Origin of the sequence: Bacillus sp. UNC322MFChir4.1 (assembly GCF_000746135.1) — a bacterium.
Taxonomy (GTDB): domain Bacteria; phylum Bacillota; class Bacilli; order Bacillales; family Bacillaceae_G; genus Bacillus_A.
Window position 1 is genome coordinate 57,672 of record NZ_JQKQ01000010.1, and the last position, 115,343, is coordinate 173,014.

General features: G+C 34.1%; 103 protein-coding genes and 11 pseudogenes (2 of these 114 cut by a window edge). 29 read left to right on the forward strand and 85 right to left on the reverse strand.

Features of this window, described 5'->3' with window-relative positions:
* The 25 genes from BR72_RS03350 to BR72_RS03475 all read right to left on the reverse strand — a co-directional run.
* Nucleotides 1–38: the 5' end (the start) of an ABC transporter ATP-binding protein gene (locus BR72_RS03350; protein ID WP_035430106.1), read on the reverse strand. It extends 886 nt beyond the left edge of the window; only the first 38 of its 924 coding nucleotides appear in the window; it begins with the start codon at nt 36–38; its stop codon lies beyond the left edge, outside the window.
* Nucleotides 39–139: 101 nt separating this feature from the next.
* A complete protein-coding gene (locus BR72_RS03355) occupies nt 140–340 on the reverse strand; it encodes a hypothetical protein (protein ID WP_035430109.1) in 201 nt (66 codons plus the stop codon).
* 52 nt (nt 341–392) lie between these two features.
* The gene (locus tag BR72_RS03360; RefSeq protein ID WP_035430415.1) at nt 393–1,025 is read right to left on the reverse strand and encodes a hypothetical protein; all 633 of its coding nucleotides are present in this window, start codon (nt 1,023–1,025) and stop codon (nt 393–395) included.
* A 355-nt stretch (nt 1,026–1,380) separates the two neighbouring features.
* Nucleotides 1,381–2,649 (reverse strand): helix-turn-helix domain-containing protein, encoded by a 1,269-nt coding sequence (locus BR72_RS03365; protein ID WP_035430111.1) that lies wholly within the window; start codon nt 2,647–2,649, stop codon nt 1,381–1,383.
* Between the two features lie 227 nt (nt 2,650–2,876).
* Nucleotides 2,877–4,157, reverse strand: coding sequence for a helix-turn-helix domain-containing protein (locus BR72_RS03370; protein ID WP_035430113.1), 1,281 nt, complete (start codon nt 4,155–4,157; stop codon nt 2,877–2,879).
* Between the two features lie 724 nt (nt 4,158–4,881).
* Nucleotides 4,882–5,061 carry a small acid-soluble spore protein H gene (locus tag BR72_RS03380; RefSeq protein WP_035430116.1) on the reverse strand — a complete coding sequence of 60 codons (180 nt, stop codon included), beginning with the start codon at nt 5,059–5,061 and terminating at the stop codon, nt 4,882–4,884.
* A 181-nt stretch (nt 5,062–5,242) separates the two neighbouring features.
* A complete protein-coding gene (locus tag BR72_RS03385; RefSeq protein ID WP_035430118.1) occupies nt 5,243–7,795 on the reverse strand; it encodes an ABC transporter permease in 2,553 nt (850 codons plus the stop codon).
* On the reverse strand, nt 7,786–8,526 hold the full coding sequence (locus BR72_RS03390) for an ABC transporter ATP-binding protein (protein WP_035430120.1): 741 nt from the start codon (nt 8,524–8,526) through the stop codon (nt 7,786–7,788). The genes BR72_RS03385 and BR72_RS03390 overlap by 10 nt, the downstream gene beginning before the upstream one ends.
* Nucleotides 8,527–8,807: 281 nt before the next feature.
* A complete protein-coding gene (locus tag BR72_RS03395) occupies nt 8,808–10,751 on the reverse strand; it encodes an AMP-binding protein (RefSeq protein ID WP_035430121.1) in 1,944 nt (647 codons plus the stop codon).
* Between the two features lie 233 nt (nt 10,752–10,984).
* Nucleotides 10,985–12,526 carry an acyl-CoA carboxylase subunit beta gene (locus BR72_RS03400; RefSeq protein WP_035430122.1) on the reverse strand — a complete coding sequence of 514 codons (1,542 nt, stop codon included), beginning with the start codon at nt 12,524–12,526 and terminating at the stop codon, nt 10,985–10,987.
* A gap of 2 nt (nt 12,527–12,528) precedes the next feature.
* Nucleotides 12,529–13,317, reverse strand: coding sequence for an enoyl-CoA hydratase (locus BR72_RS03405; RefSeq protein ID WP_035430124.1), 789 nt, complete (start codon nt 13,315–13,317; stop codon nt 12,529–12,531).
* Between the two features lie 4 nt (nt 13,318–13,321).
* The gene (locus BR72_RS03410; RefSeq protein WP_035430126.1) at nt 13,322–14,233 is read right to left on the reverse strand and encodes a hydroxymethylglutaryl-CoA lyase; all 912 of its coding nucleotides are present in this window, start codon (nt 14,231–14,233) and stop codon (nt 13,322–13,324) included.
* Between the two features lie 21 nt (nt 14,234–14,254).
* Nucleotides 14,255–14,470: an acetyl-CoA carboxylase biotin carboxyl carrier protein subunit gene (locus tag BR72_RS03415; protein WP_035430128.1), complete on the reverse strand. Its 216-nt coding sequence runs from the start codon at nt 14,468–14,470 to the stop codon at nt 14,255–14,257.
* A gap of 28 nt (nt 14,471–14,498) precedes the next feature.
* Nucleotides 14,499–15,836, reverse strand: a complete 1,338-nt coding sequence (locus BR72_RS03420; protein WP_035430129.1) for an acetyl-CoA carboxylase biotin carboxylase subunit — start codon at nt 15,834–15,836, stop codon at nt 14,499–14,501.
* 14 nt (nt 15,837–15,850) lie between these two features.
* A complete protein-coding gene (locus BR72_RS03425) occupies nt 15,851–16,996 on the reverse strand; it encodes an acyl-CoA dehydrogenase (protein ID WP_035430131.1) in 1,146 nt (381 codons plus the stop codon).
* Between the two features lie 213 nt (nt 16,997–17,209).
* A complete protein-coding gene (locus tag BR72_RS03430) occupies nt 17,210–18,178 on the reverse strand; it encodes a YbgA family protein (RefSeq protein WP_035430133.1) in 969 nt (322 codons plus the stop codon).
* Nucleotides 18,179–18,182: 4 nt separating this feature from the next.
* Nucleotides 18,183–18,836, reverse strand: a complete 654-nt coding sequence (locus BR72_RS03435) for a TetR/AcrR family transcriptional regulator (RefSeq protein ID WP_035430134.1) — start codon at nt 18,834–18,836, stop codon at nt 18,183–18,185.
* Between the two features lie 25 nt (nt 18,837–18,861).
* Nucleotides 18,862–19,881: an ABC transporter permease gene (locus tag BR72_RS03440; protein WP_035430417.1), complete on the reverse strand. Its 1,020-nt coding sequence runs from the start codon at nt 19,879–19,881 to the stop codon at nt 18,862–18,864.
* Nucleotides 19,881–20,609 (reverse strand): ABC transporter ATP-binding protein, encoded by a 729-nt coding sequence (locus BR72_RS03445; RefSeq protein ID WP_035430136.1) that lies wholly within the window; start codon nt 20,607–20,609, stop codon nt 19,881–19,883. Before BR72_RS03445 ends, BR72_RS03440 begins: the two co-directional genes overlap by 1 nt.
* Nucleotides 20,610–20,984: 375 nt before the next feature.
* Nucleotides 20,985–21,266 (reverse strand): hypothetical protein, encoded by a 282-nt coding sequence (locus BR72_RS03450; protein WP_035430137.1) that lies wholly within the window; start codon nt 21,264–21,266, stop codon nt 20,985–20,987.
* Nucleotides 21,267–21,423: 157 nt separating this feature from the next.
* A complete protein-coding gene (locus tag BR72_RS03455; RefSeq protein WP_035430139.1) occupies nt 21,424–21,633 on the reverse strand; it encodes a hypothetical protein in 210 nt (69 codons plus the stop codon).
* 20 nt (nt 21,634–21,653) lie between these two features.
* On the reverse strand, nt 21,654–21,845 hold the full coding sequence (locus BR72_RS03460; RefSeq protein WP_035430140.1) for a hypothetical protein: 192 nt from the start codon (nt 21,843–21,845) through the stop codon (nt 21,654–21,656).
* Between the two features lie 382 nt (nt 21,846–22,227).
* A complete protein-coding gene (locus tag BR72_RS03465) occupies nt 22,228–22,677 on the reverse strand; it encodes a DUF6376 family protein (RefSeq protein WP_035430143.1) in 450 nt (149 codons plus the stop codon).
* 232 nt (nt 22,678–22,909) lie between these two features.
* A complete protein-coding gene (locus BR72_RS03470) occupies nt 22,910–23,302 on the reverse strand; it encodes a GtrA family protein (RefSeq protein ID WP_035430145.1) in 393 nt (130 codons plus the stop codon).
* 181 nt (nt 23,303–23,483) lie between these two features.
* Entirely contained in the window at nt 23,484–24,332 is an 849-nt protein-coding gene (locus tag BR72_RS03475) for a DUF2785 domain-containing protein (RefSeq protein WP_081904768.1), read from the reverse strand.
* A gap of 505 nt (nt 24,333–24,837) precedes the next feature.
* On the opposite strand from BR72_RS03475, the pseudogene BR72_RS25220 reads away from it, so the two are divergent.
* Nucleotides 24,838–25,044: pseudogene (locus tag BR72_RS25220) on the forward strand (YolD-like family protein); the annotation flags it as partial.
* 145 nt (nt 25,045–25,189) lie between these two features.
* Here the strand turns inward: BR72_RS25220 and BR72_RS03480 are convergent.
* Complete coding sequence (locus tag BR72_RS03480) at nt 25,190–26,179, reverse strand: hypothetical protein (protein ID WP_035430147.1); 990 nt, start codon at nt 26,177–26,179, stop codon at nt 25,190–25,192.
* Between the two features lie 280 nt (nt 26,180–26,459).
* Between BR72_RS03480 and BR72_RS03485 the strand changes: the two genes are divergently transcribed.
* Nucleotides 26,460–26,888: a hypothetical protein gene (locus BR72_RS03485; RefSeq protein ID WP_035430150.1), complete on the forward strand. Its 429-nt coding sequence runs from the start codon at nt 26,460–26,462 to the stop codon at nt 26,886–26,888.
* A 473-nt stretch (nt 26,889–27,361) separates the two neighbouring features.
* Nucleotides 27,362–28,219 (forward strand): annotated as a pseudogene (locus BR72_RS03490) (alpha/beta fold hydrolase).
* 239 nt (nt 28,220–28,458) lie between these two features.
* Here the strand turns inward: BR72_RS03490 and BR72_RS03495 are convergent.
* From BR72_RS03495 to BR72_RS25225, 8 genes and pseudogenes are all read right to left on the reverse strand, one after another.
* Nucleotides 28,459–28,848: a GNAT family N-acetyltransferase gene (locus BR72_RS03495; RefSeq protein WP_331280385.1), complete on the reverse strand. Its 390-nt coding sequence runs from the start codon at nt 28,846–28,848 to the stop codon at nt 28,459–28,461.
* Between the two features lie 39 nt (nt 28,849–28,887).
* Nucleotides 28,888–30,048 (reverse strand): annotated as a pseudogene (locus BR72_RS03500) (serine hydrolase domain-containing protein).
* A gap of 615 nt (nt 30,049–30,663) precedes the next feature.
* On the reverse strand, nt 30,664–31,233 hold the full coding sequence (locus BR72_RS03510) for a dihydrofolate reductase family protein (RefSeq protein WP_035430154.1): 570 nt from the start codon (nt 31,231–31,233) through the stop codon (nt 30,664–30,666).
* 179 nt (nt 31,234–31,412) lie between these two features.
* The gene (locus BR72_RS24860; protein WP_051957207.1) at nt 31,413–32,015 is read right to left on the reverse strand and encodes an IS200/IS605 family accessory protein TnpB-related protein; all 603 of its coding nucleotides are present in this window, start codon (nt 32,013–32,015) and stop codon (nt 31,413–31,415) included.
* 80 nt (nt 32,016–32,095) lie between these two features.
* Nucleotides 32,096–33,571 (reverse strand): IS200/IS605 family accessory protein TnpB-related protein, encoded by a 1,476-nt coding sequence (locus BR72_RS03520; RefSeq protein WP_051957208.1) that lies wholly within the window; start codon nt 33,569–33,571, stop codon nt 32,096–32,098.
* A 346-nt stretch (nt 33,572–33,917) separates the two neighbouring features.
* Nucleotides 33,918–34,373 carry a putative iron-sulfur cluster-binding metallochaperone gene (locus tag BR72_RS03525; RefSeq protein ID WP_035430156.1) on the reverse strand — a complete coding sequence of 152 codons (456 nt, stop codon included), beginning with the start codon at nt 34,371–34,373 and terminating at the stop codon, nt 33,918–33,920.
* A gap of 236 nt (nt 34,374–34,609) precedes the next feature.
* Nucleotides 34,610–34,849: pseudogene (locus BR72_RS03530) on the reverse strand (BlaI/MecI/CopY family transcriptional regulator); the annotation flags it as partial.
* A gap of 86 nt (nt 34,850–34,935) precedes the next feature.
* Nucleotides 34,936–35,070, reverse strand: coding sequence for a YuzL family protein (locus BR72_RS25225; protein WP_081904772.1), 135 nt, complete (start codon nt 35,068–35,070; stop codon nt 34,936–34,938).
* 190 nt (nt 35,071–35,260) lie between these two features.
* Between BR72_RS25225 and BR72_RS03535 the strand changes: the two genes are divergently transcribed.
* The gene (locus tag BR72_RS03535; protein ID WP_035430159.1) at nt 35,261–35,779 is read left to right on the forward strand and encodes a DinB family protein; all 519 of its coding nucleotides are present in this window, start codon (nt 35,261–35,263) and stop codon (nt 35,777–35,779) included.
* 327 nt (nt 35,780–36,106) lie between these two features.
* Here BR72_RS03535 and BR72_RS03540 read toward each other — a convergent pair whose 3' ends face one another.
* The 8 genes and pseudogenes from BR72_RS03540 to BR72_RS26210 all read right to left on the reverse strand — a co-directional run.
* Nucleotides 36,107–36,805, reverse strand: a complete 699-nt coding sequence (locus BR72_RS03540) for an SDR family oxidoreductase (RefSeq protein ID WP_035430161.1) — start codon at nt 36,803–36,805, stop codon at nt 36,107–36,109.
* Nucleotides 36,806–37,250: 445 nt separating this feature from the next.
* Nucleotides 37,251–37,475, reverse strand: coding sequence for a hypothetical protein (locus BR72_RS03545; RefSeq protein ID WP_035430164.1), 225 nt, complete (start codon nt 37,473–37,475; stop codon nt 37,251–37,253).
* A gap of 34 nt (nt 37,476–37,509) precedes the next feature.
* Entirely contained in the window at nt 37,510–37,824 is a 315-nt protein-coding gene (locus tag BR72_RS25230) for a DUF2085 domain-containing protein (protein ID WP_420482269.1), read from the reverse strand.
* A 91-nt stretch (nt 37,825–37,915) separates the two neighbouring features.
* Nucleotides 37,916–38,530, reverse strand: a complete 615-nt coding sequence (locus BR72_RS03550; protein WP_051957209.1) for a response regulator transcription factor — start codon at nt 38,528–38,530, stop codon at nt 37,916–37,918.
* Entirely contained in the window at nt 38,499–40,088 is a 1,590-nt protein-coding gene (locus BR72_RS03555; protein WP_035430169.1) for an ATP-binding protein, read from the reverse strand. The genes BR72_RS03550 and BR72_RS03555 overlap by 32 nt, the downstream gene beginning before the upstream one ends.
* A gap of 265 nt (nt 40,089–40,353) precedes the next feature.
* A complete protein-coding gene (locus tag BR72_RS03560; protein ID WP_035430173.1) occupies nt 40,354–42,324 on the reverse strand; it encodes an ABC transporter permease in 1,971 nt (656 codons plus the stop codon).
* A gap of 23 nt (nt 42,325–42,347) precedes the next feature.
* Nucleotides 42,348–43,103: an ABC transporter ATP-binding protein gene (locus BR72_RS03565; protein ID WP_035430176.1), complete on the reverse strand. Its 756-nt coding sequence runs from the start codon at nt 43,101–43,103 to the stop codon at nt 42,348–42,350.
* Between the two features lie 348 nt (nt 43,104–43,451).
* A pseudogene (locus BR72_RS26210) lies at nt 43,452–43,640 on the reverse strand (aminotransferase class V-fold PLP-dependent enzyme); the annotation flags it as partial.
* A 314-nt stretch (nt 43,641–43,954) separates the two neighbouring features.
* Here BR72_RS26210 and BR72_RS03575 point away from each other — a divergent pair.
* The gene (locus tag BR72_RS03575; protein ID WP_035430179.1) at nt 43,955–45,355 is read left to right on the forward strand and encodes a protoporphyrinogen oxidase; all 1,401 of its coding nucleotides are present in this window, start codon (nt 43,955–43,957) and stop codon (nt 45,353–45,355) included.
* Nucleotides 45,356–46,247: 892 nt separating this feature from the next.
* On the opposite strand, the gene BR72_RS03580 is transcribed toward BR72_RS03575, so the two are convergent.
* Nucleotides 46,248–47,714 (reverse strand): aminoacyl-histidine dipeptidase, encoded by a 1,467-nt coding sequence (locus tag BR72_RS03580; protein ID WP_035430182.1) that lies wholly within the window; start codon nt 47,712–47,714, stop codon nt 46,248–46,250.
* Between the two features lie 300 nt (nt 47,715–48,014).
* Nucleotides 48,015–49,001 (reverse strand): HD domain-containing protein, encoded by a 987-nt coding sequence (locus BR72_RS03585; RefSeq protein WP_081904774.1) that lies wholly within the window; start codon nt 48,999–49,001, stop codon nt 48,015–48,017.
* 895 nt (nt 49,002–49,896) lie between these two features.
* Between BR72_RS03585 and BR72_RS03590 the strand changes: the two genes are divergently transcribed.
* Complete coding sequence (locus tag BR72_RS03590; protein ID WP_035430185.1) at nt 49,897–50,361, forward strand: hypothetical protein; 465 nt, start codon at nt 49,897–49,899, stop codon at nt 50,359–50,361.
* 166 nt (nt 50,362–50,527) lie between these two features.
* Here BR72_RS03590 and gpmA read toward each other — a convergent pair whose 3' ends face one another.
* The 5 genes from gpmA to BR72_RS03615 all read right to left on the reverse strand — a co-directional run bounded on the left by gpmA (nt 50,528) and on the right by BR72_RS03615 (nt 56,751).
* The gene (gene gpmA, locus BR72_RS03595) at nt 50,528–51,265 is read right to left on the reverse strand and encodes a 2,3-diphosphoglycerate-dependent phosphoglycerate mutase (RefSeq protein ID WP_035430186.1); all 738 of its coding nucleotides are present in this window, start codon (nt 51,263–51,265) and stop codon (nt 50,528–50,530) included.
* A gap of 51 nt (nt 51,266–51,316) precedes the next feature.
* A complete protein-coding gene (locus BR72_RS03600) occupies nt 51,317–52,009 on the reverse strand; it encodes a DUF3888 domain-containing protein (RefSeq protein ID WP_035430187.1) in 693 nt (230 codons plus the stop codon).
* A gap of 99 nt (nt 52,010–52,108) precedes the next feature.
* Nucleotides 52,109–53,437 carry a DEAD/DEAH box helicase gene (locus tag BR72_RS03605; RefSeq protein ID WP_035430188.1) on the reverse strand — a complete coding sequence of 443 codons (1,329 nt, stop codon included), beginning with the start codon at nt 53,435–53,437 and terminating at the stop codon, nt 52,109–52,111.
* 155 nt (nt 53,438–53,592) lie between these two features.
* Complete coding sequence (locus tag BR72_RS03610; protein ID WP_035430189.1) at nt 53,593–55,497, reverse strand: endonuclease MutS2; 1,905 nt, start codon at nt 55,495–55,497, stop codon at nt 53,593–53,595.
* 540 nt (nt 55,498–56,037) lie between these two features.
* Nucleotides 56,038–56,751, reverse strand: a complete 714-nt coding sequence (locus BR72_RS03615; protein WP_035430190.1) for a class I SAM-dependent methyltransferase — start codon at nt 56,749–56,751, stop codon at nt 56,038–56,040.
* 491 nt (nt 56,752–57,242) lie between these two features.
* Between BR72_RS03615 and BR72_RS03620 the strand changes: the two genes are divergently transcribed.
* On the forward strand, nt 57,243–57,470 hold the full coding sequence (locus tag BR72_RS03620) for a hypothetical protein (protein ID WP_035430191.1): 228 nt from the start codon (nt 57,243–57,245) through the stop codon (nt 57,468–57,470).
* Nucleotides 57,471–57,701: 231 nt separating this feature from the next.
* On the opposite strand, the gene BR72_RS03625 is transcribed toward BR72_RS03620, so the two are convergent.
* From BR72_RS03625 to BR72_RS03640, 4 genes are all read right to left on the reverse strand, one after another.
* The gene (locus tag BR72_RS03625) at nt 57,702–58,568 is read right to left on the reverse strand and encodes an MBL fold metallo-hydrolase (RefSeq protein ID WP_035430192.1); all 867 of its coding nucleotides are present in this window, start codon (nt 58,566–58,568) and stop codon (nt 57,702–57,704) included.
* 355 nt (nt 58,569–58,923) lie between these two features.
* Entirely contained in the window at nt 58,924–59,754 is an 831-nt protein-coding gene (locus BR72_RS03630; RefSeq protein WP_035430193.1) for a DUF3974 domain-containing protein, read from the reverse strand.
* A gap of 23 nt (nt 59,755–59,777) precedes the next feature.
* Nucleotides 59,778–60,884, reverse strand: coding sequence for a toxic anion resistance protein (locus tag BR72_RS03635; RefSeq protein WP_035430195.1), 1,107 nt, complete (start codon nt 60,882–60,884; stop codon nt 59,778–59,780).
* Nucleotides 60,885–61,081: 197 nt separating this feature from the next.
* Entirely contained in the window at nt 61,082–61,669 is a 588-nt protein-coding gene (locus tag BR72_RS03640; protein WP_035430196.1) for an O-methyltransferase, read from the reverse strand.
* A 175-nt stretch (nt 61,670–61,844) separates the two neighbouring features.
* On the opposite strand from BR72_RS03640, the gene BR72_RS03645 reads away from it, so the two are divergent.
* Complete coding sequence (locus BR72_RS03645; RefSeq protein ID WP_035430424.1) at nt 61,845–63,248, forward strand: HD domain-containing protein; 1,404 nt, start codon at nt 61,845–61,847, stop codon at nt 63,246–63,248.
* Between the two features lie 137 nt (nt 63,249–63,385).
* Here the strand turns inward: BR72_RS03645 and BR72_RS03650 are convergent, their stop codons facing one another.
* From BR72_RS03650 to BR72_RS03660, 3 genes are read right to left on the reverse strand one after another with little or no spacing between them, the layout of a single operon-like run.
* Nucleotides 63,386–63,745, reverse strand: coding sequence for a hypothetical protein (locus BR72_RS03650; RefSeq protein ID WP_035430197.1), 360 nt, complete (start codon nt 63,743–63,745; stop codon nt 63,386–63,388).
* A gap of 35 nt (nt 63,746–63,780) precedes the next feature.
* Nucleotides 63,781–64,254, reverse strand: coding sequence for a GNAT family N-acetyltransferase (locus tag BR72_RS03655; protein WP_035430199.1), 474 nt, complete (start codon nt 64,252–64,254; stop codon nt 63,781–63,783).
* A gap of 19 nt (nt 64,255–64,273) precedes the next feature.
* The gene (locus BR72_RS03660) at nt 64,274–64,654 is read right to left on the reverse strand and encodes a VOC family protein (protein ID WP_035430201.1); all 381 of its coding nucleotides are present in this window, start codon (nt 64,652–64,654) and stop codon (nt 64,274–64,276) included.
* A 375-nt stretch (nt 64,655–65,029) separates the two neighbouring features.
* On the opposite strand from BR72_RS03660, the gene BR72_RS03665 reads away from it, so the two are divergent.
* From BR72_RS03665 to BR72_RS03690, 6 genes and pseudogenes are all read left to right on the forward strand, one after another.
* Nucleotides 65,030–65,782, forward strand: coding sequence for an alpha/beta hydrolase family protein (locus tag BR72_RS03665; RefSeq protein WP_035430203.1), 753 nt, complete (start codon nt 65,030–65,032; stop codon nt 65,780–65,782).
* Between the two features lie 440 nt (nt 65,783–66,222).
* A pseudogene (locus tag BR72_RS03670) lies at nt 66,223–66,989 on the forward strand (class I SAM-dependent methyltransferase).
* A 275-nt stretch (nt 66,990–67,264) separates the two neighbouring features.
* Nucleotides 67,265–67,468, forward strand: coding sequence for a cold-shock protein CspD (gene cspD / locus BR72_RS03675; RefSeq protein ID WP_000176366.1), 204 nt, complete (start codon nt 67,265–67,267; stop codon nt 67,466–67,468).
* An 87-nt stretch (nt 67,469–67,555) separates the two neighbouring features.
* Entirely contained in the window at nt 67,556–67,741 is a 186-nt protein-coding gene (locus BR72_RS03680) for a cold-shock protein (RefSeq protein ID WP_020061359.1), read from the forward strand.
* A gap of 248 nt (nt 67,742–67,989) precedes the next feature.
* Complete coding sequence (locus BR72_RS03685; RefSeq protein WP_156107892.1) at nt 67,990–68,727, forward strand: ZIP family metal transporter; 738 nt, start codon at nt 67,990–67,992, stop codon at nt 68,725–68,727.
* 82 nt (nt 68,728–68,809) lie between these two features.
* The gene (locus tag BR72_RS03690; RefSeq protein ID WP_035430213.1) at nt 68,810–70,510 is read left to right on the forward strand and encodes a pyruvate oxidase; all 1,701 of its coding nucleotides are present in this window, start codon (nt 68,810–68,812) and stop codon (nt 70,508–70,510) included.
* A gap of 226 nt (nt 70,511–70,736) precedes the next feature.
* Here the strand turns inward: BR72_RS03690 and BR72_RS03695 are convergent, their stop codons facing one another.
* The 7 genes from BR72_RS03695 to BR72_RS03725 all read right to left on the reverse strand — a co-directional run bounded on the left by BR72_RS03695 (nt 70,737) and on the right by BR72_RS03725 (nt 77,615).
* Nucleotides 70,737–71,144 (reverse strand): NUDIX hydrolase, encoded by a 408-nt coding sequence (locus BR72_RS03695; RefSeq protein WP_035430215.1) that lies wholly within the window; start codon nt 71,142–71,144, stop codon nt 70,737–70,739.
* Nucleotides 71,145–71,178: 34 nt separating this feature from the next.
* A complete protein-coding gene (locus BR72_RS03700; protein ID WP_035430218.1) occupies nt 71,179–71,811 on the reverse strand; it encodes a YdbC family protein in 633 nt (210 codons plus the stop codon).
* A 626-nt stretch (nt 71,812–72,437) separates the two neighbouring features.
* Nucleotides 72,438–74,441: a serine hydrolase domain-containing protein gene (locus BR72_RS03705; protein WP_035430225.1), complete on the reverse strand. Its 2,004-nt coding sequence runs from the start codon at nt 74,439–74,441 to the stop codon at nt 72,438–72,440.
* 333 nt (nt 74,442–74,774) lie between these two features.
* Nucleotides 74,775–75,056, reverse strand: a complete 282-nt coding sequence (locus tag BR72_RS03710) for a hypothetical protein (RefSeq protein WP_035430425.1) — start codon at nt 75,054–75,056, stop codon at nt 74,775–74,777.
* Between the two features lie 7 nt (nt 75,057–75,063).
* Nucleotides 75,064–75,633: a MarR family winged helix-turn-helix transcriptional regulator gene (locus BR72_RS03715; RefSeq protein ID WP_035430227.1), complete on the reverse strand. Its 570-nt coding sequence runs from the start codon at nt 75,631–75,633 to the stop codon at nt 75,064–75,066.
* Nucleotides 75,634–75,775: 142 nt separating this feature from the next.
* Entirely contained in the window at nt 75,776–76,828 is a 1,053-nt protein-coding gene (locus BR72_RS03720; protein ID WP_051957216.1) for a metallophosphoesterase, read from the reverse strand.
* 250 nt (nt 76,829–77,078) lie between these two features.
* Nucleotides 77,079–77,615, reverse strand: coding sequence for a DinB family protein (locus BR72_RS03725; RefSeq protein WP_035430234.1), 537 nt, complete (start codon nt 77,613–77,615; stop codon nt 77,079–77,081).
* Nucleotides 77,616–78,263: 648 nt separating this feature from the next.
* On the opposite strand from BR72_RS03725, the gene BR72_RS03730 reads away from it, so the two are divergent.
* The 3 genes and pseudogenes from BR72_RS03730 to BR72_RS03740 all read left to right on the forward strand — a co-directional run bounded on the left by BR72_RS03730 (nt 78,264) and on the right by BR72_RS03740 (nt 80,009).
* Nucleotides 78,264–78,818: a GNAT family N-acetyltransferase gene (locus BR72_RS03730; RefSeq protein WP_035430235.1), complete on the forward strand. Its 555-nt coding sequence runs from the start codon at nt 78,264–78,266 to the stop codon at nt 78,816–78,818.
* Between the two features lie 40 nt (nt 78,819–78,858).
* A pseudogene (locus tag BR72_RS27425) lies at nt 78,859–79,381 on the forward strand (transposase).
* Nucleotides 79,382–79,706: 325 nt separating this feature from the next.
* Entirely contained in the window at nt 79,707–80,009 is a 303-nt protein-coding gene (locus BR72_RS03740; protein WP_035430237.1) for a contact-dependent growth inhibition system immunity protein, read from the forward strand.
* Nucleotides 80,010–80,136: 127 nt separating this feature from the next.
* Here BR72_RS03740 and BR72_RS03745 read toward each other — a convergent pair whose 3' ends face one another.
* A complete protein-coding gene (locus BR72_RS03745) occupies nt 80,137–80,871 on the reverse strand; it encodes a MerR family transcriptional regulator (protein WP_035430238.1) in 735 nt (244 codons plus the stop codon).
* A gap of 566 nt (nt 80,872–81,437) precedes the next feature.
* Here BR72_RS03745 and BR72_RS03750 point away from each other — a divergent pair.
* From BR72_RS03750 to BR72_RS03760, 3 genes are all read left to right on the forward strand, one after another.
* Nucleotides 81,438–81,734 carry a hypothetical protein gene (locus BR72_RS03750; RefSeq protein ID WP_035430426.1) on the forward strand — a complete coding sequence of 99 codons (297 nt, stop codon included), beginning with the start codon at nt 81,438–81,440 and terminating at the stop codon, nt 81,732–81,734.
* A 286-nt stretch (nt 81,735–82,020) separates the two neighbouring features.
* Nucleotides 82,021–82,368 carry a hypothetical protein gene (locus tag BR72_RS03755; RefSeq protein WP_035430239.1) on the forward strand — a complete coding sequence of 116 codons (348 nt, stop codon included), beginning with the start codon at nt 82,021–82,023 and terminating at the stop codon, nt 82,366–82,368.
* A gap of 318 nt (nt 82,369–82,686) precedes the next feature.
* Complete coding sequence (locus tag BR72_RS03760) at nt 82,687–83,025, forward strand: DUF5376 family protein (protein WP_035430240.1); 339 nt, start codon at nt 82,687–82,689, stop codon at nt 83,023–83,025.
* A 280-nt stretch (nt 83,026–83,305) separates the two neighbouring features.
* On the opposite strand, the gene BR72_RS03765 is transcribed toward BR72_RS03760, so the two are convergent.
* From BR72_RS03765 to BR72_RS03785, 5 genes are all read right to left on the reverse strand, one after another.
* Nucleotides 83,306–83,611: a hypothetical protein gene (locus tag BR72_RS03765; RefSeq protein WP_035430243.1), complete on the reverse strand. Its 306-nt coding sequence runs from the start codon at nt 83,609–83,611 to the stop codon at nt 83,306–83,308.
* A gap of 211 nt (nt 83,612–83,822) precedes the next feature.
* Entirely contained in the window at nt 83,823–86,912 is a 3,090-nt protein-coding gene (locus BR72_RS03770; protein WP_035430246.1) for an AAA family ATPase, read from the reverse strand.
* Nucleotides 86,909–88,066: an exonuclease SbcCD subunit D gene (locus BR72_RS03775; RefSeq protein ID WP_035430248.1), complete on the reverse strand. Its 1,158-nt coding sequence runs from the start codon at nt 88,064–88,066 to the stop codon at nt 86,909–86,911. Before BR72_RS03775 ends, BR72_RS03770 begins: the two co-directional genes overlap by 4 nt.
* Before the next feature lie 22 nt (nt 88,067–88,088).
* Complete coding sequence (locus tag BR72_RS03780; RefSeq protein ID WP_035430256.1) at nt 88,089–88,328, reverse strand: DUF2584 family protein; 240 nt, start codon at nt 88,326–88,328, stop codon at nt 88,089–88,091.
* Between the two features lie 278 nt (nt 88,329–88,606).
* Nucleotides 88,607–88,867 (reverse strand): hypothetical protein, encoded by a 261-nt coding sequence (locus tag BR72_RS03785; protein ID WP_035430258.1) that lies wholly within the window; start codon nt 88,865–88,867, stop codon nt 88,607–88,609.
* Between the two features lie 445 nt (nt 88,868–89,312).
* On the opposite strand from BR72_RS03785, the gene BR72_RS03790 reads away from it, so the two are divergent.
* Nucleotides 89,313–90,368 carry an enoyl-CoA hydratase/isomerase family protein gene (locus BR72_RS03790; RefSeq protein WP_035430260.1) on the forward strand — a complete coding sequence of 352 codons (1,056 nt, stop codon included), beginning with the start codon at nt 89,313–89,315 and terminating at the stop codon, nt 90,366–90,368.
* 71 nt (nt 90,369–90,439) lie between these two features.
* Here the strand turns inward: BR72_RS03790 and BR72_RS03795 are convergent, their stop codons facing one another.
* The 7 genes from BR72_RS03795 to BR72_RS03825 all read right to left on the reverse strand — a co-directional run bounded on the left by BR72_RS03795 (nt 90,440) and on the right by BR72_RS03825 (nt 99,312).
* Nucleotides 90,440–91,900, reverse strand: coding sequence for a CoA-acylating methylmalonate-semialdehyde dehydrogenase (locus BR72_RS03795; RefSeq protein WP_035430262.1), 1,461 nt, complete (start codon nt 91,898–91,900; stop codon nt 90,440–90,442).
* Nucleotides 91,901–91,980: 80 nt separating this feature from the next.
* Nucleotides 91,981–92,871 (reverse strand): NAD(P)-dependent oxidoreductase, encoded by an 891-nt coding sequence (locus tag BR72_RS03800; protein ID WP_035430264.1) that lies wholly within the window; start codon nt 92,869–92,871, stop codon nt 91,981–91,983.
* A 17-nt stretch (nt 92,872–92,888) separates the two neighbouring features.
* The gene (locus tag BR72_RS03805) at nt 92,889–94,607 is read right to left on the reverse strand and encodes an acyl-CoA dehydrogenase family protein (RefSeq protein WP_035430266.1); all 1,719 of its coding nucleotides are present in this window, start codon (nt 94,605–94,607) and stop codon (nt 92,889–92,891) included.
* A gap of 225 nt (nt 94,608–94,832) precedes the next feature.
* Nucleotides 94,833–95,741 carry a methylisocitrate lyase gene (gene prpB, locus BR72_RS03810; protein WP_035430269.1) on the reverse strand — a complete coding sequence of 303 codons (909 nt, stop codon included), beginning with the start codon at nt 95,739–95,741 and terminating at the stop codon, nt 94,833–94,835.
* A gap of 17 nt (nt 95,742–95,758) precedes the next feature.
* Nucleotides 95,759–97,195, reverse strand: coding sequence for a 2-methylcitrate dehydratase (gene prpD, locus BR72_RS03815; protein ID WP_035430271.1), 1,437 nt, complete (start codon nt 97,193–97,195; stop codon nt 95,759–95,761).
* A 98-nt stretch (nt 97,196–97,293) separates the two neighbouring features.
* A complete protein-coding gene (gene mmgD, locus BR72_RS03820; protein ID WP_035430272.1) occupies nt 97,294–98,412 on the reverse strand; it encodes a citrate synthase in 1,119 nt (372 codons plus the stop codon).
* Between the two features lie 591 nt (nt 98,413–99,003).
* Nucleotides 99,004–99,312: a magnetosome magnetite crystal formation protein family gene (locus BR72_RS03825; protein WP_035430273.1), complete on the reverse strand. Its 309-nt coding sequence runs from the start codon at nt 99,310–99,312 to the stop codon at nt 99,004–99,006.
* A gap of 280 nt (nt 99,313–99,592) precedes the next feature.
* Between BR72_RS03825 and BR72_RS25240 the strand changes: the two are divergent.
* Nucleotides 99,593–100,003 (forward strand): annotated as a pseudogene (locus BR72_RS25240) (hypothetical protein).
* Between the two features lie 76 nt (nt 100,004–100,079).
* Here BR72_RS25240 and BR72_RS03830 read toward each other — a convergent pair.
* The gene (locus tag BR72_RS03830) at nt 100,080–100,895 is read right to left on the reverse strand and encodes an MBL fold metallo-hydrolase (RefSeq protein ID WP_035430276.1); all 816 of its coding nucleotides are present in this window, start codon (nt 100,893–100,895) and stop codon (nt 100,080–100,082) included.
* A gap of 648 nt (nt 100,896–101,543) precedes the next feature.
* Here BR72_RS03830 and BR72_RS25245 point away from each other — a divergent pair.
* From BR72_RS25245 to BR72_RS27310, 7 genes and pseudogenes are all read left to right on the forward strand, one after another.
* Nucleotides 101,544–101,894, forward strand: coding sequence for a hypothetical protein (locus tag BR72_RS25245; protein WP_035430278.1), 351 nt, complete (start codon nt 101,544–101,546; stop codon nt 101,892–101,894).
* Nucleotides 101,895–102,438: 544 nt separating this feature from the next.
* Nucleotides 102,439–102,675 (forward strand): annotated as a pseudogene (locus BR72_RS26955) (tyrosine-type recombinase/integrase); the annotation flags it as partial.
* 42 nt (nt 102,676–102,717) lie between these two features.
* Nucleotides 102,718–103,032, forward strand: coding sequence for a thioredoxin family protein (locus BR72_RS03840; protein WP_035430280.1), 315 nt, complete (start codon nt 102,718–102,720; stop codon nt 103,030–103,032).
* 190 nt (nt 103,033–103,222) lie between these two features.
* Nucleotides 103,223–104,131 carry a cation diffusion facilitator family transporter gene (locus tag BR72_RS03845; RefSeq protein WP_051957210.1) on the forward strand — a complete coding sequence of 303 codons (909 nt, stop codon included), beginning with the start codon at nt 103,223–103,225 and terminating at the stop codon, nt 104,129–104,131.
* A gap of 261 nt (nt 104,132–104,392) precedes the next feature.
* Nucleotides 104,393–104,881, forward strand: a pseudogene (locus BR72_RS03850) (aminotransferase class I/II-fold pyridoxal phosphate-dependent enzyme); the annotation flags it as partial.
* A 541-nt stretch (nt 104,882–105,422) separates the two neighbouring features.
* Nucleotides 105,423–105,830, forward strand: a complete 408-nt coding sequence (locus BR72_RS03855; RefSeq protein WP_035430281.1) for a hypothetical protein — start codon at nt 105,423–105,425, stop codon at nt 105,828–105,830.
* 102 nt (nt 105,831–105,932) lie between these two features.
* Entirely contained in the window at nt 105,933–106,058 is a 126-nt protein-coding gene (locus BR72_RS27310; RefSeq protein WP_256216903.1) for a hypothetical protein, read from the forward strand.
* Between the two features lie 71 nt (nt 106,059–106,129).
* On the opposite strand, the pseudogene BR72_RS03860 reads toward BR72_RS27310, so the two are convergent.
* From BR72_RS03860 to BR72_RS03900, 8 genes and pseudogenes are all read right to left on the reverse strand, one after another.
* Nucleotides 106,130–106,521: pseudogene (locus BR72_RS03860) on the reverse strand (RidA family protein).
* A gap of 412 nt (nt 106,522–106,933) precedes the next feature.
* On the reverse strand, nt 106,934–107,326 hold the full coding sequence (locus BR72_RS03865) for a hypothetical protein (RefSeq protein ID WP_035430283.1): 393 nt from the start codon (nt 107,324–107,326) through the stop codon (nt 106,934–106,936).
* Between the two features lie 662 nt (nt 107,327–107,988).
* Nucleotides 107,989–110,484, reverse strand: coding sequence for a right-handed parallel beta-helix repeat-containing protein (locus tag BR72_RS03875; protein ID WP_035430287.1), 2,496 nt, complete (start codon nt 110,482–110,484; stop codon nt 107,989–107,991).
* 44 nt (nt 110,485–110,528) lie between these two features.
* Nucleotides 110,529–110,708, reverse strand: coding sequence for a hypothetical protein (locus BR72_RS26220; RefSeq protein WP_156107893.1), 180 nt, complete (start codon nt 110,706–110,708; stop codon nt 110,529–110,531).
* 921 nt (nt 110,709–111,629) lie between these two features.
* Entirely contained in the window at nt 111,630–112,103 is a 474-nt protein-coding gene (locus BR72_RS03880; protein WP_035430290.1) for a hypothetical protein, read from the reverse strand.
* Between the two features lie 1,110 nt (nt 112,104–113,213).
* Nucleotides 113,214–113,867, reverse strand: a complete 654-nt coding sequence (locus BR72_RS03890) for a phosphatase PAP2 family protein (protein WP_035430299.1) — start codon at nt 113,865–113,867, stop codon at nt 113,214–113,216.
* 75 nt (nt 113,868–113,942) lie between these two features.
* The gene (locus BR72_RS03895; protein WP_035430301.1) at nt 113,943–114,698 is read right to left on the reverse strand and encodes a sporulation protein; all 756 of its coding nucleotides are present in this window, start codon (nt 114,696–114,698) and stop codon (nt 113,943–113,945) included.
* A protein-coding gene (locus BR72_RS03900; protein ID WP_035430304.1) for a serine/threonine protein kinase crosses the window boundary here: on the reverse strand, nt 114,680–115,343 show its 3' portion. 155 nt of this gene lie beyond the right edge of the window; only the last 664 of its 819 coding nucleotides appear in the window; its start codon lies off the right edge, out of view; the stop codon is at nt 114,680–114,682. The genes BR72_RS03895 and BR72_RS03900 overlap by 19 nt, the downstream gene beginning before the upstream one ends.

The following is a 115,343-nucleotide window of genomic DNA, read 5'->3' on the forward strand; positions in this document are numbered from 1 at the left end:
TTATGCAGACCTTTAATGTTTAAAACCTGGTTATTCATAATATCAACCACCTGACGTTAGAGTTTAAAATCCATTATCTGATTGAATTTATATTTGTAGGAATAAGCATTTGAGAAATAGATCTCAAATGCTTGTTAAATTATTTACCACTATTTTTTCTTTCAGGAATAAAACTAGAAAGGAAAATTGCAACAATTAATGCAAGACTCAAGTTTTCAGTATTATCAATCACTAAACCGTTTTTCCATTGATATATAAAGGATATCAATATTATAAGTATAGCGATTCCAGCCGTATATCTTACTACTTTTTGCTTAGTTCTCGTTTCTTTTGTGTTCATATGTATCCCTCTTTCTTATTTATTAGGTAAAGTTTGCAGCATTGTTATTCCTTTAATGGAATGCTGTCTGTTTAATCCATTGTAAGACTATTAAAGGCATTACGATTTTTTTGAAATCAAATGACAACTGAACTTGTTCTTCTAATTCTCCGTGTATATGCAAATTCTTTTGTAAAGCTAACATACACTCTGTAGTTTGCTCTTTTAACCTTTGATACATAAATTCTTTTGAATGCTGGATACTTTCGTTTTGGTTTATCATATATCCGATAGCTATTGGTCCTTTTTGTTTACCTATTTTCGCTCTCAATTCTTGAATATTTATATCCTTTAAATGAACAAAATAATCATTATAAAAATCAATTGAATAAGCACCTGATGTCGATATACCAGTTACAATATTCGGTTGAAAAACTAATAGAATAGGTACTAAAGCTGTAAATGTTTGATTGTGAAATGATTCATATAGAATTTGAGCTAACGTATTCATATGAATCAATGGTTTAACTAGACTAACTATTTCTTTTTGTGATGCTTGTTTATTCAATGGGTGTTTATAAACATGATATGGCAACACTTCACATTCATTTGAACAGATTTTTAAATATTGATTATTTTCCTTACGCTGATTCAAATGATAGTTTATATTGTCCATCATATTTGCAGAACGTTTTGTCTCTAGTATCAGAATAACCACACCTCCTTGCTGTTTGACTTTCTGTACTTAAAATATACTTGTTAATTTATGTTAATAACAATTAGTAAAATTCCATTAAAATTTAGGCGAATAATCACTCGTTTTAAACTTGTTATTTTACTTATTTTAAAATAGTAGGAATCAATTAATTTCTAATCTATATAAATACAAATTAAAAAATCAACATAGAACCTTCTTTATTTTGAGTCGGGCGAGAGCATCTGGCTATGTATAGAAGTGGTTAGGGGCCTTGTCTGCCACATGCAAAGTTTAAAATAAAGGAGAATGCAAGGAAGCGGTTTTGCGTAGACGAATACATAAAAAATCCCACTTAAAGCGTGGCTTAAGTGGGAGAGAGTTGACTCAATATTTTAAGGTATTTTGCTGACATTTTATATGCACGATTATCATAAAAATAGTTTCCTAGTTCAGTAGCGAGTTCGCGAACTAAAGGATATTGTTTCTTTTCTAGGCCCATTTCAATTGCTTTTTGCATATTTTTCTCGTATCCATAATAATCTCCTCTTAGTTTAGATACTTTTCCTCTAAGTCCAAGGATATTAACATACGCGTGTGGCATATCAGCAATTGATAAAATTTCTAATGCATCATCCATCAGTTTATTAACAGTTTTCCAGTCTTTAGATTCTATATAAATCTCTATTAGGCTCCTTAATGCATATATTTTTTGAGCTTGATCTGGATAGAGGTTGCTAGTCTGTAAACTTTTTTCATAATATTTAATGGAGTTAGTATAATCTTTTAATCCTTGATAAATTTTTCCGTAATTATATGCAATCAAAGGTAAATACATAGGGCTATTGCTAGCCTCTGCTTTAGTTTCCGCTTGTTTTAAGGATTCAAGAGCTTTCTCGGATAGATTATCTTTTTGATATTGTAGTGCAATGATTATGAGAATGTTTATTAGTTGATTTTCTATATTTAATTTTTCATACAATCTGTACGCTTTTTTAGCATACAAGCGACTAATGCTTTGATCCTTATAAAGACTTTGGCTTGATAGACTTAGGTTATAATATATATCAGCGTGCTGCTTAGTTTCTTCTAGACCAAGTAAGCTCTCTGTCTTCATAGTAATTTCATGTGCAGCCATATAGTCTTGTTTATTATAAAAATAATGACTTCGAGCCATTAAATAATATATAAAATCTTCGGTATATTGAGGATTCACTTGATTTGGAATGACTTGTGAAGCCTCATTTACAATTGGTGCTACATGTAATAAGTTATTATTTCGAGAATGATAGTATATTAAAACACCATAAGCCTTTAATAATAAAAGAATAGGGTCTATATCACGCACATACAGTTCTAAGAAAGATACGTCTTTTTCATTAATCACATTATCGTTTTTATACCTATTACATATTTCAAGAATCTTAGGTTCCATATCGTCATTATTTCCATCGACAAGAAAATTGTATTCAACATCTAGCTTTTCAGCAATCTTTTCTAAAAAAGAAGTTGAAGGCTTAATCTGTCCATTTTCAATTCTACTTAAATAAGTTATAGAGCAGATCCCGGATACTAGTTCTCCTTGCGTAAATTCTTTATGTATACGTATTTGTCGAATACGTTCACCAATGTTCATATCTCCATCCCCTCCTTTGAATGGCCTGCTTTGATTATTTTAGGAGCAATATTATAAAATATTTTGTGTAAATGATTAAAGACGCAAAAAGGGAAGCCCTTTGCTTAATAGAACTGGGTTATATACAAAATCCACAGAAAAGAGGCCCTCCTATGAAGCCGCTTACATCAAAAATCATCGAAGCACTAGTCTAAAAACAAGATATTACAAAGGGTTCGTATATTTGACTATAGAGCTATTGAATCTACCGAATTTTCAATGGCTATTTTCAAATATTTTGCTGACATTTTATAAGCACGATTATCATAAAAATAGTTTCCTAGTTCAGTAGCGAGTTCATGAACTAAAGGATATTGTTTTTTTTCTAAGCCCATTTCAATTGCTTTTTGCATATTTTTCTCGTATCCATAATAATCTCCTCTAAATTTGGATATCTTCCCCTTAAATCCGTATAGTTGAACATGAGCGAAAGGTACATCAGAAATTGTTAAAAAATGAAATGCCTCATCCATAAATGTATTAACAGTTTTCCAATTTTTAAGTTCTATATGAATCTCTATTAAGCCTCGTAACATGTATATCTTTTGGTTTTTTTGAAAGAGAAACTCACTCAGTTGCAAACTTTCTTCATAGTATTTAATAGCATTAGTATAGTCTTTCAAGCCTTGATAAATTTTTCCGTAGTTATATGAAATTATAGGTAAATACATAGAATTATAATTATTTTTCACTCCAAGTTCTGCCTGCTGTAAGGTTTCGAGAGCTTTGTCATATAATTCATCTAACTGATACAGTATTACAAGCATTAAAAGAGTATCTATTACTTTATGCTCTATATTAAATTTTTTGTACAATCTGTATGCTTTTTTAGCATACAATCGGCCAATACTTTTATCTTTATAAAGCCCTTTATTTACGTGACATAGATTATAATATATATCAGCGTGCTGCTCAGTTTCTTCTTGGCCAAGTAGGCTCTCTACCTTCACATAAATTTCATGTGCAGCCATATTGTCTTGTTTATTATAAAAATAATGACCTCTAGCCCTTAAATAATATATATACTCTTCAGTATACTTAGGGTCTACTTGATTTGGAATGACTTGCGAAGCCTGATTTATAATTGGTGCTACGTGTAATAAGTTATCATTTCGAGAATGATAGTATATTAAAACACCATAAGCCTTTAATAATAAAAGTATAGAGTCTATATCACGCACATACAGTTCTAAGAAAGATAAGTCTTTCTCGCTTATCACCTTATCGTTTTTATACCTATTACATATTTCAATAATCTTAGGTTCCATATCGTCATTATTTCCATCGACAAGAAAATTGCAATCAACATCTAGCCTTTTTGCGATCTTTTCTAAAAAGGAAGCTGAAGGTTTAATTTGTCCATTTTCAATTCTACTTAAATAAGTTATAGAGCAGATCCCGGATACTAGTTCTCCTTGCGTAAATTCTTTATGTATACGTATTTGTCGAATACGTTCACCAATGTTCATATCTTCATCCCTTTCTTTGAAATTATTTTAGGGCGATATTATAAAAATAAAACCAACATTATCTATCATAATATTTGTATTGTTTTATATGTGGGCAATAAAAAACATTGTATATTTCCTTATATATATCAATACAACACAACTGTAACTAATTACTTTAATTATTAATAATTTATTTGGATGCATATGGAATTTGTATGCCTGATTTACTAAATCCGTTATCCTCTCTCTGCTACTTACATTACTATATTATACCAATTATCTGATGCTCACGCCTAACATAATTCACTTTTCGATATGATTCAGTTCAGCGGATCAACTACTTGCATGTCGAATATCATCGAAAGATATTTATAGCGTGTCGAATCGCCGATATATTTTAAAGAGCGGTCGATATATCGTGAAAAGCGCCGATATATTGCAAAGAACGGTCGATAACGGAAATAAAAAGAATGAAATCCTGCATAATCTCAATACTGGATTTCGCTCAATCTTTTCTATATATAATCAGAATGGATTCTAAAGCTATTGAAATTTTTCCTACAGCTGTTTTTATCCCGCATGAACGTGCAGTAAGACCCACCTCATGATGAAAAGAGAAGCGAGGAAGATACGTGGAGGATAACTGCTCATAAAAGCCAGATTGGGCTGGCATTCCATCAGTGAGGAATGCAATTAACTCCACTGATGGAAGTTTCACTTTAATAAGAAAACATGTAAGCAATTAATACTCCACTAAGCTGGATACAGGAACTTCTTGTTCATTATTTGGTTCATTAAGAGGGTAAATTCTAGCTGTTTCGTTCGTTTCATCTACATTTTGAATATAGATTTGCATTCCGTTGTAAGTTACATTCGCCATAACCGGTGAAGCGGCAATCTCTTGTGCACGTTGTTTATTCATGATGATAAACCTCCCTTTTCGTTTAACAATAATAATATGGGCTGCCGCTCCCTTAAATATTCTGGTGAATTCACATTAAGTAAACAAGAAGAGAACTTGAAAAGTATAGTTGCTTAATGAACAGAAAAAACGTAGTTTGATTTTTTTCATCAAACTACGTTTTTTCATTCGATTTATAGGTCTATTTACTTTGTAATAGATGAATTGGTTTAGCTGATAACGATTGTTTTGCTGCGATCCAAACAACAATTGCTGTTGTGATTACAGATAACAAGATGCCCAAAATAGACCAAGTTATATTAATTTTCATTGGCATTTGGAATAAGAATCGTAAAACAACACCAGAAAAAGCTAAAGCAACTCCAGCCCCAACGAATCCAGCTGACAAGGAAATAATCGTATTTTCTAATAAAATGGACTTCATTAAATTACCCGAAGACATACCAACTGTCTTCATAATCGCTACATCCCGAGTTTGTTGTAGTAAGCGAATGACCACTTGATTTCCAATTGTCAAAACAGCGGTTAAAAATGCTAATGACGCTACGATAGAAAAGAACGTACTTTGCATTTTAATGATATATTGTAGACTATCGATTGCTGTAGCGGAAATAGAGTAAGCCATTGCTGAATTAGGAAGTTTATTGTTTAACTCTGCTAGAATCGTATTCGTTTGTTTTGGATCACTATCTAATGAATAGGTAATGCGATTTGGCTTTCCATATGTAGCTAATGTTTTTGTTGGAATACGAATACCTACCGTTTTTACAATACCGGATTTAAAGAAACCGACAATTTCACAATTCACTAATTCGTTTCCTATTTGAATATCAACTGTATCACCTGTTTTTACCCCCAGCTTTTTATAACTATCCAACAGGATTGCTTTTTTCCCTCCTGCATCAGCCGATGTTAAATCGCGCCCTTCAGATATGGTATATGCTTTGGAAGTATGATCTGTATCTATGCCTTCTACTGAAATTTTAGTTGAACTAAAAAATTTATCTTCTTTTACTTTTTGAGAAAATTTAGTTACGGCTTCTTCACCGTTAATATTTTGAAATCTTCCATCTAGTTGGTAACCTTTTTTCCATACCTTAATTTCCTTCATCGATTGAATTTGTTTTTCTACTTTTTCTTCATCATTAACTGAACTTGTAATAAGGAGATTTCCCATTGCCTCTTTTTCTAATTGCCCTTGAACAGATTCAATTAAATTATCAGCAAATATGTGGCTAGAAACTACAGAAACGACGCCTATCGTTAAAGTAACTGCTAATAATCCATTTCTTTTATTGGTAGTAGCTATATTGTGTAAGGCAAGAAAAAGACTTTGTGGCACCCAGTTTTTCATAGCTCCAATCATTCGGAATAATAAAGTGTATATAAACCCAATCAAACGAACGAAAGCAACAATACATAACAAAACTCCTGTTGTAAGCAGAAAAGCAAGGAGCCACTTAAACATCACACTACCATTTGTATTGGCTGTAAATGCTATTTTGTGAACATAAACTGAAAGAATACTACAAACTAATATAAATAGTTGAAGTTTTTTTCTAAAAGGTAACGAATAATTTACACTCGTATTCTCTGTATCTCGTAACATTTGAAGAGGTGACACGCGCATTCCACTTTTTACTGGTATCCATGATGCTAAAAGCGTCACGAGAAATCCTACGATGATTGCAGTACCAACAACAGACCATGACATTCCCCATGTAAGAGGTAGTGAAAGTACACTTGATAAATAAGAAGTGAGCCAAACACTAGCTAATAACCCAATTGCAATACCACCAATTGTACCGAGGATTGCAAGCCAGAATGCTTCTAGCAAGAAATATCGTACGATAGATCGCGTTTTCATTCCTACCGATTTCATGACAGTGATATCATGGGTGCGCGAGGCAATGATTACTTTCATTGTATTTGAAGTTGTGATTGCTGCGATTCCAAGGGCTAATATGCTAAATAATTGAAGAAATGGCAGTAACATATGCAAATCTTTTTGTTTTTCTAATTCTTTATCACGAATATCGATTACATTGCTTTGCGGTAATTGTTCTTGTACTTTACTTTTAATTGCAGATACGTTACCTTTATCATTCAATATAATTAAAGCTTCATTAATTGTATTTTCCGGTACATTTAAGAGCTTTTGTGCTTGATTTAAATGTAAATAAGCAGTTCCGAAGATAGAAGCATCGCCGTAAGATTCTTGAACACCTTCAACGAAACCAAGAATCTTATAAGAAGACATTTCTCCAGTAGAACGATTCGGAATCTCTACTTTATCTCCGATTTTCACTTGTAAACGATCTGCAGTACTCTTTGATAAAAGCACTTCATTTTCTTGTAAATTACGAACATTAGGAAACTGTGTTTCTCCATACAATGGGTATTGCTTTGGTTCTATTCCCTTTATTATTAAGCTTGTTGTTTTTTTATCAGACTTTACCATACTCTGCCTTAATAAAGAGGTTGTAAGTGCTTTTTGCTCTTCTTTAGGAACAGAAGAGATTAATGTATCACGGTTAACAGGGTTTAAATAGGATTGAATCGCTACGTCTCCTCCTAAAAGAATTTTAGAGGATTCGTGAATAGAACGAGGAACTAATTCTACTAACATTGACATTGAGAAAAAGCTAGCTACTCCAATTACAATACTGAACACTGTAAAGAGAGTTCTCAAACGATTTCGTATTAAACTACGTAATGCTGATTTTAGTAACATGATGTTGTTTCACCTTCTTTTGGAGTCGTATGCTTACTAACGTTATCTTGAATTAATAGTCCATCTTCTATTTGTAAAATCCGATCTGAAAGTTTTGCAACATAAGAATCATGTGTAGCAATAATAAAAGTCATGTTGAATTGATCACGTAGTTGAAAGATTAAATCCAATATTGTTTGTCCCGTTTTCGTATCTAAATTACCAGTAGGTTCATCTGCAATAACAATAGCAGGGTTGTTTACTAATGCTCTGGCAATTGCAACGCGCTGCTGCTGACCTCCTGATAGCTGACTCGGTAAATGATGATAACGTTCTTTCATCCCAACAAGATCAAGCATCTCTCTTGCCTTTTGTATCATTTCCTTTCGATCCTTTATCCCAGCGCACATAAGTGCCATCATTACATTTTCCTCGGCTGTCATTGTTGTTACTAAATTATAGGATTGAAAAACAAAACCAATTTTTTTCGCACGAAAATCTGCTAAATTTTCTTCAGACATGGCCGTAATATCTTCTTTTTCAATCAATATATGCCCTTCGCTAGCACTATCTAAAGAACCTAGTAAACCAAGCAATGTAGATTTTCCACTTCCACTAGGCCCTATAATACTAACCACTTCTCCGCGATAAATTTGTGTATCAATTCCTTTTAAAATAGGAATGATTCCTGCTTCTGTTTCATAATGTTTCTTTAGTCCCTGTGCTTGAAGAATAGGTTGTTTGGCTACCATACTTTTTTCCTCCATACTTTTTTTATTTCAACAAAAAGACAAATATATTTCTAATGAAAATAATTTTCTAACATTATCTTCTCAAGCTTACATCCAGCATAAAAACGCTGTTAAAATTCCATTTACCCCCTTCTTTAACAATATTTATAACCGATATTAATCTTGTCATAAATCGACTATTTTTTCTATATTAAGGAAATTATAATTTGTGAATTTTTTTATTACTTACAAACACAAACTAAAAAGCAAACTCCTTCATATTAGGAGTTTGCTTTTTAAACTTACGATTGTTTCTGAGACTGTATTCCTTGAATATATGGCACAACCTCAGGATTTACAAGTGAAGATAAATCTCCAAGTTCTCTTCCTAGAAACGCTGCTTTGATAACGCGACGCATTACTTTTGAATTACGTGTTTTTGGTAAATCTTCGACAACATGAATATCTTTCGGGCACAATGCTTTCCCAATATGAGAGTTTACTAGACTTAGCAACTCTTTTTTTAGTTCTGGTGTAAACGCAGTGCCTTCACGTAACACAACAAAGCAATGGCACACCTCGCCTTTCAATTCATCGGGAACCCCAATTGCTCCGGCTTCGACGACATCACAGTGCTTTACAAGAATAGACTCGTACTCCGCAGGTCCAATACGCTTTCCGGCAATATTTAACGTGTCATCAGAACGCCCTGTAATGATATATTGTTCCCCATCATATAATACCCAGTCACCATGCACCCATTTGTTTTCAAAACGAGACCAGTATGTGCTGACATAACGGTCGTCTTCTTCCCAGAAGCTTTTTGTCATACCAACCCACGGCTTTTCTAGACATAATTCTCCGACTTCATTTTGAACTGGTGAACCATTTTCATCTAATACAACAGCGGCCATTCCTGGCAGCGATGCGTTAAAACTAATTGGGGCAATTGGTTTAATAAGGACGTTTCCAAATATACCACCAGAAATCTCAGTACCACCAGAGTAGTTGCAAATTGGTACTCTTTTTTTGCAAACTGTTTCAAAGAGCCACATCCATGGATCTGGATTCCACGGCTCACCTGTTGAACCGATTACTTCTAAACTTTGCAAAGAATGTTTCTCCAGCCATGAATCGCCTTTTGCCATTAATGAACGAATTAACGTTGGTGAAATGCCAAGATGCGTTACTTCATAACGATCAACCATTTCCCATAAACGATCTGGTTCTGGAAAATCAGGAACACCTTCATATATTACCATCGTCGCACCATTAAGAAGCGAACCAAATAGTAAAAACGGCCCCATCATCCAGCCCATATCCGTAATCCATAACACACGGTCTCCTTGTTTCACATTCATACCAAAACCAGCATCAAATGCTGCTTTTAACGGGAATCCTGCGTGCGTATGCACCGTTCCTTTCGGCTTCCCAGTTGTGCCAGATGTATAAATAAGCATAAGTGGATCATCGCTTTTCATTTCTTCTGCGTGCGTAAAAGGTTTATCTTTTTCAAGAACACTCCATGAAATATCATAATCATGCGGTGTATAATCATTCCCTGCATGACGAACAATTACGACCTTTTCAACACTTGGGCAATGCTCACATGCTTTATCTACTTCGTCTTTTAATGAAACTGTTTTACCGCGGCGAGCAAATCCATCTGCGGTAATAATCATTTTAGCTCCTGCTGCTTGTACGCGCGTCATCACTGCATCTGAAGCAAACCCTGAGAAAATAGGAGAAATGATTGCACCAATTTTCATAACAGCTAGCATAGCAACTACTGTTTCTGGAATCATTGGCATGTAAATGGTTACACGATCTCCTTTTTCAATTCCTAAATGCTTTAAACCATTTGCAACGCGGCTTACCAAAGTGTCTAACTCTTCATATGTAAACGATTTTGATGTACCATTTTCACCTTCCCAAATAAGAGCCTGTTTTGTTTTCGTATCATCTTCCGCAATCCAACGTGATAGTGCAGATTCTACAACATTACAAGTTCCATCTAAATACCATTTGGCAAACGGAATACCGTTTGCTAAATCTAATACCTCTGTATATGGACGCATCCATTGATAACCCACCGCACGCTCTGCTTCTTCCCAAAGCCACGCTGGATCTTCAATAGACTTTTCATAAAATGTTTCATAATCTTCATACCCAAGCGATTGCATCCATTGAAATAAGCGCGTATTTGCTTTATATTCCTCGTCCGGAAACCAAACTGCTTGCTTCACGATTTGTCCCTCCTTATTTTTTCGAAAAAGAAAGCCCTTTGGCAGGGCAATCTCATTCATGTATAAATCTATTTCGATGTTTCAACATATAAGTCACTGCTATATAAAGCACAAATGACCTGCACTCGTTTTCTCTCTTTGTTTTCATATCTCACGTGGTAGAAAAAGGATCTGACCGCTTCAATGCACGGCCAGACGCTCTCACCCATCTAAAAAAAAGATTTTTATGATTTTTATACCGGATAAACCGGATGTTTACGATCTGTAAATACTTGATATTTACTCATATACATTTCAAAACGTTGTTTCAACTCAGTGCGTAATTGGTTTGGATGAACAATACCATCAATAACCATTTCTGATGCAAGACGATAAATATCAATATCCTGCTTATACTCTTCACGTTTTTGCGCGATAAAGCTTGGTCTTTCTTCTTCTGGTAGTGCTGCAATTTTATTTGCATACACTGCGTTTACCGCTGCTTCTGGTCCCATTACCGCAATTGATGCCGTTGGAAGAGCAAGGCAGCAATCAGGTTCAAATGCAGGGCCCGCCATCGCATATAAACCTGCACCGTATGCTTTTCGGACAACGATTGAAATTTTCGGCACAGTTGCTTCACTCATAGCGGAAATCATTTTCGCACCGTGACGAATAATACCAGCTCGCTCTACCTTCGTACCAATCATAAAACCTGGTACATCAGCTAAGAATAAAAGCGGAATATGATAAGCATCGCAAAGTGTAATAAATTTCGCTGCTTTATCAGCAGAGTCATGGAATAGTACGCCGCCTTTCATACGAGGCTGATTTGCAATAATACCAATTGGCATACCGTTAATACGCGCAAACCCAGTAATAAGCTCTTGTGCAAATAGCTTTTTCACTTCAAAGAAAGAGTCTTCATCTATTACACGTTTAATTAAATCGTGCATATTAAACGGTGCATTTTGATTTTCCGGGATAACTTGTTCTAACGTTTTTTCGAATGCTTTCGGTTCTTGAGGTTCTGTCATTGGAGCTTTTTCTAAGTAGTTGCTTGGGAAGTAAGAAATATATTGACGTGCTTTTGAAATGGCATCTTCCTCTGTTTTGCAAAGTACATCACCGCAACCAGATACAGAGCAATGCATACGTGCTCCGCCCATTTCTTCTAATGTCACTTTTTCACCGATAACCATCTCAGCCATACGAGGCGAACCAAGATACATAGAGGCATTTCCTTCAACCATCATTACAACGTCGCAGAAAGCAGGAATATATGCACCGCCTGCAGCAGATGGGCCAAATAGTAAACAAATTTGCGGTACTTTTCCGGATAATTTCACTTGGTTATAAAAAATACGCCCTGCCCCGCGTCTACCTGGGAACATTTCAACTTGATCAGTAATACGTGCACCAGCAGAATCGACAAGATAAAAGAGTGGTACACGTAATTTTTCAGCTGTTTCTTGAATACGTAAAATTTTTTCTACTGTACGAGCCCCCCACGATCCTGCCTTTACAGTAGAATCATTTGCCATTACACAAACAGTGCGCCCATTTACTTTACCAGTTGCGGTAACTACTCCATCCGCAGGCAATCCTTCTTGTTCACAGTTTGCAAATAATGCATCTTCGACGTACTCACCGTTATCAAACAAAAGCGCCAAACGCTCACGAACAAATAGTTTTCCTTTCGCTGCATTTTGCTCATGATATTTTGGTGCACCGCCTTGTTTTATCGTTTCTACACGCTCTTCTAATGTACGAGATTGTTGTTTTTGATCTAGCATACTCATTCCCCCTTATAAATCGGCTTCCGTTTTTCGCGAAATGCTTGTAGTCCTTCTAAACGGTCTTTCGTATGAATAACACCTTCATACGCCTGCTTTTCCATTTGTAAACCTGTCTGCAAGTCTACTTGCATCCCATTTGTAATCGCTTCTTTTGCACGGCGAACTGCAATTGGACCGTTCGCTGCAATTTTTTTAGCAATTTCAACTGCTTTTTCTTCTAATTGTTCAGCAGGAGTAACATATTCAACAAGTCCGTATTCCTTTGCTTCTTCAGCCGAAATACGTCTTGCCGTATAAATTAATTCTTTTGCACGCCCCATTCCAATTAAACGCGGAAGACGTTGCGTCCCGCCTGCTCCTGGAATAATCGCAAGCGATGTTTCTGTTAAACCGAGACTTGCTGTTTCTGAAGCAATGCGAATATCACAAGCAAGACTTAATTCCGTTCCGCCGCCAAGCGCAATTCCATTGATAACTGCAAGAACAGGTTGTGATAATTGTTCTACCATATCCATCGTAGAGCGAATCATTCCAACCGCATCGCGCACTTGTTCTTCGTTCATATTGGCACGTTCTTTTAAATCTGCACCTGCACAAAATGCTTTTGTTCCAGCCCCTGTAATCATTACGACACGAATATCGTTTTCTTCATTAATGCGACTTAGTGTATCTTGTAGTTCTTCTAAAAGAGCAAGTGATAAAGCATTTGCTTGACCTTCACGATGTAATGTGATTTTCACAATATGAGGCGTTACATAATCAACTGAAATATTTTGCAGCTGTAACATCTGATCACCTACTCACTGTTTTATGTTGCAAAGCGCGGTATACGTGACTTGGAATCTGCATATCGAGCTTGCTTTCGATAAATTTTGTTGCTTGTAATAACTTTTCTTCGTTTATGTTCGTTTGTACACCCATTTTATGAAGCATATGAACTAAGTCATTTGTTGCGACATTTCCAGACGCACCCGGTGCATACGGACATCCACCAAGACCACCGCATGAACTATCAAAAGTTGTAATGCCGCATTCTAATGACTTTACAACATTAGCAAGTGCCATTCCGTACGTGTTATGAAAATGCATCGCAAACTTAGAAGAATCATATTTTCGGAGTAGGTGCTCTAGTACACGTTCTACTTGCACTGGATTTGCCACTCCGATTGTATCCCCAAGTGATACTTCATAAATGCCATATGAAAACAATTTGTTACAAAGTTCATCAACTTTATGAACGTCCACTTCTCCCTCATATGGGCAACCAAATACAGTCGATACATATCCGCGAACCATTTTTCCAGCAAATAATGATCGCTTTGTTACCTCTTCTATAACAGAAAGTGCTTCATCAATGGATTTATTTATATTTTTTTTATTATGTGTTTCACTAGCAGATAAAAAGACGTTCACCTCATCTACATTTTGCAGAAGCGCCCGTTCCAAACCATTTTGATTTGGAACGAGAGCTGCATATGTAACCTGTGGATTCCGCTCAAGCATAGCAAACACATCTTGTGCATCAGCTAAAGCAGGAATCCATTTAGGGTGAACGAAAGATGACACTTCAATATAAGAAAGACCTGCGTCTGCTAGCATATGAATCCATTTCACTTTATCTTTTGTACCAACAATTTTCTTTTCATTTTGCAAACCATCACGCGGTCCGACTTCTTTAATAGAAGCAAAAGAAGGTAATTTCAATCGATTGCACCCCATTTCTCACTATTCGATTTCTATTAATACATCTCCCTCATTCACAAAATCGCCTTCTTGCACAAGAATTTTCATAACAGTGCCACCTTCTTCTGCAACGATTGGAATTTCCATTTTCATAGATTCTAAAATGACGACATCTTGATCTTCCTCTACTGTATCTCCTACACCTACTACAATTTTCCAAACGTTTCCTGCCATCGATGCATATACTTTTGTCATCATTTATTTCCCCCTTTAAATTTCGTAACCTTTATTTTTTCACAAGCTGCTTCGTTACAAAGCTAGTTGTGTAAATACCGCTTTGGAATACTTCATCTTCTAAAACTTGCAGAAGCATTGACGTATTTGTTTTAATCCCCTCTACTTTTAGTTCCTCTAGTGCTACTTGTAGCTTTTGAATTGCTTCTTCTCGCGTTTCTCCATGTGCAATTACTTTCGCAATCATCGGATCATAAAACGGAGTAATCGCTACACCATCTTCTAAGAAATGATCAATGCGCACTGATGTTGGAAGAGACAGAGAGGTAATTTTCCCTGGTGATGGGAAGAATGTTTTTGGATCTTCCGCATAAATGCGCGCTTCAATGGCATGACCACTACGCTTTACTTCATCCTGTGTAAACGAAAGGCTTTCGCCTGATGCAATTCGCAGTTGCTGCTCGACTAAATCAAGACCAGTTATCTCTTCTGTAACTGGATGTTCTACTTGTAATCTCGTATTCATTTCTAGGAAATAGAAATTCTTCTCATCATCAACTAGAAATTCAATCGTTCCTGCATTCGTATAACCGAGTGCTTTCGCAGCTTTCACTGCAACCTCTCCCATTTCTTTACGCGTTGCTTCATCTAAAAATGGAGACGGAGCTTCTTCAATCACCTTTTGATTACGGCGCTGCACCGAACATTCACGTTCCCACAAATACACCGTATTCCCTTGTTGATCAGCAAGCACTTGAATTTCAATATGGTGCGCATTTGTAATTAATTTTTCCATGTACATTTCTCCGTTGCCGAAGAAATTCTTGGCACGTGTTTGATTACTCTCAAACGCTTTAGTGAGCGCTTGTTCAGTTTCAATGACTTGCATACCGATGCCCCCGCCGCCAGCGGATGCTTTTAACATAAGTGGATAACCGATTTGACTTGCAATTTCTTTCGCTTCTAAAGCAGTTGGAATGCTAGATGAAATACCAGGCACTATAGGAACTTCAGCCGCTAGCATTGCCTTACGAGACTCAATTTTGCTTCCCATCTTTGCAATGACATCTTTGGAAGGTCCAATAAAGACAATGCCTTCTTCTTCACAACGAGCTGCAAATGTTGTGTTTTCTGACAACAAACCGTAACCTGGATGAATTGCCTCTGCTTTTGTTTCTTTTGCAATTCCAATAATCTTTTCAAGATTCAGATAACTATCTTGAACACGAGGCCCTCCGACAAGATGCGCTTCGCTTGCCATCTTCACATGAAGAGCAGATTCATCAGCTTCTGAATAAATTGCTACAGTTTGAATACCAAGTTTTTCACACGTTTTTATAATACGAACAGCAATTTCACCGCGGTTGGCAATTAATATTTTTCGAAACATAGTGAACCCTCCCCTTAGCGACATCCTAAATGTCTTGAAATTACGAGACGTTGAATTTCAGAAGTACCTTCACCAATTTCTAATAGCTTTGCATCACGAATATGACGCTCTACTTCATACTCACGCATATATCCGTAACCACCATGAATTTGCACCGCTTGGTTAGATACACGGCTTGCTGTTTCAGATGCAAAAAGTTTTGCCATCGCAGCTTCTTTTCCAAATGGTTTATCATTGTCTTTTAACCAAGCAGCCTTATGTACCATATTGCGCGCCAATTCAATTTCTGTTGCCATATCTGCTAATTTAAATTGAATTGCTTGAAAGTTTGATAGAGAACGGCCAAATTGCTTGCGTTCTTTTGCATATTGCAGTGCGCGCTCAAATGCAGATTGAGCAATCCCTACTGCTAATGCAGCAATCGAAATACGACCACCATCTAACGTATATAAAAATTGTTTAAATCCTTTATTTACATCCCCAAGAATATTTTCCTTCGGTACACGAACGCCATCTAAAACAATTTCACATGTATTAGAAGCACGAACACCCATTTTGTCGTATGGACTAGAAATTGTTAATCCTTCGCTATTTGTTGGAACGATAAAAGCAGAAATACGTTTTTTGCCGTTTTCTTCAACACCGTTGATAGCGGTTACAATAATCGTATTTGCATACTCAGCATTTGTAATCCAGCACTTCTCGCCATTAATTACATATTCATCGCCATCCAATACTGCTTTCGTTTGTGTGCCGCCTGCATCAGACCCAGCATTTGGCTCCGTTAATCCAAATGCACCAAGTGTCTTACCCGATGCCATTGGAACTAAATATTTTTGTTTTTGTTCTTCTGTACCAAAATAATAAATTGGAGAAGCACCCAGTGAGATTGTTGCCGCATAACTTAATCCTGTGCCACCACAAGCACGGCCAATTTCTTCAACTGCTAGTGCATACGATAACGTATCGCCGCCAGAACCACCGTATTCTTCAGGGAATGGGATTCCTAACAAACCAAGTTCGCCCATTTTTTGAAACGTTTCGTATGGGAATTCTGCCGTTTTGTCGTAATACACAGCCTTCGGAGCGATTTCCTTTTCAGCAAAGTCGCGCACCATTTCTTTAATCATTTGTTTTTCTCTAGTAAGAGTAAATTCCATTTGTCACACCCCTTATCGAATTCGTTATTTCGACAGCGTGCGTGTATATAGTACAAACATTACTCTAGGAAAAGAACGAATAGTAGTAAGATAATTGCTACAATTCTGTCACAATTTAATTGTAAAACAGAATCTATACTGATGCACAAAAAAATTCCTACATTGTTCTACAACAACATAGGAATAAAAAAGACGAATTTTGTATTATTTTGTTTAATAATCTCGACCCTTTCCAGAATCTGTGATTTCCACTAACATTTCTGGATACGGTTCAAAATATGTTTGTCTCAATAAATATGTGTCTTCAAAACGTATTGCCCACGATTTTAAAATGGTAAGTAAACTGCTTAAAGGTATTTTCTTTTCTGCATACTTACTAAGTAAAGAAAGAAAATGATCCTTTTCTTCTTTCTTTAACTTATTTTTAAAATACCCAAAAATATGCTGACATACGTTAATATTTGATGTATACCGCGGTGTACGATTTAACAATACATACAATATTTCCTCATATTTCGCAAACACTTCATCAATCGATTGTTTTTCCTTATTCGCAATGACGCGACCTAATTCTTTTTGCTTCGTTTGATTGTACGCCATGAATAAGTACTTATGATCAGACTGAAATTCAACTAATGCTTTCATACTTTTATTTTTCTTCAATGTTTTAAAATGTGAAATTGTAAATAGCTGTGTCAAAAAATGTTCGCGGATGATAAAGTTCGACAATCTTCCTTCTTCCTCAATCGCTAAATGTGAAAATTTCGCTAAAACTGCACTACCAAATAACCCGGCGCCTTTGCCTTTTGTGGGTGCCTTTCCTAATCCAGCATATATTTTCACATCACGCGTTCCGCAGCTCGGTGACCTATTTTTCAAAATGAAACCATCCACATCCGGTAAAGAAGCTAAAAAGACATTTGAAAATTGTTGCATTTTCTCCGTTAAATCAGCACTTGTTGATGGCTGCACTAATTTTTGCATACCATCTTGTTCGACAATGCGAATTGTTTCTCTTGGAATTCCAAGTCCAATCTCCACTTCTGGACAAACTGGAATAAATTCTACATAAGGCTGTAGATTACGTACTGTTGCATCGGACAGCTTATCACCGTTATAACGGCATGCTTCAAATTCTAAACATTTACTTACGACAACTGTTGGTTTTACAAATTGCCTCATCTGCTTACCTCCGAGGTGTTAGCCCGTATAAAATGAATTGAACAGTAGATTCGATTTCTACCTCATCATCCCATTGTTCTTCTGGTAGTAATAAAAAACGAGTTAAGATTAAGCCAATAACAGCTGATAAGGTGAATCGTAGTACAGCTGGTGTTGGGAGTTCAATAATTTGTCCTTGTTTCTGAAAATGGTCAACAATGTTTTCAAAACGAGAGTAAATTTCCTTTGCAAGTAATTGCTGAATTTCATCTTTCAGTTCTGGTTGAAACGGTACTTCTTGCATTAAAATTTTCAGCATTGGAAAATGTTTTCTCGCAAACTCATAGCGATTTCGAATAACCGTGCGTAGGAAATTTTCATATGATTCATACGTATTTTCAAATATTTCTTTCGCAAAAGTTTGCACAAAAAACGGAGCAGCAAACTTCGTTAACGTTGGCATTACAACCGCAAACAACAAATCTTTTTTCGTTTTATAGTAACGGAAAATCGTTCCCTCTGCTACACCGGCACGCTTCGCTATTTCACTCGTTGAAGTTGCCGAATATCCTTTTTCACTAAACATGTCTACTGCCGCTTCTAAAATGCGCATTTGCCGTTCATTGCGCTTATCTGTCCCCGTGGCGGCAATTAATTCTTCTAGCCAATCCTCTTTCATTGACATACTCCTTTTTTTCTTTCCATTATATTCTTCTATGCTTCTTCAAAGCAAACACGTTACCGAATGTAAACACAATCGCAAATATTAATAAAACCCCGAGATCACCAGCAATTTCGCTAAACCCTTGATTTCGAATCATAACTTGCCGCATCGCATCTGCACCGTATGTTAATGGAAATAACTTTCCTAATAGCTGTAACCACCTATTCATAGACTCAATCGGAAATAAACCAGAAAAGAAAATTTGCGGTACAATAACCAATGGGATAAACTGTATCATTTGAAACTCGTTGTTTGCATATGCCGATAAAAACGTTCCCAGAGTTAACGCTGTTAATGAAAGCATACATGTAATCAATAACGTGAGCCAAGGTGAACCTGCAACATATAAATCTAAGACATACACAGAAAAACTAACAATGAGTACGGATTGAAAAAACGCAAAAATCCCAAATCCAATTATATAACCTACAACAATTTCCCAGCGCCGAATTGGAGTCGATAATAATCGTTCCAACGTACCGCTTAAACGCTCCCTAACAAATGAAACGCCTGATAAAATAAAGACGAAGAAGAATGTAAAGAAACCAATTAATACCGGGCCTAATCCATCAAACATCGTAAAATCAGCTGATCCATGTAAAAAAGAAACTTCAGGCTTCATAGTTGTCGTTTCTTTTTTCTCCATACCTTTTTGCAAAACTTGCATGACAGCACGATTTTTCGATGAATCACTGCCTTCTAACGTTACTTTCATCTTTCCATGATCTATAGTAATTATTGCATCAATTGCTTGATCTTCTAATTTCTTATGTGCCTTGTCTTTATCGTACTCATAAATAGAAGCATCTTGTTTTTTCATTGCATCTACAATTGGTGCCGGTACATCAACTAAAGCAATATGAGGCTTGTAGTCTTTTTGTGTAAATACAAGTGAAAGAAGCCAAAGCAGTAGCATCGGTGCTCCGAACATAAGTGCAAGCGACCGTTTATCTCGGAAAAATTGGCGAATAATACGGATTACAACTCCAAATACTCTCATCATTCCATCGCTCCTTCCAATAAAAAGACATCCTCAATACGCCCAGATGTTGTTCGCTCTTTTAATTCTATCGGAGAACCAGTTGCGATTAACTTCCCTTCACGAATTAAGCCCAGACGTTCACAAAACTCTGCCTCATCCATAATGTGCGTTGTCACTATAATTGTTGTTCCTTGTTTTTTCAGTTCATAAAACTTATCCCAAATTGATTTTCGAAGAACAGGATCAATTCCAACTGTCGGTTCATCTAAAATCAGAAGCTTTGGTTCATGCAAAAGTGACATAGCAAGTGATAAGCGCTTCTTCATTCCACCAGAAAAATGCTGCACTTGCTTTTTGGCATCATCAGATAGCTGCACAAGCTCAAATACTTCATATATACGTTCTCTCTTTTGTTTTCCCTTTAACCCATACATTGTCGCAATAAAATCAGCATTTTCATAAGCAGATAACTCCTCATACAATGCATCTGCTTGCGCCATATATCCAATATGTTTCATGCCATTCAAATTCGGCATAACTGTTTGCAGTGCCGTTACATCCCCTGATGTTGCTTCGCTAATACCAGCAATCATTTTAATAAGTGTCGTCTTCCCCGAACCAGAAGGACCGACTAAACCAAAAATTTCAGCTTCACGAACAGAAAATGAAATATCTTGAATTACTTGTTTCTTGCCAAAGTACTTGGAAACTCCTTTAACCAATACTGCCTCATTAGTTGGAGACATAAATTTTCCTCCTCTTCATTTTTATGAGTGAGTACTCACTTTTATTTTAAACTGATACTATTATATGTCAATTGTTTCTTTTGGTTGTTAGTTACATACATGTTTTTATCTTTATTACTCATTAGTGACATGTTCAGAGATATGTATCTGTATAAAGAAACACATCATCCCTTTTTATCGTTTTAGCAAAAGAATAACTTAGTTTTTAAAAGATCAAATTCATACACGCTTTTTTCAAGCCCCCACTTCAAAACGTGTTAGCGTTCACAAGTGGTGGGAGTTGACTCTAGTAACTGCAATATTCACAAAAATCTCTAAAAGAAAAGACCCTTTAATTAAAATAAAAGGCCTTTACTGTAACTATATATTTATCACCTAAGATTTATATTTTTTTACTGTAAGAGGAATCGTTAAAATGTATAAATCTACAGCATAAGTTGTAACCCATATTCCTTTCCCTTCAGCTGCCAATTGTTCATTTAATTGAGATAAGTGTTCTGAAACTTTTCTTCTCCCCCAGCTTTTAGGAAGCCATTGAAACACCTTAGGAACATTATATTTCTTGTTATACCATACATTTAATCTCCAAAAAATAAAAAAGAATGAAAAAATAATTATGAAAAGAAAGATGTCAAAATACGAAATTCCTAAAATCATATTATATATTCTACCTTCCCGTTAAAATTGTATTAGCCCAGCTTAATTTTCATTCGTTAATCATTTTAAAATTATAAAAATCACAAAATAAGTACTGATTTTCTTCAGTTTCTCTTTTAAATAGCTTTTGAAATTCTAATTCTACAGTTTCCTCTTATTATTTTTCTCCTCTTACAATCACTTTTTTTAAAATGAAATAAGTAATAGAAAATAGTAAACAAGTAGCTATTGTACCAAAAGTTGCAATCGAAATTTTACCCGCCATTGTTTCGTTTGGATCTAATGCATTTGGTAAAATTGTACCAAAAATAGCAAGACAAGCCATTATAATCATAATGTATTTTAATATTTTTATTTTACGATTCATATTGATTCACCCCTATATCCCTAAATGGCAATTTCTAAATATTCTCCTAATATCCAAAAAGATGCCGATCTCAAACCTTGTGATTTTTTACAAATAAATAGAAGAGGAATTTTTATAGCGTTATCATATTTAACTAGAGTTTCCTCTGCTCCTATATGTGGTGCCCTACCTACATAAGCACCTAAACTTCCCTTTCTTTTTATAATAATCAAATAATTCCTCGCAAACGCCTCTATCATTTATTCTTGAAATGTAACCAAAATAAATAATATCTACTGTGATTTTTTGGTATTATATTTTAAGAATAACATATTTACAGCAAGAAGATATACTGCATATGTGAAAGACTTTTCAAATGCAAGTGATGAGTTTTTCTTTTTTAATAGCATATTTTTCATAAATTCATACGAACTTCTCTACTTACTTTACATACAAACCTCATTAATTTTCTGTAAACTAATGGAAACAACTTAAAAATTATGTCCATCGTTCTTCGCATCGGCATTGGACAAATAACTGGCTTATTTTTATGAATATCATTGATGGCAATTGAAAAAATTCCGTTATACATAACGGAATTTTTTTAGACTATATTTACTGACCTAAATTTTGAATCTTATCTTTTAAGTCTTGAACTTGTTGAATTGTCTGCATAAGCTCCGAATTTTTGAATTGTTCTACATCCATTTTTCCTTCTTCTATCTTCTTCAAAGTTGTATCAATTAATTCATTTAACTTTTCATTATATCCAACAATTTGCTGATGCATATCCTTTGCTACATCAGAAGGTGTCAATTCATTAAAAGCTGGAATATCCTTTTGGATTTCTCTGAGTCTAGTTTCTAATTCTTTGCGGGCGGCACTATCGTTGATTGCTTTTTCTACTAATCCCGGCGCTTCATTTGCAAACGCACTCACTTCATTAACATAGTCTATTGCCTTTTGAGCATAGTCAATTGAATTCTTACCTTCTTCAATCATAGAGCAGCCTGTTAAACCAATTACCAGCATAAACAAAAATAACAAAGCTTTTTTTATCAACATTTCTTCATCTCTCCTAAATTCGTACAAATCCACCTATTTATTGTTTACATTTAGAAAGTAAACGTCAAGTAACTCCCAAAAGTATAAATGACAGTTTTAAAAGTTACCTCGTTCTATTATATTTTTTCTAGGTGTGTATTTCTTATGCTTTCATTATCACATCGAAATAGTATATGAACTATCTAATAACCTTACATCAATATGACAGCTTTGTAAGGTTTTATAATATGTTTTATACCATAGCTTCTTTTTTGGGGACTAATATTTTTTTAGAAATTGCAAATGTAAAAGGAATTGCAATTACAGATGAAATCAGAGGTGCGATATCCTTATTTAAATTTAATACATCCACTAAAACATAAATACTAACTGTCGTAATTATAAAGTTTACAATATACGTTAACGGAAATTGTAAAAATTTCTTTAATGTTACTTTTGTTTTATACGTAAAGTATGTATTCATAAAAAAAGAACCGATCATACTCACTATAAAAGCTATACTATGTGCGGTTAAATGATGAAAATGGAAAACATGAGAAAATAATAAATAAAGGAGCCAGTAGTTTAATGTATTCATACATCCTACAAAAACAAATCTAATTATTTGTTTGTAATTATTGCTCATTGCCACCCTCCGATAACATAAACTTAACCATATTTGGTTTATTAAAGTTTCAGTTTTCAACTTATACCTAAATGTTCGATGCTAAGAATGTGATTAAGAAAAGCTATCCTAAGTCGGATAGCCAAAATCTACGCATCTGCTTTCATTTACGTCCCTGCTAGTTGAACAAGTAATAAAGCCTTTAAATTTCTGATAAGCAAGTTTCAATATTTTTTTGCAGTGATAACAAATTAGAATGTGAAGCAATTTCTACATAAAAACTTTTTAAAAATGACTTACAGTTTGCTTTTAGGAACAAATAATGTTCATCATCAAGCTCTTCTTTTTGAGATTTCATTTCCATTGGTATACCTTTGATTAAAGCCCCTACTTTCTCTATCTCTAATCCTCGATTTAACATTGTTAGAATTGGTGTTATAATTCTCCCATCTTCATTATGGATATAAACACCTTTTGTGCAAAATATTTTTTTCCAAAGCGTTTCTAATATTTCTGAGTAATACTTTTGTTCTATTTTTTCGTTTTTTACAAGTTCCTCACAAGCGTCAGCCACATGTGCTACACTATGAGCCCATCCTTTTTCAGGGACATATCCTCTTAGATCTTGTTCCAAATTAATATAATGAATTAACTCATCTTTTACTTTATAAACAATGGATTGAGGTATAAAATGATCCTCATTATCTTTGTATAAAATGATTGCTATTAAAAGTGAGGTAAATGACCTTGTAAACACAGTGTCTGTCCCATTTTCTCCAATCCCTTTAAATAACAAGTCACTTAAACAAAAATCCAATATTTCCGCTAAAAACTCATGCGCAAGTTTATTATCTAATATCAATTGATTAAAAGAACTGTAGATCCATTCTCTAAGTTCACTATCCGTTGAACCGATATGGTTAATCATCGCTTTAACAATATCAATCTTGTTCTCTTCATCCCACGTTTTTTGCCCGCTTTGAATTTCCTTTAAGACTTTTTCCAGTTCATTTTCCTTTATTTGCACTGAGTTGGACAGTAAGTTCATCATTTAATTTTCTTCCTCCTAGTTTATAGCAAGAACAATGCTGCTAGGATAAGGAGTCCATAAACCTAGGTAAGTACATGAATAATCATTTACCAATAAGCAAATTAAAAAGATTATCTATTTACGATAATCTCACACAAGTTCATTTCAGATCATTATTGCTTAAGGTTTAACGTACCTATTATAAGTAGGCTTAATGCTGGACATCGTAATTGTTCTTGTATGAAATTTAAAAGTATACAAGATTATTCCTCCTTCCACAAATATATTTCCTAACATATTCCATTATACAATAATGTCCAACTTTAACAATTAAAATTTATGAATCTTTAGAATATTTTATTTTATAATATGAAAGTAACACTTCTATCAGTGGAGGTATTTTCATCTCTCACTGAACCAATCGAGCTTTTACGGGCAGTTCAAGTTAATAAGTATAACTCCATTGGCTTTTTTTACATAGTAGACTCATGAGAAATAATAATTAACTACGTTTTTAAATGAATTATATGAAAAACAAAATCATGTTCCAATGCCAATTTTAGATGAACAGCAATTAGAAGCTATAAATGAGATTTTATGTGAGGCGATGGCTAAAAATCTTGAAGTAAGCGTTTCGTATCATAAACAGGAAAGAATATATTTGGAAACGAGCTATATTGACTATTATGATACATTTAGAAATGAATTAAGAATTATTAAAAACGCTTCCTAAGCTAGTATTCTATGGTAAATAAAAAGAATCCACTTTGAAAAAAGTTTGATCAAAATGGATTTCATGACATTCATTTTATTCTCGATAAAAACTATGTAATACTTTCTCGCTTAGCAAATACTTGGAGTAAATAAACAATATGTAATTATTTTTCACGAAAATATTCTTTCATATAATCTTCAACACTATTCCTTTTTTCCATATCTTCTGACGACATCCTCCCTTCCCACTTCGTACCTCCTTTGTAGGTCAAATTAATATTGAATTGTTTGTTATGTAGTTCTTCTTTAATCCAAGTGGCTACTTTGATTAAATCCTCGATTAAATTTGGGTTGTTTTTATATTGCAACATACCATCATTAAAATCTAAGGTTACATTATACGCTGGACAGTCCCCATTTTTTGTATATGAACAAGTAATTTCTTTGAATATAAATCTTTCATTTTGAATTTCTTTTATTTTGTCATGGACTTGTGTTTGAATTAAATATGTCCAGTAATCTGGTGATGCGTTTTTCATTGCTAATAGCAGTTCCTCTTTCGTTGGATTTTTTTGTATGTTTGTATAATAAAATCTAGTATACTCACCTGTATTGTCTTTTATATTAAGCTCTGCTATTTTTTTATTATTCCTTTGAATGAGTTGTAATAAAGCAAAGAAGCGATCTAATTCTGTCGATTCAAATTGACTGTAATCGATTTTATTATTCATTTTTAAAGTTAGTAGCAAATTATTGTTTAGGTATTCTTCAATATGATCAGTTATATATTGAATAGTATTTTCATCTTCAGGTTCCGAGAATCCTAACTTTTCGATTTCTTTCAGAATTGGTTTGAATTTTTCATATGCTTCATATGCATTTTTACCATCTTTGTATTCATCACCTATTATTGTAGAATAAAATAAACCATCTACTTCCACTCGAAATTGAATGTGTTTATTATCTTTTACTTGAACAGTATGATATACATGTCCCATATTCCCTGAATGTATTTCTTCCCAATCTGTTACAATAACATCAATCCCATATTTTTCTTTAAAGTATGTTTTTACCTCTTTTTCATTTTCATAGTTACAACCACTCAAAAATAAGAAACATACAGCTAACAATATTACGTTTTTAATTACTTTCAATATAAACGCCTCTTTATTATGAAGTTTTTCTTTATTAGATGTTAAGCTATAGCTACTATAGAGATGATTTCATTGATAAATAGAACCTCCTTCACTATTAAAATGCATATTCAAATTATACCATAGTAAAATTATTCTATATTTTCGTGTTATTTTTCTAACCCTCTTAGAATTCTTTAATCAAAAAGAAGCAAAACTGTACAATTTTTTTATAAACATCACGACTTTATTTCAAAACCACAATAAAATATATGTAAATGGACAATTGGAGATGGTAAATGTGAAATATTTTGTGTTTGAAGACGATGAATTAATGGGCGGATGGGAAGAGACATTATATGTTTTTGAACATACCAAAAGAAAAGATGAATACGCCAGTATCAAAACCCTGAAGGAGTTTGCAGTACAATGTCAATTCATTGAAGGGAGAAATAGACATTGGTTTTGGTATAAAGGGAAAAATGTTAAAGAAATGACCATGGAGGAGTATGAAGAAAAAATTAGAGAAGAACAAAAAGAATTAAAGGCAATATCCAAAGAAGAATTCATAAAAGTGAGAAACGAATATGCTCCTTTTATCAAACCTATTGAATTTCCTAGTGATGGAATCAGACTTGCTTATGCTTATGAACCAGAATGGAATAATGTATTTTTTGTTATGGAAACAGAAGAATGTTATTTTGCTGTATATTGGTCCACAAGCGCTTAAAAAAGATTTTATTTAAAATTTTTAGATGTTTCTCTTCTCTTTCAACTGTAATGCGTCCACCTTTCCATAGTCTAAAGAGAACCTTACATCAACCTTAAATCACTTATTTTGTATTAACCTCTTAACTAACAAATAAAGTTTGATAATTTATAATAAAGATGTTTACAAACATTATTCATATTATTCTATTAAAGATTTAGATCGTGAAATAAGTTTTAAAACATGTTAACGTGGACCGATAATCGCATTAAGGACAAGACATTTGTGATCATAGCAGATAGAGATGTGCTATTATTTGAAATAAGAAAAAATTCTTTATTTTAGGAGAGTGTAGGTCATGATTATTAAATTTATTCGTTTTCGTTAATTTAAGGTACAGTTCATTTATGCTCATTCATTCTTTAAAAACTTGTGAGTTTATTTGGGTGTACCTTTTTTTATTAACCAAATTCGAATGAAATGAGAAACTAATCATGAATGAAAAGATTTTTAAAATGAATGGAATTGATATATGTACAGAAAGTTTCGGTAATCCAGCCAATCCGGCAATCTTATTGATTATGGGAGCTATGTGTTCGATGGTTTATTGAGATGAAGAATTCTGCCAAAAAATAGCTGATAAAGGGAGATTTGTTATCCGATACGATAATAGGGACGTCGGACGTTCCATTGTATATGAACCTGGGACTTCTAACTATACTGTGGCAGACATGGCTGATGATGCTGTTGTTGGGGTACTTGATGCATATCATATTGACAAAGCACACATTTTCGGAATGTCATTGGGAGGTATGATTGCTCAAGTCGCAGCATTAAGACACCCACAAAGAATTTTAACTCTCACTTTAATGGCTTCGAGTATTTTTGGATCTGATGAAAACAGCCGGAATTTGCCTCCAATGGATGAAAAAATACTAGCTTACCATGCGAATGGAGCCACGCTGAATTGGTCGGATCAAGATTCAGTAGCACATTATTTAGTTGCAGGGTCAAGATTACTCTGTGGTTCAAAACATACATTTGATGAAAAGAGGGCTTATAAACCAGTAATTACAGAAATTAAACGAGCTAATAATCTCCTCAGCATGTTTAATCATGCACTTCTTAAAGGGGATGATTCCTACGAGGGGATGTTAACAAAAATCAACGTACCTGTTTTGGTTATTCATGGTACAGAAGATACAGTACTCCCATATGAGCATGGTCTAGCTCTTGCTAATGAAATTCCCAATTCATCATTATTGACTCTTGAAGGCTCAGGTCATGAAAATCACTTTGACGATTGGGATAGGATCATTAATGCTATTTCGGATCATACTTCTGTCTTGTAAGCACCACCGGATTCAAATAACTTAAATCCAAGAAAGGTTATAAACAAGTTTATAACCTTTCTTCAGAGTCCTATATTAATAGGACTCTATTCCTCATTATTTACCATACCAATTTTTAAATATATTTGTATATTATAATTTAGATATGTTTTATATTTAATTAAATTCATCTAAAAAACCCTTCCGTATTCTAAGAAAGAGATTTCCTATTCACACAATCCTTGTTATCAGTAGCTATTTTAATTTTTACTTAAAACAACACTTCTGTAGTTTGTAATTTCCCAATTGATATATTCAATGAAACGATATCCCTTATCACCATAATATTTAATAAGATGACTGGCTCCCTCAGCTGTATCTAATGCGAACTCCTCTATCCCTTCTTTTATTGCTAATTCTTCAACTAATTCCATCAACTTTCTTCCGATTCCCATTGATTGATAAGAAGGATGAATGCCAAACTGACCTATTGTTGCTACATTACCTTTATTATACCAATTGCATCCTTTGTTGTTCTCTGGTGAGTAATAAGAAATTGAACCAATAATTTTATTATCTCGAATAGCAACAAGGCATAATGCCTTGTTAATTCGTTCAAGAGTAATACTAGAATCCTGATGACTTGCCAGATAATTAAAACCTAAATTTTATCCGGTTTTCCTTTTTGCCTACTTGCTAAATTCAGCAAGTAAAATATTTTTAAAGTTAGCTTTACCCATACTGTTCATATTGACGGCCAACGTATGCTTACCTCCAAGTGTACCTCCAACAAGAGTAACAAACCCTGGAATGCTACCTGTGTGTCCCCATATCGAGACACCGTTTGGAAGCTTAGTTTCATAGATTCCAAGACCATATCCGCTGATTTCAGCACTTCCTGTAGGAACTGTAGTAAGCATTTGTTTTAATTGCTGTTCCTTCAGTAATTTGCCACTGAGTAAGTAAGAGAAGAATTTGTTTAAGTCGTCAGCAGTAGAAATCATATCTCCAGCCGGGCTAGCTATACTTGGGTTATAATAAGTAACGTCTTTCAGCTCACTTGCTCCGTCTGGTTGGACATATCCACGGACATGCTTGGTTCCTGGAATAACGCTTGAATTGCCAGGTAGGAACGTATTCGACAGCTCAAGCGGTTCAATAATCCGATTTTCAATCTCTTCCGCATAGCTGTTCCCGGTTACTTTTTCAATAAGGATACCCAGTAATACGTATCCTGTGTCTGAATAAGACCAGCCCTTTCCTGGGGCAAAGTCCGGAGGCAGAGAAATCCCGATCTTCACTATCTCTTCAGCGGTATATGTTTTTTTGGTATTCATCATATCAGCGTCTTTTGACCTTAAGTATTCAGCGATACCACTTGTATGGTTCAATATCTGCCGGATCGTAATCTGGTTACCATCATATCCGTTTCCTTGAATGACACCAGGCAACCATTTTTCGATGGAGTCGTCTAGATTCAGGCGGTTTTCTCCAGCTAATTGAAGTACAACTGTTGCAGTGAACGTCTTCGTCACGCTGCCGATGCGAAAGCGAAAATCTGTTTTCATTGGTTGCTTGGTGCTCAGATTCGCTACCCCAGCGGCATAACCCCACGTTTTTCCATCCTCGGAAGTTTTAGCGAGTATCCCCGGGATTCCAAGTTGCAATATATCACGCATTGCTTACTTGACGGAATTACGCTCTCGTTGAGTGCTTGTTTGTAACGAACTAGATACATTTTGAGTGGGCTCTGCTTTTACAATTGAGATTGGCATTGTGTATAGCAGGGAACTTCCAGCTATTAAAAGGGCCAGACTCGCAAATGTAATTTGACTACGTGTTTTCGGCATTCCTCTCCTCTATTCATATTGTATAGGTGGTTGCTTGCTGTTTCATACTAACCACACAGCTATCATCTCTACCAATTTGTTTTTCATATATACGTCATATCTGTTCCGCCTTTCACGCCTCGTTATATTTTTATCATACGCAATGAAACTTTCTTTTTCCTTACCCATTCCTTACAAATTACTTACGTTCAAAATAGTTAGGGGGGATATTAAAACCTTAGCTTGATCGCGATGTGATGCTATCCCTTAATCAAAATTGTAACGATAGGGAGAAATATAAATTCCCATATATTCCGCAATTGCAAGTTGCATTTGTGGAATATATGGGAATAAGTTTTAAAGAACTATGGAATGCAGTTTCAGAAAAAATATTTATCCATTCTACATACAAATCCACTTTGATTTTCCAACATATAAATCCCTGCTATGCGGAATACAACATGCCCTCCTACTGGCCTGCTCCTTTTGTTTTAAACATCGCACGTGGCAGAAAAAGGCCCTGACCGCTTCTATGCATGGCCAGTTGCTCTCGCCCACCTAAAAAAAGCGGGTTTACGTCGTGTTTTCAATTTGTATTTATATATTTCATGTTTATCTTTGGAATGTGCAACATTATTAATTCCCATTGAAATGATAGATTAGTTGCACAACGCCAGAGGAGAACGTTCTTGTATGAACCATTTTTAAATTCAACCTCTGTTTTATATCAATAAACAACGGTTTTCCTTCTCCCAAAATAACAGGGTGAACAGATAATCTAAATTCATCAACAAGCCCTAAATTGATAAAAGTTGTAATAAGACTCGCTCCGCCATAAAGCCAGATGTCTTTACCAGGCTTATTCTTTAGTTTATTTACTTCTTCAAAAATATTATCAGTTATGAATATTGCTTTATTATCAGTTCTTTTTTGCGTTTTGGAAAACACATATTTTTCTTTACTATGAACTAATTCCCAAATTTCTTTTTCAGTATCAGTATCTTCAATTTCTGGAGTAAATTGTCCCCATAAATCGTAGCTTTTTCTTCCATATAAAATAGTATCAATTTGATTTAAGAAATGAATAAACCCCATCTCAGAGTCCATGATGCACCAATCAACTTCCCCATTTTTCCCTTCAATAAAACCATCTAAAGTAACTGCTAAATCTAAAATGATTCTTCTTGCTCTTACGTTATGGGACATAATTCTTCCTTCCTTTCATTATTTAGATATTGTTTCTCCCGCCAGGTTTTTTATATTTTCATTATTTACAGCATTTATTTCTGATTGAACTATCCCCACCTAAAATCCTAACAGATTTTTGAGGAAGGGGATTCCCAAAAGGAACAACTAAGACAAAATGCTTAGAAGATCATACCCATTCAACAAGGTATGGGTTTTCTGCTTTCAAACTTAGACAAACCTTTTACTTCCAAGTCTGTAAGAGCTCCTGGAGGAAAAAGTTCGTTCACAGAACGAATCTTGTTATGGTTCGAAAGCTCCATCTGATAGAATGTGTGAACACGCAAATCAGACAGGATGCCAGACAACCACTTCCATTGCGCCCAATGATGCAGACCTACCATCTTCTCCGGTAATAGGGAATACAAAATTGGTGGAAGTTTTTCTTTAAACCCCATTGCTCTTCTAGCAATGACATAAGAAGCTGTTTGGTGAATGCTGATACCAAGACGTTTCATATATTTGATTTTACCAATTTGAGAAGTGTACGCTGGATTTACCTCAAATACTGCAACCCCCATCTTCTCAGCACGGCTTTTCATAGCCGAAATCATCTTTTTGTAAGCAAACATGCTCATCATCATGTTTGCTTTTTTATTGCCATAAGGGTTCTTAACCTTTGCTTTTGTTGTGTTTAATTTTTCTACAACAAGCGGTTTGTTTGCTTTTACAGCCATATCAACTAGTGCAATGACTTCTACTTCCATCATTTTCGCAACTTGTTCTGATGTTTTCCCTAACATATCAAAGGATAATACACCCGTTTTTATCAGTTGTCCTTGTTTATTAATGTTGGACCAAGCGAAGTGGTCAAAGTTACAGTCTATTCCAATGACACCATCGGATTTGCTGAAGTTCTTATTTTGGTCACACGCACACTTTGGTGAATGCTGATACCAAGACGTTTCATATATTTGATTTTACCAATTTGAGAAGTGTACGCTGGATTCACATCAAATACCGCTACACCCATCTTCTCAGCACGACTTTTCATAGCTGAAATCATCTTTTTATAAGCAAACATGCTCATCATCATATTTGCTTTTTTGTTGCCATAAGGGTTCTTAACCTTTGCTTTTGTTGTGTTTAGTTTTTCTACAACGATCGGTTTATTTGCTTTTACAGCAATATCAACGAATGCAATAGCTTCTGCTTCCATCATTTTCGTAATTTGTTCTGATGTTTTCCCTAAAATATCAAAGGATAATACACCCGTTTGTATGAGTTGTCCTTGTTTATTGATATTTGACCAAGCAAAGTGATCAAAATTGCAGTCTACTCCAATGACACCATCGGACTTGCTGAAGTTTTTATTTTGGTTCTCTTTAATATCTATTAAACATTTAAAAATGTAATACTCCCCGTGATCTTCAATTGCCCAACTGATTGGTTTTCCTGCCTTCTTTTTATCTTTGCAATTCCATTGATTTTGTACAGCTGCATTCACTTGTTCTTGTCCATACGGAAATGTAAGGTTGGGAATTTCAACTGCAACACTGTTTGGGGTTGTAAAGTGTAAAGATTGTGATTCCGTATTATATGTAAAAACAAAGTTTCCTGATTTCGCGTCTTTTCGACCTGAAATCAACATTTGATTGTAACGAGCTTTTTCAAAATCCTGCACCCAAAGTGTATGATTTTGAACATAAGTATCTACAGTATGTTGTGCTTTGAATAATTTTTTACTCCCAAATACAACAGAAGCAACATTATTTTTTAAACTATGAAGTAGTTTTTGTAGTCTATCTAGCCGAAATGCAAGGCTACCTAAACGAGAACGAAGTGTTTGAATACGTACATCTAAATATTCATGCTCAAATTGATAGGCATGATAGTAAATATCTGTTTTCTCTTTAAATTGCACAACAAAATATTGTCCCCTTTGTTGTTCTTTGGACGTTTTATTGAACGTTGGCTTCCCTTTGATAAACGATGTTTTTATTTTATTCAGCACTGTCAAATCTGACTTGGTTTTCTTTATCTTCTTTTTTACAGCTTTCATCTGTTCATTTTTATTTTCAATATACAATTTTTTCAATTCTGTCTGAGAAGAAAACAGTGCATTGGCTTCCTGCACAGCACTATTTGCATAATAATCATTCAGACTAAAACGTGATTTCACAGTCATTTGCATACTATCAGAACGTCTGGAGGTACCAGAACGTTTTTCTAACACTTGCGTTTGAAAAGCGAAATGCTTCGCACGGTTAAATACGAAAAGAGCATGTCCAATCGCTTCAACATATTTGGGATTCAGTGCATTCTTATAGATACGAATTGAAAAATATGCTTTTTTCATTGGACACACTCCTTTCTTGTTTTGTATACACAAAGTATACCAAATAAGAACGTATGTTTCTATTCATATACTAAAAAAAACAAAAAAAGCGATTCATCCCCCACCTACCGTTGCGCGCTTGAGGTAGGGGTCTTCTCGCCAGATATGATAAAGTTACTGATGTTATTAAACTAAACTAACCTGCCCACAAATATTAGCTCAACAGCCCGACATGAAAATTATAGCTGTTAACCTTATCGATTCTGAATAAACAAAAATAGCTAGAATTGAGGTAGATAACTACTACAAGTTCTAGCTATTTTTTTTGCTTTATTTACATCACTACTGTTAGCGGAAGTTAATCATATTATTTTTCAACTTGCTTTATAAACGCAGATACGTTTCCTAAACAACAAGATCCTTGAGGGTTATTTACCTCGCATCCACAACGATTTGCTTGAATATGCATTGATATATCTTGTACCGCTTGGCTTTTTCCGGTTTGCTTTATTTCTTCACAAATACGTGCTCGTGTCCAATTAAAACAGTAACAAGCAGGCACATCTTCTTCTATATCTTTTTGAAAAACAGGAACCTTAAGATCGTTTTTGGTAAATACTTGCTGTTCTTCATTAAAGTACACTACATTACATTCTTGCTCTGAACAAAAATAGTATGTTTTATCTGACTCCAATCGAGTGAGCGCACTAGCATTCAGCATGCTTTTTAATGTAATCAACTTGATTTGTTTTCCTTTCGTTTTGGATAAAGGACAAACAACATCGCTAGTTACACTTTTCGAAGTACCGCAGCAGTCTCCCATTTTATATAGAACCTCCTTTCTTCAGCACTCAAAAATATTTCAGTTTTATTTAATTAAAAAACTTCAGCTATTAAACTTTAAACAAATTACACCATATCATTATTCATACGTAATTTTAAGGTTTTCTACTTTATACCCCTCTGCTAAAGCATGAAAATTGGAGTTTGATTTTTGAAGAGAAGCTTTTGCTAAAAATAATGTACCTGCCTTACCATTGACTTCTATTTTATCTACCAAGTTTCTACTTGTAAATAATGATCTTGAGACACAAAAGGAGTATATGTATACATTTTTCCGATTTCTTGATGAGCCGATATCGCTTCTTTTTGCACCAATCTGTTAATTAGCGTTCGAATTGTTTTTGGACTCCAATCCATTTCCCCTTCAAGATCCTTAATAATTTCATTTGCTGTTTGAGGCGCCTTTGACCAAAGAACTTTCATTATTTCCAACTCAACTTTAGATATTTTAGGCATGAAAACAAGTGCAATTTTCATCTTAAAATTGCACTTGTTTAACATAAATAAAGCTTTCACAACAACAAAAAAATAACAAATTATAATTAACTACGTTTTTGTCTCTTATTTGATGAAGGAACTTCAACGGAACCTGTTTCACGCGTAGTCGTCCCTTGACCTTCAACTTGTGAAGAGCCAAGACCTGCTCTAGAAGGATCCTGCTTAATTTTTCGACCCACTTTGCTCACCTCCAACGTTACTTTTTGCTTTGAGGCGTGAAACTATGCAGAACATAGTAATAGATTGCCTTTCCTTTTCATAAACTGCTTTTTCATAGTTTCTAACAGGAAAGTCATAAACGTTGGTTGTATATATAAAGTGAGCGATTTCTTTATAATTTGAATTCAACTGAAACTGGAGGGATTTTCAATGAAACATCATGTCTTACAAGCGTATGATTATCACGTTTGGGCAAACAAAAGGCTATTTGAACACTTAACAACATTACCAGCAGACGTTTGGTCTACAGAAATACAAAGTGTATTCCCTTCTATTTCACAAACGTTTATACATATATATATTGCTGATACAATCTGGCTAGGTACTTTATTAGGAAAACCTTTTACTGAAGTAAAAACATCAGCAATTCATCTTTCAGAAAAAATAAAAGATACAACTATTCAGGAAATGGAACAGCTATTTTTAACTTTATCTGAAGAATATCAAACATTTTTCATCCGTGAAGAGAACTTAGAGAGAGCCATTTCACCTGAACACCCTCACTTTGGACGATTAGACACGAATGTCTTTGAATTGATTCAACATGTTGTGAATCATGGGACATATCATCGCGGAAATATAACGGCAATGTTAAGACAGTTAGGTTATACAGGAACTTCGACTGATTATATTTTTTACTTGTATGCAATGAATGGGGCAAATAAATAAATTTTATTTTTTATAAACAGAAATATATAAGAAGCTATTGTAGCAAAAGCATCTAAACGCTTATAAATGAAAATATGAATTCTAAATACGGACAGCATGAAGAAGACAATTATTCATCAATGATGGATAATTGTCTTCTTGTTATATTAAAACTTTTTCAGTGCTCTCGTTACATATTAATATCCTAAAGAAGTTGTGTATTACTAGCAGTACAAACGAGTGATTAAAAAAACAAATGCATGTAATCCCCGTTAAACTTCTCTAACAAGAACGCCCCATATCAAATTAAAAATATATTCACAGCTATCAGTCGTAAACTTAGTAAACCTATGGGCAAGTAAGGGATTTCCCATTATCATTTGATGTAATGCTAAGCATATACGGTACAGCGACATGTGACCAAGCCTCAGCTGTTGGAGAACTCGATATATACTCTGGTGCACATGATTGTAACATCGAAGTATGAATGCCTCCGCCTGGATCTAGTGCAACTACTGCCAGTTCTTTCGGTAATTCTAGTGCCATTGATTGAGTCAAACCCTCTATAGCAAACTTGGAAGCGCAATACGGTGCAAGTTCTGCCTCACCGGAACGTCCCCAACTTGAACTAATATTGATTATGATGCCTCGTTTATTATGAATCATAGCTGGTATAAATGACCGGATCACATTAACTACACCATTCACATTGATATTCATAACATTTGCAAATTCTTCCGAAGAAATAGTCCAAAGCGTCGCATTTTTATTTACAATAGAGGCATTATTAATTAGTAAATCTGGTGCACCGTATTGCTGAAGAATATATTCTCCCCAAGCTTTAACAGCCTTATCATCCGAAACATCAATGGATTGAAAATCATGTTTGTTGTCAAAATGTCTCTTGATTTGTTCTATCTTACTTTTGGAACGACCACATCCAACAATCAACCAACCTAGTTCAGAAAAACGGTCAATTAATGACCGACCTAATCCTTGTGTTACCCCAGTGATTACTACAAGTTTTTTATTATTTTCTCTATCCAATTGGTTTCTCTCTCCCTTCCAACATTTTGATTCTTAAATTTATTTTACATTTTTTCAATTAATGATACTTGCTACATATTGACTAGATTTTTTACAACTTTAGTAGCAGAATAAATATTTCCATAAACCGGAAATTCTTTTTGAAAGTCGCTATCCTTAAGACGGAACAATAAAAACTATCTCAAAAGTCCCTATCATTATCTTCTTTATTTATTTGAAACACTTCCCAATATCGATTTAAACAATAAAGAAGAAATTGATAAAGTCTTGCTGTGGTCAATGGATTTATCATCTAATTGCAGAGTACCGGAAAAAGTTAAGCAAACAAAAAATAACTCCAAAATTAACTTTTGTCGTATATTTTGGAGTTATTTTTTGTTTACGGTTCGCTAAGATGCGAACCTTTTTTTACATATAAATTATAAAAATCTAATTGAGAAAAAGATCAATCATTACAATCGCAGTCTAAGTCTGAGCATTCGCCACAGTCTAAAGGGCCATCGCCTGAATGTCTTTTTTGAGTCTTTCTTCTGAGATAAATACGTAATAATACTATGAGTATAAAACAAACAATAAAAGCTATTATAGCTTCTACATATTTTTCATGAATAATAAAACCGATGCCGCTGCCACCGGATATGACAATGAGAAGGGAATAGATCCAAAACATATAAAATACCTCCTACTATTTAAATAAAACGATTCTAAGAGATTATCCAACTAATACTTGATGAGATTAGCAATGCCATACCATTTCCACTTAGAAACCCAGTTGAAACTCTTAGTACGTTTGTGCTACTTCTCCATCCCCATTTTTGGGTGAACCCATCTATTAACAATGGAACTTGCGCAAAAAAAGATAAAGCTAATACGAGAATAAAAGTATGTGAGATCAAAAAATAAATCGGAAACAAAAGAAAACCTAAAAGTATACCAGTACAACGTGCACATAAAGGTATATATTTTTGTAGTGAATGATAACTCCTTTCAGGCTTTCTATGGCAAGGAATTTGTGAAATATAACTATGTAACAATAATGAACACCTCTCTCTCTTTATCCTGCCTTTAGTATATAAAAAATGCTTACTTTGTAAGGGGACAAAACTACTTTTAATAATTAGGCTGAATATACCCTAATTTTATTCCCTTCGTTACAGCTTCTAACGAAGATGTGACATTCAACTTATCAAATAAGTGTTGAATATGATTTGAAACAGTGCGTTCACTTACAAATAAAATAGAAGAAATTTCTTTACGCTTATATCCATCACATAATAATTGTAAAATTTGTTTTTCACTATTAGTTAATTCCTCAACATAGTCCGTAGACATTGGAAAGTAGGAAATACCATTATTAATCTCAATTAAAATCTGCAACAACTTATCTGGCATAATGTTTTTATTTATAAAACCTCTTACACCAATTTTTTGAGCTTCATACCGGTAAACAGGCAAATCATAGCCTGTTAATATAACTATTTTCGTGTCACATTTGCTTTCTAAAATATGTTTTGCTACACCTAAACCATCTTCATTACTGATGTTACTTAAATTAATATCTATTAATGTGATGTTTGGCTTAAACTCATTAATGAATGCAATAACCTGTTCAATATTTTGTAATGAGTAAAAATGATCTATTTCAGAATAATCTTCCAAGGCTATCTCTAAACTTCTTGCAAATAAAGCGTGATCATCTATTAATAAAATATTCATAGGAATCATCTCCTTTCATAGGAATAAGAATAGCAACACATAAACCAGAAGGATTACATTCTGAAATTGTCATTTTACCGTTTACTAAAAACAACTGTTCCTTAATAGAATTCAATCCTCTATGGTCATTAGAAATCTGCTTTTCATTAACCATTAAGCCTATACCATTATCTTTTACTATAAGCTCTATTTCGTCATTTTCTTGTTTCAAACTCACAACTAGCTTTGAACATTTAGAATGCTTGAATGCATTTGTTACCAATTCTTTTAAAATTCTGTATGTAACAAGCTGATAGGGTTCAACTAAAAATAAATTTTCACTACAATGAAAAGTGATATCAATATTTTTCATTCTATTTTTATGCTGCACCATTTCAAGTAAATTACTATAATTTTCTTTTAATGTTAGTGTCTTTAATAGTGTTGGATAGTACTCTTCCATTTGTACTCGTATAGACAAATTTAAGTGATCCAACGTTTTTACTATGATTTCATGAATCTCCTCTTTGTTAGATTTATTCATCATATTTTTTACAGCTAATATATCTTGCAAAATTTCATCATGCAAATAATTAGAAAAATCACGTTTCAACTTTTCCTCTTTCGCTATCTGTACAAGATTATGAGCATAAAAGCTTTCTGACATGATTTTTGGTTCTTCTGTTTCTGAATTTAAGATACTTTTTTTTATGTCTTTATATAATAGCGTGAAATGAAACAGAACAAACGAAAAAATCGTATGTATAATGATGAAATAGGCAATCATATTCAACCTAAATAATAGTCCAAGTGAAATTATACAAACAAGAAGAAAGAAAAGGATCAGTCCCCTTTTACCTCCCTTTAAAAGAAAATATCGCTTCATAAATCTATGATTTTTAAAAGCAATCGCATGAATACTAAATAAAGGGAAAAGGATCATGAAATACCACCCTAGATTACTTAAATATTCAGGGTTGTCTGCAAAAAATATGGCGTATCCAATAAAGAAAAAAATTAGAACAGCAAAAGATTTAAGTAAATGATTTTTTTCGCTTTTTAAGATAAACATGATTCGTCCTCGATGTTTCAAAAGTAAGAAAAAAATACAAATAAAACTTAAAACAAATTGAGATAAAAATAGAATGGCGAACATTTTATCGTTTATCAATTTCGCAACCAATGTCAATAAACATGTAATCTGTAAAATCCAGTCTTTTTCTTTTTTATACATATAAGTAGAATCTTGAAAAAAGAAATAGAGAAAAAACTGTGCTGTCTGATATAGAATCACTACGCTAAATAGCGTACTTAACGTATAAAAAATTTGTGTTTCACTAAGTGTGAATAAAAACTGCCATGAAGTAAGGATTAGCAAATTAGAAAACTTCCATAGGGTACTATTTTCTTTCATGTTTACAAATCCAATGTAAGCTCCGTAAATAACCAAAATCGTTATAAGTGTCAATGGAAGCAACTTTGCTGTTCCTACAATATTATTTTGCGAAAATTCATAGCATAAAAAAATAATCATACACAGTTGGTTAATTAAGATAAGAAATTGCTTTTGCTCATAATACTTTTTCATAAACTCACTTACCTTTACTAGTACTAGCTTAAATACATATAAAGCTAATGCTTGTTTACTATCATTAGCCTTATATATATCAATTTTAATTTTTCGACATATAAGTTTCCGCTATGCAGAATACAACATACCCGCTACTTGCATGCTCCTTTTGTTTTTAAACCGTGCATGTGGCAGAAAAAGGCCTTGACCGCTTCTATGCATGGCCAGATGCTCTTGCCCATCTAAAATGTCGGTTTTTAAATTTGTATTTATATAGGAATTTTTACTTTTTATTGTCAAAGATAATTTTATAACATGCTCGCTTTGTTAACAAATAATAAATGATATATACCAAAGTGAAAATAATTACTGCAAAAAGAATAGGCAGTATAAAGGCACTGTTTTTTCCTAATAAGTCATCCATTAAAGCCGCTTTGTAAGCTATCAGTGCAAAAATACTATGTGCTAACCCTAATACGTAGGGGATGCTAAATAACGTAAGAACTTCTTTACTTATTATTCTTTTTATCTTTTTCTTGTTATATCCCATTCTTTTTAAAATGATAAATTCATTTTTGTTTGATATCATGCTCGAAAGGTTATGGAAGTAGAGAATACTACCCGTTGCAATAAAAAAGATGATCGTAACAAAACTAATGAGCAAGAATGTTGAACTATTCTGCTGAATAAGGTAATCATTTTTTTGATAACTACTTGTAAAATAAATATTATTTTTAAATAGTGGAGCTACATTTTCATAAACTTTCTTATTATCCCTCATATCTGCTCCATTAAAGCTCATCATCGTTGTTTCTTTATGCTCTAAGGTTTTTATCTCTTTATATAGTTGATCTGAAATGACAAGTGTTCCTACACTATTTGCAAATCCGATTGAATTGAGTAAAGTAGTGTCTTTTACTTTTATATCCACGTTATTTGCATTTGTTAAGTTTAAAGTATATATATTCCCTTTATCTAGCCTTTCTTTGTCAGGTCGATATTTTACTAAAATACTTTCACTTTTAGCTAAATTCTCAAAGTCTACATTTTTACCCTGAATATGTATTAATTCTTTATAATCCGACTCGGAAATAAGATCAAATCCATGTTCTTTCTTTGCACTATATTCTTTAGGTAAATGGTCAGAAGAGGATGTTACATGAATAATAGTTGTTTCTTTATATTTCATATTTTCTTTACCAACAGTATCTTGTACAATTTTAATTGCTTTAGCGGCCAATTGTTTATCTTCCACTGGAAACTCGATAGCTGACGGTATGATTCGTTCCGTAGCAGCAACAGGATAGTAGAGAGTTAGTAAAGTAGAGCCGAATATAGCCAACGTTCCTGCAACTAATAAAGTTAACAAAATTAACGTTTTTGCCTTCGAACGGATTTTAAATATAAAATTTGGAATAACAATAATATTGGCTTCCTTATAAAACCAGCTTTTCTTTTTCTTCAATTTTTGAATAACATATGGTAAAAAAGAGTGAATAAAGAAAATGGTCCCTACTATTACACTTAACATTGTTAAAAGTGCAATTGGTGAAAATCCTATTGTTTTCCAGAATGATTTCATCCCTCTTGTAATATCAATAGCAAAGAAATAACCAATTAGTATCAAGAATAATCCAAGGAATGAGAAAGCTGTATTGATTCTCATCTGCTTTTCTTCCTTTTTTTCCATACGTACCAAAGTCAGTAAGGAACTTTTCCTAAGAATGATCCAGTTCGATAAAAATAAAGCAGTCAAAACGACAAATATAAAAACAAACGTGAATAGTACTGCCCCAGAATGAATAAGTGGCACTTCAGAAGTATCAATTTGTAATTTTAGTGCTCTGACTATCACTGCGACAATCCCTTTATGAGCAATCGCGCCAAAAGCGATTCCTACAATTAGAGCAGCAAAACAAATTATAATATTTTCAAAAGTTAATAGTTTTAGCATTGTTGATTTTCGATATCCCAAGAGTGAATAAATACCAAGTTCTTTCATTCTTTTTTTCATAAAAAAAGTATTGGAGTATGACATATAGAATAGTACAAATGTCATAACAAAGATTCCCACCGTTCTTGACATGATTTCAACCCTACCATCAGACGAAATCTTTTCCATGATTATATTGTTCATGGAAAAAGAAATAAAGGCGAAAAACACCATCAGCACAAAAGCTACTGAAACGAAATAAAACGAATAGAAGGAAAAATTATTCTTCAGATTCTTTTTTGCTATTGTTAATAATCCCACAGTCATGCCTTCCTTTCATACTCTTAGTTATATCGATTTTCATCAATTTTAGTGATTTCCTTTACTATCTCTTCAAAAAAAGCTTTTCTCCCTTTTCCATTTCTTCTCAATTCTTTTATGATATTTCCATCTTTAAATATTAGTATTCTACTTGAAAAACTTGCTGCATAAGCATCATGGGTTACCATTAAAATCGTTGTATGAAGTTCCTCATTTACCTCTCTTAATTTCTGAAGTAGCTCAGTTGCAGAGTTTGAATCTAATGCGCCTGTCGGTTCATCTGCAAATAAAATACTTGGCTGTTTCGCAATCGCTCTTGCTGCTGCAACCCTTTGTTTTTGTCCCCCTGAAAGTTGACTAGGATACTTAGATAATTGTTCGAATATTCCAAACCACTTTGCTAAACTATGTATAGATGATTCAATTTCTTCTGGGGATTTATGTAATAAAGTAAGTGGTACAGCAATATTTTCCTTTACTGTTAAACTATCGAGTAAGAAATACTCTTGAAAAATAAAACCTAAATGATCTTTCCGAAAATCTGCAGATTTATTATCATTAAGTTTTTTAATATCGATGCCCTTTATCAAAACATCTCCATCTGTAGGCGTATCGATAGTTGATAGGATATTTAATAAAGTTGTCTTTCCAGATCCAGAGGCCCCCATAATACCAACAAATTCACCTGATTCAATATCAAAAGATACTTTATTAAGTCCAGGTAATTGATTCTTGTTATAAATCTTTGTCACATTTTTTGCAGATAATAGTGCATTCATTATATTTGCTCCTTTCAATTTTTATTTACATGTTAAGTTTATTCTTCAATATACAAAAAAACATGAGTAAAAAACGCAATTTTCTATTATAAAACGAAAAACTGCAGTTGAATTCTTACTCATAAAAAAAGGCTGTCCACAAGCCAGTTACACCGACTTATGAGACAACCCTTTTTCCATCTCAAACCTATTTAAATCAACGACTTTGTTTCCCGCAATACTTCAATAAAATACTCCAGTTATTCACAACGGAAAGAATGCTTACATGCTTATCTAGGTGTGAACGTGAAACATATCTGGTCCGAGTGAAATCGCATCTAGTTCTGGAATTTTCTCCATTATCATGTTTTAGAATGTTACCGCACTTTCCAATTCTTCTAAACACCTTTTGAAATACTGTAACATACTGCGGATTTCTCTTACTTTATAATGATTCATACAAGCTATTTGAATCCAATTTCGCTCTTGTAAATAAGCAGATTCATAATGCAAAACATAGCCTTGCAGCGCAAACATATCTCCTAGTTGTTGCGAAGAAATGCAATCGTAACATTCAACATTAGAAAAACTTTGTTTGCCAATGAGGAACTTTGTTAGTTTATTATTAAATTTATATCATAAGCCGGTTTTAAGAAACTTGTTCATTTATTAAGTTAAAACAAGTGTAGCTTTGAAATCAATAAAGATGTTAAAAAAGAAAGTCTTTTAATTTACAAGAGAAATTAAAAGTGTTCGTATATATTGTCTAATTTTTTACAGACTGCGTAAGCTGCTAGTCGAGAAAGCTAACTTTTGGGTATAATAATAAAGAAATTTATCAATTTATAGTGTCGGTTAGGAGCTCAGTAGATATGAATACAGTTGTTGTCGTAGGTGGAGGTATTACGGGACTCTCTACTATGTTTTACTTAGAAAGATTAAAAAAGGATTACAATATAGATTTAAAATTGATCCTTGTTGAAAAAGAGGCATATTTAGGCGGGAAAATTCACAGTGTAAAAGAAAATGATTTCATTATGGAAACAGGAGCAGATTCAATTGTTGCTCGAAATGAAAATGTGATGCCCTTTGTAAAAGAACTGAATCTAGAAGATGATATGGTATATAACGAAACTGGTATTTCTTACATTTATTCAGAGAATACGTTACATCCTATTCCCGCTGATACAGTGTTTGGAATCCCTACAAGTGTAGAGTCGTTGTTTAACAGTACGTTAGTCTCAACGAAAGGGAAAATTATTGCATTGAAAGATTTTATTACTAAAAACAAAGGCTTTACGAAAGATACGTCACTTGCTTTATTTTTAGAAAGCTTTTTAGGAAAAGAGTTAGTTGAGAAGCAAATTTCTCCTGTCCTTTCAGGGGTATATTCTGGTAAATTAAATGAACTTACAATGGCATCTACATTACCATATTTACTTGACTATAAAAATAAATACGGCAGTATTATTAAAGGGTTTGAAGTGAACAAAAAACAATTCCAGGCAACTGGAAATAAAAAGTTTATATCGTTCAAAGGAGGACTCTCTACGATCGTTAATCGGTTAGAAGAGGTGTTGACTGAGACGGAAATACGAAAAGGAGTAACAACGACGAATGTAAGTAGAGTCGGTAATGGATATGAAATTTCTTTTTCGAATCAAGAGAAACTAAAAGCGGATTACATTGTTTTAGCTGCTCCTCACGATATTGCACAAGCAGTATTAAATTCTGCCGAATTAAACAGTGATTTCAATAAATTCAAAAATTCATCTCTTATTAGTATTTATTTAGGATTTGAAATACCTGATAATCAATTACCGGCAGATGGGACAGGCTTTATTGTTTCAGAAAATGGTAATTTATATTGTGATGCTTGTACATGGACAAGTAGGAAATGGAAGCATACATCAAAAAAACAAAACTTATTAGTAAGAATGTTTTATAAAAGTTCAAATCCAGCGTATGAAAAGATTAAAAATAATAGTAAAGAAGAATTCATTCAAGTTGCTTTATCTGATATTAAAAAAAGTCTTGGAATTCAGGGTGAGCCGCAGATTGTTGAAGTTACAAACTGGAAAGACTTAATGCCAAATTATCATTTAGAACATAATCAGGCAGTTCAATCTTTGAATGAGAAATTGTCAGCTGCTTTTCCAAATGTTTACTTAGCTGGTGCTTCATATTATGGTGTAGGTATTGGAGCTTGCATAGGGAATGGAAAGAATACGGCAGATAAGATTATGAAAGCATTACATAATTGTTCGGAGTAATGCTACATTTATCCCGCTATTCGCGGGCAGTAATACTCCCACCTCAAAATTCGGCGAAAACATTGTTCAGCTCTAGCGGCTAGAATCTTCGGTCGTTCCCCCCCTCGGACGAGGCAAAAAGCGCCTCTCTGCCCTAGGCTCCAACGTCCTGCGATTCTGAGCAAGCCGCTTCTGCTTTTCTGAAGAAGTTAGGCGGGAGATAAACTGCCCGTAAAAACCCGATTGGTGAGGGTTGATAATCAGTAGGGGATGAAGAACCCCCACTGATTAAAGTTTCACTTTATATTTTTGATGAAATTCTCCTCTAGTATAAGAGGAGAATTTCGTACGTTGTTGTACCTATATAAATCTATTTTAATTTTTCGACATCTAAATCCCTGCTATGCAGAATAAAAAGTGACCTACACCTCTTTCTGTTTTTACTTCGCATGTGGCAGAAAAAGGCCCCTAATCGCTTCTATGCATGGCCAAATGCTCTCTCCCACCTAAAAAGAGGAGTTTTATGTCGGTTTTTTAATTGATGTATATATCTTACTATTTAACTTTGATTAAGGTTTCTACATGTGTATTTTTATTTTCTTTAATTGTTAAAGTAACATTTCCAGCTTCTTTAAATGAGTAAGGAGAAATTCGATACACTTCTTTTATTTTATATTTCTTATCGATTTCTTTTGTTGATGTATTTGTTATTAAGGATATATGTAAACGTCAAGTAACTCCAAAATATACGACAAAAGTTGATTTTGAAGTACTCTTTTATATTTCTTTTTTTATTATTTTATGTAATTTTTAATACGGTATGTGAAATTAAAAAGAGATTTTGTGTAATTACTGCAGCAAACAAAAGAGATGCTTTCAATGAATAAGCATCTCTTTTCCCTCTTAAATATGTTTAAACTAACGACTTCGTTTCACGTAATACTTCAATAAAATACTCCCAATTGTTCACTACAGAAGGAATGCTCACATGCTCATCTGGTGTATGAACATGGAACATATCTGGTCCAAGTGAAATCGCATCTAGTCCTGGAATTTTCTCCATAAATACACCGCACTCAATTCCAGCATGAACTGCAAAAATCTCTACATCTGTGCCATATTTTTCTTTATGCACCTTTTCAAACAAGTTGCGAATTGAAGAATTTGGATTGTATGGCCATTCTGGATACTCAGATTCTTTTTCAAACTGCGCTCCGACTACTTCTGCGATATGCTTAATTTCATTTACAATTTGTTGTTTTAAGCTTTTCACAGAACTTCTTACTTCGTTTCTTAATTTAATTTCATTATGTAACATCTCAACAACGCCTAAGTTTGTTGAACTTTCCACTAATTCTTTTATTTCCATACTCATACTTTGAATACCGTTAGGGATTAAGAATAATGAAGAAATAAGTTGTTTTTGCGTTTCTTTAGCAAAAACATTTTCAACTTTTTCTTCTAATTTCGTAAGTAAAACATGTACATCTGGATCTACAGCGCGTAGTTCTTCTTGTAAAATGCTTGTCCACTCTTTCACTTTCTCTTCTACTTTTTGTACATCACTTTCAGAAAGTAAAATTGTTGCTGCACTTTCACGCGGGATTGCATTCATTTTTAATCCGCCATGAACGTCACTCATAGAAAATGCAATTTCATTGGATAAATCATAAAGGACTCTACCTAAAATCTTATTGGCATTTCCTCTTTGCTTATCAATTTCCAAACCAGAATGTCCACCTTTTAATCCACCAACAAAAAGACGATACGGGAATACGTTAGCTGGCGTTTCTTCCCAAACAATAGATATTGTTTCAACTGCTTTCGCGCCGCCCGCACTACTTACTAATAATTTATGATCTTCCTCTGAATCAATATTAATAAAGATTTTACCGCTAAAATGGCTAGGGTCAACAGCAAAAGCGCCGCCCATCGTTGTCTCTTCTTCTGTCGTAATCACGACTTCAAGAGCAGGATGTGGAATATCGGTTGCATCTAATAAAGATAATGCATAGGCAACCGCAATCCCATTATCTGCACCTAATGTTGTTTGATTTGCATACAGCATATCCCCGTCAATGCGTAATTGAATTGGATCTTTCTCAAAGTCATGAACCGTTGCTTGGTTCTTTTCACATACCATATCCATATGCCCTTGAATAATAATCGTTGGCACATTCTCATATCCAGCTGTTGCTGGCTTTTTCATAATGACATTTAGTGCGTGATCTTGTACAACTTCTAAATTTCTCTCTTGCGCAAATTTAACTAAATAATCACTAATTTCTTTCTCATTTCCCGATCCTCTTGGAATCTTTGAAATTTCTGCAAAATGATGAAATACAGGGTGCTTAATTAATTCCTCTAAATTGTTATACATCTGCTTCTCCTCTTTTCAGTTATGATAAAATAACAACTTTATATAAGTATTGTACCATTTCCAATCGATATATAAGCTATTTTCTTATCGTTTTATAGCGAAAAGTGAAAATAAGACCTAAACTGAAAAGCGGACTACAAAAGGAGTTTAGCGGAAGGTTATGATAAAGTTTATGATGTCATAACAGTAGTGCCTTTTTTTGTCCCTTAAAAATTTTCAAGTAATAAAAATAAACCCTTCCCTGTTAAATCTAGAAACAGGGAAGGGTTTATTTAAGTGATCAGCTAGCATTTGATTCACTCATAGCTGAGAGCAAACTTTTATATATATACCTTTTTCTATTGTTTGCTTTGCTTGTTCCGTCAACGTCTTGGTACTAGCCGACAAGTTGGATACAGGAACAAGCTGTCCCGAAACGATAACAGGTGGGTCAATCAGACGCGGTTTTGTTGTTTGATGGACATCATAACAAGACGAGTTCCCTTTCTCTACTTTGCTGTTAAAAAGCGTATGCAGCATAGCTGTAATGCTGCCATCACCAGATTCCTTTAACAAGCGAATTACATCCTCATCTTCTTTCAGAAAATCTTCTAAAGATAACACATCTTTTTGCAAAGCAAGCCTTAATGTTTTTGCAAGCTGATCATTCCCAAACATATTAAGCGGATTCATAAATAGCCCAATAACCTCTTTATAATACGTGCTCACAAACCATTCCGCCGCTGATTGTTCGCTACAAACTATTTGTCCATCAAAAACCACAAGCTGGGCCAAAAAACAATGTGCCTCTTGTAGTGTTATATAGCCGTAGGCGTATAGGTCACGCAATGTATAATCGACACGATCCGCACATAATTGTGGGGCTGGCTGTTCCAGCAAAGTCCACTGGCTCTCATCAAGCAATATGCCTTCCCAGTCCAATCCAACCTTCGCCAAAATATCAGGAATTGATGATCGAGCAACTATCTGTTCATAAATCGTTTCATGATAATTCTCTTCTTTATGCCCAAGGACATAATCAATAACATGGGAAAATGTCGTATGCGAAACATCATGTAATAAAGCGGCCACTTGCTCTTCCAATGAGCCTCCGAGTTTGTTTACAAGCATCATTGTGCCGACTGAATGGTCGTACCGTGTATTGTTCCAATTTGAATTTACAAGATAGCTAGCACCACCTTGATAAATTCCTTTTAATCGTTGTACTGGTTTGCTACGAATAAGTTCTAACAAGACACCATCTATCTCAAAATCACCGTAGAGGGCATCGCTAAGCTTCAAAGTCATTGTCTTTCTCCTTTCACCATACCTATCATGTTTTTAAGCCAAAACCGGTTGGCCAACTTCTTATCCTACGTTAGTTTTACAAAGTCTCTAAATGTAAACGTCATTTCTTGCTTGTATAATTATTGAGGCATTAAATACAGCCAATGTTAATCAGTACAAGAACAAAAACGCTCTTGTGCTCATTAACATCCACTGGAGAACAACATACTCTATACCCCAATGCCTGCAGTATTTATCATGGACAGCGCCTCATAATAAGATTATACCGCTTTTGATTTTGAATCCACTTTTTGTTTTTTGTTCCGCATGGAAGCAAGGCCTACAAATAAAGCTACTAACGATAATATGCCACTTGCTACATGTCTGTTCATTTAACACCTCTCTTTGATAAAATGAAACTTTAATCAGTGGGGGGTTCTTCATCTCCCACTAATTATCAGCCCTCACCAATCGGGCTTTGATGGGCAGTTTCTCTCCCACCTAACTTCTTAAGAAAAGCGGAAACGGCTCGTTCAGAATCGTAGGACGCCCACGAATAGCGGGATAAATTGAAAAAATGTGTTCCAGTATAGAAGGATAACATTATATTACATGAGGAACAAGTGGGACTTATTCAGTAAGATAATCAATGTGAAAGGATAGTATGCAAAAGAGAAGATTTAACGCTTTAAGTGGTCCCGCCTATACGTGCTTGTATGTGATTATATTTATTGGTATATGTTTTTCTTTGTTTATTTTTGAATTGTAGTATAGTATTCGCCTTGTTTCTATAATTAAATTTACACAACAGATAGAGTACATGAAATTTTATAATATTAAGAGAATTAATATTTTTTGGTTAAAATTGTATATTCAGTTTCATAATGGTATATTAAAAGAAAAAGGAGATAGAAAAATGAAACGATCACTCTATTATTTCTTTGCAATTATCCTAATTTTCTGTTTAAATGGCTGTTCTTTGATTACTTCGAAAACATCTGAAACAAATGACACAACAAAATTGATGATATTGAAAGATACCAAAATAGAAAATATAAAATTATTAAAATCACAAACTAATAAAGAAGATTTCATAATCACCACACATCAAACTTCAGATGATTCCTTAATCAAAGAGATTGTCCGAACAATAAAAGATAGTTCACCAGTTAAATTGCAGTTAAGTGAAAAGGAAAAAAAATCCTTAAACACAGAAATGGAAGTGAACTTTAAAAACGGTTCAACAGAAACTCTTTTCATTTTAATTAATGATAAAAAAGAGATTTCTGTAATAAAGGAATCCGGTGAAGGCTATAAACTTAAAGAGGATGCTCCTAAGTTAGTAGTTGATTTCTTCTTTAAAAAAGAAGCAAATTTATAATCATTCAAAATACATATAAAAAAGGTACCGATTTTGTGAGAACACTAAAAAAGTCCTTTACAAAAGAAGATAACTTCCTACTACATATAGGAAATTATCTTCTTTTTGATTTTTGTTTCATTCATAAAAATTCTATTATTTACTCAAAGTAGACACATTTTCAGCATTAGAGTTGTATATGCTTCGGAATTTCTCCTTCTGGTACTTCTCCATCCATGCTCAAATAATAATGCCGAATTGGTTTTAAGTTATCATCTAATTCATATACAAGCGGAATGCTTGTAGGAATATTTAATGTAACAACGCCATCATCAGATAAATGATCTAAATATTTTACAAGCGAACGAATTGTATTCCCATGCGATGAAATAATAACTTTCTCACCCTTTTGTAATACCGGCGCAATTTCTTCATGCCAATATGCAAGAACCCGTTTCTCTGTATCTTCTAGACACTCGGTAAGCGGAAATTCCCCTTCTTTTAAATATTTGTATCTAGGGTCTGAAATTTCATAGCGCGGATCATCTTTCGTAAGTGCTGGCGGTCTAACATTTGTACTTCTGCGCCATATATGTACTTGTTCTTCGCCGTACTTTTTAATTGTTTCATCTTTATTTAAACCTTGCAGTGCACCGTAATGCCGTTCATTTAAATGCCATGATTTATAGACAGGCACCCAGGCGAGATCCATTTCATGAAGTATAATCCATAATGTTCGAATTGCTCGTTTTAATACAGAAGTGTATGCTATATCAAATGTATAGCCATTCACCTTTAAAATTTGTCCCGCTTCTCTTGCTTCCTGTAACCCGTTTTGAGACATATCAACATCGGTCCATCCAGTAAACCTATTTTCCACATTCCAAACACTTTGACCGTGCCGAAGAAGCACAAGCTTTATCATAACAATACCTCCTCCATGCAATAAATTGTTTTACATCTATAATGCGCTTTCTTATATTCTTCTTAGTTTCAATTTAGATAATTCAGTATCAATAATGTCGCGATGTTTAAAGTCCAAAAGTTGAACCTCACCTCCACCTTTTACTCGAAATCTCATCGTCTCTTCTCCATATGGTGGATTATGGGCACCTTTAAACGTAATAACTTGAATAATAACATAAAATTCAAAATTTACTTTATCTTTTTCAATACTTAATATCCTTTCGCTTCCTCTGTACCATAGCCTCCCCTCACCATAATAATCTTTTACAGCACCACCGATATACTCTACAAGTCGTTCAATAAGAACTTCCTTTAACAGTTCTTTTGGAACAGGTATTCTATTTATAGTCTTCTTTTCTTCTCGTAAAATCGTCCAATTCTCATGTATCTTTTTTATATGATAAAGAACATTCACACCATTTTGTTTTACAATATGAACATATCCCAAATTCTCTTTTATATACACTCTCGGCTCTAATACCCATTGTTGTTCTCTCCGTAAAATTTCAAAAAATATTTTTGTTAAGGAAGTAACTTTTCCCTCATTTATAAGTTCGGTAAAATCGTCTAGAGCGTACAAACGAGCTCCACTTATATTCACATCAAAATAATCTTGTATGTTTTTCTTTTCTTCACCATGTACGAAGCTAGTTAATGAAAACATAAATAAAGTGAAAACAACGATTGTAACAAGTTTCTTCATCAAATCACCTCGCCTGTTAGTATGCCCTAAAGTTTTTACACATAAAAAAACATGAGACCTCTTTTCAAAAGGTACTCATGTTCAATCATTACTATATTTCTATCGTCCACGCTTTTTCTGTCCCGGCTTTGCACTGCGCTTTTTTTTGCTTGGGTGATCAAAACGAGATTTCTCTGTTTTTGATCCTTCTTTTCTATCACGGCGTCCGGATCCGGACTGACCAAATTGTTTCTTTTCTTTAAATGGTTTCTTGTCTCTTGATTTTTGCGGGCTTTGTTCTTTTTTCTCAGATTCTTGTTTGTTAGGTAGTTCTACTACTTGTCGTTGCAATGATGCGTTAATGCCTTTTTCAATTTGCTGTAAATACATTTTATCTTTTGGTGCAACTAATGTAATCGCTAGTCCGCTTCCGCCAGCACGGCCTGTTCGCCCGATGCGGTGAATATAACTTTCAACATCTTCTGGGATGTCGTAATTAAATACATGCGTAACACCTTCTACATCAAGTCCTCTTGCTGCTACGTCTGTTGCAATTAAATATTGACTTTCAGCATCTCGAAAACGCTTCATAACACGCTCGCGTTTTGCTTGTGATAAATCACCGTGAAGTTCATCACAGTTATAGCCATATCCTCTCAGCGCTTCATACAAATTTGTAGCTCTGCGTTTCGTGCGGCAGAAAATAACCGCTAAAAATGGTTGATCTCGTTCCATAAGTTGACGCAGCGTATCTTGTTTTGCTCTGTCAGTCGTTTCGACGACGCGCTGTGTAATATTATTTACTGTAACCTCTGCACTTTGAATTTTTATAATCTCAGGTTTGTTCATATAACGCTTTGCAAGCGATTGAATTTGCTTAGCCATCGTAGCAGAAAATAACATCGTTTGTCTTTCAACAGGTGTTTGTTCAATAATTTCTTCTACCTCTGGTAAAAAACCGAAATGCAGCATTTGATCCGCTTCATCTAAAACGAGCATAGATACATGTGATAATTCAATTGTCCCGCGGCGTAAATGATCTAATAATCGACCAGGTGTCGCGACAACAATATGTGTATTTCCTTGTAATTTTTTCATTTGCTGCGAAACATCTTGCCCACCATAAACCGCAAGCACATGAATATCTTTTACATGCACAGTCATTTTTTCAATTTCGTTTGTGATTTGCAGTGCTAATTCTCGCGTTGGCGCTACAATTAACGCCTGTACATGATTAGACTGCGGATTTATTTTTTCTATTATCGGTAAAATAAATGCTAATGTTTTTCCTGTTCCAGTCTTCGCTTGTCCAATAATATCTTTTCCCGCTAGAACTACCGGAATCGCTTTTTCTTGAATCGGCGTCGATTCTGCAATGCCATTTCCTCTTAATGTATCATTTAACGTAGTGCTAATTCCTAATTCTAAAAAACCTTTCAAATCGATCACTTCTTTTCACTATTTTTCATTTCAAATATTGATTGTACCATTTATTTTGCTAAATATGAAAAAGAAGATAACAATTATTCTGTTTTCCATATTTAAAATAACCCCTCACTTCATACGTACTTACGTTTAAGTGAGGGGTTACCGGCAATTGAATCCTATTTTTGTTTATTTTTTCTCATTTCTTTTTCTATTTGTTTTAATGCTTTTTTAGAGCCTCGATCTATATCATGTTGCAGCTTTCTTTCTTTATAACTTACAAACAAAGTATTTAAATCATAGCCTTCTGGGTACAACTCGGCTGCTTTCAATTCCAAAATAACACGCTTATAATACACTTCAATAAACTCTTCATTGTATAGTACGACAATATTATTGAAGCTATCTTTTTTCTTGTATACAATAGCCGAATCATTGTGATCTAATAACTTCACTTTGTCTCCAACTTCATAATCATAAGTGTCTTTCGTTTTCAGTTCACTTACTTCAGGCTTCTTTATTTTATTTTCTTTTACTAGCTCTAAGCTATAATCTTTATTTTCCATATAAGACTGCGCGCGCTCCAAAACACGTTCCCGTAAATTCATCTTTCTTGAGATCCAAAGTGCATTACTATCTCCAGATTCCCCAATCATTAACTGATACATTGGCTCTAATGTTTCATTATGAAATTGCATAGCCGCATTCATGAAGTCACTGTGAATTTCTGAGAAACGTTTAATTTCACCATAATGAGTCGTCGCAACTGTTATACAGCCCATATGATAAAATTCTTCTAAAATGGCAATCGCAAGTGCAGCACCTTCATTTGGCTCTGTTCCACTACCAATTTCATCAAATAACAGCAGTGTATTATTGGTAGATATTCTCATAATTTCTGAAATGTTTTTCATATGTGAAGAAAAAGTACTTAAAGCATTTTCGATACTTTGATTATCACCTATATCTACAAAAATAGAATCGAAAAGGGCAATTTCAGTCTCTTCATTACCATGAATATGAAACCCTGACATCGTTGCTAAAGTTAGTAATCCAATTGTTTTCAAGACAATTGTTTTCCCTCCAGCATTTGGTCCCGTAATGACTAAACTACGATATTCCTTTCCTATCTCAAAATTTAATGGAACAATCTTACCTTTTAAAAGAGGATGTTTACATTCAACAAGTTTTATATATCCATGACTATTTAATTTCGGTGCTATACCACCTATATTCTTACTAAATTTAGCTTTCGCGAAAATCAAATCGTATTGACTTATAAGCTCAATATTAATTTTGATATCACAAACATTCTCAAAAATCATTCCTGATAAAGTCGCTAATATTTGATACTCTTCTATCGCCTCTTCCGCTTTTAAACTCGCTAACTCCCCGCTTAATTTTGAAATAGCAGCCGGTTCCATAAATACTGTTGAACCTTTAGAAGAAACTTCTACAATTGTTCCAGCAACTTGATTTTTATAAGAAGCCTTAATAGGAATTGTATATCGATCATCTTTTTTACTAATAAAGAATTCTTGAATATACTCCTTATTTGCACTACTTTTTAAAAATTTATTTAAGCGATCTCCAATCTTTTCTTCTGTTGCTTCGATTTGATTTCGAGTTCGCTTGAGCTCCTTACTCGCCGCAGAATCAACTCGATTCCCTTTAATCGAAAAATGAATCTCTTCCTCAATATTTTTGAACTCTGCCATAGAATATGCGTAAGAACTTAACACAGGCGCAAAAAATGCTTTACTTAACATAAATCCCTTAATTTTTCTACATCCTCTTAAAAAATCTGATACACTCACTAATTCAGTTGGTTCCAAAATCATCCCTTTTTCAAGCTTTCCAATTATACTTTCTATATTAGAAATCCCAACTAATGGAACATGACTTTCAGTATTTAATATCGCTTTCGCTTCAGTTGTTTCATTTAAGCGATTCTTAACTACTTTTATATTGGAACTTGGTTGTAATTTATCTAGTAACTGTTTTCCTAATCCACTTACACAATATGATTTTACGACTTCCTTTAATTCGTTATACTGCAACTTTTCAAAAGTCATTGTATTCATTTTTGTTCTCCTCACTATGATTGAATAATTGAATCATGTATGAAGATACCTAATAATAAGATTTCAATAAGCTTATATAAAGAAAACTTCTCTTAGAGAGAATCGCTTCCCATTTATACGGAAGAACTCTTCCTATCCAAAAGTCGTGAAAAAAATAAAAAAGCTGCGGGGATACCACAGCTTTACATACATTTACAAGACATGTGTAGAAACTAATATTTATTATGAAACAAACCTTTTTGAAATAAAGGTCTGGATCTTTAATAATAAACACCGCTACATGCTTTATAAAGTGTTGTAGGTATCTTCATAGGTAACTTAAATAAATCCATGACCAAATACAGGGTATATTTTGATATAAAAATACCCTTCGTCATTAGATTTATTTCATTAAATTTTTCCTATTTAGAAACTACTCCACTCACAAAAAGCACCTCGTCTAATTTATTTTTTATTCTCATTGAAATCTAAATTATGGAATTATTATACTATATGTACAAAATTAAGTAAAGGTACATGAAATTGTTCTTTGCATCATAACTACAAGCTCTTTCTAAATAAAGCTGTCCAAAGAAATGCTTCTCCAAACACTTCATTCGGCTGCTTAATTTCTTTCATTTTACGCAGTTCAATAACCTCAAAATCTTGAAAAACATTGCGTAGTTTTTTTTCTGAATACGCAATTCCTCCCTGTAAACTCCAGCCTCGATATACATCCCAATCTGATATTTCTGAACCATTTTTTTCATCTAATTCTCCCGCAGCAAAACAAGTTAAGCCGAAATACCCGTTTGGCTTTAATGCTTGTTTGACTAACTCCACATAATGGAATCTTCGGTGAGGCGGTATATGATGTAAACAACCCGAATCATATACGAAATCATATTGGTTATGGGCTTGTAAATCGAAAATAGACTTACAGATAAAATGAACAGACACATCTTGCTCAGCTGCTCTTTCTTCCGCCCATTTTATCCCTTCTTCTGATAAATCGACTGCATCTACCTTACATCCTGTTTTTGCTAAATACAAAGCATTTCGACCAGGCCCACAACCTAGCTCCAATACTTTTCCTTTCTGAATCATATTTCTATCAAAATAAGAAACTAAATTTTCATCCGGTACATTAGCAAAGAAAGGGACTTCTTTATCGCGGTCAGAATAGAATTGATTCCAAAATGGTTCTGGCGACCTTAATAGAGAGTCTAACATTGTAATCACATCATCCATACTATGTAAAGTTTCATTTTTCATGAGTGAATTTCCCCTCCTATAAATTATGGATACCATAACATAACATTATACCAAATATTAACTGTATTTTACCCGAGTGTTTTAAATCATTCGAATACTTAAACTATATTTAAGTATCCAATTCCATAATGATAATAGATACAAATAAAGTGAAACTTTAATCAGTGGGGGTTTTCTTCATCCCCCACTGATTATTAGTTGAACCAATCGGGCTTTTACGGGCAGTTTATCTCCCGCCTAACTTCTTTGCTTTCGCTGAATTTTGAGGTGGGAGTATTACTGCCCGTTAATGCGGGATAAATTGTTTAGAAATATAAATCATTCTGAATTTTCATCCCAATGATCCAACTAATCCTCTTTGTTTTAGAGAATCGTACAAGCCCCTTCTATTCCCTTACATAATCTATCATAGGAATCTATTTTCACAACCTACTCCCTTTATTAATGAAATATATAAATAAACAAATTACGAAAGGCAGGTGAAACTGTAAGTGATTCGTTTTTTGATTAGTGCTGAATTTTGGGTAACAACAGCCATAATTGTTATTCTTTCTTTTTGCTTAGATAAAGGTAGTTTTATGGATGGATTTAACGAGTTAGCAAATATAAAACAAAATTTAGACTGGTATGTTTGGGCATATGTGATTTATAGATTACATCATCATCACAATCTCTTAGAAGTATTAAAAAAAGATAGTGCTAAAAAAGATACAAGTTAGTTCTTCTCTGCATACTGTTTTGAGAAATTTCATTGTATCTATTAAGGTAGTACAGTTTATTGGTAATAACTAAGCAAATGTAAGATGAATAGTTTTGTAGTAAACGTCAAGCAACTCTAAAAGCAATCCCTATAGTTTGTTTTGGAGTTCTTGACGTTTACGAAGATGATACCTTACCATCAGCGTAGATTTCTCAGCCGCGCCCTATTTTTGTGTATTTAATATCTGATGTTACAAGTTAACCATTTCATAACCATTTACAAAGTACTCTATTGTTTCTAACTCATTTTCGTTTAATTCTCTATCAAGTTCTTGTTTATACGCTGTTTTTATTTTTTCGGCATCGCCTTTATGTGTTTCCGTGTAGGTAGCTACTGTTTGTAGCAAACGAATCTCTTGCAAAAACTCATTTCTATCAATTGCTTTCCCGTGTGAAAGAATATAGGTCTCAGCATCAAATTTCTCTAACTCTTGTATTAATTCAAACGTTCGTTTCGTTGTATAATTCCACTTCGAAGAAAAAATATCTGCATAGAGACAATCTCCTAAAAACAATATCTTTTCTTCTTTAATATAAATGACAACGGAGTCATGTGAATGGTCACCTCCCACATGCTTTAATACACATGTCACATCACCAAGGTCTAATTCAAGTTGTTTCTGAAACGTTAATGACGGTAAGACAATTTGAATATTTCTAGGTTGTTCACTGAATTCTTTTTTTATACAAGTAGCACAAAATTCAATTTCTGTACCTTCTTTTACGCGTGTATCTAGGGCCTCATCTGTCCATTCATAAGAAACGAGTGTATTCATCTCTTTTTTTGTTTCACTATATGCGATTGACAAAGCATTTTTTAAGACAGGTAATCCAAAAATATGATCCCAATGCCAGTGTGTTAATGCAACGAAATCAGGATTTGAAATGTCCTGTTCCTTTAGCATTTCTAAAAACAAATGTGCATGTGCTTCTGAATTACCTGCATCTATCATCAAAGTCTTTTCTTTTCCAACTACCATTCCTAATATAGGTCTATCTGTTTCAGAAACAGGTGTCATATACCAAAATGAATGTCCTATTTTTTTAATTTGCTGCATAACTATCGCCCCCATTTATGACTGTGTAAGAATTACCATCCAAAAAATTTCGTAGCTTAGTATTTTGATTACTAGAAACTAATATTTAAATCTTTTTTGCGGTACGAACTCACCTTTCAATTATATTGATTATATTATAATTCATATAATTGATGTACATTTAACTATTTCTTTTAGAAACTGTCCTTTCCGTTGAACAACGTTTGTTATTCATTTGTAATCATACAAAAAGTGGTTTATTATAATTTTTTTAAGTTGTTAAAGTTATATTTATTATCATTACGGTAAATGAAATTTTTATTATTTTCACTCCTAAACTAAAGAAGCGAGCATTGATATTTCAATGCTCGCTTCTTTAGTTCTTAAATTTCTCTTTAGCCGCACGCATCTTCACTTGTAAATCGTGATCGACAGCGTTACGAATGTTTCGTTCTACTGCTTCCATCTCTTTTTGAAATCCTTTTAGATAGGTCGTAAGTTCTTCTTCTTTCTCTGAACGCTGCGCTGGTGGAATTTGCGCGATGAGTGACAACATATCTACTAAATCTTTCATTAAGAAAGTCTCAAGTTTATGTTGCTGTTCAAACATACGATTTTCTTGATAGTACGGAATAGCTTGCAATGCAGAGATCGTCACATCATCAATACATCTTTGCAATGTTGGATTTACGGAACGTTTGTACATTTCAATATGTTTTAATGCTTCAGGATAACGGTCATAAAAGTATAACTTGTAAAACGAGAAGTCTTGTGGCTTTGATGGCTGTTGTACTTCTCGCTTCAAGAATTCTTTTACTTTCATCGTTGTCATTTCTATATCTTCACTTGTAACTTGCTTTGTTGTTTTTACGGTGTAATGAAGTTTTTTCTTTTTTTCCTTCGGCAACATTGAAAAAACATGTTCTTTTGTACCCTCGTTAGCTGTGCAAAATAGAACAGTAAACGCTTTTTGACTACTGCTTCCCTCTGTGCGAATCCAACGGTAAAACAGCGGATGCTGTGTGAATTCTTGTAAGAATGGTACAGTGCTATGTGATAAACGCTCCATTGAGTCTGTCGCTCGTTTATACGGTTTTGTCCACGATAAATAAAATTTCCGGCCAAAATAGGCAAGTAAAATTACTGCTGTAAGTCCTAACAAAAGAACTATACCTATAATGAGCAAAATAAATTCAAAGAAACCCATATTTTCACCTCCTCTATTGCATTCTATTTAGTTGGACGCTGAATGAGCTTCTTTTTCATTTCATCGTTAAACGTATCTAGTTCTTTTACAAACATTTTACTCGATTCAATAATGCGTTCTGTTGATTTTTCAGACGCTTCAATTGCCGCAAAGACATTTTGGAATGATTCGCGAAGTTTCTCCATGCCAATCGCTGGATTTTCTAACAACTTTGTCGTTTCCTCTGTGTTTTGTTTTAACGCCTGTGAATTACTTAAAATCATCGATTCGATCGCTTCGTTTGTTGCATTTACAGCATCAATTGTCTTCCTTTGATTCGTTAACGCCAATTGAATAGCTGCTGATACTGTGACAACGTTTTGTGTCATTGTAATGGCGTTGCGAATCGCTTCTGTTAACTTTTCATTATTTTTCTTAATAATATCAACAGAGGCAATAGATTGTAGTAACACACTCTTCGCTTGCTGCATGTTACGTGTACGCACAAGAATCTTTTCTAGCGCATCGTTAATTAATGGAACATCTTTTTGACGCTCTGGATTTTGTTTTTCTACTTCTAACATATCCGCAAGCTTCTTTCCTAAATATACTTGTTTATCAAGCGCATGAATCTTTTGCTCGGATTGTTCTTTTAACATTTCTAAGCCGATGCTGTCTTCTCGTAAATTATCACGACCAACTAATAGTGCTTTTATAATCTCTTCAATTTGTTTATCAATGGATTGATATTTATGAACATACGTTTCCATCGGGTTTTTCTTAAATACTTTGAACATAATTCGTTTCATACCAGTTGCCTGCAATGAATTCGGATCTAATTCTGAAACAACTTTACGTAAATCAAGCAATGTTTTAGGAATATCTTCATTTTTCCCATTCATCATCGCCGTTACTGGACGTTTTAATGCCGTTAAGGTCTGTCCTGCATCACGTTGTTCTTTATCTCCTAAATCAGCTAGTTGCGCCAATACTTTCGAAAGGTCTGCATTATGTTCACTATTTAACTTTTGCACATATAGATCTGCTTCTTTATTTAGTTCAACTAATTCCTCATCTTTAATGACTGAATCTACGACCACTTCTATATTGTTCTCTACTGATAAATTTTCCTTCTTTTGCAATTCCGTCAACAAAATCGCTCCTTTATATACATACACTTATAATTATAGTTAGGTGACCATATCTCTAAACGGTCTATATTGCATTCATTCCCCGTTTCATATTATAAGTATACCTATTGTATTTTTAATTGTCCTCAGACTTAAGGCTGAGAAACATCCATTCTTAAGGCGGATTCTACTATTTATATTCTTCTTGTGTGTTCTTTTCAGCTATTTTTCCGCATTACATAGGCACCCATTTTAAAAGGTAATAACACTGTTTCAAAGTTTTTCTCCTCTTCAACTAAATCAAAAAAATTCTGCAATTCTTCCGCATGCGAAGTAGCATTATCAACTACGATAATTCCTTGTGGCATTAAAATGCGTTTTATGTCTTCCCACCACCATAAATATTGTGTTCGTTCTGCATCTAAAAAAATAAAATCATACGACTTGTCTTGTTGTTCGGATAAAAAAGCCCCTGCTTCTTGATTATGGATATGAATATAGTTTGTGAGATTTGCTTTTTGGAAGTTTTCATTTGCCTCCGCCACTCGTTTCGATGAAAGTTCAACTGTTGTAACAGTTCCCTTTGTTTCCTCTGCAGCATTAGCAAGCCATATTGTAGAGAATCCATTCGATGTTCCAATTTCTAATATGTGTTTCGCTTCACGCATTTTCACCAAAATAGATAAAAACTGCCCCATTTCTTTAGACACGTTGCGTAATCTTTCTTCTCTCGTTTCTTTTGTGTAATCATGTTCTAATCCGAATACTTCAAGATCTTGGAGTAACTTTTCTACTTCTAATCTCATACATAATCCCCCTTACATATATCTTTCATTGCTAAACAAAAAATATCGTATTTGGATGATGTCAAAAATATTTATGTAGGTCTACCTACAATTATATGCTATTAGAAAGGCTTTTTCCTGTATGAAGGCGAACTATTATTCCTTAATTAAAAAAATAAAAAATGAAGGTGAATTCGTGAAAGAACAACTAATACAAAAAGCTACTTATTTAACAAAAAATGAGGTAAAGCAGTTTCAATTTGCCATCTCGTTTGCTGAACAAGCACATGAGGGACAGTTTCGCATATCTGGAGAACCTTATATTCTACATCCGTTTGCAGTGACGGACATATTACTTGACTGCAAAGCTGACTATGTAACATTAGTTTCAGCATTGTTACATGACGTCGTAGAAGATACAAATTACACGCTAGAAGATATACAAAAGCACTTTGGAAAGGAAGTTTCCTATATTGTCGATGGATTAACGAAAGTAGATAAGAAGTCTGTACTAAATAAAGAGGAATATGAAGCAATTAATTTTAAAAAGTTACTTATGGCAGCACAAACAGATATTCGAGTGATAATAATAAAAGTGACAGACCGATTGCATAATATGAGAACACTGCAAGTAAAAAATAAGCATAAACAAGTTCCTTACGCAAACGAAACGTTAAAGATATTCGCTCCACTTTGCCATAAGCTACAGTTAAAAACGATACAATATGAATTAGAAGATCTTGCGTTTTTTTATCTTCATAACCAAAAGTACGAAGGCATGAAACAACTTTTACAAAATTATAATCAAAAATTACACCACCTAACAGATACGATTACTACCGACATGCAAAGCTTTCAAGATGAAGTATTCTCATGGCACTTACAGTATGAAATAAGTCCTATTTATACTGCTTATTCTCGTCTGCAAGTCACTCAAGATGCATCTATGGTTTCAAAAATTAATATTACAACTTCATCCATTTTAAATTGTTATAAAATTCTCGGAATGGTACATCAATTATACGAACCAATCCCACATCAATTTGAAGATACGATTGCTATTAATAGCAATTTATTTAATAAATGTTTGAAAACAAAGATCAAAATTGAAAGTCACGAGATGGCTATTTGTATTCAAACTGAAGATAGTAAACGAAGGCATGATGGAGGTATTTTTTCTTTACTTTCAAGCGATATGCCGTATTCTGAAGTAGAACAGATATCTGCACAGCTTATGGATGACACAATTATAAACAATATAAGATTAACAAAAGATGTACGCACTTTTTATGATTTAGTTTCCTACGAACTCTTTCAAGATACAATCGTTGTTTTCACACCACAATTACAGCCTATTCGTTTACCTGAAGGAGCGACAATTATCGATTTTGCATTTGCAGTAAACGCAGAACTAGCAATACATATGACTTCAGCAAAAATAAACGGCGATAAAACGTCAATTATGACAACTCTTTCACACCTAGATATTGTTGAAATGACAATTGATTCTCATACCATTCAGCTTGAAGCAAAATGGTTGAATTTTGCTAATACTTCTAAAGCACAGTTGGCCATTCATAAAGCATTGCATAAGGAATAACCTTTTTTCATACAGTTAAGCCAACATTACACAACCACACGTTTTCTTTAATAAACTACGAAAATTATAGAATGAGTCGCATGTAAAGGGTGATACAATTCCTTAAAATTTGTATCACCCTTTATCTAACACTCATATTAATCTCTCATATGTTTCCTAATATCTGCAGCTACCTTAGTAGGATTATCAATTTCAAAAACAACATACTTATATTTTTCATGACCTTCTAATTCGATCATGACAAGAGGTACCCTATTTTCATAAGAAAGAAAATACCATTCATCAGCATATTTAAAACTTCCCTCAAAAATATTAAGGGCAGAAATAGATATTCCGGGCATGCGAAGCATCCACTGCGGAGCATCAAAATAGTCTACTAACACACTTTTAATTGTACGATATGGCATTTTTAACGATAATTTCACCGCAAATAAACCAGTTACTCCATTCAATTTCAAAACTACACCTTCATCATCAAATTGCACTTCTCTCCCCATGTTATTCCTCCTAGCTTTTATATTCCGTCTATCCTCTATTCTTCCTTATTAAGGATAAAGCGCAATAAATCTTCTTCTTCATCAAATTCGCCCGCTTCCACAAAACCAAACCTTTTATATAACCGACGAGCAGCATCATTTTCTTTATGAACTGTTAAGCGAATTTCTTTACATTGCTGATATTGATTTATAATCCAATTCACCATCTCGCGTAGTGCTGCTCTACCATATCCTTTACCTTGATGCTTTTCATCAATGATAAATCCATTAATCCAATACATATCATCTGTATTTTCTACATAAGCATGCATCACAAAACCAATCATTCCCTGCCCTTCTTCATAAATGGCAAAGGGCAGATAATTCACATTATCACCATCTGGTTTAATGTACACTTTAGCAAGCGATACCGCTACGGTAGGAACGAAATGATTTTGAACATCTTTTACTTTTAATTTTAAAGCCTCTTGACAATTCTCTCTCGTCACCGCTTTTAATTGCACTTCCATCTCATTCTCCCCTGCTTTTTCAAGATTGCATAACTTCTTCTTTACTAAATTCTAAAAGTTCAATTACATTTCCAAATGGATCCTTGCACGCACTAAAATGACCTGGAGGACATTTTTGCGGAGTATCATAAATCATTTCGATACCTTTTTCTTTATAAGAAGCGATCGTTTTGATTAAATTATCTGTTTCAATACCTAAAACAACTTGAGCTTGTTCTGGATAATTCACATTCGCTATTTTTTCCACTTTATTTAGAATAATAGGAACCCCATTGTGCTTTAGGCCAACAATACAATCACTGTATTCTTTCGAAATTTCAAACCCTAATTTTTCACAATAAAACTCCTTCGCCTGTTCTATATTTGTTACGTTTATAGAAATCACACAAATGTTTGGCATTTATAATACCTCCTTAACATTAATTTAATTTTATAATTCTCTATTTGCTAAGATCTTCCTTCCATTAATGAAGTTGTAAAAATAGCCTCGCATCTTTCTATTTCCTTTACCGGGCTTTCATTTTAATCAAAAGCGACTACCTCATACTTTTTATCAATTAAATCTTTTCCTAAAGTAATTAAACCAATTTTCATGTTCATTTCCGGAAAAATCTTAGATTTATATTCTCGGTATATATGAATTCGTCCTATAATTCCCTCTCACAAATCAAAAAAACAATACTTTCAAAATATATTTTGCACAAATACGTTTTAGCAGATACACTATAACTAATCATTTAAATTTAAATTTTCAAATAATTAACGAGGTGTTACCATGTATAAGAAACAACTCATAAATTCCAATAACATCAATTATTTATTATTTGAGCCTACACATAATAATAAGCATGTTACAATTATTATTTATCAGGGTTGGGGTTCGAGTATATACAATCAAACTTTTTTCGCAAGTATTTTAGCAAATTTCGGCTACACTGTTATAATTCCGGAGATTATATACCATGACTCTAGAGAATCCTTGTCAAATTACTTTTCCAAGACTATTATGGAACAATATTTTTGGAAAACGATTATACAATCTGTTGAAGATGTACGAATGTTTATTCAAAGCCTTTCCCTTTCTGATCATAAACTGATTATCCTCGGTAGTTCTATGGGAGGTTTCATTGCTTCTGGTGCTTTTGTTCAAGAACAACAAATAGATGCTTTAATTAATATAAATGGTTCCGGAGCCTGGTTAACTTCTGAAGAGATATTTCAAAAACAAGGTTCCGATGCTTATAGTGATATTGATGCTATTACGCAATTAGACCCTATCAACTTTCTACATAACGTAAAAAATAGACCTATCCTTTTACTTCACGGGCAGGAAGATACAGTTATTTCTCCAATTGGGCAGCAAACTTTTTATGAACTAGCGCTTGCATCTGGAGAAGTCGAAAATTCTCATCTCTCACTTACGCTCTATCCGCACATTAACCACTCTATTAGTTTACCGATGCTAGAAAACATCGTAAATTGGATAGAAGAAAAATTTGCTATAACAGAAAACACTCATCAATTATAAAAAGATGAGTGTTTTTACTTCATTATGCAAAATACTGTTCTAGTGAAACCGTAAGATTTAGCATAGCATACAATATCCATTATTCTAGAAGTGATATTATATTCTGTATTTCCTAGTAATTCCAACCACAGAAATTAAGATGCAGCTAAGATTGGAAACTTAATCTCAGTAAATTCAACAGGAAGTTCTCCTCTTACCATTACATGTTTATTTAATTCATACTCTTTTTCTTGAACGACAAAAAAATCAGAATAACCTATTTTTTCTAAAATATCATTTACTGCCCAGCAATATTTGCTTAAAATAATCTATACAGTACTTAATTTAGAAAGGGAATATGCATATGTATCACTATGTAACAGACATATAGTAACTGCATTACGTGTCGTGGACCTCCTCTTATATTCCAACTATAAAAATATAACTTAGGAGGAATAACCATGATGGATACTTTTTATCAATTTGTTAACCAAGCTAATAAACCTTTTCAAGGATGGAATTTCTCGTTTCTAACAGATACCGGAAGACTAAGTACAGAACCACTTCCGTGGAACTACGCATCAATAGTATTACAATATATGTATGGCGTAGATAGCATGCTTGATATGGGAACTGGCGGCGGCGAGTTTTTATCATTACTAACCCCACTTCCTGCAAGAACTGCAGCAACAGAAGGATACGCTCCCAATATCCCTTTAGCAAAGGAAAGGCTAGAACCTTTAGGTATTTCTGTTCATGCAATCGAGGATGATACACATTTGCCATTTGCAAACGAACAATTTGATTTGATTATTAACAAACATGAATCATTCTGCGAAAAAGAAGTAAAAAGAGTTTTAAAGCCAAACGGTATTTTTATTACTCAACAAGTTGGTGGATTAGATAATTTGGAATTAAACGACCTTCTTCATGCATATACTGGTAGTGAGTATAGTTATTGGAATATGGAATATGGAATATGGAATATGCCTCCTCAAGGCTAAAACATTGTGGATTTCAAATCTTGAAACAACAGGAGTGCTTCCCCTATCAACGTTTTTACGACATCGGAAGCATTATATATTATTTAAAAGCAATTCCATGGCAAATTCCCGATTTTTCGGTATCAAAATATGAAGAACAATTACTTCATGTCCATAATCACATTCAACAAAATGGATTTATTGAAGTAAAAGCACATCGTTTTTACATTGTAGCTTCTCTTTAATTCATCGCCTCTCCAAGCTCATTTATTCCGCATGGAGAGGCGCATTATGCTAGCAAAGACAAAAATGTTGCCATCACTTGCAATATTTCTCATTTCATTGTAGAATGAGATCATAGAATGCAATATGCAAGCAAATCCACTTCACATATTATCAAGCATCAATAGGGATGATATGCGTTCCTTATGGGTTTTTGATAATATGTGAATTTTTATTTTTTTAGAAATAAGACGGATCATATTACATTTATTTTTTTTATTTTTAGGAGGCATTTACCATGACATTAACAGGTAAAGTAAAATGGTTTAACAGCGAAAAAGGTTTCGGATTCATCGAAGTTGCAGACGGAAACGACGTATTCGTTCACTTCTCAGCTATCACTGGCGACGGCTTCAAATCTCTTGACGAAGGTCAAGAAGTAAGCTTCGAAGTTGAAGAAGGCAACCGCGGACCTCAAGCTAAAAACGTTGTAAAGCTATAATTTAGACAATAAAAAGGTTGTTAACACGAACGGTTAACAACCTTTTTAATTATATAAACACTTATTTCACATAAAAGGAGTGGTCTCATGTATCGTAATAAAAAGAATGACGTTGCAGAAGTAGCACCGGAAGAAATCCCAGTATGGGAATGTGAGTCAGAAGAATGCTTAGGGTGGATGCGAAAAAACTTCGCATTTGAAGAACACCCAAAATGCCCTTTATGTGGAAGTGAAATGAAAAGCGGAGAACGTTTATTGCCTCGATTGGGATAAAATATTTGTAAGCACCTTGCGGAATATTCTCTGCAAGGTTTTTTTATGCCTTCATGTTTGACCTCAAATCTATATGAATCACTCCTCTCCTTCAATTTTGGGACTAACCTCTTCTTGATGATAATAAGTTGTTATAAAGTAAACTTTTTATAAGTTGAACAGTCAAACACTTTGTCAGAAGCTAGCCTCACATTATTTTTTTAAAACCTTAAATTAAGAGCGATTCTCTTAAAATTTGAGAGATAACAATGGAGTGTGATTTTATGGAGTTATTTCCGATAATTGTTACGTTTTTTTCATTTGGAGGATTGTTATTAGGGGGAATTGTTGGCCTTGCAACTAAACGGATAATTGAAAAACAAACATATCGTTTATATGCTCTTTGCGGCGGTATTCTACTTGGATTATTACTATTAGACATCATTCCAGAAACATTTTCGAGTTATGAAATAACCGGTCCCCTCCTCGGTATTACTATTGGAATTTTAATGATGTGTTTAATAGATCACTCCTGTCATCGTTTTGTGATACATTATAACGATCAGCAAACATGGCAAACTTTTTTATTTCTTTCCTTCGCAATTTTTATTCACAATCTGCCCAGTGGTTTTGCGTTAGGAACTGCTTTTACAACGCATCATGAATCAACTCTTTCTTTTCTACTAGCCATTATTATTCATCATGTTCCCGAGGGCCTTGCCTTAATTATCTCTTTCCTATTTACAGAGCATAAATATATATCTTTTATCTTAATCATCCTCTTTTTATCAATCATTCTTGGTTTAAGCACTGCGTTTGGTATGATTATTAACAGCAAAACGATTCATTTACCAGGCTTAATAATGGGAAGTGCTATCGGTTCTTTAGGGTATGTAACAATCCATGAAATGCTTTGGAAAGCAAAAAAACACTTATCATTATTCTCCTTTCTCTCTTGGATTTTTGTTGGATGTTTACTAATTATCCCTTTTATAAAGCATCATTAATAAAGAACATCCCTTACTGCTAGTATATTTTACCTTTTTCTCCAAAACATAATCTTATCTCACTATGTAAGGAGGAAGTTCCATGTTTCAAAAAACCGCTGGCGAAACACTGGTAGATTTATTAATCGAATGGGGCGTCGATCACATATATGGCATGCCCGGTGATTCCATTAATTCTATTATCGAGCCGCTTCGTAAAGCGCAAGATAAAATTAAATTTATTCAAGTTCGTCACGAAGAAGCTGGCGCTTTAGCAGCTGCTTCTTATGCAAAGTTAACTGGAAAACTCGGCGTATGTATGGCAATCGCTGGGCCAGGTGCCATACATTTACTTAACGGATTATACGATGCCAAATTAGATCAAGCACCTGTCCTTGCTATTACTGGTCAAATTGAGTCAGATTTAATTGGAACAGGGTTTTTTCAAGAAATAAATTTAGAAAGAATGTTTGATGATGTCGCCGTTTATAACCAACGAATCATGTCAGCGGAACAACTTCCCGCTGTTGTCAATCAAGCAATTCGCATGGCTTATACTAAAAAAGGTGTATCCGTTCTTACCATTCCAGATGATATTCAAAAATTTGAAGTAGATGCCAAAGCACGGATTACAACACCTGCTTTTACGATGCCAGAGTTATTCCCTCGGCAGCATGATTTAGAAAAAGCAATATCTGCATTAAATGAAGCAAAAAAAACCGTTATTCTAGCAGGAAAAGGCGCAAGAGATGCGAAGGAACCTTTACTTGCTTTTGCCGAGCATATAGGAGCGCCTATTGTATTAACACTTCCAGCTAAAGGAGTGATTCCAGATGAGCATCCTCTTTGCATTGGAGGATTAGGCTTAATTGGGACAAAACCGGCATATGAAGCAATGCAACATGCAGATACACTCATTATGGTCGGTACCTCTTACCCATTCACAGGTTTCTTACCAGAAAAGGCCAAAACGCTTCATATCGACACAGATCCAGCACAAATCGGCAAACGTTACCAAACAGATATCGGACTTGCTGGTGATGCAGCTAACACTTTAAAATGGCTCACACAAAATATTGAAAAACATACTGATCACTCATTTTTACAACACCATCAAGAACTAATGAGGAAATGGGAAGAAAAACTGCACAATCAAGAAAACGACACTTCTGTTCCAATTAAACCTCAAAGAGTAATGCACGCACTGCGGCAAGTTGCCCATGATGATGCTATTTTATCTGTAGATGTAGGGAATGTAACGGTTTGGACGGCACGTCATTTTCGTATGACAAATCAACGTTTTATTTTATCAAGCTGGTTAGCAACACTTGGTTGCGGTCTTCCTGGAGCAATCGCTGGACAGATTGCTTACCCAAATAAACAAGTTTTCGCAATTTGCGGCGATGGTGGATTTGGGATGACGATGAACGACTTTGTAACAGCTGTAAAATATAAACTCCCAATTATTGTAGTCGTATTAAATAACCATAAAATCGCTATGATTAAATTTGAACAAGAAGTAATGGGGAATATTGAATTTGGGACAGAACTTACCAATCCAAATTTCGCAAAATACGCTGAAATTTGCGGTGGAGTCGGTTACCGCGTTGAAAAACCTGAGGAATTGATGCCTGCTTTTGAACAAGCTGTAAAACAAAACAGGCCATGTATTATCGACGTTCTCGTTGATGTCACCGAAGCTCCTATGCCTGCAAAAATTACGTTTGCCCAAGCAGCTGGCTATACAAAACACATGCTGAAAGAACTATTTGAAGAAGGAAAAATTGATTTACCGCCTTTATAAAGTGAAACTTTAATCAGTGGGGGGTTTTCTTCATCCCCCACTGATTATTAGTTGAACCAATCGGGCTTTTACGGGCAGTTTATCTCCCGCCTAACTTCTTTGCTTTTGCTGAATTTTGAGGCGGGAGTATTACTGCCCGTTAATGCGGGATAAAAACACAAGGCTACGACAGTAGGTATACTTTAATAGCTACTGTCGTAGCCAAAAATAAAATTTCTCGATTATCTTAAAAAGTCACCATAAACGGTTGATTCTCTTCATCTAAACAATGTAAAATACGCTCTTTGAAATTTTTCCATGTTACCATCTGCAGCGCCTCTTCAATTGAAAAATACCCAACTTCTAAACTTTCACTACTTGTTGTAAATTGTCCTCCGATTGGCTTCCCTAAAAATAAATGACTACAAATACACTGTGAAACATTTTGATACGCTCCGCAGTATTTCACAATTTCAATATCAATGCCAGTCTCCTCTTTCGCTTCTCGAATAGCACCTGTTGGAATCGCTTCTCCCTCTTCCACTTGACCACCGGGAATTTCCCAGCCCCGCTTTGGACTTTTTAAAAGTAAAATTTCGTTTTTATCATTTAACACGACAGTTGCAGCACATACAATATGTTTCGGATAAGGCATACCTACTTCCTCCTTTAGACAATTTGCTAACATTCTACTTACAATGAACAGGTAATACAGCCCAAGAATTAACAAGTGTTGTCTGTTTACCTTCTATATGTAACACTTGCTGAGATAGATTTGCTGTATGTAGTAATTGCGGAAATATTTCTTTCACATAATGTCGATGTGCTGCTTCGTCTTTCCATAAAGATAAAACAATGTAACGATTAGAAGAAAGAGATCTTCCAACAACGCCGCCCATCATCCCTTCTGCTCTTTCCATTCCTGGATTCCAAACCGTTTCTTGCATATGTAAAAATTGCTTTTCACTCTCTTGTTTCACATCACAAATTGCGATTCGTAAAAAGGAACTGTGTGCTAATGCTTCAACAAATGGAGTCTCCGACATATCAAATAAAGATTGATATAATTCTGTTTCACATGATGTATACGTACTCTCTTGGTTGTTATCATTAAAAATCTTATCGTGTGATTCATTCATAAAGCTTTGATACATTTTCATATTTTCCCATAAACTAACTATACAAGCCTCTGATTCATCCCATCCCCCGATTTGCCCGTAAAAACCATCTAAAGCATTCAACTCGCCCCATTGTTCTTGAGCCGCTGAAAATAATTCCTTTTTTTCGTCGCTAACTTTACAAATAATCGATTTAATTAGCATACATATTTCCCCCTTTATTTTCCTTTAAAATTAAAGCCATATACTTTAATTTTAAAGGAAATTAATAGAAATATCAAAATCTTAAGAAAAATAATATTATAAAAGGAAATACATTTCTTTTTTATTTGTTATTTTGAAATAAAGTTTGATTACTTTACTATTTTAGATACAGTATAAATATTTTTATGTAATAAGCCTTGCCGCACAGTGAATCCACTATCGATTCATTTTTCAAGCACTTCTGCAGTTATATTTTTTATGATAAACTCTATAACCTAATGAACTTTCTTCTATTTCCACATCATTTCCCATGATTTTAAAAATTTCTTCTAATACAGTCTTTCTTCAAAGCTACACATTGAAAAATGTACTGCAGAACAACTTCACAATATGCAATAGAATATAATGGAATATGTTAAATCTATTGGTGGTTTACCAAAAAAACATTTAGAAATTATCGGAAAAAGAGACTGGTTACCCCCATTCCATTATGTTTATGAAGTATATTAACATTCTCTTGTAACGCCTACACTTAGCGTTGGAATTTTCCATAAAGAAAAGGCACTTTTTTATAAGTGCCTTTCTCCTAGACTACGTTTTTTTTGTTAATCTATATTTGAAGCAAATTAACTAGATAACATAACATAAAATAACAAAGCAGCTGCCTCTTGTCGTTTCATTATTTGTTTCGATAAATAATCTGCTGATCCATCTGCATTATATATGACCTCAGGTCCAACTAAACGATGACCTACAATGTTTTTGACAGACTCTATTGCCCAATCATCCGTTTCTCCCTTTAGAGTAGCGTCTGCAGGTGGCGCTTCTATCATTTTTAAATAATGCCACGCAATCCATGCTGCTTCTTGTCTAGTAATAGCGCGATCTGGATAAAATTGTTCCCCTTCTTTTTCGTATAAAATACCAAGTTCATATAACTTTTGAATATGAGATGCATACTGATGGTCCTTTACATCAGAAAATACAGGGTCTTTTTTTGAAGGCGGTGTAAAGTAAGCAATTTGAGATAACCAATATGAAAATTCTCCACGTGTAAGAGGGGCTTCAGGAACAAAATTCCCCTCCTTATTTGCTTTTAATATCTCATATTGGTGTAAAGGATCTATAACTTTAGCATATGGATGATTTGCCTCTACATCTTGAAATCTCTTAGGCTCACTTAATTTCACCGCTGAACTACCAGAGTTCCAGTGTATCATTTCTTTTACAGTGCCATCTGAATGAAGTTTAAACGCCATATAATTACCTTTTTCATCTTCAAATAGTAAAGGATCTATTTGTTTTAGTTCCTGTTTACCATATCTTTTATCACTTACAAATAACTTTCCTTCACTTATTTTTACATGTGTAATAAGATTTTTCACCCGCAAATCACGGTAAACACCTTCAAATTTCTTTAACTCTTCTTCACTAGGTTTTAAATACTCTGGCTTCGTTCTGTCTGGAAAATAGTGATTCATAAATTCATCAAATAATTCATAAGGAAGTGATGAGCCATCTTTATTCGTAACAACAAAAACACCTATTTTATGTTCAGGAATTAACCACATTAAAGAAGAAAACCCTGGTATATTTCCACCTTTTCCAAAAACATATTGACCATTATGACTTTGCGGTGAAAAGAATTCAAATCCATATGCCATATTTGGATATTTTGGGTGTAACGCAAATTTTGTTTTTTGCATATCTTGAACAGTTTCTTTTTTTAGTATTTGTTTATTTTTAAATTTACCACCATTCAATTGAGCAATCATAAAATTGGCCACGTCACTTCCTGTAGAAAACATACTCCCTTGTGGCATGTCCGTCGGTCTTGTTTCATAAAATGGGATGGCATCACCTTTTTTATTGTATCCTGTTGCAAGCTTATCTTTGATAAAATTAGTCATAACAAAACTACTATTTTGCATCTCTAAAGGGTAAAAAATATTTGAAGCCATATATTTATAAAAAGGTGTGTTTGTCAAGTTTTGAACAATATATCCTTGAAGCATAGAAGCAAAATTATCATATGTATACGTATCTCCTGGTTTTCTCACTACTGTGGGCATATTTTCTTCTACATAATCTTTAAGTTTTGTATAGTCATTAATTTGAAAATGAATATCCTCCGGTCTAGGATCCACGTAATCAAAACCTGTTGTATGGGTGAGTAAATGTTTCATTGTAACTGGTTCACCCATGTTATTTTGGTACTTTAATCCTCCCATATAATTTACTATATCACTATTTAAATCGATTTTTCCTTGTTCAACTAACTGCATTACAGCACTGGCAGTAAAAACCTTTGATACTGACGCTAATCGAAAAACTGTTTTTTTGGGATCAATGGGAATATTCTGTTCTTTATTGGAAAAACCGTACCCTTTTTGAAATAGAATTTGATCATCTTTGACAACTACAATAGCTACACCAGGTGCATTTTCAGCTTTCATTTTCTCTGGAATTATTTTATTTGTGAAAGCTTCTACATCTTTAGCATGTAATGCTATAGAAGAAATTGTTTCAGCCTTTACATTATTACTACCCAAAAAGACTAAAAAGAAACATAGACTTAAAACTAATAAACTTCGAAAATGATTTATAACTCTATTACTTCTTCTTTCCAAATTAATTCCCCCTTTAAAACTAGATTTATTGATTATTTTCTCAGTATGCTAAACATTGATTCTGACAGCACAACCATATTCTACCATTCATTACATTATATTTCCAATTTTATGTATATTTTGTAATTTTATACTCCTGTAGCTTTATAAAAAAGTTTGATCAAAAACATCTCGAAAAGCGACTATCTTTCATTTTCTTTTCAATAGAGTTTACTATTTTTCTCTTAGACAAAAAAATCACCTCTTAAGATAACGATCTCTCACTAGGTGATTTTTATCAGGATTTTTTAATTATCAATCTTTTTTTATAAAGCTACATTATTATCCATTAAACTATTTTTTGATATAACTAATACTGAATAATACAGCATTACTTAAAATACTTACTACACCTATCCAAAATAGCCAATGTGTTGCGGTCAGCCAAGAAGCCGCCATGATAAGTAGTGCAGTAGCAATGGATACACAATAGCCTATCCGGTTTAATTTCTTGTTACGGTGAAACTTGTCCTTTGCCTGAGAAATAGATTGCTGGACTGTATTCTTTACATAATAGACTTTTTCTTTCATCTTATTCTCAGTCTCTTTTGCTTTCTGATAAATGACATTACTCATATAAACTTTACTCATCATTCCGTCCCCCATATCGGCGTCTTGAAAACTCAGCCAAGATTTTTTCTTGATCGTTCAACTGCATCTGCTCATCAACTTCGAGATTGGCCTGTTCTTCAAAACCATCTTGTTCTTCCCCGTCGAAACGATATAGCTTTTGTAATAATCTCCAAAACGTTTCAATTTCATCTGTTGTGAAATCATGAAACATATCCGCTAAGAAATAAGTGGACTTTTCAGAACAAGCAATTAACGCTTTTTTTCCTTCAGGAGTAATCACGATATTAATCGAACGTTTATCTATTTTACTCGGCACGGTTTTAACAAACCCTTTTTTTACAAGACCTGTAATTAACTTATTTGCGGTCTGCTTTGTTGTACCTATCTTTTTAGCAATATTAATAAGTGTAGTGCTTTCGATTGGCAAATGTGCAATCGCAATAAGAGCCATGTGTTGCCGGGAAGTTAGTATCTCTAAATACTCGTCCCCACGCGTTTGAACCTTATTGACAACTGAAAATAAAGTTGCGTAACTTTGCTGCATAACATGCAGTTCTTTCATTAATTGATTTATATCCATATGTAGCTCCCCTTTGTATTTGTCACCATGCTGACAAATACAGAATACCACGTTCCTGAAAAACATGTCAACATGGTGACGAATGAAAACTAATTTACTTATTACATAAAAAAAGTAGCAAAGGTGTCTTACCCCTTGCTACTTAATCAAATGTAAGTTCTATTTGAATAATCTCTGATCGGCTGCCAAGTCTTAACGGTGGTCCCCAAAAACCAAATCCAGAAGAAACAATTGCATGAAATAAATCTTTCTGTACATATCCCCAATCTAATTCATACATTCTTCTTGTAATGATATGATTTGGTGCCATTTGTCCTCTATGCGTATGTCCGGACAATAATACATCAACACCTGATGCTTCAGCTTGCTTTAACTCAAATGGCTGATGATCCATTGCAATGACAGGAAGACTCTTATCCACAGTGCTCATTAATTCCTCAAAACTTTTACGATCTCGGTCCGTCTTATCTTTTCTCCCTACAATAAAAAAACAATCTTCAATTTTCACAACTTCATCTAATAATATATTTACATCAATTTTATTCATTTCTTGCAAAAATTCAGGAATCGCCCCGCCGTAATATTCATGATTTCCTAGCACACCATATACACCAAGCGGAGCATGCATTTGTTTCATCACTTGTCCCATATTCTTTTTTATAAAGTACTCTGGATGATCGTCAATAATATCTCCAGGTAAAAGTATAATATCTGGTTTCATATCATTTACATGATGAACCAATCTTTTCAGATGGGACAAGCCAGACAGATTACCAAAATGCATATCTGAAGCCATCGCAATTCGAAGTGTCTTACGGTTACCATTTTTTTTAGGTACATGAATCTCGTACTTTCTTACAACTGGGCTATACGCATTAAATGTTCCATAAACAAAAATAAAAACAAAAGTAATGAGAACGATTGTACCAGTCCAAAAAATAGATTGTTCTTTCGGAAACGATAACCAATTTAAAATTAACACTACTACATCCGCTAGTGGTAATAGTATGAATGCATATTGGATAACCGCAAACCAATAAGAACCAATTGTTCTAAGCGGTGAATCAAACTTGATTATTCGATCTAGAATATACGCGTATGAAAACAGTCCAACTAGAATCGCATAATATCCCCAAGATTGAATATGAAAAGTCGTATGAATCCAAACCCAACCGTTCCAGCCAATGTAAATCATTAACAGCGTATATAAAGTAAATAGAATAAAAATATTTACTACATTTCTCGTTTTCAAAATATACCCCCTCTTTTATATGATCCACTTACATAATGTTACATATTACACTTAATAAAACAAATATCCCTTAAAAACGTTGAGAATTTAATTTTGCCACAAAAATTGTTATAATTCCACTAATACGCCGCAAAAATTAAAAAAGAGATTGATTCATCATTTTTACGAATCAATCTCTTTTTAATTTCATATTTCAACTAGATGGATGATCAGCAGTACTCATATAACGTTCTTTTATAATTTTACGATGATGAAGCTCATGACCAGCAATAATGTATGCCAATGCCCGAATAGTAACTTCAGAGTTATTTGCAGTCCCTCTTTGTAACCAAGCTTCTGCATCTAGGCTTTTTAGTAAGTGCACAGTAGCTTGACGAACAATCGTTAAGTTCGAAAGAAGGTATTCCATAGATTGCTTATCAAATGCAGCCCTAAGAACATACATATCATCGTTGTATCCAGGAAGTGACGTCGTCTCTCCTCTCGCTATCGAAAGAAGTCGATATGCCATAATCCGTTCAGTATCCGCAATATGCCCGATTACTTCTTTTATGCTCCATTTATTAGGTGCATACCGAAAATGTCCTTCACTATCAGAAATATCCTTCAATAAGAGGTTTGTTTCTTTTATTTGCTCTTCTAAAATTTGTATGATATCTCCCTCATGTAATAAGTTTATGTATGTTGCATAATACGGATTATATTCATTTGCTTCTGGTCTCTTTTGCATGTTTACCATCCTTTTTATTTTAGCTTTATCATAAAATATTATCATATTAATCCGAAAAGTTAAAATTCTAAAACAACTACGTTAACACCTTTTTCTTTTTAGGCGGGCGAGAGCATCTGGCCGTGCATAGAAACGATCAGGGCCTCCTGTCACATGCGAAGTTAAAACAAAAGGAGAAAACGAGAGCAGAGTATGTTTTATTCTACAAAGCAGCAGCTTATATATTGAAATTAAAATAGATTTATAAAGAACAATTACCTTTCTCCTCTTCTAATCTTGAAACGAAGCTCATTCACCCTACAAAAAACTTTCTCAACCTCTAACCTATAGACTGCTCAATTATCAGCTGCTAACATAATAGGTGAGCTCCTAACGAGTTTCATTATCTAACGAAAGGACCTGTTTCGGACGCAGATCCTTTTGTTTTTTATTTGATCTACTGAATGATGTTTTCAACAAAGTAAAGCGATTAGAATTTAAGAACATTTATGAGAGTTATATTCCCCCCTATCAATCGGTATCACTTACCGACAGAAAAACAAATGATTTATTAAACAAAAAATTTAACAATTCGTGTTCAATATACAAATAACTACACAAATGGTATAATTTAACTTAACGATATAACTAGAAAGAGATGTGAAGATAATGAAAATATCATATTGGAGCGGAAAAAAAGTACGATTAAGAGCACCTCAAAAAGAGGATATCCATTTATTCGAAAATCTAGATGATTTAATACTCAAAAATCTTGATTCAATTGCTTTCCCACGTACAAAAGAACAAATCGAAGAGTGGATGGGTGACATATCAAAGGGTTCGTCTACTGACTGTGATGATTTTTATTGGATTGCTGAAGATAACAACAAAAACATAATCGGTACAATCGACGTTGCGAATTGCGATTCTAAAAATGGGACATTTGACTACGGCATATCTGTATTCCCTTCTCATAGAGGGAAAGGATACGCGCAAGATATGATTATAACTATACTAAAACATTACTTCTTCGAGCTTAGATATCAAAAAGCGACTATTCAAATCTACTCATTTAATACGGCTTCTATCAACCTTCATCGAAAACTGCAATTTGTAGAGGAAGGCCGCTTAAGAAATATGATGTATACAAACGGGACATTCTATGATGAAATCTATTTTGGAATTACGAAAGACGAGTTTCAAGCGTTATATTTTCCTAAATGAATTTTACTTAATCCCATTATTTTTTACGGAGAGATGAAATTTGAATAAGTTACAAAAATGCTCTAAAGTGTTTATAATGTTTTTTTATCCTTCATATTATATTTCTTATATTTTCTCCGAATAGAATAGTAGGTAGGACTGCCATTCAAAGAGATGATATAAAATTACACGTATACGCACAAGCTACTACAGGAGCACCTCAAAAAATTAGTGAAAGTGATTTAGCTATACTAAAAGAAAAAGTGAAAAATACATATCCGAATGTAGATTCTAGAGACATTGAATTAAAGGGCGACACCCCGTTCCAGCATGTTGCTGATCCAGCGTACATAGGGGATTTTACTGTATATGGAAAAGTTATAGGCACAACTAGAAACGAAACAAGCGGTGAAAATACCGTGGCAGTTTTAAGAGTTTCTTATAGGGACATGCCTATGTTTTGGTACCTATTTCATTATGACTCATACATAACTAAAGTAACGCTATATGTATTACTACCAATTTTTCTGATTGCATTGGTATTTAATATGATTTCTCTCCTAGCTAAAAATAGCTTTGATTAACGTTAAACATAAGCTACTCTACTGCCTCTATTCACAAATGCCGAAAACTAAAAAAGAACACATATTAAACATTGATAATATGTGTTCTTTTCCTTAAACCCAACTTGTGTCCTTTCCTTAACATCTACTTGTCAGTTTTGTGTGACAATCTATTCAATATTTCTTTATAAGTGACTTTTAATTACATTTAACCGAAATATTGTGAGTAAAAAAATAAAACTATAAAAATTATTGTTTTAACGACCAATCTATTATTATTTTTAAAAAAGAGAACCAAAGATGTTTTATTATTACAGGATATCCAGAAAAATAGAGGAGGACTTATATGGAAGATACATATAGCCCTTATGAAGAATTAGGTGATTTTTTAGCAGGAACATTTCACCAAGACATGGAATCACCTGAGGAAGCTCTTAATGAATTTATAATGGAAGTTACTAAAATCTGTATCGAAAACACTAAAAATGATATACTCTCATTTTTAAGCAGTAATTTAACTGATAGTGAAAAAGAGGAATTTATTAAATATAATGCTTATATTTATTTCCCTGCATTAAACTTAACACCTGTAGAATGGCTAAAGCAGACCCTTAAAATACTAAAAGAAGCTATAAAAAGTAAAGAATAAAATTGTACGAAACAAATCCGACTCATATCACATTGAGTCGGATTTACATTTTAATTTATATACTTTGATAAAGAGTTATCCCCAAAAAAGACAGCAAGTGCACTATTCCTGCTGCCTTAAAAAGTATTTATAAATTTTCTGCAACGGCTAGTAAATAATATGATAATCCGATTTGCTGTTTTTCTAACATCTCTCTATGAAAATCATCTTGAAGGAAAAACTTTGTTTGATTCACGTAATCTTCTTTGCTAATTGTATGACCGTTTTTATTTAAAAACTTGAGATGCTGTTTAACGACATCATGTACACTTGAATCGTTATACTTAGCTCCATTTCTTAAGAATCCAGTCATTCTATCTGTGAAATTTTTTGCTTCAATAGCCATCTTATTCATATCATTCACATTGATGGAGTCAGTATTAAGGTCAAAATTATATTTTTCTTGTAAATGTGTTTTCTGCTTTTCAAGAGCATTTTTCCACTCTTCCTCTGTTTCAAATCCATTAAACATTAACTTATTGTCCATATTCTCACCCTTCTTTGTATATTCTAAAGATAATTTTATAGTTTTAATTAGCTGATGATACTTCTCAATTTTCTTTTCAAAAAGCATCATCTGTTTTTCTAAAGTACCGACCCTATTTGATTCTTCGTCTAACAAATTTTTAATTTCTAACAACGGGATATCCAACTCTTTATAAAAAAGAATTTCCTGTAATCTATTTAGTTCTTCTACACCATAATACCGATAGCCTGTTTCACCAATCTCATTGGGAATAAGCAGGCCAATTTTATGATAGTGGTAAAGAGTCTTGATGGAAACGCCTGCTATATGTGATAAATCTTTAACTGTAACTTTCATTATTTCCTCCTTTCAAAACTAACTATGAAGTATTACCTAAGGTTAGAGTCAAGATTTTTTTTAGAAATTTCTTTATACGATTTACTTAATTGTATTGGATATAATATCACGTCTTGGACATTTGAGAATGCAAGAGATTACAACTATGCATACCAGCACTATACCAATACATTGATTGAGGAAGATCACTACTCTAAAGGAACGATTAGTTTAACATTTCGTTTTATCCGGGCATCATTAAAAAGAGCGAACCCACTTAAACTTATAAGAAAAAAACAAATATTGAAACCACTCGATTATTTTGAAATAGACGATATTAGAGAATTATTCGAGATCGTAAAAGAGAAGGACGCCGAGTAAGCGTTCTTTTTATTGGAGAAATTTACCGTAATATTTGTTATACTTAACGTAGGTAAACTACAGGGAGTTTTTCCGAATTGTAAGCGGAAGCAAATCGTACGTAAAGGTACAGAAAAATCACTTGTAGTATCTGTAAAAAGTTAACTTTGATTGAATCACGATAGTGAATTGTAGCTATAGTATTATAAAGTAGGTGCATTATTATGATGATTTTGGATGACACGAATACAATAGGAGCTCTTGCTTTTCTATTTTTTATGATTTATCTTGCAACCGACCCGAGAGACCTAAGTTTACTAGCAATTCCGGCTTACTTCGGTGGAATGTTAGTCACTCACTGGCTTAGTGAAAATGGATTTCAAGATACATATATTTATACGATTTGGATTGTAATCTACTCCCTTGTAATGATTTATCTTATCATCGCTTCAATTCGTCTAGGTATAAAAAACGTAGTCTATATTAAAGAAAAAATAAGAAAACATAGAGCTTTAAGGAAATAACGTAAAAAGAAGCCGCCCTCACAGGCGGTTTTATTTTACTCTTACAGTAACACGGCGACCATATCGTCTAAGACTGCCTCTTTTAGATGTAAAAACACTGTTACCTCTTCTCTCGTCATACCACGAAATTCATGTATACTGTCCAGAACACGTAACCGATAATACATATAAAAGAGTAGGTCTAGATGGTATAGAAATTCTCATGTATATAGATAACAACGGGAAAATTATCTCTGCTTTCCCAAAAGAATAAATTCTATTTTTAATATAAGGGAGTATAATAGAAATGAAATATAAATATACTTTTGAAGTGCTTGATAATGAAATATTAATCATGAGGGTACCAAAGGAAATTAAACTTGTTGGAACCTTTTTATATGTTGAAGTTTCTGCATTTGGAGATTGGATTTTAGAAGAGATACATAGTGTTTTAAACGGGGAAAAAGATTATGAAGAAGTAAATGGCAACATTTGTGGTTTAGAAATTCGAAGAGATACAACTACTATCCTAGACAATTTAGCTGAAGATGGTAAAGGTGAATTTTGTGAGATAGAAACGATTGAATTAGTACATTTAATTAATATTTGGCTGGACAAACAAAAAGAGTTTAAAAAAGAGAAAACACAGGAATAAAATAATAAATAAGGCTGACTTCTGCATGAAGTCAGCCTTATTTATTACTTCACATACCACCTACTATCTATAGCACGGATTTTCCAGACACCTGGCGAACCAAAATCTCGAAAACCTCCCCCGCCCCTAATAAAAATAGCCGGTATTATTCACCGACTATAATTTAAACGCTCAATTTGTAAAAGGAACTAGAAATACATATATCGGTAAAGCGGCAAACGGAATGCAAATCGAAATGTTTCTTGATAAATCAACTGGTAGGATTATATCAGCATTTCCAATTTATTTATTAATTGACAGAAGAGGTGAAGTTAGTTTATGAAATATGAATATAAAATTTATATATGTTCTTTAAATATCTTAAGAATTGAACTTCCAAAAGAAATTTCTTTAGTTTCGGATTTTTTAGAAGACGATATCCATAGCGAGCATGGTCTACAATATCTTAATAGAGTATTAAATGGCGAAGTTGACCATATTGAAATAGGTGGAAATAGCTGCGATTTGAAAATACAAGCAGATTATACTAAAATTGTTCATCGTTATTATGAAGAAGAAGAGAATACTTGCGAAATTGAAACAATTGAATTAAAGAACTTGATGTTAGTATGGTTAGAAGAGTATGAGAATTACTTACAAAACCTTGATTTCAACTAATGTAAGGTATTTATTAAATCCGACTCAATGTGATACGAGTCGGATTTGTTATTATTTTACACTTGCATACTTCTCACTATTAGTAATATAAAACACATCTCTAGCTAATCTATTCATCATAAGCAACTCAACAACAAACAAAAAACCTTCCTACAAATTAATATGAACTGTACCCCCAATCGTGGACACTTAAGAAAGTCCATGACTCGGGGTACAGTTCACTCGAAAGAGTGTCTTTTTCTTTTGCTTAGACCAAGTTAAAGAATGATATTGATTTTTACTATAATTCTGTATAACCCTTTTCTCCACCTAGAAACTTAAATCTATTCACACCGAATTTTTTAATTATATGTGCTTTCATCGCTTCAAAATCTTCACCAAAAGCAAGAATTGGATTTCTTAAAAAAGACATTTCTTCTTCTCCATCATAAATTCTAGCTTTTATTATTTCTTTGTCAGAGTGAAACAATATATAGATCCCTTTGTAATAATATTCATAGTACCCTTCCTCGTTCTTCTCACTCTTGTCTTCGAACGGAATACATTCAATATAATAAATATTCCCACTAATATTTACCGATTCCATTTGACATTCCTCCCTTTTATAAAATATGTATCATAAATCAGATCAACATCAATATACAGTAAATCCTTTCCATAAAAAAAGACTCTGCAATTTTGCAGAGTCCAAAATTGAAAAATATAAAGATATTTAATATTATCAGAAATCACGGGTGGAATAAGCCTTCTTCCGAAGATACAATACGTGCCGCCCCTGAAAAACCAAACACTTTTATCTATTTCACCACAAACCGCGTCTTACTACATCCATCTTTCTGCTTCATGACTTCAAGCACTGCTGGCATTGCATTCTTCAGTTCTTGTACGTGCGAGATTACACCAATAAATCGCCCTGATTTTTGCAGATCAATTAAAGCATCTACTGCTTTCGTTAATGATTCTTCATCTAATGAACCGAAGCCTTCGTCAATGAACATCGTTTCAATTGAAATACCGCCTTCGTATGATTGGATGATATCGGCCATACCTAGTGCTAGGCAAAGAGATGCGTTAAATTTTTCGCCGCCGGATAATGTTTTTACATCACGTGTTTGCCCTGTATAGGCATCGTAGACATCTAATCCTAAACCGCTTTGTCGATTTCGTTTTTCTACCCGTTCACTTCGTTTTAAGAAAAATTGTCCATTCGATAGTTTTCGAAGTCGTTCATTGGCTACTTGGACAATTTGCTCTAAATATTCTATTAAAATGTAACGCTCAAATGAAATGCGACTTTCATTGTCACCTTTCATCACTTCATATAAATCAACAAGCTCTTGGAATGCTGTTTCTTCTTCATGAATTTGTTCATCGATGCGGCGAATATTTTCATGCAGATCAGAAATATATTCATTCGCACTTTTCGTACGCTGACGTTGTTCTTTTGTAATATCAAGCTGGATTTCTAATTCTTTCAGCTGTTCTTCTATTTGCGTTAACTCTGTCCATTCTTTTCCACGGAGCGTCTCTGTTAATTCTTCAATTTGTTTTGTTAATACTTCAAGCGCCCCGTAATACGATTGAATGTGTTGTTGTAAGTCTGTTCGCTCTGCATCAGATCGTTTAGCTTCTGTGTATGCTTGCTGACTTGCAAAGCCGCTTGCTTCAAGTTCTTTCATGAAACGCTCATATTGTTCGTCTTTTTTTTCTGTTCTTTGTGTAAATTGTTGCTGCGCTGCTTTATATGCTTCTTCCACGCGAATTTTTTCACTCGCACTGCGCTGAAATTCCTCTTGTGCTCTTTGCCACGCTCCTTGCAGGCGGTGCAGTAAAGAAGCTTTTGCTTCATATGCTTGTTGCCACGCTTCTAATGTTTGCATATCTGCTGGAATTTTTTCTTTATCATTTTCATACGCTGTTCGCAGTTGAATCAATTCCATTTCAGAGCGATGTAATTTTTCTTCTACATCACGTTTAGCTCCCTGCAATTTCTCTAATTGTTCGTCTAGCTTTTGCAGCTGTGGTGATAATTGTTTCCGTTCTTCTTCAGTCGCTTTTAACTCATTTACTTCGGCAGCTAGTTGTTTTCCTTGCTGGATTAACGTTTGATACACATCTCCAAGCTCTAGTGCAGCGTATCCACGGTTCTGTACTTCTTTACATAATTCTTCATATTGCCCTTTATAAAAGTTACATTTTTCTTCTATTTGAACGAATTGCTTTTCAGCTTGTGTTTTTTGTTCACGAAGACGATTTAACTGTTCTTCATCAACAGACATTTCTTGTTCAGTCGCTTTATTCGGATGAGCAGTACTACCACAAACCGGGCAAGGTTTTCCATCATGTAAATGAATTGCTAATTGACCAGCTTGTTCGCTTAACCATGATTTCTCTAACGTTTCATACGCTTGCTGAGCAGCATTCATCTGGTCGGAGGTACCCATTCTTTCCTTCTCATACTTTTGCAATTCTTGCCACACTTGGTAAGTATCTTTTAATACTTTTGCATCTTCACGCATACGGCTTAACTGCTCCGCCTTTGTTATATATTGCTCAAGTGCTTGTTCCATTTGTTTTAGCTTACTGGCAAGCTGTTGTTTTTGTGCACTACTGAATTCTTGCTGCTCCTCTAATTTACTTATCTCACGCTTAAATTGCTCCAATTGTTTTTCTGCCGCTGCTAATTTTATTTTTTTATCAGCAAATGTTGCAATTACTTCTTTTAATTCTTCTAACATTTGAATGTTTCGCTTCGTCTCTTCACGGACCGTTTCATTGTTTTTTTCTTGTTCGTACTGCTGCTCCGCACGTTCATAAGCTAATACTAGCTGTTCTTGTTTGCCAGCCATTTGCTTCATATATTGCTCAGCTTGCTCTGCACTTTGAACTGCTTCATCATACCATTGTTCAAACGGTAATAACCGGTGTGCTTGCTCGGCTTTTGTAAATTGTTGTTCTTTCGCTTCAATTGAAGAACGTTCCTGCACTAATGAATCATAACGATTTTGTTTTGTTTGCAAATCTTGTAATCTATCATTCAAAGCTTTCGCTTCATGATAACCAGCTTCTGCCTCTTTTAATTGTTTTAACTGCACTGATTCTTGTTGTTCTAATTGCTTTGCTTGTTTTTCATAAAAATCCATTTCTTGTTGAAGCGCTTCTACTACTTGATGTGTATTCACATGTTCTTGATTTGTTAATATTTCGAGCAGTGTACCATCCCGCACAGGAAGCTTGAAAACATTACGAAAGTACAATTCACGTTCTTTTTGCTTTTCTTGCAAAACATCTTTCCATTCTTTACGCTTTTGATCTAATAACTCTCTCATTAATTTATATCGATCCGTTTTAAAAATACGGCGTAAAATTTCCTCTTTATTTTCTGTTTCAGATGTTAACAGTTTACGAAATTCGCCTTGTGGGAGCATCACAATTTGACTAAATTGATGCTTACTAAGGCCAATTAAATCTTCCACTTTTTTGTTAATATCCGTCACATGGAAGCGATCTACACATGGAATTTGTTCGTCATCTACAACTTCATAAAACTCAATTGCATGGCCCGTAATCGTTTTATTTCCTTGCTTTTTATGACCAAGTTGACGCTTTATACAATAATTTTTTTCTTTCAATTGAAATAATAATTCAACGCTTGTATAAGCGTTGTCATCAGCAAATTGACTACGAAGCATACTCGTATCATTTCGTTCTTCTCCGCTCGCTTCTCCGTACAATGCATAACAAATCGCATCAAAAATCGTTGTTTTTCCTGCACCTGTATTTCCAGAAATCGCAAAGATTCGATGTTCGCCTAGTTCTTCAAAATTAATCGTTTCTTGCTGTTTATATGGACCAAACGCTGTCATAACAAGTTTAATTGGTCTCATGCTCTCTCCCCCTCTCGTTCATGAACTGTTTTTAATACTTCTATGAAGAGACGTTCTTTTTCTTCTGATAACTCCGTCCCTTTCATTTCTTTATAAAAAGCTTTCACAAGAGAAAGATCATCCATTTTATGACGTGAAATAACTGCAATATCTTCATTTACCAATTCTTTTCTTTGTATAACTCGCTCTACATGCATTGCATTTGGATAAACAGAACGAATCTTTTCCATTGGCTGCAATACAGGATTTTCATCCAATAATTTTACAAATACATAATCTTCGCATACAGGATGTTGTAGCAACTCATCAATTTTTGCCTCAACCGTTCTCATTTTCCGCTTTGGTGTTAACGATCGTTTCTCAAGTGTTACTTGCCCTACTTCATTTAATTCAACAATGTAATACCCTTTTTTATGATTCTCTTCTGAAATAGAATAAGCAAGCGGCGAACCTGCATAGCGAATTGTTTCATTTCGTACGTAATGCGCCTGGTGCAAATGGCCAAGCGCTGTGTAATGAAAAGCATCAAAATAATGACTGTTTACATATTCTGCTCCGCCAATAGATAATGGCCGTTCAGCATCACTTGTATTTTCTTCTGCTTCCCCTGCCGATGTGACAAAAGCATGTCCGACAAAAACATGACGCACCTCTTTATCCATACTTTCCGATAACTCATTCATAAAAATACGCATTGCATCGTCATGACTGCGAATGTCATCATTTTTCATGACATGACGAACGATGCTTGGATCAACATATGGGACTAAATGAAAATGTACTTCTCCATAGTCATCATGCATAACAACTGGTTCATATGGATATTGAAATTGTCCGACAATGTGCAAGCCTTGTTTCTTCATTAAACTACTTCCAAAATGAATACGATCTGGACTATCATGATTTCCTGCAATCGCTAGTACTGGTGTTTGTAATTCAATTACAATTTTTTGTAATGTTTCATTTAATAAATCAACCGCCTCTGTCGGCGGAATAGCACGGTCGTATAAATCTCCTGCAATAATGACTGCATCTGGTTTTTCTTCTTTCACTGCTTGTATAAATTGTTCTAAAACATAGCGCTGATCTTCTGTCATATAAACACCATGTACAAGCTTTCCTAAATGCCAATCGGCTGTATGAAAAAATTTCATCTTTTCCTTCCTTTCTTTTCTATTAATTCACAGATTGAAGGGAAATAAGTTGATATAAAAGCGTTGTTCTTCCCTCAGCCCATTCCACTTTCTTGACAACGGCACTTCCAACAAGTTCTTGCCTTGTTTTATACACTGGTAATATTTCATCTACGACAAATAAATGATAGCCTTCTAACATTAACTGAAAAATATTATCTTCTGTATGTAATCGTTTCTCGGTTTCATTTGCAATAATCTTTGTATGCATTTCAAACTTCATGCAAAAACACCCCTTTTTTATGTCTCTATTTTATAGTATAGCGGGCATTACTGATTGACAAGAGAATGAGTAAGAATGGTATGACTTCCCTATTAAAAACTCACTCGGCTTCTGTCACTATTCATTTGTAGTATGAGAAAAGTAGCAACAGAATATAAAGTGAAACTTAATTGTTTTAAATCCTAAAGAGATTTTAAACGGTTAAGTTTTTATTTCTTTTTATTACGGTATGTGAAATTAATTATTACTTTAAAATAAAAGTGCCGTTTACAGCACATTTATTTTTGTAAATAATCCTTCATTACAGCGTACAAAATAATGAATAATAGCACTGTCATAAACAGCCACGAAAGAATTGCAACGTAATTATTTTCAGTTAATGCAAAGCCAATTGCAATTGTTAAAATGAAAATTGGAAATACCATTCGTACTTTATCTTGTATCGTATTTTGCTCTGAATCCTCTTGATGGAAATAAAAAGCTAAACCAACCATAATAGAAGACAAAATAATGACCGATAATAGCAAAGGCCCTGGCATCCCAATCTCCCCTTCCTTTACTTTCTTTGGGTACATGAATGAAAACATTCTATAATTAATAATAAATAAAGCTACAATATCGAAAACTCATTATATCTATTTATTAAAGCCTGTATTATGAAAAATTACAAATCATATGTTTTGTAACAACCGTTGCAAAACATATCAATTCATCATACGAAGATTAATATTCCTTTTTCTTTTATAGAACCCTTCCAAAATATCTCGCCAAAAAATGCATGATTTGTAAAGATCATGTCTATTTTCTACAGTATATTCAGTTGCTCTTCATTTTAATACAAAGAAAGACATGCCCTTATGCAGGATTAATGAAAAAAAACAAGAAGTTTATATAAACACGCACTTTCTCTGTCTTATTACAAAACGTATATTTGCACTGACACAACATGTAAAAACAAACAGAGAATGATAAAGGAGGATATACATGACTGATCAAGTTCTATTTTCAGTTAACAAAAATGGCGTAGCTACCATTACGTTGAATCGCCCCAAAGCATTAAACTCCATTTCTTATGAAATGATAGGACCAATGACGCAAAAATTGAAAGAATGGGAAATAGATGATCATATTCATCTTGTTATTATAAAAGGCGCGGGTACGAAGGGACTTTGTGCCGGCGGTGACATTAAGACTCTTTACGAAGCAAGTTTAGATGACTCTGCCTTGCAAAAAGCAGAGCAATTTTTCGAAGATGAGTTCCAATTAGATTTACTCATTTATAAATTCTCCAAACCAATTCTCGCATGTTTAGATGGTATTGTTATGGGCGGAGGAGTTGGACTCACTTACGGAGCTAGTCATAGAATTGTAACTGAGCGAACAAAATGGGCAATGCCAGAAATGAATATCGGTTTTTTCCCAGATGTCGGATCAGCTTATTTCTTAAATAAAGCGCCGGGCAATACCGGACGTTACTTAGCATTAACTGCTTCTGTCATTAAAGCACCAGATGTACTATATATCAATGCTGCTGACTTTTATTTAACAAGTGAGAACTTAAATGCTTTCCTGAATCACATTGAACAAATAGATTGGCATACAAAATATATACATACAGCATTAACAGAGCTAATCAATGATTATTCAGAACTTCCTGTTAACGAAAGTGAACTTTCGTCATTCCAAACAGAGATTAATAAACACTTTTCTTTTCACACTGTCGAAGAAATTATCCATTCTTTAGAGAAAGATGCGAGCCCTTTTGCAACTCAAACAAAAGAAACAATGCTGTCAAAATCACCATTCTCTTTAAAGATTACATTAAAACAATTTATTGATGGGAAAGAAAAAACTGTAGAAGAGTGCTTTGCTACTGACCTTGTACTCGCTAAAAACTTTCTGAAACATAAGGACTTTTTCGAAGGAATACGCTCTGTTGTCATCGATAAGGACCAAAATCCGCAATATGAATATAAACATTTGGAAGAAGTTTCAGACGAAGTTGTAAATAATTTTTTCCACCTTCAAAGAAATTCATAATAGTAAGTGAAATTCCCAGCACAAAACGTATAAAAAAGTGTCCAATGCAATGGACACTTTTTTACATTCCCTTAAAACCAGCGTTCTGTCACTACTTTTTTACGTGTATAAAATTGTACACCATCTTTTCCGTTTGTACCTAGGTCACCGTAGAAAGAAGCTTTATTTCCTGCAAATGCGAAAAATGCCATTGGTGCTGGAACGTTAACATTCACACCAATCATGCCAGCATCAATTTTATCGCGGAAAATTTGAGCATGTTTCCCACTTGAAGTATAAATGACTGCACCATTTGCAAATTTAGACTTATTTGTAAGCTCGATTCCCTCTTCAAGGTCTTTTACTCTCACAATACTTAAAACAGGTGCAAATATTTCATCTTGCCAAATTTTCATATCCGGCTGTACATGATCAAAAATCGTTGCACCTACATAATATCCTTCTTCTACATCTTCTTTTATATTACGTCCGTCTACTAATAATGTAGCACCTTCGGATACACCGCTATTAATATAGCCAATAACGCGCTCTTTATGAACTTCACGAATTAGTGGTCCAACAAAGTTTTCTTCATAACGGCCGTCTCCTACTTTTAACTTGCGTGTTTCAGAAACGAGTACATCAATGAATTGATCAGCAATTTCGTCTACTACCGCAACAACAGAACAAGCCATACAGCGTTCACCGCTGCTAGCAAACGCTGCTCCAACTACGCCTTGAACTGTTTTTTCAAGATCACAATCTGGCATAACAATCGCATGATTTTTCGCACCTGCCAATGCTTGAACTCGTTTTCCGTTAGCTGTACCAGTTTGATATACATATTTAGCAACTGGTTCTGAACCGACAAAAGAAACAGCTTGAATGTCCTTATTCTCAAGCACACTATTTACAACTTCTTTACCACCGTGTACTAAGTTTAGGACACCTTTAGGAAACCCTGCTTCATAAAATAATTCAACAAGCTTTGCTCCTAATAAAGGCGTTCGTTCTGATGTTTTCAAGACGAATGTATTTCCGCAAGCAATCGCAAGTGGGAACATCCAAAGCGGAATCATCATCGGAAAATTAAACGGTGTAATCCCAGCAACTACACCAAGCGGATAACGCCAAATCGAACCATCAATTCCCCCTGCAATATTCGGAAGTGCTTGTCCCATCATTAAGTTCGGTGTAGAAGTAGCTAGTTCCACAGCTTCTATTCCGCGTTGCACTTCTCCACTAGCATCCTTTAATGTTTTCCCGTTCTCTAATGTAATAATTTGAGCTAACTCGTCTTTATGCTCTTGTAAAAGCTGTACATATTTATATAAGAATCTTGTTCGGTTTGGAACCGGCACTTGTGACCATGTTTCATAAGCGCATTTTGCTGCCTCCACCGCTTTATCTACATCGGTTTTTGTGGAGAGTGGAACATAAGCGATTACTTTTCCATTTGCGGGATTGGGTACCGTTTCAATTTCAGTACCAGTAGAATCCACCCATTCTCCATTAATATGATTTTTCATTTTTTTTACGTCTGTTATAATCATTTTATTCTCTCCTTTTCTTGTATAATAGCTATCTCTCGAAAAATAGATTAATTATTCCGAATATTAAAAGTATACCCTTTCTACTCGTTAGTCGAAATTTTTTGTTCGTTCACTTTTTTATACAGAACAGCCATATCTTTCTCTCCAAATCCCTCTTTTCCTGCTTCTTCATATAGATCTAGTAACATTTTACTAACTGGCAATTGTAAGTTGTTATCGTTTGCCAAATCTAATGCAAACCCTAAGTCTTTTTTTAATAGATTAACCGTGAAACCTGGTTCGTAGTTTTCAGTTGCGATAAAACTTTTATAATTACGTTCATAAATACGACTTTGTCCATAGCTAACATTTAATATATCAAATAGTTTTTCTAAATCCATATCGCTATGTTTAGCCAAACTAAGCGCTTCACTAACTCCCGCTGTATAAAAACCAATCAGTAAATTATTTATAAGTTTCACCGTCGTACCACTATCAATTTTTTCACTCACATGAAAGATATTTTCTCCCAATACATCTAATACTGGTAAAGATTTTTCAAATACTTCTTTCGGGCCACCAACCATAAACGTAAGTGTTCGATTTATCGCTCCAATAACTCCTCCGCTAACTGGCGCTGCTAAAAAATCAATTCCTTTACGCTTAGCTGCTTCCGCAATTTTCATATTAAGTTGCGGTGCAACTGTACTTGTATCAATTAAAATTATGCCCGGATGACTATTATTAATAAGTCCGTCTTCTCCTAAGTAAACTGTTTCTACTGCACGAGACGAAGGTAAGCTCGTTAAAATCATTTCACAACTTTCCGCTAATTGAGGAATAGACAGGCCAATAATTCCGCCTGCTTGTTGAAATGAATTTTCAGCTTCTTTATTTAAATCTACTCCGCACACAATGAAGTTTGCAGTGATTAAATTTTTAGACATTGGTAGACCCATGTTTCCTAAACCTATTAAACCAATCTTTTTCATATCGCTTTCCTCCCTATTTAAACGAAATATCGAGAACGCTTCGTAATGGCTTTAGCAATTTCTCGTTTTTTCATAAACAAATTCGTGTAAAGAGGTATTGATTGATGACGAATTTCCTCTAATAAGATTCGTCTCTCATTTTCATCTTGCTGTGCACTTGAAAGAATAGAGATTGCATCAGACTCCATTTGACGATAGCCTTCTTCACAAATTACATCTGTTACTAACTGCTTTATCAATTCTTTTTCTTCGCCATTTCGCACTATAGCTTTTTGAGTACGTAAAAAAGATGACTCCATCACATATAACTCTTTTAGCATGTTAGCTACTATACGTAAATATTCTTGTTCCCTGTCAAGTTTGAGATTAGCAGAATAAGATAGCGTTTTCAAAGATTGGTTCAATAACTGTTTTGACAACTGGATGTATCGGGAATTTCTTTCTGTGCTTACTTCTATTGCTTGTTCGTCCGCCGCAGATTCATTTTGTTTAAATTTCTTTAGTGCCATTTTGGCGATTGTTAAGCGATTGATTTCATTTGTCCCTTCAAAAATACGACTAATCCTCGCATCACGATATAAGCGTTCTACTTCATATTCTTGCATATACCCATATCCACCATGAATTTGCACACCTTCATCGACAATTTCACCGAGTACTTCTGAACAATTTACTTTATTAATCGCACACTCCATCACATAATTTGACATCGTTTTGACAATATCATTATGTTCTTGTTCCGAAAAAAGTGCCCCGTCTAATTCACCTGACGTACGATACGCAGCACTTTCTGCTCCATATGTAGAAATAACCATATTTGCAATTTTTTCTTGAATCATTGTAAAATCAACTAATGCTGTATCAAATTGTTTACGTTCTTTCCCATAATTTACAGCTAATTGAATCGCTTGTTTTGCCGTTCCAATATTAGCAAAAGCTAATTTCAAACGTGCCATATTTAATATATTTAAAGCAACGTGATGTCCTTTTCCGACCTCTCCTAATACATTCGTACTTGGCACCGATACATCTTCTAAAATGAGAGTTGCAGTCGAAGATCCTTTTATCCCCATCTTTTTCTCTTCTAACCCAACAGTAACACCCTTACATGTTCTTTCGATAATAAACGCTGTCATTCCTTTATTTGTTTTTGCAAAAACGACATAAACATCGGCAAGATGCGCATTTGTAATCCATTGTTTTTCTCCATTTAATAACCACGCTGTTCCTTCTTCATTTTGCACAGCACTTGTTTTCGCATTAAGCGCATCTGAACCGGCATTAGGTTCTGTTAACGCATACGCTCCTATCCACTCTCCTGATGCAAGTTTCGGCAAATATTTCTCTTTTTGCTCCTTAGTTCCGAAATAGACATATGGCAATGTCCCTACTCCAGCATGGATATTAAAGGAAACACTAAAAGCTCCCCCAAATCCCATCTTTTCTGCAACAATGCCAGACACTTTTTTTCCTAAATCCAGTCCACCGTATGCTTCTGGAACTTCTATGCTGAGTAAGCCTAGATCTCCCGCTTTCTCAAACAACTTACGTGTAACTTCATAATCATACTGCTCAATAGATTGCATATGTGGAATAACCTCTTGCTTTACAAATTGTTCAGTTGTTTTTGATATAAGCTGATCCTCATCATTAAAATCTTCCGGAGTAGCAATATCCCCACTCGTTTTATTGTATTGTAAAAAGAAATCATTCCATTGCGGTTCCGCCTTATTCATTCTCATCCTCCTAACTATTTCATTAATTAACACTTTCCCATTCCAATATTCGGTAGAAACTATGAAGAATATATAAAATGTTTAATTGAAAACATCTCGATAATGAATATTATATTGTGAGAAATAGAATGTAAAAGCTTGTTAAGATAACAAAAAAGCGATGATTTCTCTTACATCAAGCAGGTATTTTTGCTAAAGATGTGTATCATCGCTTTTTGCTCTCATCTATTGTCCATCAGATAAAATTGTTTTTGCAATTCCCTTATCTAACTCCTCAAAGTCATGATAAGAAATTGTTTCATATAATTCACTTCTTGTTTGCATATCAGCAAGTCCTTCTTTTTGCGATCCCTCTTCTTTTATAAGCTGAAAAATACGCTCATAAGCTTTTGCTGCTACGCGAAGAGAAGTCACTGGATATATGACCATTTGATAACCGATATTAGCAAATTCTTCAGCGGTATAGTACGGTGTTTTCCCAAATTCAGTCATATTAGCAAGTAAAGGTACCGTTACTTTTTTTGAAAATAAACGAAACTCTTCTTCTGACTGCAAAGCTTCAGGGAAAATCGCATCTGCACCCGCTTCTATGTAAGCAATTGCTCGCTCAATCGCTGCTTCTAACCCTTCAACTGCGCGAGCATCCGTACGAGCCACAACAACCATCGATGGTGCTACTTCTTTTATCACTTTTATTTTTTGTTGCATTTCTTCAATAGAAACAAGTTTTTTACCATTTAGATGTCCACATTTTTTAGGAAGTTGCTGATCTTCGATTTGAATAGCTGCTACATTTGCTTCCATCATTTCTACCGCAGTTCTTGCTACATTTAACACGCCACCAAACCCTGTATCAATATCGACAAGCAGAGGTAAATCCGTTGCTCTAACAAGATCTCTTGCTCTTTCAGCCACCTCAGTAGATGTGACAATCCCTAAATCTGGTAAACCCTTACTTGCTGTATAAGCAGCCCCTGATAAATAAAGAGCTGAAAATCCAATGTTTTTTGCAACAAGAGCAGCCATCGCATCATGTGCACCAGGAATTTGCAAGATTTCAGGTGCTTCTACTAAAGTCCGGAATCGATTGGCAAGTTCTTCTTGTGTTGACTGTTTATTTACAACCCAAGCCATTCTTATCCCCCCTATGCTTAAATTAAGAAAAGATCTACAAATTCATTTACATTCATATTTTCTAATTTTTCTTCATTCAAACAAGCTTCATGAATTTTTTCTTGTTGTTTATTAGAATAATGAACAGCCATATTTGCAGAGAACTTTTGAACAACCTTTGGAATCGCTTCGTCTCTACGGAAACGGTGACCTAATGGATATTCACATTCTACATTTTCTGTTACAGTACCATCTTTAAAATGTATTTGAACAGCGTTGGCGATTGAGCGCTTGTTCGGATCAAGGTAATCTAAACTGTATTGTTTATTTTCAACAACAACCATCTTATTTCGTAATGTATCTACGCGAAGATCAGACGCTACTTCATCTTCATAATCATCAGCCACAATGTCACCTTTTAATAAACCGATTGCAGTAATATATTGCAAGCAGTGATCGCGGTCAGCTGGGTTATTTAATGGACCCTCTTTATCAATAATACGAACTGCTGATTCATGTGTAGTAATTGTAATACGATCAATTTCATCTAATCGTTCTTTCACTTCCGGATGTAATTTCACAGCACATTCTGCAGCTGTTTGAGCATGAAATTCTGCTGGATATGATACTTTAAACAATACATTTTCCATTACATAAGAATCTAAAGGTCTTGCTAATTTTAGTTCTTGTTTGTTAAACAATACATCTTGGAATCCCCATCCTGGTGCAGATAATGCTGTTGGGTAACCCATTTCACCTTTTAATGCAGTAAGGGCAAGATGAACACCGCGGCTTGTTGCATCCCCAGCTGCCCATGACTTACGTGACCCTGTATTTGGAGCATGACGATATGTACGAAGACTAGAGTTATCAATCCATGCATGAGACAATGCATTAAAGATTTCTTCACGTGTACCACCAAGCATTTTCGTAACAACTGCTGTTGTCGCTACTTTTACGTATAACACATGGTCAAGACCAACGCGGTTTAAACTATTTTCTAATGCAAGTACACCTTGGATTTCATGTGCTTTAATCATCATTTCAAGTACATCTTTTACTTTTAATGGTTCTTTTCCTTCTGAAATACGAACGCGGCTCACATAATCTGCAACAGCTAAAATGCCACCTAAATTATCAGACGGATGTCCCCATTCAGCCGCAAGCCATGTATCGTTATAATCTAGCCAACGAATCATACATCCGATATTAAAGGCACCGCGTACTGGATCCAGCACAAATGATGTTCCTGGCACACGTGTACCATTTGGCACAACAGTTCCTGGTACAACAGGTCCTAGTAATTTCGTACACTCTGGATATTGCAGTGCTAAAATCCCACATCCAAGCGTATCAAGTAATACATAGCGTGCTGTACTGAATGCTTCTGAGCTCGTTATCTCTTTATTTAATACATAATCCGAAATCTCTTCTAAAATTGCATCTTTTTGTTTAATTTCATTTGTTTTAATCACGCTATCCTTCCCTTTCTATCGATAATTCGTTATTATTAAGAGTGAGTGTCGGTCAAACACTCACCTGGCGGGCGGCCTTAACAACTCCCCAGTTGTTTTTATTTGCTAAGCACATGTCGCTCGCCGATATAATTTACACGCGGGCGGAACAAACGATTATTTGTATGTTGCTCAATCACATGCGCACATAAGCCTACCGTTCTTGAACTGAAAAAGATTGGTGTATATAGCTGAATTGGAATACCTAACATCCAATAGACTGGAGCAGCATAATAATCTAGGTTTGGATAGATTCCTTTTTCCTTCTCCATAATCTTTTCTCCAGCTTCACACATTTCATATAATGTATAATCGCCTTTCACATCACACAACTGTTTTAGTGCTTCTTTCATCATAAGCGCCCTTGGATCTATCTTCTTCATGTAGACGCGATGTCCAAATCCCATGATTTTTTCTTTGTTATATAGCTTCTTTTGCAGTAATTCTTCAAATTTCCTAGTAGTACCTGCTTCAAGCAGCATATACATCACTGCCTCATTTGCGCCTCCATGTAAATTACCTTTTAAAGAAGCAACTGCTCCGGTTAAGGCACCATACAAATCTGATTGTGTCGACGCAATAACTCTAGCCGTAAAAGTAGAGTTTGGCATCTCATGTTCACTATACAGAACGAGTGATCGATCAAATATTTTTTCTTCTAATTCTGAAGGCTTCTTACCCGTAAGCATACGGAAGAAGTTCGCACTATAAGATAATTCTTGAGTCGGTTCAATTGGTTCTTCATTATTTAAAATTCGATAGCTATTCGCTACTATATTCGGCACCTTACTTAACAATTTATAAGCACGCTTTTTATTTACATCTAATGAGCGGTCATCAATTTCATTGTCATAACCAGATAGCGCCGAAATCCCTGTACGTAATCCATCCATTGGATGCGTTTGTTTTGGCAGTGCTTTTAAGACATCAAAAACTCCACTCGGAACCTCATATTCAGACTTTAACGTTTCTTCCAACGCTGCTGTCTCATCTGAATTCGGAAGTCTCTCCTCTAATAAAAGATGAACAATATCTAAATAGCTTTTTGTTTTAGATAATTCAATTAGGTCATATCCTTTAATAACGATTTCCCCTTTTATCGTATCAAGAAAAGAAATCTTCGTCTCTGCTGCAACTACCCCATCAAGCCCTGGAAAATATTTTTTTTCAGCTTCCATTTTGTCTTCCTCCAATCCAAATAGATCTTCGTTCACACTCCTGTAAGCCTTTCCAAGATTGCACAAATATATATCCTCAACATTCTCTACTTATAAAGAATTAGAGGCAAGCAGCATACAAGGTTTTTCTAAGTTTAGATTGTTCATAATCGTACTTTGGAAAGAATTGAGAAAGTACGTAAATGTTCCAAACAAAGAATCTCTCATAAGCTTCATTTTGTTAATAATTACGACAATAAAAAAGAACTTTCAAAAAACTGTTCCTACACGAAGAGACACTTACCCTCGTAAATTTAGCACCTCCTCTCTCGCAGACTTGGATATGTATAACAAGCAGGGGTCACAACAAACACAGTTACGAGACAACATTCAGTCTCATCATCTCCTTATTTAGAAGATAAAACAAACAATTTACCTCCGCCCGTTTTACATTCAATTTATTTTCCATTCAAATATATCAGACTGTTTAGAAAATTACAATTTATTTTATTTTCTTTATCTTTGGATATATAAACGAAGTGTTTTCTTACTATAATTTCTAATAAAAAAAGAATAGCAATCCGCTATTCTTTTCATACATTTTATAGAAGTTTATTTCAGCCAAGATCCAACAATCGGATATTGAAAATGTCGATCATTCAACGCACGAACGATACCAATAATCGGAGTAATTAATGCCATTAGTCCAAAAATAATTAAAAATGGAATTCCAATTAATACCCAAGAGAAAAATGCTGAAATACCAATTAGTGCGCCTATGACAAAGTGAAATATGACTGCTTGTAATGACAAATTTTTAATTTCTCGATCTGAACTCACAAGAAATATAATAAAAGGAACTAATGCTGGTGCAAACCAAGTACTAGCATGAATGAATATTTTCAGTCCTTTATGCTCCATTTAAAAATCACTCCCTTTTTCTTTATTTTTTCTTTGTTATGTAATATTTTATGTAATATCCAATGCTATGTACATGAGACTCGGGACTGATTTATACTCATTCAAAAGTTCCACTTATATAGCTTAATGTCATTTATTTATTAAACAAAAAGTAATGACATCAATAATTTCCCAATATAATTACACTTTTAATACAAACTACTGCACAATAAAAAGAATAGACTCATATCCTATTCCAAATACCTAAACTCACTTCGAATTAGAAAGGTAGGAAAATGAAATGACTTCTCCTATTGATTATACTTCTCCGACTATCCAATTCAATCAAGATGTAAGTAAAACTAACTTTTTTTACAAAGGATGCACAAAATTTTATTAATGTGTTGGGGATTAATCAGTTAAATACATTAAACAATACATCCCTACTCCAGAAGTTATTTTTGGATCAGATATTTTACGATTAACACTCGCAAATATTATGGCACATACTTATTGTCTTGATGAACAGCAACGGAAACAAGCGATATCTCCAATTCAATCTACTACTGTAATCGGCCCTCCAAAAGGTTGTATTCCAAGTCAAACTCGAAATAAATCGCAATATATACAAAAGCAAAACCAAGAGTACACCGAGCATTCACCTTATTATTACCAACAACATCAAATTCCATTTCAATATTGGGGATATTAAGATAACAATTGCCCCAAATCATACCCTTGATAACTTTTGAGTTTCTTTTTATATGTCTTCGAACGAAAAAATATTTTTAAACTTCTAGCTCTTTTTTTAACAATGTAATGTTATAATCATGAAATTTTTTCATTGATTTTGGATAACTATATTTTTTTATGAGATCGTATGTTTCTTCTTGTTTGTTTTCTAAAAGTAACTGTTTAGTTTGTAAAATATAATGAACTGACTCGGATATTCTCCTTTTCACCTCTAATTTATCTTTTGTAAACTCTCCATGCCCTGGTATTAGGAAGTTAATATCGTATTTCTCTATTATAGATTCGAATTTTTTTAATGTAGATAAATAGTCATCACTGTTATGATAAATATAAGGAAACTCTATATTTGATAAATAGTCACCAGCAATTACAATACCGAATGGCTCAAGAACTGTAATAATGCCATCTTCAGTATGACCTGGAGCTTGATAAAAATGAAATTTCACATCTCCTATTTCTAATTCCTCATATTCTTTGCTAATCGAAATATCTACATTTGGAAACTTTATTTCATATTCTCTTGTTAAGTAATAAGAATCATCGAAATCTTGAATACTATTGATAATTGATTGCTTATCCGGGCAATCTTTTAATTTTTTGCTTGCAATTACTTTCGCATCCGAAAATGCACCATAACCTAAAATATGATCAAAATCAGAATGTGTAAATAATAAGTAAATTTCTTTATCTCTTTTATTTTTATAAACATAGTTCTGAATTTCATTCACTTCGTTCGGTAACCAAGTTGGATCTATTACTATTACTAATTCATCAGTTTCTACAACAACTGCGTTTGTTTGATAAATAGTACTTTGAAAAATCGTTATGTAATTATCTTTATACTGAATCATTACTTTATGCCCCCATTCTAGTTCCCTCCTTACTTTGAAGAGATTTGGTACATATCTCTAAAACAAAAAGGGAATTTTTACAAAAACCATACAAAAAGAATATCATTCTTTTTGTTTGTAGGCTATGAGATTTTTTATCAAAAATACCCTTTTACAATAGTCACCACTTCTATGTAGCCCTATCCTAAAATTGAAAAACTGACTAATAAAAGTCAGCTTTTCTCGTCATACTTGTGAAATTCACATTCCATACTCTGAATAAACTGCTTTTAACTTCACAACAGTCTCTTAAATTTTTTTCAATACATCTGCAGTCCATTCAATAGAATTGAAATTCCCTACATAATTGCAAAAAGGTTCTATGCCTATAAACCATTTTAACTATTAAAAATTGTTCACATTTTATTCAAACATTTGAACGATGAATATTTATTCTTTTTTTGCATAAATTGTTCTCCTTTTCGCGCAGGAAAAACTTTCAATTTTTGACAATTTTCTGAACGACGGTTTATTATACAAAAAACGAGAAATATGGTGATTTTTCTCATTTTTTGTCTTTTCATATATATTTACAGTCCGTATACACTACATGTAGACTGTTAGGTGTAAGAACAATATTACCAAAAATTAGAAAAGGGGAGAAAGAAAATGAAAAATTTCGCAAAGGTTACCTTAGCAACATGTATTGGATTTTGTGGTATTGGTGCTTTTTCACAAACGGAGAATGTACAAGCAGCAGGATTAGATATCACTTCTCAAGATTCTATTAATGCAAACACTTCCAATGTCATAACCAAACAATCCATTATATCTGAGCCAAAAACAATTAAGCACCATCATGTAAAGTATGAAAAAGTAAATTATCAATCTGCTGAAAATATCCCTAAAGAAATCTATTACTCCTCAGAAGGCTTTAAAGGACTTATTTCCGCGGTGACTATTATAGATACAGGAGACTATTTTCTAGTTTGTTATTCCGGCACTGTCATCCGCTGTTAAATAGAAAGTAACATATAATATGAAAAATATAAAATTTGTTTACTATAATAAAAAAAGCCAAAAAATCAATTGATTTGATTTCATGGCTTATAATAAGATAACATTAAAAAATAACATTTTAACATTACCTTTCCCATAATCAATTATATAATAGAAAGAATTTTCTTTCAATTAAAAGACACTCATGTAGTGTCTTTTTTTATCAAAATAGCCTCTGCTATATACCCCCCTTTCTATTGAAAAAATAGATTATTTCCTCTATACCAATAGTGAAAAGTATCTATACTAAATCTTCTGGATAATATTTCTCAATTCACTATATATTCCAAAAATGTTACATTTGAATTGAAAAAGGTTTCTTTTTCATTACTTCCCTTTTCAAACCTCAAAAACAATAAGATGGATGGCGACACTCATAAGAGTGTCTTTTTTTTCACATCATCACATTGATTCTAATATGAAATCCTTACAATATTTTTTGTTAGTTTTATACTCCCCCTCTCCCAGACAGCTTCGAGGAACATGCCATGTTCTTTTGTGAATTCCTTGCAATTTCAAAAGTTTGACACAGCTTTGGAAAAAGCTTATAAAGAAAAGTGGGGTTCCTGATATTCGGTTCCACGATCTAAGACATACCCATGCAACATGAATGTTGAAACAAGGTATTCATCCTAAGATTGTCAGTGAACGATTAGGACATAAAAGAGTAGGCATCATATTAGACGCCAACTCACATGTTGTTCCAAACCTACAAGAAAAAGCAGTAGAAGATTTTGCATAAAAATACTAGCAAATTCGTCTAACATTGAAAGGAGTCAAAAACATGAAAGAAATCAAGTCTGAACAAGAATTCCGCGATCTTATCGCAAAAGAAAATCCAGTAGTAGTTAAGTTCTTCACAACATGGTGCCCAGATTGCGTGCGTATGGATAATTTTATTGAGGACGTAATGGAAGAGTTCAATAAATTTGAGTGGTATTCCATTAATAAAGATGAATTCCCAAGCATTGCGGAAGAATATCAAGTAATGGGAATTCCAAGTTTATTAGTGTATCAAAACAGTGAAAAACTTGGTCATTTACATAGTGCAAATGCAAAAACAGAAGAGCAAGTTACTGAGTTTTTAGAGGTATATTAATTTAATATAAACAACTTAAAGCACTTAGAAGTATATCTAAGTGTTTTTTTGTCTTTTTTGCCCTTACGAAACAATGTTCTCCCTTTCTTAAAATGCTAAAAGTACACAACAATGTTTGTATAGACCCACACGACTTTCATTTGATACGCTTATACATAGAGAATCTTTGAGAGAAAGGTGAGTGAGAGATATGGGATCACTTTCTAACAAAGCTGCTGATAAAGGGGCAATCCTAAGTATTGTTGCTTATATATTTTTATCAACTGTTAAAATTGTTATAAGTTACATAGCTGTTTCTAGTGCACTGCGTGCAGATGGTCTTAACAATTTAACCGATATTGGCTCATCATTAGCTGTATTAATTGGGCTGAAAATTTCCCGGAAACCTCGTGATCCAGATCATCCATATGGTCACTTACGCGCGGAACAAATCGCTTCACTCGTTGCATCCTTTATTATGATGACTGTCGGACTTGAAGTTATCGTAAATGCTGTTCAATCCTTTTTCAAGGAGGAACAGACGACCCCTAATTTAATTGGAGCTTGGGTTGCTTTGTTTTGCGCTGCTATTATGTATAGCGTGTACGTATATAATCGTAAAATTGCCAGTGAAACAAAAAGTAAAGCTTTAGAAGCGGCAGCAAAAGATAATTTATCTGATGTTCTCGTAAGTGTTGGAACCGTTATTGGTATTTTCGGTTCACAGTTTCAAATGCCTCTACTTGACCCGATTGTAGCACTTATCGTCGGTATCATTATTTGTAAAACAGCATGGGATATTTTCAAAGAAGCCTCGCATCTGTTAACAGATGGCATTGATCCAAATAAAATGAAGGAATATGCCGAAACAGTTAAAACTATTGCAGGCGTTGAACACATTGTCGATATTCGAGCACGTATGTACGGGAATCAAACATATGTTGATATTACTATTGAGGTAGACGCGCACATGGATGTAAGTGAAAGTCATCGTATTACTGATGAAATTGAAGAAAAGCTACAACAAAAACACAATATTTGGCATACACATATTCATGTGGAACCAATGCAAAAAGAACCTATACATTTTTATCAAGACCTAAATGGCAAAAATTCATAAAAATAAGGGGTGATACATATTAGTCATGTATAATATGTATCACCCTTTTTCAACAATCGCGCCCGATTGTTGAAGAAGAAACAACAAATTACATACTATGGTTTAATATATTCTCCTGTTGAAGCATTAAAGCCCACTGCTTTCATTTTTGTCTGGTCACTATTCCAACCTATTACTAATATTAGGTTGTGGTAATCAATAATTTTCATTTGATTAAGTCCTTGCTGATACAACAGTTCATGGTAGTTATTTTAAGATATAAGTAAAATCTTATCACCGGCCATTAGAATGGGATATTTAGTTCTTCCCTCACACCTTATTGAAAAATGTCGCAGGTTAAAATGGTTTTCGGATCTACATACCCCTTCTTTAGATCAGCTTGTCCTTGCTAAATTTATTGCCGAAGGTTATTTGGAACGGCATATTATGAAGATGAAGAAAATCTATAAAAATCGAAGAGACTTCCTTATCCATCAATTAAAATCAGCATTCTCGAATAAGATCAATATTTTCGGTTATTCTACAGGGTTACACCTGATTGTTGAATTCAATCAGTTTCAATTCACAAAAGAATTACTTGCGGAAGTCCAACAACTTGGAGTGAAAGTATATCCTGTGGAAGACCACGCCATTGAAAAAGGAAAACATCATAACCGAATTATTTTGGGTTAGAGACATTTAACAAATGAAGAGATAAAAGAAGGCGGGAGCAGGCTACATAGGGCAATACTTTGTATATACTCTTTTTAACGAATAGACTTCTAAACTCAAAATCGGCTCATTTTATGCCGAAATTTGCTTAGCGTATATTTTCGTTAAAATGTGGGCGGGACCCCATCGCCATCAAGCTAAAATTTTATAGTACCCCCAGAACGAAATTTTGTACTAACTTGTAACAAAAAGCTCATTTTTTCGTTTTGGGGTAATTCTAAATTCTTAAGTTGATGGGCATGGGTGGGGTCACGTCACATGCCCATCAACTTAAGAATTATGACTATCCTCAAGTGTAAAAAACGTTATTCTTTTGTAAAAATATACAGAAAGGATGACGTTTTTTATGAAGTGTGTAAAAAAGGATCGTTCCTTCTTCATGAAGTAGGATTTTTGCTTCATTTCGTAATGTTGATATTGTATTCAGTCCTTTCTGTATATTATAATAATATTATATATTGGTATTATTAGGAAATAAGATGAGGGATGTATTTGAATAAAAAGAAGGATTATACTCGTTTTTATTTTCTCTTTTCTAGTAAAACATCTATTATACATTTTAATTAACGGAGTGATAAACATGGGTCTAAAAGAACAAGCAATGAAAGACTTTCAAGAGAAAATATCTTCAACTGAAAGTATACAAGGAATGATCACCACTTATTATGAAATACAAAATGGAGTATCTGGTTTAGTAGGAATAGCAAATGCAAATTCTACTCCTGTGAAAGGTATTTTAGCTTACACTGAACAACAGTTGTTATTTTATAGTGAAATACTTGGAAATCTCCCTATTTCATTACAAATACCTTATTATCAAATTAATAAAATAAAAGAAACGAAGCATGTATTTGCGCTTTTTAAAACGTTTCCTGCGATTGCTGTTTTTCATCAAGAACAAGAAATTTTTACAACACTTGGAAATGAAGAAGAATTTATACGCTTACAAGCATTCTTTGAAAAGATTAAACTCATTTCGACAAATTAGGGTTCACTATACACGTTCCTCAACTTAAAAAATTTTAATACTCTCAAATACAAAAAAACGTTATTCTTTTTGTAGAAATATACAGGAAGGATGACGTTTTTTATGAATCTTTCGATTCAAAGTGAACTACAATTATTTGCTGAAGAATTATATGGAGTAGCACCAAGCAAATTTTCACTTAAAAAAGTCGAATTCCCGTCCGCTAAGGATTCGACTTTTTTAGATTGATTTATTCGACTAAAGCTCCCGAAAATACAATAAGATTCATCATATAATTCATTATTTTTTTTCAAAAGACATTAAATAATTTCTTTACATGCACAAGCGTCTATCTCTACTTTAAATACAGGAGCTGCTAATGCCACTACATAAATCATAGTAGTACAAGGAAGATGTTCACCTAGAAAATCTCCAATAATTTTTTTCTCTTATCTGCATTAAAATCACCTACTAAATAAAATACCATCTTCGTTAAATCTTCTACGTTCATATTAGCAGCCTCAAGATTTCTTCTAATATTATCTAGAGCTAATTGTAACTGCTCCAATGGATCATCTGGAACCATTCCATCTATTTCCATGCCTAATTGACCTGATAATGTGAGCCATTTATTGGGACCTGTTACTTCTATTTGATGTACATATGGTGCTACTGGTTTATGTATTGTTTCGGGATTTTGGGATTTCTTCAACTAGAATCATTCCTTTACTGAAATTTTATAATAATCTAAATTATTATATCAGTTTTCTGAGTATGGTGTTAATCCGCCTTGTTAGTTAAATTATATTTCTTCATAACCTTTTCTGTAACATATGTATCCAATTATTTTTCTCTAGAAGTACCGAAAACGACCGTTTGTGGAACTGTATTTATTTCTACTAAATTAGAATGAAATACAGTTAAAAATCAGTCCCAAAACTCATCACCAAAAATAAGGTACCATAACAATCATTCACAATAATGATCTTTTGTTTTATGCCAATTGTGTAAACCATCTTGTGTTGGTTCGCCCTGCTGCTGACAGTGTTTATCTACAATTATGTTTGTTATTACGAAACCTGCGGCCACGCAAAACGCTATGCCGATGATCACATATTTATTTTTCATATCGTCACCTTACCTTTTTTCAATTCCTGTATTCCCTGCATTAATAACGTTTGGTTGTATAGTAGCGTTGTCAATTGCTTAGAAACGTTGTCCAATTCCTCTAATACACGCTTATATGATGCATTCTGATCAAATAATTCCGGGTTGTCTTCCTCGAAAGCTTGTGCCATTTGTTTTCTGCGAAATTTATAAATGCTGCTGTTAATGTTGACTTCTCGATTTTCTGAAATTTCACCAGTATCGATCATTTTATATTTGAGCCAAACTTGTTTATCCTCGCCTATGTATCTGTCCAATATCTCTAAACGGCCGCTTGCTATTTCGTGAACACTAGAAGCATAGTATTTGCGACTCTTTCTTAGTTCGGCCGGTCTCAATTTATCACTCATACAATCACCTTATCTTTACCATAAAAAGTTATATTCACACGGTTTACTTTAACAATATTCAGCTTTTTATAACCTCCTTAATTAAAAAATATTGATATTATTATTTTATATTTCTTGTTTTTTTATTACGAAGATAGGATAATAGATTTCCTATAAAGATGATAGATCCGCATATTCCTTGAAACCATCTCAACATAAGTGGTTGATCTGAAAAAAAAGCTAAATTTGTCATAATCCCACCCGTAATTATTAGGATTCTATCTAGTACAGGGTCGTTTTTTTGTGTTTTCATTTAGTATCACCATTTATTTCGTTTTCTGTATATAAGGATAATTATAAATGAATGACAAAGAAAGTTTATTGGTTTTTATATATGTAATTATGCATATTATATTTGTTTTTTTATTTTTATAGATGTTTTGAACTAAAAAGACAACTTATTTTAAAGGCGTTTTTTTAGGGGTCTCGCTACATCCCCATCAAGCTAAAATTTTATAGTACCCCCAGAACGAAATTTTGTGCTAACTTGTAACAAAAAAGCTCATTTTTTCGTTTTGGGGTAATCCTAAATCCTTAAGTTGATGGGCATGTGGCGGTACCCCAACTTATATATATAGAAGAAACAAAAAAACACGCGGTGTAGGTGCACCACGTGTTTTCAATTAATTCGGATGCTCCTGATTCCCGTTTACAATATCCTTTGGCTTTACCTTCAAAAATGCCTTGTGTAAGATGTTGTTTTGAACGCGATAAGCTGGTGCATTGACGCCACCGTAAATCGTGCTAATGCCTTCAACCGCTGCACCTGTTGTGATGGTATTGCCAGTGATGTTTGCTTGCCCAACCTGGAACGGTTTGTCTTTATTCCAATAGTCTCCCACTTTGATAACCGCTTTGTTCATCCCTGGCAGTAAGCCAGAGGTAATCGTGTTATTGACAACATTGATTTGTTTCCCCATTGGGATATTGAGTACAGTTGTATCACCATTGATATCAAATCGAGAGTTTTGAATCGTAACATTTGCGTCTTTGCTTCCGACGTTAAATGTCCCTTTTGCTGCCTTAAATGTACAATTTTGAAAGGTGTAAGTGCCGTTATAGTCGACATGTGTACCACCAGTCGCAGTGGGACTGGATTCAAACATGCAATTGTTATAGGTCCCTCGTACGAATGAAGTGCCAGGGTGATTGAGCACTTTCAAGTTGTCAAAAGTACTTCCGTCTGGTGCTTGGCCGCCCACTCTTCCTCCGTTTATGGTTACATTACTTACATGAACAGGGTTGACCCACACATTTAAATCCATATTGTTTAATGTAAGGTTTTTCGCTTCGATTCCAAACGGGACACGACTTGAAAGACTGAACATCGTTTTATCAAATGTCATGCCGTCTACCACCGCGCGAGGTCCTGTGATGCTCATCAGTCCATCCTTTATGCTGTTTCCTTCAAACGTGATATCGTGATAGGCGTAAATACTATTGGCATCAAATGTATTATTCTTAATATATGCATTTGTGAATGGTTCGGAAACAGCTAAACCGATTTTCCCTCTTGATCCGAAGTGATTCCCTTCAACAACTCCATCATGTCCATCATATAAAATGACATCGTATTTGTTATTGTTGTAGAATTTGTTGTTTTTGATGAAGATGTTTTTGTTCATCATCCCGTTTTCACCGTATCCACCCTCTACGTCAATGCCAGATTCAGGCGCAACACCTTTAATATCATGGAAGACACTGTCTGTGATGGTTACATGGTCCGCGCCTCCCACTGTGATGCCTTGACGCCGATTAAAGGAAAAGTCAGAATGTTTTACGGTCACATTCGTTGCTAATGCCTTGCTCCAAAACTCCCCGTATACACCGCTCGTATTTGCTTTTTTAAACACCGCTTTAAAGGACGCTGCAGATTTTGGAATTTGAACCACTTCTTTTCTGGTATTGACACTGTAGCTAGATAAGAAGGAACCATTTGCTTGATAAAAATAGACATCATAGAGATACGGCAAATTTTTTGCATTTGGCATTTCAAAATAAGGTTCTGTTTTAAGGATGTCCTTTGTGAATGGGATCGGTGCTTTCAATCTAATTTTCGTGGGATCTGCCACTTTGTTTCCATTTGTATCAAGAGAACCCGATTCAAAATGATCTGGATAGATGTCTTGCAATAACGTTCCTTTCCCACCAATACCCGCACCATCACCTGTGAAGTTTGTTGCTTTAACGCCGTCAATTGTCAAGTTTTTGGCCGCATATACAGAAATGCCGATTCCATTTTCATGCGTACCAGGAAAACTCGGTCCTTGTTTTTTCGAATAGTCATGCGTATCTTTATCACCTTTGTACGTCCCGCCTTTTAATGTGACGTTGTCGGCGCCGTACCCAACACATACAGTTGAATATACTTCACTTGCGTTTGTTTCTTTTTGAATCACAGCATTTTCATCTAACCAGAATGTGATATTCGGAACCATATTGATACACGCGGAAGGGTCATTCCACAAAGCAGGATTTTCTTTTTTTACCATGTACGTTCCTGCTGGAACCTTGAATGTTTTGAGGGCATTTGCTTTTGCGAATTGGAGTGCATCGTTCATTCCTTTTGTCGATTCAATCGGATGCGTGCCATCGTTTGAAATATGCCATTTTTCTTGCTCTTTTTTGTTTAATTCATAGAAAGTACCATCTTTTTCTACCGTTTTGAGGGCAGCTTGTTCACCTGCCGCCGCCTTTACTTGCACGTTCCCATTTTTCAACCTGCTTCCGTTGATCGAAGTTTGAAATAGTCCCTCTTTATTTGCTGTAACGTCTGCAGAAACTTGTTTTCCATCTGCATCTGTCACTTCAATGTGAACAGGCGTATTTGCTTCTGCCGTGCCTTCTACTCCGTAAGAAGATTGATTGTTGTAAATCATATGTTGTAAATTCCCGAGTGCTACGTTTGTTTTTTTTGTTTCTTTTGCCGCTACTTGGGTAACAGGATTACTTGTGGATACCCCATTTGTTTGCACGAAACGGTTTCGCTCTGCACCGTCCCATTTTTCGTATTTATTTGCAACATGCACCGCGGTAATCGGAATCGGTTTCATGGTATTCCCATTTTCTGTGTGCAAACTATTTTGAAGCAATAACAATAGAGCTGTCATCACCATCATCGATACTTCACCTCTTTCTATATAACCATTTCAACTCAATCGTTTTAAGATTGTTTGTTGGGATCTGATTTCTCCCTTTCTTTTAATTTTTTCTCTACATTGTAAACGATTGTAATCATACATAGAATCATAAGCGTCACGATTCCAATTGTTGTATAAGGACTTCTCCATAACAAGCTACCGACGCTTCCGATTACAATTATAAAATAGCCGCTTCTTTTCAAAACATTGATTCCACACGACATCTACCGTTTGCGACCAGTCACACCGTTTCCCTTTTGCTTGATGAAGAAAAGGATTTTATCGTTTATTTAGATTATTTTTATTATCAGATATAAAGGAATCAGGAAAGGCGAGAGTTTCACCGTTTTTATTTTATTCACGAAAAAATATGATACCATTAAGAAAAGCAATTTGGCAAGGGGGAACATTATGAAACACGTAATCAAATCGAAAAAGCAAAGAGACCATTTAAAAAGAAAAGAAACCATATGATTATTCCTTAGCTTGGTACTTACTGGTTCGTTGCACAAAACCAACATCTTTAGCAAGATCTCGTAAGATATTTTGGGATAAGAAGCTTTAAATTTCTTGAGCAAATAGTTGCAATTCATCAGATACAGAAATAGACATACAAAGACGCCATCCTTTCTTATGATTCTACAGAAAGAATAGCGTATTTTTTCATTTTAGGGGGGATTTTGTTTTCTTAGCTTGATAGTGATGGGGCGGGACCCCAATGTCCAATTATCGGGTACTTATTTTGGAACATATACCTTAAATCCTACTTTCTCTTTAATTTCAGATACAGTAATACTGTTGTGATTATATTTAATTTCCTTGGTTTGAATTAAAATTGGATTGATATGAGAATGGACGTAACTAGCAAACGCATCGGAAAATTCATGTTATCACCTCTACAGAATTTGTATTTGGATAGATAGTTTTTCCTGTCAAGATTGTGTTTATTAAGCCACTTCAATTTGTCTTTTCAACATGAAATCAATATATTTTATTTACTGTTTTGAATATAGTACGTCTCGTGACAATGAGTTTCATTGTGATTTTTTCATATGTTTGGAGAATACCAATAATATTTACTATGTAACAAGGTCTAAATAAAAAGCCCTGCCTAACTGCAGAGCTTAATTTTCAGTAAATACAAATGTTTGTTTGTGCTGTCTTCCTGCGTACTCTGGATATTTTTTATGATTAAATTGTTTTTCTTCCCATTTTATAACCACTTCAATTTTTGTTGCCCTAACATCTATCGGAACATTTTCATGAGTGAAACGTGCTGTATGCTTAAAAAGCCCGTTTTTTGTATCACTAAAAAGGAAGTAAGATGTTTTTGCATCTGGTTCGTTTCGGTATATTTCAATAGTTGTATTTTGGACATCTTTTCCGATGTTTTTTACAAATACACTATATGTGTCAAACACTCCTTTCTTGGGTTGCTGTGAACCAGGAGCAGTATTTTTTGCTTTGTCTATTTTGATATACCATTGTTCTGATTTTTTTGTGGTTGGTAACTTTTCGAATGTAAGAGCATGTGTTTGTAAAGGGATTCCTAATGAGAAAAACATGATACAGACTAGGATGGTTATCTTTCTTTTCATAATTTAATCTCCAATCAAATTTATTTTCACCAGCTGCTACTTTAGAACTAGCACAATTTTAATGTATCTAGAGGTATTTTTTACGTCTTGTTAGTGAAGCATACATTCATTTGCAAACACTACACGTTTCAAGATTTTTACCGCAACAAATTATCATATGTTATTCCACTGAGCTCCTCATTAGTTGAATATGTCGCTTTTAAATAAAGTCACGGTGTTTATAAAAAAGTCGCGACGTTTTTCCCTTTGGATCTGTTTATCTAAAGGGGTGTTTTTATAGTGAAAAGAAAATCTGAACTGAAAGGCAGATTAAGGAACTGTTGAGTAGCAATAAAGTTACTTCACTAACGGGCCATTTTATGGAATAACACCTTTAAAATCTGGATATTTGTGTTAAAATTTCTCTGTAGTGTTTTCCATCTAAACTGGACAAGAGAGGTATTTGAGGTTTATGGGAGTAGCTTGTAATTTGAACTGCGGACATTGCTCTTACAATCAAAATGTTTTTTTAGGAATTGGATTTAGGTATATAAACTTGAGTTCGATTTTAGAATGGTATGAGGAAAAAGAAGGTCGGCAATACATCAGAGAGTTTATTAATAACAAGGAAACGTCTTTTGAATGCTACGACGGTCTATATGTTTGTCAGAAGTGTTGTTACCTATTAAATAAAGTACATTTACATATGAAGTCAGGAACCCAATATTACACGAACACTCATACTTGTCCTCGATGTAATACTCAAATGCCGTCAAAGCCTTTAGTCGATATTAATCAAAGTGATGTTCTAGATTGTCCAGATTGTGGGCAAGAAAAGCTAAAGGTGAGTTTTTATATGGATTGGGACTAGGAAATTGGTTCTTAAAATTTCCTTATTAAACTAAAAGGGGCTTTAGCAAAATGACTGTGGAGTTATTTTACAGTCATCGTATTTTTCAATATTCTACAATCGGACGCTTTAATTGAATAAAAGAAGGGCGCATATTATACATGACTAATATGTGCTCTTCTTTATTTTAAAGGATTTTTATAATTTAGATCTTGATAAAGGTCTATAGGTTCTTTTTATATAATAAAATGGATCGAAGTCATCCTATAACAAATCATTGTTTAACTTGATACAGAAGATTTATTGTCGGCTGCATGCGAGAGAAATGTTTGATGAAACATGATACATAAAATAAGCCAACTTCCACCAGCAGCCCAGCCCGCTAAAATATCAGACGGATAATGTACCCCTAAATATATACGACTAATAGAAATGGAAAAGATGAGAAAGCAGGCAATTACAATTAGCAATAATTTTTGATACAATTGCAGGCGATGTTCGGTAATTGTAATATATGCAATAAACCCAAGAAATGCAACAGCATTCATCGCATGCCCGCTCGGAAAACTGTAACCTGTCGCAGTAACAAGTTGTGATATATCGGGCCTTGTTCGTTCATACCATGCCTTTAATATGTAGTTCAAATAGCGCGAACCATAAAAATTTATCATTAACAAAATCGCTGTCATATATCGTCTTCGAATCAAGAAATACGTAAACAGGATAAACATTACAGGAAAATATACCTTTTTTGAGCCAATGTAAGACATCCATACAAAATAAGCAGTAAAATATTCGTTACGAAAACTTTGTATATAATTACTTATTACATGATCAAATTGATCGATACAAGATGTTTCATAAGAAAAAGATAGTACGACAAAACAAACGAGTAAAACAATAAGTAGCATATATAAATGTCGATATCTCTTCATCTGCATAACCTCACTATACAAAAATGGAGCGGGTGTTTTATTTTCCCTCTCCATTTCTTTTTTATGCATGAATCATCAAGAAATATAACTGCTAATTTTTTGCTGCATTGTTGGAATGTCTTCACGTTTCACTGTGAAACGTGAAATTCTCTCATCCATATCTAAAGCTTCCGATAATAGTCCAGCAATTCCTCTTGCTTTTCGATCTACTTCCATTACAATTTCTAAACTATCATACGAACGCGGAATAATTAAAAGTTCTAATTCATCGAGCTTTCCATAATATTGACCTGATACAGGAACAAATTCAAACTCTTGTGCGAATGGTACATGATCGCGCAAACGATACGGAAGTTCTTCACATTCGGCTTGACGAAGACGAAATCCAAGGTTTTGGACTGCATCTAGTACACTTTTTAATAACAGGTTGGGAAGTATTTGAATGTAATCACGGTCACTTGGGTCAACACTGCGTTTAATATCAAGCCCAGTCTGTACCCAAACGGTATTCATTCCAAATGTTAACGGCGCTTCAATCGGCATCGGGAAAGAAAATGGAATTTCTCGTTTTTCATTTATCCCGATAGTAATAGGAGTTGTTAAACGAACTTTCTTTAAATCATATGTTGAACTCATTTTCTTATCATCTACTTCGCGAATATACGTCGTAGACAACGTTAAATAAATACAATCAATTTCTTGCGCTACTGATCCACCAGTAATATGTACAACCCCTGTAATTTCTTCACCGATAAACCATTCTTCTTGTGTTAATACAGTATCAACTTTTGCACTGCCAATCCCAACGCTTGCTAAAAACTTTTGGAACATGTATTTCCCACCCTTTCTATTATACAGCGCACATCTTCAAGTAATTCTTGTACATTTTCATAATATGGCTCTTTCATTTGTAGCATCCGCATAATTACATCACTACTATTTGCTGATAATGTTAATTCTTCGTACCAAGGCCGTTCTTCTTTTGAAGATTCATAACTAGAATACAGCAAAAACAAAACAAAATGTCCAAGAGCATAAAAATCACTCCGATAATGGATTTCACGCATATGCGCTTGTTCCCCTTTATAAGATTGAGCTCGTTCATCATTTTCACCAATAAAACGAGCTAATCCAAAATCAATGACAGATATTTCATCATCATTCATTAATATATTAGGAATTCGTAAATCGCGATGCACAATACCATGACTATGAAAATAAGAAACAACTTGAAGTACTTTATATAAAATAAGAAAAACTTCTTTCTCTGTATACATTTCTCTATAATCAAAAATAAAATCTTCAAATGTCTTTCCCCTCATTTCCTCCATTACAAAAAAAGAACCTTTTCTCCATGTAAAACTATGAAAGAAACGAGGAATTGCATGATGCTCTAACTGCTGTAAAATCGTTTGCTCATATGTAAACGATTTCCTACCTGATGCGTAGCACTGTTTACTTTTTCGAAGTTGTTTT

Coding starts and splice junctions, on each gene's coding strand:
- BR72_RS03355 (WP_035430109.1), bottom strand. CDS start 340: ATGAACACAAAAGAAACGAGAACTAAGCAAAAAGTAGTAAGATATACG.
- BR72_RS03365 (WP_035430111.1), bottom strand. CDS start 2,649: ATGAACATTGGTGAACGTATTCGACAAATACGTATACATAAAGAATTT.
- BR72_RS03370 (WP_035430113.1), bottom strand. CDS start 4,157: ATGAACATTGGTGAACGTATTCGACAAATACGTATACATAAAGAATTT.
- BR72_RS03380 (WP_035430116.1), bottom strand. CDS start 5,061: ATGAATAAACAACGTGCACAAGAGATTGCCGCTTCACCGGTTATGGCG.
- BR72_RS03385 (WP_035430118.1), bottom strand. CDS start 7,795: ATGTTACTAAAATCAGCATTACGTAGTTTAATACGAAATCGTTTGAGA.
- BR72_RS03390 (WP_035430120.1), bottom strand. CDS start 8,526: ATGGTAGCCAAACAACCTATTCTTCAAGCACAGGGACTAAAGAAACAT.
- BR72_RS03400 (WP_035430122.1), bottom strand. CDS start 12,526: ATGCTAGATCAAAAACAACAATCTCGTACATTAGAAGAGCGTGTAGAA.
- BR72_RS03405 (WP_035430124.1), bottom strand. CDS start 13,317: ATGTTACAGCTGCAAAATATTTCAGTTGATTATGTAACGCCTCATATT.
- BR72_RS03415 (WP_035430128.1), bottom strand. CDS start 14,470: ATGATGACAAAAGTATATGCATCGATGGCAGGAAACGTTTGGAAAATT.
- BR72_RS03420 (WP_035430129.1), bottom strand. CDS start 15,836: ATGTTTCGAAAAATATTAATTGCCAACCGCGGTGAAATTGCTGTTCGT.
- BR72_RS03425 (WP_035430131.1), bottom strand. CDS start 16,996: ATGGAATTTACTCTTACTAGAGAAAAACAAATGATTAAAGAAATGGTG.
- BR72_RS03430 (WP_035430133.1), bottom strand. CDS start 18,178: ATGAGGCAATTTGTAAAACCAACAGTTGTCGTAAGTAAATGTTTAGAA.
- BR72_RS03435 (WP_035430134.1), bottom strand. CDS start 18,836: ATGAAAGAGGATTGGCTAGAAGAATTAATTGCCGCCACGGGGACAGAT.
- BR72_RS03440 (WP_035430417.1), bottom strand. CDS start 19,881: ATGAGAGTATTTGGAGTTGTAATCCGTATTATTCGCCAATTTTTCCGA.
- BR72_RS03445 (WP_035430136.1), bottom strand. CDS start 20,609: ATGTCTCCAACTAATGAGGCAGTATTGGTTAAAGGAGTTTCCAAGTAC.
- BR72_RS03450 (WP_035430137.1), bottom strand. CDS start 21,266: ATGATTTTAGGAATTTCGTATTTTGACATCTTTCTTTTCATAATTATT.
- BR72_RS03455 (WP_035430139.1), bottom strand. CDS start 21,633: ATGAATCGTAAAATAAAAATATTAAAATACATTATGATTATAATGGCT.
- BR72_RS03465 (WP_035430143.1), bottom strand. CDS start 22,677: ATGTTGATAAAAAAAGCTTTGTTATTTTTGTTTATGCTGGTAATTGGT.
- BR72_RS03470 (WP_035430145.1), bottom strand. CDS start 23,302: ATGAGCAATAATTACAAACAAATAATTAGATTTGTTTTTGTAGGATGT.
- BR72_RS03475 (WP_081904768.1), bottom strand. CDS start 24,332: ATGATGAACTTACTGTCCAACTCAGTGCAAATAAAGGAAAATGAACTG.
- BR72_RS03510 (WP_035430154.1), bottom strand. CDS start 31,233: ATGTCCCATAACGTAAGAGCAAGAAGAATCATTTTAGATTTAGCAGTT.
- BR72_RS24860 (WP_051957207.1), bottom strand. CDS start 32,015: ATGTTAGGGAAAACATCAGAACAAGTTGCGAAAATGATGGAAGTAGAA.
- BR72_RS03520 (WP_051957208.1), bottom strand. CDS start 33,571: ATGAAAAAAGCATATTTTTCAATTCGTATCTATAAGAATGCACTGAAT.
- BR72_RS03525 (WP_035430156.1), bottom strand. CDS start 34,373: ATGGGAGACTGCTGCGGTACTTCGAAAAGTGTAACTAGCGATGTTGTT.
- BR72_RS03535 (WP_035430159.1), top strand. CDS start 35,261: ATGAAACATCATGTCTTACAAGCGTATGATTATCACGTTTGGGCAAAC.
- BR72_RS03545 (WP_035430164.1), bottom strand. CDS start 37,475: ATGTTTTGGATCTATTCCCTTCTCATTGTCATATCCGGTGGCAGCGGC.
- BR72_RS03550 (WP_051957209.1), bottom strand. CDS start 38,530: ATGATTCCTATGAATATTTTATTAATAGATGATCACGCTTTATTTGCA.
- BR72_RS03555 (WP_035430169.1), bottom strand. CDS start 40,088: ATGAAAAAGTATTATGAGCAAAAGCAATTTCTTATCTTAATTAACCAA.
- BR72_RS03565 (WP_035430176.1), bottom strand. CDS start 43,103: ATGAATGCACTATTATCTGCAAAAAATGTGACAAAGATTTATAACAAG.
- BR72_RS03575 (WP_035430179.1), top strand. CDS start 43,955: ATGAATACAGTTGTTGTCGTAGGTGGAGGTATTACGGGACTCTCTACT.
- BR72_RS03580 (WP_035430182.1), bottom strand. CDS start 47,714: ATGTATAACAATTTAGAGGAATTAATTAAGCACCCTGTATTTCATCAT.
- BR72_RS03585 (WP_081904774.1), bottom strand. CDS start 49,001: ATGACTTTGAAGCTTAGCGATGCCCTCTACGGTGATTTTGAGATAGAT.
- BR72_RS03590 (WP_035430185.1), top strand. CDS start 49,897: ATGAAACGATCACTCTATTATTTCTTTGCAATTATCCTAATTTTCTGT.
- gpmA (WP_035430186.1), bottom strand. CDS start 51,265: ATGATAAAGCTTGTGCTTCTTCGGCACGGTCAAAGTGTTTGGAATGTG.
- BR72_RS03600 (WP_035430187.1), bottom strand. CDS start 52,009: ATGAAGAAACTTGTTACAATCGTTGTTTTCACTTTATTTATGTTTTCA.
- BR72_RS03610 (WP_035430189.1), bottom strand. CDS start 55,497: ATGAATACAATGACTTTTGAAAAGTTGCAGTATAACGAATTAAAGGAA.
- BR72_RS03615 (WP_035430190.1), bottom strand. CDS start 56,751: ATGAAAAATGAAACTTTACATAGTATGGATGATGTGATTACAATGTTA.
- BR72_RS03625 (WP_035430192.1), bottom strand. CDS start 58,568: ATGCAGCAAATTAAAAAAATAGGACATTCATTTTGGTATATGACACCT.
- BR72_RS03630 (WP_035430193.1), bottom strand. CDS start 59,754: ATGGGTTTCTTTGAATTTATTTTGCTCATTATAGGTATAGTTCTTTTG.
- BR72_RS03640 (WP_035430196.1), bottom strand. CDS start 61,669: ATGAGATTAGAAGTAGAAAAGTTACTCCAAGATCTTGAAGTATTCGGA.
- BR72_RS03650 (WP_035430197.1), bottom strand. CDS start 63,745: ATGGGGAGAGAAGTGCAATTTGATGATGAAGGTGTAGTTTTGAAATTG.
- BR72_RS03655 (WP_035430199.1), bottom strand. CDS start 64,254: ATGGAAGTGCAATTAAAAGCGGTGACGAGAGAGAATTGTCAAGAGGCT.
- BR72_RS03660 (WP_035430201.1), bottom strand. CDS start 64,654: ATGCCAAACATTTGTGTGATTTCTATAAACGTAACAAATATAGAACAG.
- BR72_RS03665 (WP_035430203.1), top strand. CDS start 65,030: ATGTATAAGAAACAACTCATAAATTCCAATAACATCAATTATTTATTA.
- cspD (WP_000176366.1), top strand. CDS start 67,265: ATGACATTAACAGGTAAAGTAAAATGGTTTAACAGCGAAAAAGGTTTC.
- BR72_RS03680 (WP_020061359.1), top strand. CDS start 67,556: ATGTATCGTAATAAAAAGAATGACGTTGCAGAAGTAGCACCGGAAGAA.
- BR72_RS03685 (WP_156107892.1), top strand. CDS start 67,990: ATGGAGTGTGATTTTATGGAGTTATTTCCGATAATTGTTACGTTTTTT.
- BR72_RS03690 (WP_035430213.1), top strand. CDS start 68,810: ATGTTTCAAAAAACCGCTGGCGAAACACTGGTAGATTTATTAATCGAA.
- BR72_RS03695 (WP_035430215.1), bottom strand. CDS start 71,144: ATGCCTTATCCGAAACATATTGTATGTGCTGCAACTGTCGTGTTAAAT.
- BR72_RS03700 (WP_035430218.1), bottom strand. CDS start 71,811: ATGCTAATTAAATCGATTATTTGTAAAGTTAGCGACGAAAAAAAGGAA.
- BR72_RS03710 (WP_035430425.1), bottom strand. CDS start 75,056: ATGAGTAATGTCATTTATCAGAAAGCAAAAGAGACTGAGAATAAGATG.
- BR72_RS03715 (WP_035430227.1), bottom strand. CDS start 75,633: ATGGATATAAATCAATTAATGAAAGAACTGCATGTTATGCAGCAAAGT.
- BR72_RS03720 (WP_051957216.1), bottom strand. CDS start 76,828: ATGATTTACATTGGCTGGAACGGTTGGGTTTGGATTCATACGACTTTT.
- BR72_RS03725 (WP_035430234.1), bottom strand. CDS start 77,615: ATGCAAAAGAGACCAGAAGCAAATGAATATAATCCGTATTATGCAACA.
- BR72_RS03730 (WP_035430235.1), top strand. CDS start 78,264: ATGAAAATATCATATTGGAGCGGAAAAAAAGTACGATTAAGAGCACCT.
- BR72_RS03740 (WP_035430237.1), top strand. CDS start 79,707: ATGGAAGATACATATAGCCCTTATGAAGAATTAGGTGATTTTTTAGCA.
- BR72_RS03745 (WP_035430238.1), bottom strand. CDS start 80,871: ATGAAAGTTACAGTTAAAGATTTATCACATATAGCAGGCGTTTCCATC.
- BR72_RS03750 (WP_035430426.1), top strand. CDS start 81,438: ATGATTTTGGATGACACGAATACAATAGGAGCTCTTGCTTTTCTATTT.
- BR72_RS03755 (WP_035430239.1), top strand. CDS start 82,021: ATGAAATATAAATATACTTTTGAAGTGCTTGATAATGAAATATTAATC.
- BR72_RS03760 (WP_035430240.1), top strand. CDS start 82,687: ATGAAATATGAATATAAAATTTATATATGTTCTTTAAATATCTTAAGA.
- BR72_RS03765 (WP_035430243.1), bottom strand. CDS start 83,611: ATGGAATCGGTAAATATTAGTGGGAATATTTATTATATTGAATGTATT.
- BR72_RS03770 (WP_035430246.1), bottom strand. CDS start 86,912: ATGAGACCAATTAAACTTGTTATGACAGCGTTTGGTCCATATAAACAG.
- BR72_RS03775 (WP_035430248.1), bottom strand. CDS start 88,066: ATGAAATTTTTTCATACAGCCGATTGGCATTTAGGAAAGCTTGTACAT.
- BR72_RS03780 (WP_035430256.1), bottom strand. CDS start 88,328: ATGAAGTTTGAAATGCATACAAAGATTATTGCAAATGAAACCGAGAAA.
- BR72_RS03785 (WP_035430258.1), bottom strand. CDS start 88,867: ATGCCAGGGCCTTTGCTATTATCGGTCATTATTTTGTCTTCTATTATG.
- BR72_RS03790 (WP_035430260.1), top strand. CDS start 89,313: ATGACTGATCAAGTTCTATTTTCAGTTAACAAAAATGGCGTAGCTACC.
- BR72_RS03795 (WP_035430262.1), bottom strand. CDS start 91,900: ATGATTATAACAGACGTAAAAAAAATGAAAAATCATATTAATGGAGAA.
- BR72_RS03800 (WP_035430264.1), bottom strand. CDS start 92,871: ATGAAAAAGATTGGTTTAATAGGTTTAGGAAACATGGGTCTACCAATG.
- BR72_RS03805 (WP_035430266.1), bottom strand. CDS start 94,607: ATGAATAAGGCGGAACCGCAATGGAATGATTTCTTTTTACAATACAAT.
- prpB (WP_035430269.1), bottom strand. CDS start 95,741: ATGGCTTGGGTTGTAAATAAACAGTCAACACAAGAAGAACTTGCCAAT.
- mmgD (WP_035430272.1), bottom strand. CDS start 98,412: ATGGAAGCTGAAAAAAAATATTTTCCAGGGCTTGATGGGGTAGTTGCA.
- BR72_RS03825 (WP_035430273.1), bottom strand. CDS start 99,312: ATGGAGCATAAAGGACTGAAAATATTCATTCATGCTAGTACTTGGTTT.
- BR72_RS03830 (WP_035430276.1), bottom strand. CDS start 100,895: ATGATTCAGTATAAAGATAATTACATAACGATTTTTCAAAGTACTATT.
- BR72_RS25245 (WP_035430278.1), top strand. CDS start 101,544: ATGAAAAATTTCGCAAAGGTTACCTTAGCAACATGTATTGGATTTTGT.
- BR72_RS03840 (WP_035430280.1), top strand. CDS start 102,718: ATGAAAGAAATCAAGTCTGAACAAGAATTCCGCGATCTTATCGCAAAA.
- BR72_RS03845 (WP_051957210.1), top strand. CDS start 103,223: ATGGGATCACTTTCTAACAAAGCTGCTGATAAAGGGGCAATCCTAAGT.
- BR72_RS03855 (WP_035430281.1), top strand. CDS start 105,423: ATGGGTCTAAAAGAACAAGCAATGAAAGACTTTCAAGAGAAAATATCT.
- BR72_RS27310 (WP_256216903.1), top strand. CDS start 105,933: ATGAATCTTTCGATTCAAAGTGAACTACAATTATTTGCTGAAGAATTA.
- BR72_RS03865 (WP_035430283.1), bottom strand. CDS start 107,326: ATGAGTGATAAATTGAGACCGGCCGAACTAAGAAAGAGTCGCAAATAC.
- BR72_RS03875 (WP_035430287.1), bottom strand. CDS start 110,484: ATGATGGTGATGACAGCTCTATTGTTATTGCTTCAAAATAGTTTGCAC.
- BR72_RS03880 (WP_035430290.1), bottom strand. CDS start 112,103: ATGAAAAGAAAGATAACCATCCTAGTCTGTATCATGTTTTTCTCATTA.
- BR72_RS03890 (WP_035430299.1), bottom strand. CDS start 113,867: ATGAAGAGATATCGACATTTATATATGCTACTTATTGTTTTACTCGTT.
- BR72_RS03895 (WP_035430301.1), bottom strand. CDS start 114,698: ATGTTCCAAAAGTTTTTAGCAAGCGTTGGGATTGGCAGTGCAAAAGTT.